Consider the following 114823-nt stretch of genomic DNA (forward strand, 5'->3'; position numbering starts at 1 on the left):
TTGCTCCAATCAAGAAGCTATTGGATAACAAATACTATCTCGATGATTTAAACCAAGCAGTGTTTTCTAAAGGCTTGCTGTGGATCGGTGGTGTCTTATGGCATCGTGGCGATCAACAGGCTATTGACGGCTTCTTGGTTAACGGTAGCGCACATGCAGTAGGGCGCTTTTCTGCAGTGATCCGCCATTTGCAATCCGGTTATCTCTATCACTATGCCTTTGCAATGATTGCAGGCTTAGCGGTATTGCTAGCTTGGGTTTTGTACGCTTACCTGCCTTTTGTTCGCTAGGCCTTTGTTACTTAAGTAGCCATCATGATTCTTTCTTACGCCATCTGGATTCCGATTTTCTTCGGCATCATTATTTTGTTCTATGGTTCAGAGAGACCGACGGCCGGTGTTCGCTGGTTGGCTCTCTTTGGTTCTGTACTGGGCTTTATTGCCACCCTCCCGCTGATTATTCATTTTGATATTGCCAATCCTGGCATGCAGTTTGTTGAAAAGATTAGTTGGATTCCTCGCTACGACATCAACTGTCACCTCGGTATTGACGGTATCTCTGTCTGGTTCATTGTTCTAACAGCATTTATTAATATTTTTGTAGTGATTGCTGCATGGGAAGTGATTGACAAGAAGGTTTCGCAGTACATGGCTTCTTTCTTAATCCTGTCTGGATTAATGATTGGTGTCTTCGCTGCTTTGGATGCATTGTTGTTCTATGTATTCTTTGAGGCAACCTTAATCCCGATGTACATCATCATCGGTGTGTGGGGTGGTCATAACCGCATCTACGCCGCATTTAAGTTCTTCCTGTACACCCTGCTTGGTTCATTACTCACTTTGATTGCCATGCTCTATTTGTACAACGTGACAAATACCTTTGAAATCTTGGCTTGGCATAATGCTCGCCTCGATATCGTTGAGCAAATCCCCCTGTTCTTCGCCTTCTTCATGGCCTTTGCTGTGAAAGTCCCAATATGGCCTTTGCATACTTGGTTGCCAGACGTACACGTTGAAGCGCCAACAGGTGGGTCGGTAGTATTGGCGGCAATTATGTTGAAGCTGGGCGCTTATGGCTTCTTGCGTTTCTCATTGCCAATAGCCCCTGATGCAAGTCAGTACCTTGGCCCATTTGTGATCTTCCTATCTTTAGTAGCTGTGATTTATGTTGGTGCAGTAGCCTTAGTTCAAAAAGATATGAAGAAGTTGGTGGCCTACTCCTCAGTGGCACACATGGGCTTTGTGACCCTCGGTTTCTTCCTCTTTAGCCCGCTGGGTATTGAGGGCGGTATTGTGCAGATGATTTCTCATGGCTTCGTTGCTGGTGCCATGTTCCTCTCAATTGGTGTGTTGTATGACCGTATGCATACCCGCCAAATTGCAGATTACGGTGGTGTGGTTCACCGTATGCCCGCATTCACTGCATTTGCGGTCTTGATAGCAATGGCGAACTGTGGTTTGCCAACCACCTCTGGTTTCGTAGGTGAGTTCATGGTGATTTTGGCTGCCGTAGATTACGACTTTGTAATTGGTATTTTGGCTGCAACCGCCTTGATTCTGGGTGCTGCTTATTCCTTGTGGATGGTGAAGCGCGTTTTCTTTGGCGCAATCACTAACAAGCATGTTGAGGTATTAAAAGATCTCAATGCGCGTGAGTATTTCATGATGACAGTACTTTCCATCTGTGTAATCGGAATGGGTGTTTATCCAAAGCCGTTTACCGACATCATTCATCCGTCTGTAATTAATCTGCTGCAGCATGTTGCTGTAAGCAAACTCTGAGTACAAGCTAATGCAAGAATTTGATCTATTCGCCATCCTGCCGGAACTTGTTTTACTCGTAGCTGTCTGCCTATTATTGGTAGCTAGCGTCTATGTACCGGAGCGTCAGCCATCTACACCCGGCGTAGAGCAAGATATTTTCCATACGCCACGTGGAGTTGGTTTCGTCTATTTCTTTACGATTATTTTGCTGGCCTATCTTGTTTTTGTTTATGCGGCGCGAATGGCTGATCCATCTGTTGTTGCCATGAACGGCTTGTTTCAATCAGATCCTATTTCCAATCTTCTTAAGGCATGCTCATGCGGTGCCGTGTTAGTGAGCTTGGTGTATTCAAAGCAATACCTTAGCGATCGTGTACTGTTCCGTCCAGACTTTATTGTTTTGGCTTTATTGGCCTTGTTGGGGCAATGCATACTGATCTCTGGCGCCAATCTATTAACTCTTTATTTGGGTCTTGAGTTAATGGCTTTGCCTACTTATGCCTTGGTAGCTATGCGTCACAATAGTGAGAAGAGTGTAGAGGCTGCTATTAAATACTTTATTTTGGGCGCATTGGCATCTGGTTTCTTGCTCTACGGTATGTCTATGCTTTATGGCGTAACCGGCTCACTTGATTTAATTGAAATCTTCAGAATAGTTGCTGATCCACGCGTTAATCATTTGGTGATGGCTTTTGGTTTGGTATTTATTGTTTCTGGTTTGGCTTTCAAGTTGGGTGTTGTGCCATTCCATATGTGGGTACCAGACGTGTATCAAGGCGCACCAACAGCAGTGACCTTGATGATTGCTGCAGCTCCAAAGATCGCTGCATTTGCTCTGCTATTCCGTTTATTGGTGAATACTTTATTGCCGCTGATGGGTGACTGGCAGCCAATGTTGGTCTTGTTGGCGGTTCTGTCCTTGGTAGTGGGTAACATCACTGCTATTGCGCAAACCAATATGAAGCGCATGCTGGCTTACTCAGCTATTGCTCAAATGGGTTTTGTATTGCTGGGTATGTTGTCTGTATTTGACGACCATGCTTTTGGTGCATCCATGTTTTATGCAATCACTTATGTATTAACTACATTAGGCAGCTTCGGCCTCTTAATGATGTTGTCGCGCAAGGGTCATGATTGCGAAACTATTGATGATCTCAAGGGCTTGAATAAACGCCACCCATGGTTTGCCTTTATTGGCCTGGTAATGATGTTCTCTTTGGCCGGTATTCCACCGACAGTAGGTTTTGCTGCTAAGTTGGGTGTACTTGAAGCCTTGGTAGATGGTGGACATACTTTCTTGGTCATCATTGCCGTGATTGCCTCATTGATTGGTGCTTTCTACTACCTCAGAGTGGTCAAGGTGATGTACTTCGATGAGCCGAAAGAAGAGCATGCGGAGGAGATATCTGGATCTGGTTTTGCTCGTGGAATTTTGAGTTTGAATGCGATATTCGTTTTGGCTCTAGGTATCTTCCCGGCTGGACTGATGGCTGTTTGCCTGGATGCAATGCGCCGTACTTTATTGGGTTCATAGGTAAGCAACTCAAACTGATTCTGATGAAGGCTCCGAATAGGGGCCTTTCTCTTTTCTGTCATCTAGATTTTGTATGATGGTCATTCAATTGATGAAAGACATGCTATGAGTGAAAAATCCTTTAAAGACTTGCCAATTGGCGATGCCCATTTGAGAGAAGAGCGCTTATCTGGTGAGGATATTTACAGCGGCATCTTTTTGAATATGAAGCGCGATCAAGTCAGCTTGCCTGATGGCAATCAAGCGGTACGTGAATACCTGACACATCCTGGTGCAGTTGCTATTTTGGCTATCTTGGATGATGGCAGGGTACTGATGGAGCGCCAATATCGTTACCCAATCGCAAAAGCTTGTATTGAAATCCCTGCGGGTAAGTTGGAGATTGGCGAAGATCGATTGTTATGCGCCCAGAGAGAATTGGAAGAAGAGACGGGTTATTCCGCTACTAAGTGGAGTTTTATCCGTCGCATTCATCCAGTCATTTCCTACTCGACAGAATTTATTGACATCTACCTCGCTGAAGGTCTGGTATCTGGAAAAAGCCATCTAGATGATGAAGAGTTTTTAGATGTATTTGCCGCTCCTCTAGAGCAATTATTGGAGTGGGTGGAGCAGGGTGAGATTACAGATGTGAAGACGACAATTGCAACGTACTGGCTGGATCGTTATCGTCGTGGTCTTGTGAGCCCTAAGCCTATCGCGGGGTAATTTCATAATCCTATTAAAATAGGGCTATTGAATTTAGTACTTTTGCCCCTATATAGGTCTTATGAAAGTTTATAATCTCGCTTGCCCACTAGATCATCGCTTTGAGGGATGGTTTGCCTCTGAGGAGGATTGCCTTGCCCAGCAGGACAAGGGAATGCTTGCGTGTCCTATTTGCGATAGTACCGAGATTACTAGGATGCCATCGGCTCCACATATTGCTAAATCAAGCTCTAGCAAAAATGTCTCAACTTCAACCGAGCTGACTGTTGCCAGCCCTGCGACAACCGATCACTCTGGTGTCAGTGGCGGCCTAACTGGCGACGTTGTGGCCCTGACTGGAAGTAACCATTCTCAATTAGAGGCGCAGGTACAGGCAGCCTTTTTGAAGGGTATGCGTGAGTTGATGGGACGCTCTGAGGATGTGGGCAGCTCATTTGCTGAAGAGGCTCGCAAAATTCACTATAAGGAATCTCCTGAGCGGAGTATTCGCGGTCAAACCACTCTAGATGAAGCTGAGGCTTTGCGTGACGAAGGCATTGAGGTCATGGCGATGCCCATGCTACCCGCCTTTAAAAACACGTTGCAGTAGCCAGTTTCACCCTGATTCCCCTATACTTGGTGTGCACCCAAGGTCTGGGTATAACCATTTATTAGGATAGGATAGGTACTATGAAACGCTTTTTTCTGGCGCTCACTGTGGTGGCTTACTCCAAGTCCTCCGATTCTAAAGAAATCAAGGTTGCTGTATCCCCCGCATCTCCGCCAATGTTGTTTGACGACAAAGAGCAGATCGTCGGCGTAGATATGGATATTTTCCAGGGCTACTGCCAGTCTCGCGGCTGCACTTTTAAGGTAACTCCTTATGATTGGGCTGGAATGCTAGGTGCCGTTTCTAGCGGCCAAGCAGATGTTGCCTTCTCTGGCATCGCTATTACTGATAAGCGTAAAGAGGTCATAGATTTTTCTCAGCCTTACTATGACAATGCTTGGCATTTGGTGAGCATGAAGAATAAAAATATCCAGATCACGGATTTAAATCAACTTAAGAAATACTCCATTGGCTATCCGCGTGGCATGGCTTACGATGACCTCATTAAAAATGAGTTGGAGCCAAAAGGCTACTACTCCTTGAGCAAGGTCAAACTGTATCCTTCCTATGCTGAAGTGATCACTGATCTGCAAAATGGTAATCTTGATCTGGCCTTTATTGAAGAACCTGTATTACTCAATTATGAGAATAAGTTGAAGCTACCGATTCAGAGCAGCTATGTATTTACAGGTTTTGATAAGCTGGGCTTTGCTTTTGCTAAAGACTCTAAGTTGCGTGATGACTTTGATAAATACCTCAATGAACTCGGCCCAGATAAGATTAAGGCTATTCTAGATAAGTGGATGAAATAATCGCTACCGATCAAAGTCTTAATTAGTAGTCGAAAGCCCGCCCTGTGACTTTTCTGGATATTCTTGCCCAGTTAGCCCAGGGCATTTCTTATACGGTTCTGGTAACGCTCGTTTGCTCTGCAACGGGTTTAGTGGTGGGTTTATTTCTTGCAAGCCTGCGTCGTATGGATATTCCTTGGCTCATTCCGCTGATCGACAGCTATACCTATGTATTTAGGGGTGTGCCAGTTTTAGTTTTACTGTTTATGGTGTACTTTGGCTTGCCGGGTATTGGTTTTAAAGTCCCACCCTTGATGGCGATGGCTCTCAGTCTAGGTTTGGTTGCTTCAGCGTATTTGGCTGAGGTATTTCGGGGAGCATTCAATTCCATAGATCCCGCTGAAGTGACTGCTGCTCAAGCCATGGGTATGAGCCGCATTCAGGTCCTCAGATTTATCGAGTTACCGCAGATGTTGCGATTCTCGATTCCAGGCATGGTCAATGAGTTCACCTCAGTTTTAAAGTACTCACCATTTGCTTACACCGTTGGGATCCCAGAGATTACCAAGCAAGCTATGACTTTGACCTCGACAACGCTGCGGGGTATTGAAGTCTATCTGGCAGTGGGCATTCTCTATTTTGTGATTTATAGAATTTGCTTGCTTGGCGTTCAGTTACTAGCTAAGCGTTATCAAATTCCGGGGATGAGTCCAGCATGACATTATCAAAAGAGGTAATACTGTGGCACTAATTCAAGTAAGAGATTTGGTTAAGGAGTTTGGCGGACAAACAGTTCTGTCCAATGTCAATCTCGATCTCAATGAGGGCGATGTGCGCGTCTTGATGGGCGCATCAGGCTCTGGTAAGTCTACTTTATTGCGCTGCCTCAATCGCTTGGTTGAACCTACTTCCGGATCTATCGCTTTTAGGGGTAGGGAAGTATTGGGCCCTGATGTTGATGTGCGAGAGTTGCGCAAGCAGATTGGTTTTGTATTTCAGCAATTCGCTTTATATAGTCATTTAACTGTTTTGGATAATGTTTCATTGGGCCTGCGCAAGTTGCATGGGATGGGTAAAGCAGAGGCGAAAGAAAAGGCTTTATTTGAGTTGTCTCATTTTGAAATGACGCCGCATCAAGATAAATACCCCTCACAGCTTTCAGGAGGGCAGAAGCAACGCGTAGCCATTGCAAGGGCGCTTGCTATGGATCCGGCAGTCTTAGTTCTTGATGAGCCCACTTCAGCATTAGACCCTGTCATGTCTAGAGATGTTGCCGATCTGATTAATCGCTTACATGGCGAGGGTATCACCATGATCTGCGTTACTCATGACCTCAACTTGGCCCGCAATATAGCGGATACAGTGATGTTCTTAGATCGCGGTGTGATTCGTGCTGATGATCGGATTGATGCTTTGAGTAAGCACTCTGATCCAGAAATCAATGCCTTCTTTGGTGCAGAGGAAAAGCGTTAATGGGAGGGTGGTCATCATTCATCCGTGATCTCACGGAGCAGATGCCCTTAATTCTGACTGGGCTTGTGAATACTTTGCAATTAGCAGGCTTGATTAGCATCTCAGGATTGCTATTAGGCATCGTGGTGTTTTATCTCACCCTCAGCAAGAATCAGTATGTGCGCAGTGCTATCAATTCTTATATCTCTTTCTTTATTGGGATGCCCTTAATCGTTCTGCTGTTCTTAATGTATTACGGCTTACCGCAATGGGGTGTTCGACTCTCTCCATTTACAGTGGCTTTTATTGGTTTTACTTTCAATGTGACTGCCTACAACGCAGCGTATTTAAAGACTGCCTTTAATGGTTTGGATAAGACCCAACTTGAGGCAGCGAGTGCACAGGGATTTAGTCCTTTGCAGATTTTTAAGTTCATTACTTTGCCGCAGGTCATTCGTCTTTCCATTCCTGCGCTCACCAATCAAGTCATTGCGAATCTAAAAGACAGTTCGGTTGCATTTTTGATTCAGTACACCGAGTTTTTTGCTCGCATACAAGAATTAGCTGCAACTAACTTCCAATTCTTTAAAGCCTACTTCTTAGCTGCCTTGGTGTATCTAGCTTTGGTCTCGGTAATTGTCTTATTCGCTCGCGCGATTGAGCGGCGCTACTTTATTTCTACTTAATCTTTAATGGGATCATGATAAAAAATAGCGACCCGAAGGCCGCTATTTTTATTGATAGATACCTACCGTAGTATCAATTATTTCGAAGTTGGCATTACAAACTCTGCGCCTTTAGCAATGCTCTCAGGCCAGCGCTGCATCACGCTCTTCTGCTTGGTATAGAAGCGAACACCTTCTTTGCCGTAAGCATGCATATCGCCAAAGAGGGACTTCTTCCAGCCGCCAAAACCATGCCAAGCCATTGGAACCGGAATAGGTACGTTGATACCAACCATGCCCACTTGTACACGGCGCGCAAATTCACGGGCAATATTGCCGTCGCTTGTGAAGCAAGCAACCCCATTGCCGTACTCGCAAGCGTTCACTAAATTTAATGCTTCAGTGAAGTTCGCTACTCGTACGCAAGATAAGACTGGGCCAAAGATTTCTTCCAGGTAGATCTTCATCTCTGGGGTGACGTTGTCAAAAAGGGTGCCGCCAATAAAGAAGCCATTCTCATGACCTGGTACTTTCAAGCCGCGACCATCTACGAGTAACTTGGCGCCTGAAGCTACACCGCTTTCAATGTAGCTAGTAATTCGCTCTAAGGCGGCCTTAGTAACGATAGGGCCCATTTCAGCATCGAGCTCCATGCCGTTCTTTACTTTAAGGGTTTTGGTGCGCTCAATCAGTTTTGGCATGATTTTCTCTGCAACATCGCCAACTAAAACGGCTACTGAAATTGCCATGCAGCGCTCACCAGCAGAACCATAGGCCGCCCCAATCAAAGCATCAATTGTTTTATCGATATCCGCATCAGGCATGACAACCATGTGGTTCTTGGCGCCACCTAATGCTTGTGAGCGTTTGCCAAAGTGTGCGCAACGCTCATAGATGTAATTTGCAATCGGAGTTGAGCCGACAAAGCTGACCGCTTTGACATCGGGATTCTCAATTAAAGCATCAACAGCCTCTTTGTCACCCTGAACAACGTTAAATACACCGTCAGGTAAACCCGCCTCTTTTAAGAGCTTGGCCATCAACAGCGAAGCTGAAGGATCAGTTGGGCTTGGTTTCAGAATGAAGGTGTTACCGCAAGCAATGGCCACCGGGAACATCCACATTGGCACCATCACGGGGAAGTTAAATGGGGTGATACCAGCAACCACCCCCAAAGGTTGACGCATGACCCAGTTATCAATACCGCGCGTGACTTCGCCCTGGGCATCAGTAAATACCTTGCCGTGTTCTGCAGTAATGATGGCAGCTAATTCATCACGATGGGCATTGAGTAGCTCAAGGTACTTGAACATGATGCGTGCGCGGCGCAATGGGGAGGTTTGGCTCCAACTTTCAAAGGCCTTTTGGGCAACTGCCACGGCAGCATCAACATCCTTACGGCTGGCTAAAGAAACGCGTCTTACAACGGCTCCTGTAGAAGGGTTAAAGACATCGGCAAAACGACCGTCTTTTGGGTTGACGACTTTACTGTCAACAAAATGGCCAATATCTTCTTTTGATTCAAAGGCTTGTGGTGCACTCATAGATTTTGCCTAATATTTTTCTAGTTTTAGAGTCAATAGACTTAGATGGCTTGGTATCCGCAGAAGTCTATGGTCTCGTTTATCCTACTCATTCTATTTTATCGCTTTCATTACCTTTTCGCTTTTCAAGATCCAAGGGCATTTAAATGAGTCTTCTATTTTCCAGCTACACGCTGAGCTCTCCTAGGGGTGGTATAACGCTCCCCAATCGCATTGTAGCGGCGCCAATGTGCCAATACTCGGCTGTGAATGGCGAAGCTCAGGATTGGCATTTAATGCACTGGGCAATCTCCTGAACAGCGGGGCAGGCTTGTTCATTATTGAGGCCACTGGTGTGACGCCAGAGGGGCGCATTACCCCTGCCTGCCTTGGTTTATGGGATGACCGCACGGAGACCGCCCTAAAAGACAAGCTGAGTCGAGCTCGTAAGCTAGCCCCCAAAACCCCTGTTTTCATTCAGCTGGCGCATGCTGGCCGAAAAGCTTCTAGCGCTACCCCTTGGGAAGGTGGGCAGTTGCTTTCTAAAGAGCAGGGTGGCTGGGACACGCTTGCACCTTCAGCTATTCCTCAGTTAAAGGATGAGCGTTTACCTCATGAACTTTCTAAAGCAGAATTGGCAGAACTCATTACTGCATTTGTTGTTGCGGCGCAGCGTGCTGAACGCATTGGCGTAGATGGTATTGAGTTGCATGGGGCGCATGGTTACCTCCTGCATCAATTTTATCGCCAATCGCCAACCAGCGCACTGACGAATATGGCGGCTCTTATGAGAATCGCATCCGCTTTCTCTTGGAATTATTTGCAGCAGTACGCAATGCATACCAAGGCGTCTTGGGTATTCGGATTTCTGCCAGCGATTGGATTGAGGGTGGTTGGACTCCCCAGGAAACTGCAGATTTTGCATCCCGCCTAAAACCATTGGGATGTGATTTTGTACATATTTCATCGGGGGGGTATTTCACCCTTGCAAAAGATCGTGATAGGACCAAATTACCAAGTACCATTCGCCAAAATCGTAAAAGATCAATCTGGCTTGCCTACGATGACAGTTGGCTTGATTACAGAACCCCAGCAAGCAGAAGATATTCTCCAAAAAGGGGATGCGGATTTGATTGCCTTGGCCCGAGCATTTTTATATAAGCCACGATGGGCTTGGGAGGCTGCTGCAGCCTTGGGCGGTACCGTACCATCGAATGAGCGCTATTGGCGTTGTCTGCCACGTGAAGCTCAGGCCATATTCGGGGATGTCAAAGTAGGACAGCGATAATAGACCCCATCCCGTACTCAATCCCTAATATTAAATAATCACTGAGTTAGTTATGAAGCAACACTCCGTAAGAGAATCTTGGCTGGAAGATGCCGTAAGACATTTAGAGCCTGTATTTTCAAAGGCAGGCTATGCAATTCCACCTGTAAGGGTATCGTGCGGATTTCCAGCCTCCAGCAGCCCGAGGACCACGCGAGGCCAGTGCTGGCCTCGCGAGCGTTCTGGTGGTGGGGTGAATGAGATTTTCATTTCTCCAAAGTTGGATGATCCAGTGCAATTGTTAGATACCTTAGTACATGAGTTATGTCATGCGGTAGATGATTGCTTTAGTGGTCATGGCGAGGACTTTAAAGGCATCGCCATGACCGTCGGTCTAGAAGGCCCTGCCAGAAGGCGCATGCTACTGAAGAGTTGATGGTGCGTCTGATGATGATTAGCCAAGAGCTTGGCCCATATCCTCATCAAGCGATTGTTTTTCCGCCACCAAGACCGAGCAATGCAAGTCGCAATAAAGCCAAATGTGCTCAGTGTGGATATGAGGTGACCTTATTAAAGAAGTGGGCTACCTATGGAGCCCCAATTTGCCCAAAAGATAATATTCGGATGCAGGAGACTGTTGCCGAGACAATTGAAAATACAACTGAGCACGATACAGAATCGGTAACTGGTTCTAAACCCAAGGCCGATGAGATTCGTCGGGCGATTAGCTAAACCCATGCATGCAAATGATCGGATGACCCATTAAATGAAGAAAAATACAGTAGTTCAGAATCCAAAAATCGCCGTTATTGCTGGCGATGGAATCGGTAAAGAGGTGATGCCAGAAGGCGTTCGCGCACTAGAAGCTGCTAGCAACAAGTTTGGCATTGGTATGCAGTTCGACCATTTTGATTTTGCAAGCTGTGATTACTATCTTCAGCACGGCAAGATGATGCCGGATGATTGGTTTGTTACGCTGATGCAGTACGACGCCATCTTCTTTGGCGCCGTTGGTATGCCAAACATCCTTCCAGACCATGTCTCTTTGTGGGGAAGTCTCATTCAGTTTCGTCGCTGCTTTGACCAGTATGTCAATTTGCGACCAGTGCGACTGCTTCCCGGTGTGCCATGCCCATTAGCAAACCGCAAGCCGGGGGATATTGATTTTTACGTCGTACGTGAAAATACTGAGGGTGAATACTCCAGTGTTGGCGGAAAAATGTTCCCTGATACTGATCGAGAGTTTGTGATTCAGGAATCTATTTTTACAAGGCAGGGGGTTGACCGCATTCTTCAGTATGCTTTTGATTTAGCGCAAAGTCGTCCAAAGAAACATTTAACCTCTGCCACTAAGTCCAACGGAATTGCTATCACCATGCCCTATTGGGATGAGCGAGTTGAGGCGATGGCTAAGCAATTTGGCGATGTGAGAATGGACAAATACCATATTGATATCTTGGCTGCACACTTTGTGATGAACCCAGACAGGTTTGATGTTGTAGTAGCCAGCAATTTATTTGGCGATATCTTGTCGGATTTGGGTCCAGCATGCACCGGAACAATTGCAGTTGCGCCATCAGGAAGTATTAATCCAGAAGGAAAATTTCCTTCTTTATTTGAACCAGTGCATGGATCAGCGCCTGATATCTTTGGCAAGATGATTGCTAATCCAATTGGTCAAATTTGGTCCGGGTCGATGATGTTGGATCACCTGGGCTATCCAGAGGCAGGCAAGGTTATTTTTAATGCAATTGAGCGAGTTCTTGCTGCAGATAACTCCCCACTGACGCCTGACTTAGGTGGCAAGTCTCGTACGGATGACTTGGGTAAGGCGATTGCAGCAGAAATCTAATTGATTTTAGTTAGGCAACTAGTTGGCTGCAGTAGAAGGACTCCATACGGGGTCCTTTTTACTTGCCTTTGCAATCTCAGTTAGGATCTTTTCGTGCAGCTGACAATCCTCTTCACTTGCAGTCATGAGCTTGAGTTTGCTTGGTAAGGCTTTGATTTGGCTAGATGCATCGGTGCCAACGGTGTAATCAATCAAATCAATGGATAGATCTTCCTGACCACGTGTCATGGCTACATAGACCTCCGCCAATAACTGAGCATCAAGTAAAGCGCCGTGCAAGGTGCGATGTTGATTGCTAATGGCAAAGCGTTCACAGAGGGCGTCTAGCGAATTACGCTTACCTGGAAACATTTGACGGGCGTCGAGTAGGGTGTCGGTAATTTTGGAAGCAAGACCTCTAAACGGTTGGCGCTTGAGTAAAGCAAATTCGTTATCCAAGAATCCCAAGTCAAATGCTGCGTTATGAATGACAACCTCAGCACCATCAACAAATTCAATCAACTCTTCAACAATATTTGCAAATACCGGTTTATCGGATAAGAATTCACGGGATAGTCCGTGAACTGCAAAAGCGCCTGCATCAATATCGCGCTCAGGATTGATGTAGTAATGAAAAGTACGATCAGTTAGTCGACGACCCACCATCTCAACGCAACCGATTTCAATAATACGATCGCCAGTTGCAGGATTAAGGCCAGTAGTTTCGGTATCGAGAATAACTTGACGCATTAGATGCCTTCCAGTACAGATTCAGGGATGTTCATGGGTCCATTACCCGCATATTTATCCAAATAGAGGTAGATCACAGGGGTAATGATTAAGGTAACAAATTGAGAGAAGATCAAACCACCGGCTACGCTAATACCTAAAGGTTGACGCAGTTCAGCACCCGCACTTAAACCTAGCGCAATCGGCAGCGCTCCCATGAGAGCAGCAATGGTCGTCATCATGATGGGTCTAAAACGCAGGATGCAGGCTTCGCGAATTGCTTTTTCAGGTGAAAGCCCTTTGTTGCGTTGTGCATCTAATGCAAAGTCAATCATTAGAATCGCATTCTTTTTCACGATACCAATCAGCAGCAGGATGCCAATCGATGCCACGATGGTTAGCTCAAATCCAAAAATGCGCAAGGCTAGAATGGCGCCAATCGCAGCAGAGGGTAGGCCAGCCAAAATAGTGAGAGGGTGAATATAGCTTTCGTACAAGACACTCAGGAGAACATAAATAACCCCTAAGGCTCCAAGCAACAGAATAATTTGACCAGATTGATTGCTTTTAAATACTGCTGCATCACCACCATAGCTGGTGATGATTGAGACTGGCAACTTGATTTGCTCTGCAAACTTATCAATCGCCTTAGTGGCGTCCCCTAGGAAGACATCCGGCGCCAAATTGAAGGAAATCGTCACAGCCGGAATTTGACCTTGATGGTTTACAGAAGTGGGCCCTACTGTGCGTGCAAACGTTGCTAAGTTCGAGAGAGGAATGAGCGTATTAGTCGATCTGCCTCGGACGTAGACTTTATTAAGATCGGTTTCAAATTGCCGATCGTTTTCGGCAGCCTCCAGAATGACCCGGTAGGTGTTGACTGGCGTATAAATCGTTGAGACTTGGCGCTCGCCAAATGAAGAGTAGAGGGCTGTTCGGATACCTGCAACCGAGACGCCTGCGCTAGCTGCTTTTTCACGGTCAATATCAATTTTGACGTTTAATCCTTTTAATTGGGAATCGCTGGTGACATCTCTAAATATACGGTCAGAGCGCATCTTCTCAAGCATTTTTTCAGCCCACTCATTCACACCTTCAAATCCGACGCTTTGAAGCGTATATTGATAGCGGCTTTTGCTACTACGACCACCAAGTTGTAAGTTTTGCACCGGACTCATATAAATCTGAATACCAGGGATTTCCTTAAATTTAGTCCGCAACCCCTCCATGACCTTGCTCATCTTCTGGCGTTCACTCTTGGGCTTCAGAATCACAAAGAATCTACCAGTATTACGTCCTGAGCTCATACCCCCGCCCAAAATCGAGATGGATGTTTCTACATTGGGATCTTCATCTACGATCACTGCAGCACGATCTTGCAATTCAAGCATCGTTTTAAACGAGGTATCTTGCGCTGCCTCAACTGTGATGCGGAGTTGCCCAATATCTTCTTCCGGGAAGAATCCTTTGGGGCTAAATACAAAGAGGGCAATCGTGACTATGAAAGTGGCTAACGTTCCCCACAACACCTTTTTTCTATTAACCAGTGCTAAGTCTAAATAATGGGTGTACGTATTGAGAGACCAGGTAAATATACGATCAAAGCCCTTTGTGAGTGGATAGCTTTTTGATTCGCTATGCTGTTCTTTGAGAAATCGACTGGATAGCATGGGCACTATAGTGAGCGACACTACGGCAGAGACAAGAATTGAGAGGGTGACAACGACTGCAAATTCTCTAAAGAGAAGTCCAATAGGCCCTGCCATAAAAAAGAGCGGAATAAATACAGCAACAAGAGATAGTGAGATGGAGACAATCGTAAATCCAACCTCTTTACTTCCCTTCAGTGCAGCCTTTAGTGGGCTCATGCCGCCCTCGATGTAGCGCATGATGTTTTCTAGAACAACAATCGCATCATCCACCACTAATCCAACCGCTAAAGTAATGCCTAAGAGCGAAATATTGTCTAGGCTGTACCCCATAAAATAAAAGACAAAAAAAGCGCCAATGAGAGAAATCGGCAAGCTAATAGAAGGGATGACAGTAGCTGCAATATTTTTAAGAAATAAGAAGATGACGAGAACAACCAATGCTATTGTTAATAGCAATGTGATATTGACATCATGGATCGATTCGATAATCGATGTTGATCGATCATTAATGAGGCTGAGCTGAATAGATTCTGGTAGTTGAGCCTTAAGAGTGGGCAGTAAACGTTTAATCTCGTTGACGACTTCTACTGTATTTGCATTGGGTTGTCGCATTACCCCATGGCAATTGAGCGCTCGCCTTTAGCGGTCGCAAAGGTTTTAACATCCTCATAACTCTCTTCAACGATAGCAACATCTTTGAGATATACCGGGAAGCCATTGCGTTGCGCAATAATCAGATTGCCAAATTCTTCAGCTTTAACAAGTTGAGGGTTTGCATAGATCGTAATCAGTTGTCTTGGGCCATCAAGCGTGCCGATAGGGCTATTGGTGTTGGCTTTGTTAATAGCGGCAGCTAGCTCATCCATAGTGATATTGCGATTGACTAGAGCGTCCGGTTGAGCGCTGATGCGAATCGCATACCGTTTGGCGCCATACACATTCACCTGTGAAACGCCGCTGATGGTAGACAGATTAGGGGCCATCAAATTTTCAGCGTAATCATTAATTTCAGGTAGGCTGATCGATGGTGAGCTCATCCTAATAATGATGACGGGAGTATCCGCTGAATTGATTTTGCGATATGACGGTGGAATCGTCATCTCAATTGGTAGGCGTTTTTGGGCTCGCAATAAAGCTGCTTGAACATCGACAGCCGCCTTATATATCGCGATCATTATTAAACTCAAGGGTAACGCTGGTAGCCCCTAAGGTGCTACTTGAGCTAATGATTTTGATGCCATCAATAGTAGAAAACTCCTTTTCTAAAGGTAGCGCTACAGCTGAAGCCATATTTTCCGGTGAGGCACCCGGTAGAGTTGCTGTGACCGAGATGATCGGCGTATTAAAGCTGGGCAGGGCGGCAACAGGAATCTTGAAATAGGCGACGCTGCCAGCGATCACGGTTGCTAGCGAGAGCAAAACCGTCATTACCAGTCTTCTAATACATAATTCTGAGAGCGTCATTTTACTTGGGCTGCAGCAGCTTGGGCTGACTTTGCATTGGCTAATGCAGTTTCTAGTCCTGCTTTTGAAATAAAGTTTTTAGTAACCAATTCCTTAGCGCGTAAGTATTGTTTTTGAGCATCATCAGCTAAGGCTTTGAGCTTTTCATAGTTAGCTGTGTCTGTGCGATTGTCGAGAGTAAATAAGAGCTCATCCGCTTTGACATCTTGACCATCTTTAATGTGAATCTTCTCCACTTTATTGGTGACCATTGGGCGAATATCCACAATGCTGTTGGAAACAATTGTTCCAGTAGCTTCAATCACAAGTGGAATATCTTTCTTTTCAGTCACGATGCTGGTGATGGTTTGAACTGCACCAGCTTTACTACCAGGTGGGAAAAAGTAGTTGTAGGCTTTTGATCCAACAAATAGGATGAGCACCGCAATCAAAATACGCCACTTGTACTGCATTACCAAAGCTTTGCTAGTGGAGTAATCTAATTTATGTAATGAAGAGAATGCAGGGGAGATCTTTTGCCACACTTTGCACAAGCGTGTCATGACCCAGTTTTTGAGTAATGGCAATTTGGCAACAGTTTTATCTAGCGCAGATTCTATTTTGGACACGTTCTCGATTTTTCTTGGATTTATAAGGATTGAGGGCTCATTTTGGAGCTAATTTACATCTTTTCATTCTCTCACAAGACCACTGAAAACGGGCTCGAGGGCAATGCTTTGGCTTAAGGTAAAAATTCCTCTACACCCCGGTTGGCTAGTAAGTCAGCAAGCTCATTTCCAGGGTGGCCATTGTGTCCACGAACCCAATGCCAAGAGATCTTGTGTTCAGGGATGAGGGCATCCAACTCTTGCCATAAATCGGCATTCTTAACCGGATCCTTGCTGGCTGTCTTCCAACCTCTTTTTTTCCAACCCTCAAGCCACTCAGTCACACCTTTTTGGACGTACTGCGAGTCAGTCCAAAGTTCTACCGTGCTAGTTTGCTTCAGGGCTCGTAGCGCATGAGTGACTGCGCTAATTTCCATGCGGTTATTGGTGGTGTGCTCAGCCCCGCCATGCAAATGCTTCTCGTGGCCGCCTGAGCGTAAAACTGCCCCCCAACCACCAGGGCCAGGATTGCCTTTGCAGGCGCCATCGGTATAAATGACAATATGGGGCAGGGATTTGGTGTGAGGCATTCCGTTAATTTACTTTGTCTTGGTTGTTGGCTAAATTCTGTCGACTTTCAGTTGCTGGGCTTAATTGGGTGAGTGCTGGAATCCGTAAACCTTGAACCTGGCCAATGAGGCGGATGCCTTGCTGACGTTTAATGGCTGAAACTAAAAAAACTGCTCCAAAAATAGGCCACCAGCGGTTACCGGCAGGCTCCATAAAATCCATTCTACCCATGCCCGATGCACTGCTCAGGGGGAGCTTGTAGCACCCAAAATGACCACGATCTAAAGAGAAGTTCAATAGTTGCAACCAGTCTTTCACTCTGAGTAGGCTAATAAATTGCCCGTCTCGAGGCAGGTAGGGGCTGCCAATCAATCGGCTGAGATATTGGCGCATACCCCAAAGGCTAGCCGGGTTAAAGCCCGAAATAATGAGGCGACCCTCTGGGCGCAGGACACGCTCAGCCTCCCGCAGAATTTGATGGGGGTCCGCAGCAAACTCCAAGACATGCGGCAGTACCAATAAATCGATGGTTTCAGATGCAAAAGGCAGTTCGCTAGGATCACCTTCAACCTGATGCCAATTGAATTCGGTAAGCTGTTTTTGGCGGTCATTGGAGTGAATCAGGAGTGCATGCAAAGGCATACGGTTTTCTACCAATGTGTTGATTTGCGGCAAACCGATCTGTACGGCATAGAAACCAAAGACATCCGCTACGATCTGATTGAAGCATTTCCGCTCCCAGGCCAGCACATAGCGTCCTGGAGGTGATTGCAGCCACTTTTCCCATGAACTCCATGGTGGTGCAGGCATCTGGGATGGGGGGGGTGGGGTTGGTATCATGGGCGTATGGTGAAGAATACTTTATTGCATGTTTGGTCGATACCGGCTTTTGATGACAACTACATCTGGTGCATACATGATGGTCAATCCGCCTTGATCGTAGATCCAGGTGATTCTGGGCCAGTCTTGAAATACCTAGGGCAAGAAAACCTCACTTTGACTGGTATTTTAATTACCCACCACCATGCTGACCATACTGGCGGCATTCTGAATTTATTACAGGCTTTGGGATCTGTTCCAGTCTATGGTCCCGCTAGTATTGATATTCCTGGTCGTACGAACGCCATGATGGAGGGCGATAAGATTGAAGTGGCTGCGCCACGTATTAGCTTTGAGGTGTATGAGGTGCCGGGTCATACTCTAAGCCACATTGCTTACTTTGCGAATATGCAGGCCAATGTTGTTGAGCCTATGTTGTTCTGTGGCGATACTCTATTTGCCTCTGGCTGCGGCCGCTTATTCGAAGGCACGCCAACGCACATGAGCCAATCTCTCGCTAAGTTCATTGCCTTGCCGAAAAATACGCTGGTGTATTGCACTCATGAATACACCTTATCGAATATCCGATTTGCTCTTGCAGTTGAACCCAATAATGCCAACCTCATCACTTGGGCAGAAACTGCTAAGGCTCTGCGAGATCAGCATTTACCAACCTTGCCAACGACTATCGGTCAGGAATTGCAGGTGAATCCTTTTATGCGCTGTGACCAACAAGCTGTAATTGATGCAGCTATCGAGGTCTCTGGTGAAAAATTATTGCCAACGCCCGCACATGTTCTAGCGGTGATTCGGGTCTGGAAGGACCGGTTCTGATGTTGTGGCGCTATGCGGCGATCCTATTGATTGCCGCACTCTCTGGTTGTGCGAGTACCGGAGATTGGTCTTCGGATTCCGCTGGCCAATCAGATCCACGGGCGGCAAAAGCAAAGCGGGTCAACCTCAAGAATCAATCTGTTAGCGGCATTTACGCGCCGTCAAGCAACTTGTGGATACGGATTCGGGATGGCTTTGAGATGGAACCCATGAATACTCCTCTGGAGATTGAGCAGGTGAGGTGGTTAAGTGCTCGACCTGACTATGTGCATCGATCAATGGAACGTTCTTCGCGTTATTTGTTTTATATCGTGCAAGAAGTACATGCACGCAATATGCCGATGGAGATTGCGCTCCTCCCCTTTGTTGAGAGTGCTTTTGTGACGAATGCTAAATCCAGTGCAAAGGCCATGGGTTTATGGCAATTCATGCCAGCAACCGGAAAAGACTTTCAGCTGACGCAAAACGTTTTTAGAGACGAGCGCAGGGATGTACTGCAGTCAACTGATGCTGCCCTCGATTATTTGCAGCGTTTACATAAGCAATTTGGTAGCTGGGAGCTTGCTTTGGCAGCATATAACTGGGGTGCGGGTAATGTCGCTAAGGCTCAAAAGCGGAATCTTGCAGCGAGATTGCCAACGGATTATTTAAGTTTGAAGATGCCTAACGAGACTCGTAACTATGTTCCCAAGCTCATGGCTTATCGTCAAATCGTTTTAGATCCAGAGGCTTATGGAATCGTCTTACCTGAATTGGAAAACCATCCTTATTTTGTGGCGGTAGACGTTGGTAGTGATATTGATGTTGATTTAGTGATTAAGTTGGCAGAGATTCCATCCGAAGAGTTCCACAATCTCAATCCGTCATTTAATAAACCAGTAATTTTGAGCAATGCCAATCAGCAGATCTTGTTGCCTTTTGGGCATGCGGAAATCTTTCAAGAAAATCTCAAAAAATACACCAAGCCACTTTCGACCTGGACCGCGGTGCGCATTGCAAAAACTGAGCCAGTAGATAGGGCTGCTAAGACCTTGGGGATGGGCAGATGCCTTGCGGAATATCAATGGTATTACAAAGGGGATGCGCATTCGGGCGGGTTCAACTGTATTCATCCCCAAAACAAACAAAAATGCGGGGGATATCTCTCTGGCAATGGCTGAGAATGCCAACCTCAGTTTGCTTAAACCAGCTCTAGCGCCTAAAAAATGTGCAAAAGGGGCCAAGTGCGCATCAAGAAAGCCCTCAAAAACAGCAGCGCAGGGCAAATCTACCCCAAATAGCGCTGGCTCTCAGCATAAACACGCATCGACAGGGCTTGCAAAATCTGCGAAAAATGGAACTGCGAAAGTTACTAGCCCTGCAGCTAAGACGTCAATTGCCAAAGGAACTAGCAAAATCCAATAATTTCAGAATCTTTAATTTACTTATTTAGGTTGACCATGTCCTATAAATCAGAACACGAACGCTCCATTAAAGACCCAGATGGTTTCTGGGGAGAGCAGGCAAAACTCATTCATTGGGAGAAGCCATTTAGCAAGGTTCTGGATTATGCAAACCCTCCGTTTGCGAAATGGTTTGAAGGTGGCTTAACTAATCTTTGCTACAACGCAGTTGATCGCCACCTCAAAGATCGTGCGGATCAAATTGCCCTTGTTGCTGTGTCAACAGAAACAAACGTAGAAAAAGCATACACATTTAAAGAGCTCTGCAAAGAAGTCAATCGTATGGCTGCCATCTACAAAGCTAATGGTGTTCAAAAAGGCGATCGCGTATTGATCTACATGCCGATGATTGCTGAAGCATGTTTTGCAATGCTCGCTTGCGCACGTATTGGTGCCATTCACTCTGTAGTGTTTGGTGGCTTTGCATCCCATAGCCTAGCTTCACGTATCGATGATGCAAAACCAAAGATGATTGTGACTTCAGAGGCAGGATCACGTGATGGCAAATCAGTGCCCTACAAGCCATTGCTGGATGAAGCTATTACTTTGGCAAGTTACAAGCCAGAAAAAGTATTGATTGTGAATCGCGGTTTAACAGAGTTCACTACAGTTGCTGGACGTGATTTAGATTACGCAAGTGAGCGCCAAAAACACTTAAATGACTTGGTGCCAGTGGAGTGGGTTGATGCTACGCATCCTTCTTATATTCTGTATACATCCGGTACAACCGGCAAGCCTAAGGGCGTCCAGCGTGATACCGGTGGTTACGCTGTGGCCTTGATGTCCACCATGAACCACATCTTCTGTGGCAAGCCTGGTGAAACCATGTTTACTACTTCAGATATTGGTTGGGTTGTTGGCCATAGCTACATCATCTATGGCCCATTGCTCAATGGCATGGCTACGATCATGTATGAGGGCACACCATTGAGCCCGGATGCAGGTATTTGGTGGAAGCTGGTAGAGAAGTACAAAGTCTCCGTAATGTTCTCTGCGCCAACAGCAGTGCGTGTTTTGAAGAAGCAGGATCCTGCATTCTTAACAAAATATGATCTTTCAGCATTACGTGCCTTGTTCTTGGCAGGCGAGCCTTTAGATGAACCTACTGCAAGCTGGATTCATGATGCGATCAAGAAGCCGATTGTCGATAACTACTGGCAGACAGAAACTGGCTGGCCTATGTTGGCAATTCAGCGTGGTGTTGAAGTGATGCCGCATAAATTTGGTTCACCTGGCGTTCCTTCATTTGGTTACAACATGAAGTTGCTTGATGATGCGACTTCAGAAGAGTTGGGTTCAGATAAGAAGGGCGTGATTGCCATCGAAGGACCTCTGCCTCCAGGTTGTATGCAAACTGTTTGGGGCGATGACAAGCGCTTTGTCAGCACCTACTGGGAAACCATTCCTGGTAAGACGATTTATTTCACCTTTGACTGGGGTATTAAGGATGACGACGGCTATTTCTTCATCTTGGGCCGTACCGATGATGTGATTAACGTTGCCGGCCACCGTTTAGGCACTCGTGAGATCGAGGAGAGTATTTCTGGTCATTCCAATGTTTCAGAAGTGGCGGTAGTGGGTATTGAGGATAAGCTCAAAGGGCAGGCTGCGATTGCTTTTGTGATTCCTAAGGATTCTTCCAATACCGCGACTTTGGAAGCGGAGTGCATGAAAACTGTGGATTCCACATTGGGCGCGATTGCTCGTCCTGGCCGCGTGTATATCGTTACCGCCTTACCTAAGACACGTTCAGGCAAGATTGTGCGACGTGCTCTCCAAGCAGTTGCTGAAGGGCGCGATCCTGGCGATATCAGCACCATGGAAGATCAGGCTGTTTTAGCTCAAATTAAGACCATCATCGAGCAAAGCGCAAAGTCTTAAATTTCCTCTGGAAATGATCAAAATAAGCCCCTCAGTCATTCGACTGAGGGGCTTATTACCTTCCGCTTGATTGGCTGGGAATCCAAGGGTTTATACGCAAAACTGGTACCATTGTTAGGTTCAAAACTTAATAATTTACCCTAGCGCTTAAAGACACTCACCTCCCGCACAAACAGTCCTGGGTTGGTCTTTTTGGGGTGTTGAGCGTCGGATGGAGCAGGGACTGGAGATGGTTTGTCACCCTTGCTTCCTTCTTTTCCTCCCGCCGTGTTGGCTCTAGCTGACGGCACTGTGTTTCCCGGTCTGAGTATTGGCACCCCTGGCGAAACTACCGGCGAAGTCGTTTTCAATACCGCGCTCACTGGCTATCAAGAGATCATCACTGATCCTAGTTATTCACGCCAAATTGTGACCTTGACCTATCCCCACATCGGCAACGTTGGTGTGAATGGTCAGGATGCTGAGTCGGACCAAATTCATGCGGCTGGTTTGGTCGTCAAGGATCTCTCCAAACGCGTATCCAATTTCCGCTCTGAAGAAAGTCTCGACGCCTACTTGACCAAGGCAGGTGTAGTCGGTATCTCTGGTATCGATACTCGCAAACTTACTCGCATCCTGCGCGACAAAGGCGCTCAGTCTGGCGCAATCGTTGCAGGCAAGATGGGTGATGACGCAGAGACTCTTAGCAAGAAAGCTTTGGAATTGGCCAAAGCCTTCCCGGGCATGGCTGGTTTAGATCTGGCTAAGGTGGTGACCACTAAATCCCCATATCCATGGCGCGAAGCCGAGTGGGATCTTCATGGTCCTGACGGCAAACCTGCATACAGAACTCTAGATACCAGTAAGCCAATCAAAAAAGTCGTTGCTTATGACTTTGGTGTGAAGCGCAATATTTTGCGCATGCTCACCGAGCGTGGCTGTGAGTTAACGATTGTTCCGGCGCAAACTAGTGCTGCGGAAGTATTGGCGATGAACCCAGATGGCGTGTTCTTCTCAAACGGCCCCGGCGATCCTGGGCCTTGTGATTACGCGATTGCTGCTGCAAAAGAAATTATTGAAAAGGGTGTTCCAACATTTGGTATTTGCTTGGGTCACCAGATCATGGGCTTAGCTGCTGGTGCTAATACTTTGAAAATGAAATTTGGTCACCATGGTGCAAACCATCCCGTAAAAGATTTAGATACTGGGCGCGTAGCAATTACATCCCAGAATCATGGCTTTGCTGTAGATGCGAATTCCTTGCCTGACAACATTCGTGTCACGCATGTATCTTTATTTGATGGATCCCTACAAGGTTTGGCTTGGAAGGATAAGCCTGCTTTGTGTTTCCAAGGTCACCCTGAGGCCTCACCAGGTCCTCATGACATTGCCTATTTGTTTGATCGTTTTGTGGAGCTCATGAATGTTAGCGATGCTGCCGCTGTTGGTAATAAAGGGGGGGGCAAATAATGCCTAAGCGTAGCGACATTAAGAGCATCCTAATTATTGGTGCTGGTCCAATTGTGATTGGACAGGCTTGTGAGTTTGACTATTCCGGTGCACAAGCTTGTAAAGCTCTGCGTGACGAAGGTTACAAAGTCATCTTGGTAAATAGCAATCCCGCAACCATCATGACGGACCCAGAGATGGCAGATGTGACTTACATCGAGCCAATCACCTGGGAAGTAGTAGAGCGCATTATTGCTACTGAGAAACCGGATGCCATTTTGCCAACAATGGGCGGTCAAACTGCCTTGAATTGCGCGCTCGATTTACATCGCGATGGTGTTCTCGAGAAATATGGCTGCGAATTGATTGGTGCTTCACCTGAAGCAATTGATAAAGCGGAAAATCGTCAAAAGTTTAAAGATGCGATGACCAAAATTGGTCTGGGATCTGCTAAGTCAGGTATTGCGCATTCGATGGATGAAGCGCACGAAGTCCAGCAACGTATTCAGAAAGAAACTGGTAGTTTAGGTTTCCCGGTGGTCATTCGCCCTTCATTCACGATGGGTGGATCAGGCGGCGGTATTGCCTATAACCGAGAAGAGTTTGAAGAGATTTGTAAACGCGGTTTAGATCTTTCACCAACCCGTGAACTCTTAATTGAAGAGTCTCTCTTAGGTTGGAAAGAGTTCGAGATGGAAGTGGTGCGTGACCGTGCCGATAACTGCATCATCGTTTGCTCAATCGAAAACTTAGACCCGATGGGTGTGCATACCGGTGACTCGATTACTGTTGCGCCCGCACAAACCTTGACTGATAAAGAGTATCAATTGATGCGTAATGCATCAATTGCGGTATTGCGTGAAATTGGTGTTGATACCGGCGGTTCAAACGTGCAGTTCTCGATCAACCCAGTGGATGGTCGCATGATCGTGATTGAGATGAACCCACGGGTTTCACGTTCATCGGCGCTGGCCTCCAAAGCAACGGGTTTCCCAATCGCGAAGATTGCTGCGAAGCTGGCAATGGGTTACACCTTGGATGAGTTGAAGAACGACATTACCGGTGGTGCAACCCCAGCATCATTTGAGCCATCCATTGACTATGTTGTGACAAAGATTCCTCGCTTTGCGTTTGAGAAATTCCCGCAAGCGGATTCTCGCTTAACAACGCAGATGAAGTCGGTTGGCGAGGTGATGGCAATCGGCCGTACCTTCCAAGAGTCATTCCAAAAAGCACTACGTGGCTTAGAAGTTGGCGTAGATGGCTTGGATGAAGTCTCTACAGACTTGGATGACATTATTCAAGAAATCGGCGAGCCAGGCCCAGATCGTATTTGGTATTTGGCGGATGCTTTCCGTATGGGAATGGGTTTAGATGAGGTTTACAACGAGACTAAGGTAGATCCTTGGTTCTTGGAGCAGATCGAAGAACTCATCACGATGGAAGCAGAACTTAAGCAGCGCAAGATTGATAGCCTGTCGGCGCCTGAGCTGCGCTTCATTAAGCAAAAAGGTTTCTCGGATCGTCGCCTAGCGAAATTATTGGGAGTAGATGCTTCCTCTGTTCGTGCGGCCCGTCATCGCCTCAAAGTGGTTCCTGTATATAAGCGTGTGGATACCTGTGCAGCCGAGTTCTCTACGAATACAGCGTATTTGTATTCCACCTACGAAGCAGGGCACGGTGAGTGCGAATCTCAGCCAACAAACAAAGACAAGATCATGGTCTTGGGCGGTGGTCCAAACCGTATCGGTCAAGGTATTGAGTTTGACTACTGCTGCGTACACGCTGCATTAGCAATGCGCGATGATGGTTATGAAACCATCATGGTGAACTGCAATCCAGAAACCGTTTCCACTGACTACGACACATCCGATCGTTTGTATTTCGAGCCATTGACTCTAGAGGATGTTTTAGAAATCGTAGCCATTGAAAAGCCAAAAGGTGTGATCGTGCAGTATGGCGGCCAAACTCCATTGAAGTTGGCTTTAGATCTTGAGGCTAATGGCGTTCCGATCATCGGCACATCACCAGACATGATCGATGCTGCAGAAGATCGTGAGCGTTTCCAGAAGTTATTGCATGAGCTGAATCTTCGTCAGCCGCCTAACCGTACAGCGCGTGCAGAAGATGAGGCTCTGAAGCTTGCCGAAGAAATTGGTTACCCATTGGTAGTCCGCCCTTCCTATGTATTGGGTGGTCGCGCCATGGAAATCGTCCACGATGGTCGTGATCTCGAGCGCTATATGCGTGAGGCGGTCAAGGTTTCTCATGACTCACCGGTATTGTTAGATCGTTTCTTAAATGATGCAATTGAGTGCGATGTTGACTGTATTAGCGATGGTCAACGTGTGTTCATTGGTGGTGTGATGGAGCATATTGAACAAGCTGGCGTTCACTCTGGTGACTCTGCCTGTTCATTGCCGCCATACTCACTATCTGATGAGACGATTGCAGAAATTAAGCGTCAAACTGCTGCGATGGCCAAAGGCTTGAATGTAGTTGGCTTGATGAACGTCCAGTTTGCGATCCAGAACGTTGACGGTAAAGATATCATTTACGTTCTCGAGGTAAACCCACGCGCTTCCCGTACTGTGCCATTTGTGTCTAAGGCAACCGGTTTGCAGTTAGCCAAGATTGCTGCCCGCTGCATGGTTGGTCAGACTCTGGATCAGCAGGGCATTAAGTCAGAAGTGAAGCCTGCTTACTATTCAGTAAAAGAAGCGGTATTCCCATTCAACAAGTTCCCGGGCATTGATCCAATCCTGGGGCCAGAGATGCGTTCTACTGGTGAAGTCATGGGCGTTGGTAAAACCTTTGGTGAAGCCTTATTCAAATCTCAGCTAGGCGTTGGCATTAAATTACCTAAGAGCGGAACTGTGGTGTTGACTGTTAAGAATGGCGATAAGCCTAAAGCGGTAGAGGTAGCTAAGCTCTTGCATCAACTGGGATTCCCAATGGTGGCTACTAAAGGGACAGCCGCCGCTATTGAAGCAGCTGGTTTGCCAGTTCGCGTAGTCAATAAAGTAAAAGATGGTCGCCCACATATTGTGGACTTGATCAAGAATGGTGAAATTTCTTTAGTATTTACTACTGTGGATGAGACTCGAACAGCCATTGCGGACTCACGCTCTATTCGTACAAGTGCACAATCTAATAACGTGACTTATTACACTACGATTAGTGCAGCACGTGCAGTAATGGATGGTTTAATGACTTCACAAAATGGCAACAAAGAGTCTCTTGAAGTGTATTCATTGCAGAATCTGCATAAGACTCTCAATTAATTTAAGTTAGGTAAGAAGCATGAGCACAATTCCGATTACTAAGCGTGGCGCAGAACTCCTCAAAGAAGAGTTACATCGCTTAAAGCATATAGAGCGCCCATCAGTGATTAATGCCATCTCTGAAGCACGTGCACAGGGCGATCTTTCTGAGAACGCTGAATACGATGCTGCTAAAGAGAAACAGGGCTTCATTGAAGGTCGTATTCAGGAGCTTGAAGGAAAGCTCTCTGCAGCCCAAATTATTGATCCAGCAACTTTGGATGTGAATGGCCGCGTAGTGTTTGGTGCGACCGTAGATCTTGAGGATCTAGAGGATGGTACAAAGCTCACGTATCAAATTGTTGGTGATGATGAGGCGGATATTGAGCTCAATAAGATCTCTATTAGCTCACCAATTGCCCGCGCTTTGATTAGCAAAGAAGAGGGTGATGTTGTTTCAGTTCAGGCCCCTGGTGGTAATCGCGAAGTAGAAATTCTTGCGGTTCGTTACATCTAATACATACCAATTTAAATGCAGACTTCAGAGACCTCTCATTACATTGGGGCTCAAAGACTCTTTATTCTGCTGGCAGGTTTATGGGTAGGCAGTCTTCTGGCCATAGGCTACTTAGTCGCACCAGCGATTTTTAGCACCATGACGGATCGTCAGGCGGCGGGTATGGTCGCTGGGAGCATCTTTAAGTTGGAGGCTTACCTTAGCTTGATTGTCTGTATTGGCCTCATGGTTCTGGCCAACCTCTTAGTGAATCGTGGCCTTAATCAATACAGACTCATTCGATGGCTTTTATTAGCCATGTTGTTATGTTCCGTTGTAGCTGCTTTTGTTTTCATCCCCTGGATGAATGCTCTGAGGGATGCTGCTTTAATTCAGGGCATGCCTGTAATGCTCTCACCCTCAGCAACTTTGTTTGGCAGGCTGCATGGCGCCTCCAGCATTCTATTTATGCTGCAGAGTCTTCTGGGAATCCTCTTGGTTTGGCGACTCACTAAGAGATGAAGTCAGAGCCAAGGTAAAAGTTAAGTCAAGAGTTGAGTAATAAAAAACGCCGACTAGCGGCGTTCTTTATTTGGTAGCAGTGAGCTGCAATATTCAGCTTAAGAACCTAAAGATTTCTTCTTTGTGCTGCTCATACGTACCTTACGCTTCTTAATCGGGGCAGGTGCAGCAACTGCTTTGCGATAGCCTGGCGATGACCAATCAATTTTGGATTCGGCAGCGTCAGCACGTAGGACGCGTTTCTTAGGAGTGGCGCTTTTTACAGCTGCAGCTCTTTCGAATGGTGACTTGCTAGCTGCTGAGCGTCGATCTGATCTCTCAGAAGTGCTGGTGCGAACACCGGTTTTTGCTACTACACGATTGGGTTGACGTTTAGTGCGGGGTGCTTGCAATGATTTTTTAGTTTGCTTACTAGATCGACCCAAATTGAGCATTGCTGCGTCAACGATATCGATAGGCTTCCACAGCACAAGTAATTTTCCGATGTGCTGAACTGGGGCTGCACCCAGTTTGTCGCACAGCTCTTCATAGATGGCAATGCGCGCATCACGATCATCACCAAATACGCGAACTTTGATTAGCCCATGATGGGAAATAGCTAGCTTTGCCTCTTTAATGACCGCAGGGGTCAGGCCGTCGCCACCAATCATGACAACTGGGCTTAGTCCATGGGCGTCAGCTTTGAGGGATTTACGTTGTGCGGGGGTAATAGTAAGTGCAGTCATGTGCTCGATGATAGAGCATTAGGGCTTGTAAAATAGGGCTTTTGGCCCCATATAAGACCATATGAAGATGATTTAAGTCGATTCCTTTTGCCTTGTAGGGCATAAACAAGGAAAATGGACGTCGAAAGTGGGTAAGTTGTGGCAAAGAATAAATTTAATAAAAGTTGGTTGCAGGATCACTTAAATGATCCGTACGTGAAGATGGCTCAAAAAGAGGGTTATCGTGCACGAGCCGTTTATAAACTGAGTGAGATAGACGAGCAGGACCGACTGATCAAAGCAGGAATGACCATTGTGGATCTTGGGAGTGCACCTGGGAGTTGGTCTCGGTACGCCCGTAATCGCCTGACTGAACTTGGTAAAAATAATCCGAATATTGAATCTGGAAAGCCAGATGGAACCATCATTGCGATCGATATTCTGCCGATGGAGGATATTGCTGACGTTTCCTTTATTCAAGGAGACTTCCGTGAGGATGAGGGTTTAAAGGCGCTTGAAGCTCTTTTGCCTGCTGATGCGGATGGGAAGGTCGATTTGGTGATGTCCGATATGGCTCCCAATTTATCCGGTGTCGGGGTAGCGGATGCTGCTCGAATGGCTTTTTTAGCCGAAATCGCCCTCGATTTTTCGGTTCAACACCTCAAGCCTGAGGGGGCTTTACTGATTAAGTGCTTTAACGGTAGTGGCTATAGCCAAATCGTAGAATCCTTTAAAAAGGTCTTTAAAACAGTGGCCTCCAGAAAGCCTAAAGCCTCCAGAGCAAAGTCCTCGGAGATCTTTTTGTTGGGTAGAGACCTTAAACCACCTAAATAACCCCCCTAAAAGTAGGGGTTTATGAAATAAATTGGGTCTCAACCCTTGAAAAAGCCTGGTAGTAGAATCAAATGCTTAGGTATAGCAATCCGCTTTAACTCCCGGATTAATCCGGCAAAGGTCTGTTTTGAATAACAACATGCTGCAAAAAATTGGTGTTTGGCTCATCGTGGGTCTCGTGCTCTTTACTGTTTTTAAACAGTTTGATAAGCCAAGAGACGCCAATCAAGTCACATATTCTCAATTCATGGACGATGCCAAGGCTGGCAAAGTAAAACGAGTTGATGTGCAAGGCCGCACTCTGCAAGTGACGCCGAATGACGGCAGCAAGTACTCCATCATCTCCCCAGGAGATATTTGGATGGTTGGTGATCTTATGAAATACGGTGTTCAAGTTACCGGTAAAGCCGATGACGAACCGAATATGTTGGTTTCTGCTTTATATTACCTCGGCCCCACTTTATTGATTATTGGTTTCTGGTTCTTCATGATGCGTCAGATGCAAGTTGGCGGTAAGGGCGGGGCATTCTCATTCGGAAAATCTAAAGCACGCCTGATTGATGAGAATAGCAATACTGTTACTTTTGCTGATGTTGCTGGTTGCGATGAAGCTAAGGAAGAGGTCTTTGAGATTGTGGATTTCTTAAAAGATCCGCAAAAGTTTCAAAAGCTTGGTGGTCGCATTCCGCATGGTGTATTGCTAGTAGGCCCTCCGGGTACTGGTAAGACTCTGCTAGCGCGTGCCATTGCAGGCGAAGCAAAAGTACCTTTCTTCTCCATCTCTGGTTCAGACTTCGTAGAGATGTTTGTTGGTGTCGGTGCGTCACGTGTGCGCGACATGTTTGAGAACGCCAAGAAAAATTCTCCTTGCATCATCTTTATTGATGAGATCGATGCGGTTGGTCGTCATCGTGGTGCTGGTATGGGCGGTGGTAATGATGAGCGTGAGCAAACTCTCAACCAAATGCTGGTTGAGATGGATGGTTTTGAAAGTAATAGCGGTGTAATCGTTGTTGCTGCAACTAATCGCTCTGACGTCTTGGATCGCGCATTGTTGCGTCCAGGTCGTTTTGATCGTCAAGTACACGTTGGCTTGCCAGACATTCGTGGTCGCGAACAAATCCTGCAAGTGCATATGCGCAAAGTTCCGATTGATCCAGATGTGGATGCAGCTGTATTGGCTCGTGGCACCCCTGGTTTCTCCGGCGCAGATTTAGCAAACTTGGTCAATGAGTCTGCATTGTTTGCAGCGCGTCGCAATAAGCGTGCTGTCGACATGAAAGACTTTGAAGATGCCAAAGACAAGATCTATATGGGTCCTGAGCGCAAGTCCGCAGTCATGCGTGAAGAAGAGCGTCGTAATACGGCGTACCACGAATCTGGTCACGCAGTTGTTGCTAAGGTATTGCCTAAAGCAGATCCAGTACATAAAGTCACCATCATGCCGCGCGGTATGGCGCTTGGTGTGACATGGCAGTTGCCAGAGTTTGATCGTGTGAATTTGTATAAAGACCGCATGATGGAAGAGTTGGCGATTTTGTTTGGCGGACGCGCTGCTGAAGAAGTCTTCCTGCATTCCATGAGTACGGGTGCATCTAATGACTTTGAACGTGCAACCAAAATGGCGCGTGACATGGTGACACGTTACGGCATGAGTGATAGCTTAGGTACGATGGTCTACGTCGATACTGAGTCTGAAAGTATGTTTGGCCGCACTAGCTCGAAGACGGTTTCTGAGTTAACTCAACAAAAGGTGGATTCAGAGATCCGCGCCTTGGTTGATAGCCAATATGCATTGGCAAGATCCATCCTTGAGCAAAATCGTGACAAGGTTGAAGCGATGGTTGCTGCTTTGCTGGAATGGGAAACCATTGACGCTGAGCAAATCAATGACATCATGGAAGGCCGTCCACCACGCGCACCAAAGCCACCACCAGCAACCCAGTTTGGCAGCTCTGCTGGTACGCCAGGTCCTGCTGCGGGTGCCGCACCAGCGACTGCTTAATTAGTCCAAGCTCATAGCAAGGTGATCAAGCAAAATCTGCCCGCAACATGGCGTTGCGGGCGTTTTCTTTTTGACTTCAGTAAACGTCAACGCCCACTGGTGATGGGCATTCTCAATGCCACACCGGATTCTTTTTCGGATGGTGGCAAGTTCAGAACGCCAAGTGATGCTATTGCGCAAGCAGAGCGCATGATTGCTCATGGTGCCGACATCATAGATATCGGTGGCGAATCTACTCGCCCTGGTGCAGAACCTGTCTCTCTACAAGAAGAGTTGGATCGCGTCTTGCCCGTCATTGAAGCTTTAAAAGATTACGGCGTAGCTTTGTCAATCGATACCTATAAAGCCGAGACCATGCGCCAAGCACTCAAGGCCGGAGTCGATTGTGTGAATGACATCTGGGCGTTACGGCAAGAGGGCGCATTAGATGCAATCATAGAGAGTGATCCAGATAATCCAGATAAGCAATGCGGTATTGTTTTGATGCACATGCAACGTGACCCACAAACAATGCAATTTGATCCTGAGTATCAAGATGTGATTGCAGAAGTAAAAGAATTTTTACAAGAGCGCGTTAACTTACTGGTTAATCGAGGCGTTGCTAAAAATAGAATTGCCATCGATCCTGGTTTTGGATTTGGGAAGAGTCTCGAACATAACCTCAAGATGCTGGCCGATTTTGATCAATTCTCCCAATTGGGTTATCCGGTCTGAGCAGGGATTTCTCGTAAATCCATGTTGGGCAAGCTAACAGGCCGTGACACCAACGATCGTGTGGCTCCCAGTGTAGCTGCTGCCATTCTGGCAGCAGATCGTGGTGCTCGCATCATCCGCGTCCATGATGTTCAGGAGACCGTGGACTCCCTCAAGCTCTGGGAAGCTATTCAAGGCGAATAAGCCAATAAAACATCTCAGATAAAAGCTCACAAGTTTTATAATTAAGCCCATGAAAAAACAATACTTTGGTACTGATGGCATACGCGGTGAAGTAGGGCAATTTCCGATTGTTCCGGAGTTTATTACCCGCCTTGGCTATGCTGCTGGAAAAGTGCTGGTGCAAAACGCTAAGCCAGGTGAGCGTTGCACAGTATTGATTGGAAAAGATACCCGTGTTTCTGGTTATTTATTGGAAGCCGCTTTAGAGGCTGGCTTCGCTGCCGCTGGTGTGGATGTCATGCTATGCGGGCCAATGCCTACCCCGGGTGTTGCTTACCTGACTAAGGCCTTGCGCTTATCTGCCGGTGTAGTGATTTCAGCTTCTCATAATGCTTATCAGGATAACGGTATTAAATTCTTCTCCGCAGAAGGCGGCAAGCTCACCGATGAATTTGAGTTAGCAATCGAAGCTGAACTTGCTAAACCGATGGGCTGTGTTAGTTCAAAAGAATTGGGTAAGGCCTTCCGTTTAGATGATGCTGCCGGCCGTTATATCGAATTTTGTAAATCCACCTTTCCTGGTGAGCTCAATCTCAAGGCAATGAAGTTGGTAGTCGATTGCGCTAATGGTGCGGCATATCATACGGCTCCTCATGTTTTTCATGAGCTCGGTGCAGAAGTGATTTCGATTGGTGTTCAACCAGATGGTAGAAACATTAATGATGGATGCGGTGCCACAGCTCCAGCGGCGCTCATTGAAAAAGTCAAAGAGACTAAGGCGGATCTTGGGATAGCTTTGGATGGAGATGCCGATCGCTTACAGATGGTGGACGCTTCAGGACGATTGTTTAATGGCGATGAGCTCTTATACGTACTCGCCAAAGATCGTCTTGCTCGCGGAGAAAATTTAGGCGGTGTGGCTGGCACTTTGATGACTAACTTGGCTGTTGAAAATGCCATCAAAGCATTGGAGATTGGATTTGAACGCGCCAATGTGGGCGATCGTTATGTCTTGGAGTTGCTCAAGCAAAAAGGGTGGATTATTGGTGGTGAAGGCTCTGGCCATCTCTTGTGTCTAGATCAGCACTCCACTGGTGATGGCACTATCGCCGCGCTGCAGGTATTAGCTGCCATGAGTCAGGCCAAGAAGACGCTGGCACAGCTACTGGATTCCGTAAAGCTATTCCCCCAGGTGCTTCTCAATATCAAATTTAAGGCTGGATATGACTGGAAGGCTGATAACGCCCTCAAATCCCAGATTGCTCAAGTAGAAACAGAGCTTAAGGGTACGGGTAGGGTGCTTATCCGTGCTTCAGGCACTGAACCCGTCTTGAGGGTCATGGTTGAGGCGAATGATTGTGCGGTTGCTATGAATGCAGCCAAGAGTATTGCTCACTTAATCCCATCATTCTAAGTCATTGAATTTACTGAGGTAATTTTCAGTAAATTCACTGTCATAAAAGAGTCATACTCAATCCGTATCGTTCAGTTATCGCAATGTTGCGTGAACTAAACGAGGATTAATCCACATGAAATCATTCTTGAAAAAAGCGCTCATCATTGGCGCTATTTCAGTAGCCCCAGTTGCCTATGCAGCTGACATAACCGGTGCTGGCGCTAGCTTCCCATACCCAATCTACACAAAGTGGGCTGAAGCTTACAAGGCCAAGACAGGCTCAAGCCTTAACTATCAGTCTATTGGTTCATCTGGCGGCATTAAGCAAATTAAAGCAAAGACAGTTGATTTTGGCGCTTCTGACAATCCAGTCAAGTTTGAAGCTCTGGAAAAAGACGGTTTAGTTCAATTTCCAGCAATTATTGGTGGTGTTGTACCAGTCATTAACGTGGATGGTATTAAACCTTATGAGCTCAAATTATCACCAGATACATTGTCTGATATCTTTCAAGGCGCTATCACTAATTGGAATGATAAGCGTGTTGTGTTGAATAATCCTGGTATGAAGATGCCTAATTTGCCAATTACTGTAGTGCACCGAGCTGATGGTTCAGGTACTACTGCAATTTTTACCAACTACCTAGCTAAAGTGAGTCAGAACTGGAAAGAGGCTGTTGGTGAGGGTGCGGCTGTTAAGTGGCCTGCTGACTCCTCGGTAGGTGGTAAAGGTAACGAAGGCGTTGCTGCAAACGTATCTCGGGTTAAAGGCGCAATTGGTTACGTAGAATACGCCTACGCTAAGAAAAACAAGCTGATCAGTGTTTCCTTAAAAAACAAAGATGGTCAATTTGTTAAGCCTGATGACACATCTTTTGCAGCGGCAGCTGCAGGTACTGATTGGTCAAGGATTCCGGGTATGGGTACATTTATTACCAATGCTTCTGGCGCTAATTCATGGCCAATTACTGGCGCATCATTTATTTTGATGTATAAAAACCCAGAGAACAAAGCCAATTCTGCTGAAGTGTTGAAGTTCTTTGACTTTGCTTTTAAAGAAGGCAAGAAAATGGCTCTAGATCTTGACTATGTACCAATGCCAGATGCAAGTACTGACTTTATTCGTAAGAATGTATGGTCAAACATTGCCAACAAGTAATTTTTAGATTGAGCATTTAATCTCAACTCTAAAACAGCCCCACATTTCGTGGGGCTGTTTCAGTATTAAACGAAGTCTAAATATGATTGAATTAACCCACTCAGCTCCAACACCGCAGGCATTGCGAATTGCTAAACTACAACGTGTTCAAGATTTTTTATTTCATGGAATAACGCAATTTTTTGCCTTATCGGTTCTGATTGCGCTAGTTGGTATCATCATCTCCTTAGTGATAAATGCTTGGCCAGCATTAGACAAATTTGGTATCGGTTTTTTCTTCACTAAAGAGTGGGACATTGTTAATGGTGAATTCGGTGGCCTCATTGCCATTTATGGCACATTAGTAACATCCTTGATTGCCTTGCTCATTGCAGTTCCGCTGAGTTTTGGTATTGCGGTATTCTTAACTGAGCTATGTCCGGGGCCTCTGCGCAGACCTTTAGGCACAGCGGTTGAATTGCTTGCGGCAGTTCCTTCGATTATTTACGGTATGTTCGGTCTCTTTATTTTTGCACCCATATTTGGTGAATACGTTCAGCCTGCTCTGGCTGCAACCTTGGGTCAAATTCCTGGATTGGGGATATTATTTTCTGGTGCATTTAATGGCATCGGCATCCTATGTGCTGGCCTGATTTTGGCAATGATGGTTTTGCCGTTTATTGCTTCGGTGATGCGTGACGTTTTTGAAATCGTTCCCCCTGTTTTAAAAGAGTCCGCCTACGGGATTGGCTGCACCACTTGGGAAGTAGTTAAGAATGTGGTGCTCCCTTATACAAAAGCCGGCGTGATCGGTGGCATTATGCTGGGACTAGGTAGAGCGCTTGGTGAAACCATGGCGGTAACCTTTGTGATCGGTAACGCACATCGTCTGTCAGCTTCATTATTTTCACCAGGTAATTCGATTGCTTCTACATTGGCAAATGAGTTTGGTGAGGCTGAGCTTGGAGAGCATTACTCATCTCTATTTGCATTGGGACTTGCGCTTTTCATAATTACTTTTGTCGTATTGGCTATTGCCAAGTGGATGCTCATCAGTATGGAAAAAAAGCAGGGACTTAAAACATGAACGGCTTATCTAATATCAATCCGGCAATTTTTGCTAAACGGAAGCGTGCCAACAAGATTGGCTTATTTCTATCTACTGCTGCTATGGCATTGGGAATGGCCTTTTTGCTATGGATTTTGAGTGTTTTATTATTAAAAGGCTTTTCTTCTATTAATTTGGATGTATTCACTCACAGCACGCCTGCACCTGGTTCTGAGGGTGGGGGTTTAGCGAATGCAATTGTTGGCAGTTTAATGATTGTAGGAAGCTGTACTCTGATTAGTACGCCGATTGGCGTATTGGCCGGCTTATATCTCTCAGAGTATGGAGATAGAAGCAAGGTGGCCTCAGTAACCCGCTTTGTGACTGACATCATGCTATCTGCGCCATCCATTGTGATTGGCTTGTTTGTTTATGCCATTGTGGTCGCGCAAGTACGACACTTCTCAGGTTGGGCTGGCACGATCGCATTGGCTTTAATTGCGATACCAGTGGTAGTTCGCACAACTGAAAATATGCTGCGCTTAGTGCATGGAAGCTTGCGAGAGGCTGCCTATGCTTTAGGTACCCCTAAGTGGAAAGTAGCTTTCATGATTACTTTGCGCGCTGCCCAAAGCGGGGTAATTACTGGTATTTTGCTGGCACTTGCCCGAGTGAGTGGTGAAACAGCGCCATTGCTTTTTACCGCTCTGAATAATCAGTTTTTCTCAAGCAATATGAATGCACCTATGGCCAATTTACCGGTGGTGATTTTCCAATTCGCAATGAGCCCTTACGATAACTGGGTTGATTTGGCTTGGGCCGCAGCTTTGCTCATCACTTTTGCCGTACTGGGTCTGAATATTCTTGCGCGTGTAGTGTTCCGCGAGAAAGTACGGAGTTAATGAGTAATATGAAAACCATGTTTGACTTAAATACGATTGATGGTCAAGGAATAAGAATGAACGACACAACTACACCAGTAAAAAAAGACGTTAAAAATGCCCTAGAGGTTCGTAATCTGAACTTCTTCTATGGCTCATTTCAGGGTCTAAAGGATATTAATTTAGATATTGAAGAGGGCAAGGTAACAGCATTTATTGGCCCATCTGGTTGTGGCAAGTCAACATTGCTACGCACGCTTAATCGTATGTATGACCTCTATCCTGGACAGCGTGCAGAAGGGGAGATCAATTTTTATGGCCAGAATATTTTAGAGCCTAGACAGGATCTCAATCTCTTGCGATCACGAATTGGAATGGTTTTCCAAAAACCAACCCCATTCCCAATGTCGATTTATGAAAATATTGCCTTTGGTGTGCGTCTCTATGAAAAGCTTTCCCGTTCAGAGATGGATGAGCGAGTAGAGTGGGCTTTAAATAAAGCGGCTTTGTGGAATGAAGCTAAGGACAAGTTAAATCAAAGCGGTCTTTCATTATCAGGTGGTCAGCAGCAGCGTTTATGTATTGCTCGAGGTGTTGCGGTAAAGCCTTCCGTGATTCTTTTAGATGAGCCAACTTCAGCATTGGATCCGATTTCAACTGGAAAAATTGAAGAGCTGATTAATGAGCTCAAGCACGAGTACACGATTGCGATTGTGACCCACAATATGCAGCAAGCAGCCCGTGTATCGGATTACACTGCTTATATGTACCTTGGTAGTTTGATTGAGTACGGTAAAACCGATGAAATCTTTATTAAGCCTAAGCGTAAAGAAACAGAAGATTACATAACCGGTCGATTCGGTTGATTGGAGATGAATATGCCAGATAAACACCTTTCTTCGCAGTTTGATGCCGATTTAAATTCTCTCTCTAGTCGTTTGCTGGAGATGGGCGGACTTGTTGAGTCCCAAATATCTTCTGCAATGCGTGCTTTTACGCAGATGGATATTGATACTTGCAATGTCGTCATCGCTAATGAAAAGATCGTGAACGATCTCGAAATTCAAATCGATATGGCTTGTACTGAGTTGATTGCACGTCGTCAACCTACTGCTCGAGATTTGCGTTTGGTGATGGCGGTATCGAAGGCGATTACCAACTTAGAACGCGCTGGCGATGAGGCAGAGCGTGTGGCCAAAAGAACAAAACGATTGATTGAGTCTGGTGTCGCCAACAATATCAATGTCGCTGAGATCCGCTTATCAGGCCAGATGGCCATATCTTTACTGCGTCGTAGCTTAGATGCATTTGCTCGCTTAGATACTGTGGCAGCGGCGGAAGTAGTTCAGGAAGATCGCCAGATCGATGAAGAATTCAAGGGCTTTGTTCGTAAGTTGATTACTTACATGATGGAAGATCCGCACACCATTTCCACTGGTTTGGATATGCTCACCATTGCTAAAGCAATTGAACGCATTGGTGATCACGCTAAAAATATTGCAGAGTTTGTGATTTATATTGCCAAGGGCTCAGATGTGCGTCATATCCCCCATGAGGACTTGGTTCGCGAGGCGAATAAACCGTAACTATTGATATCTAAACGGAATTTGCTATGACTCACCGGATATTGATTGTTGAAGATGAGCCTTCGATTGCTGAGCTCATTGCAATTAATTTAAGCCATGCAGGATATGAGGTGCAAAAGGCACTTCAAACTGAAGTTGCGGCAAGCTTGATGCGCGAGGAGCTTCCAAGTCTACTCATTTTGGATTGGATGCTCCCTGGTAAATCTGGCGTTCAATTTGCTCGAGAACTCAGGGCAAATGAACGCACTAGGTCTTTGCCAATACTCATGCTCACTGCCAAGAGTGAAGAGAACGACAAGGTCTTAGGCCTTGATTCTGGGGCTGATGATTATGTGACCAAGCCTTTTTCTCCTAAAGAGTTAGTCGCCCGTGTAAAGGCATTGCTGCGCCGACAAATACCACTAGAGGGAGATGGTCCCTTAGCGATTGGTCCATTAAGGCTAGACCCAGTTTCACATCGCGTGAGTACTGTGTGGCCAAATAGTGATCCGCAGACTTTATCTTTAGGGCCTACCGAGTTCCGATTGTTGCAATTTATGATGGCCAACCCAGAAAGAGTCCATTCTCGTGAGAACTTGCTCGATAAAGTCTGGGGTAATGAGGTCTATATAGAAGAGCGTACTGTTGATGTGCACATCAAGAGACTCAGGGCGGTCTTATCTCCGGCAGACTGTGATCGCTACATAGAAACAGTCCGGGGTAGTGGCTACCGAGTCACGAAAACTCCCACCCAGACCTGATATTCATTGGGTGGGGTAGGGATTTTCCATTTCCCTGGTGCAGATGCTCTAAGATTGCGGAATGTTCTCCGTTTTTTTTCGATTTTTTCTTCTTATTTGCGCAGCTTTTTTTGCTGCTTTGATTGTCGAAACTAATTTTGGCTCTATTACAGGTATTTCAGTAGGCATTGCTTTTTTATCGATGCCGCCGATCTACTCCTACATTAACTTAGCCCGCCTACGAAAATACACTGTAGAGGATCGGCTGGAGTCAATGCCATTGCCAAGCGGTTACTGGGAAGAGGTTTTCTTTTACCTGCAGCGATTAGTGCGTAACCTGAAGTTACAAATGCTATCGGTTGAGAAGCAGCACGATCGATTTATTGAGGCATTCCAGGCATCGCCAAACGGCATCATGATGCTTGATGATCAAGATCAAATTGAATGGTGCAATGCAATCTCAGAGCGCTTCTTTGGCCTACAGTTCAAGCGTGATGTTATGCAACGTATCAACTTCCTGATTCGTCGACCTGAATTCATTCGCTATCTTCATAATCGTCATTTTGAGGAACCGTTACTTTTAGAGCGCATGGGTCCTAAATCAAATCTGAGTTTGATGCTACAAGCCTTTCCTTTTGGTGAGAAGCGCCACTTACTCTTGGTGCAAGACGTTACTGATCTACAAAAAGCAGATGCCATGCGACGCGACTTCGTGGCAAACGTTTCCCATGAGATGAGAACTCCCATTACCGTATTAATGGGGTTTCTGGAAACTATTCAATCTTTAGATTTAGATAAAGTCCAACAGGATCAATATTTTGAGATGATGATGTCTCAAGCCCAGCGTATGAAAAGCCTTGTAGAGGACTTGCTAACTTTAGCTAATTTAGAAGCGAATTCTTTGCCGGCACCAGCCCAGCTTATACAAATGCAGACTGTCATGGCGCTTCTAAAAAATGATGCTGAGGCACTCTCTCAGGGTCATCATACATTTCATTTTGACATTGAGAGCTCTAAAAATATTCTGGGGGAAGAGCGGGAAATTCTCTCAGCATTTAGTAATTTAGTATCTAATGCGATTCGATATACGCCTGATGTTGGCTCTATTAGCGCATCTTGGCGCGTAAATGCTGCAGGAGAGGGCGAATTCTCAGTTGTGGATACTGGTCCAGGAATCGCTTCTGAGCATCTTTCTAGGCTGACCGAGCGCTTCTATAGAGTAGATCGTAGTCGCTCACGCGATACCGGTGGAACTGGCCTAGGACTAGCTATTGTGAAGCATATTGCGAGCCGACATCAAGCGCAATTACTGATAGAGAGTACGCCTGGAAAAGGGAGCGCTTTTACACTGCGCTTCCCCAGGGAGAGGCTGACAGATTAGATAAAAGTTTTAATCCTTTTTATCCTTTTTCTCTTTTTTACGCTTTGATTCCTTAGGTAATTTATCTAACTTACCGTTGGCGTAAAGGCACCAGACTTTAATTTCTTCTAGAAGTTCAGTGAGGTCCTCATAAGATAGGTTTTTAAAGTCTTGTAAGCCAATGGCTCCAGACTCTTGAAGCTGTTTAACAGCGTCTTCGTACTTATATTCACTCATAAATTTCCACGTAAAGTTGTAAGAACGAGGTAATCGTAGCAAAGTAATATGACAAAACCTTTTTTTTGATATTTCTGGGGTTTTATTGAGTTTTGCTCCTTAAGCTCAATGAAAAATTACACAATTTTTCTCATTTTTAGCGAGAGATAGACGCCAGCACCAGCCATTGCCATGAGGACCATCACTATATAGAAAGACTCCTTAAGCCCGGGGAGGTCCTCCATATTCATTCCCATGATTTCCGTGATCAGGGTCATGGGTAAAAAAATGACTGTCATGACTGAGAGTACTTGTAAGTTACGGGCATTGAATTCGGCAACATGGGCAGCTTGTTCATCCTGCAGAATTTTGGCTCTGTCATATAAATTTGAAATTTCTTGCACTAAATGAGAAAGTAGATCAAGGTCATCGCTCAGCCTGAGCTTGTCTTCTTCCGAAAACCAGTAGGGAACTTTCTTTTGTAGGCGATTTAAAGCAATGAGTTCTGGTGAAAATTGCCTTCTTAAGCGGCTGCAATCGATGCGTGTTCTTCCTAGGTATTCATGTTCGGGAAGTTCTTTTGCTTTTAATAGCAGCTCCTCTTGATCATCCATGGTGTCGGAGAGTTGGATTAATAAGGTTCGCAGATATTCAGCGCGCAGATCAATCAGTTCATGGAACAATTCGATAGCCGAGCAGGGATTAAGGGCTCCACTTCCCAAGTCAGAGCGCAGTCGATCCGTTGTTCTTAAGGGATTGTTGCGTAGAGAGATCATCAATCTCGGGGTGAGAATAGCCCACAGAGTACCTAGACTATGATCACTATCATCATCGCCAAACTCTTGCTGGAAGTCATTCATCACCATTAATAAGCAATCGTCCAGCTTTTCAATGCACTCAAGACGACTACGAGTTACTCCTTCATCAATCATTTCGACAACGCGATCCGGAATTAAGGGCGTATTTTGAAGCCAGCGCTGCACTTGAGAATTAGATAAATTGAGGTGAAGCCAAATCGATAACCCTGGATTGCTTAGTGCATCTGCGATATCAAAAAGTGGAATTTCAAAATTTTTCCCCGAGGATGACATAGCCCAAGCAAAGACGACACCATTAATGGGGAAGGGTGGCGCCGCGTTGACTATTGTTGTCATATTGATGTCTTGTGAAAGGGTTAAATTAATTACTGTAATAAAAAAGGAGGTCAGCAATGAAACAATTTTTTGTCAAAGTCTTGCTTATGTGGCATGAAGTACGTGCTGCTTATCGCAGTCGGTATAATGGGCATCGCTTAGGCAGTTAAAACCGCCAGGTAAAGCCAATTTCAGTGCGGGATGCATTCATGCCGGTATTGCCTAGTACTAAACCCATGTTGGCAGCACTTCTCATATAAGAAAGTCCAATATCTAAGCCCTCGTTCATTGAAAATATTGCTGCGAGAAGAGCGTAATTTGTCAGATATTGCTCTGTACTGGGTGGATTGGTTGTTATACCCATATCTAGGGCAAGTCTGAGCTTTTCCATTACACGCCAAACGGCGTGCAGCTGAAAAGAACAGAATATTGGTCCGGTTTTCTGGGGGGCTGCACCAATCGCATAGTTTGTGTTGTAAAGGGGCTTGGTGTACATCGCATTGATATGCACTTCCACCGAATCCCAATAGCGTGAGCCAATGAGGTTCAGTCCGTAATTAGGGAGTGCCAAATCCAAGCCAGCAACTTGTTGTTGCGGTGAGCCTGGGAGGGTAATGCTGGGTTTAATTGCAACCGCCCATTTCCCATCCTCATCTTCAGCAAAGCGCCACTTTAGAGCTAGGACCTTATTGGAGATCGGCGAGTAGTTTCCTCGCGGCGCAGCATAGTAGGTAGTGCCAAATGACATCTCAATATTCTCAGCAATACCTCTTGTGTAGGTGAATGGGAAGGCGCTAGCACCTGATCCACCAAAGTACTCCTCACCAGGTGTAATGATATCAACGGTTGCAGCGCTTCCGCTACCATGGCTTGCGGTTTTGAAGTAGTACTGCTCAATTTGATTCGTATTTTTAGCTACAGTACCTGCATCATCGGTATTCAATGGCTCAAATGCAGAGCACATCGCCGAGAAAAAAGTAGAAGAGTAGCGATAAAACGCATGGGATAGCTTGCAAAAGATAAATTCTTTAAAAATACAGAGTAATTATTACGGCTTGATGTAATTGTGGAAAAACTTTGCAATATCTTTTGCTTGTACTGAGTAATTAAACTGAAATATTCAATCAATAAGATAGGGCGATATTCATATCTCGAGAGTTAACCATGATTGAGTCTAAAAAAATGGATTTATCTAAGGTGTTCAGGCCGCATCTTGAGCAATCTTCTGATGAAACATCGAATATTAAAGAGCATTTGCTAACCCACAAATTTAACAAGATTGAAAGTCGTGCTGCCGGCTTTTTGTTAGATAAAAAATATGCATTAAATCTAGATGAGGTAATTTAATTACTGCGCATATGGAAAAGCATTACAACATTCTGTTCTTATGCAATCGAAATTCAGCAAGATCCATTATTGCTGAGGCTTTAGCAAGCACCTTGAGCCATGGACGCTTTACTGGCTATTCTGCTGGTGCGAACCCTTCGGGATTAGTTCATCCTTACGCCCTCGAAATGGTTAAAGCGATGGGGTATCCGATCCAACTCTTGAGGAGTAAAAGTTGGGATGAGTTTGGCAGAGAGGGTGCTCCAAAGATGGATTTCATTATTACCTTATGCGACACGGCGATGGGTGAGGATTGCCCATATTGGCCTGGACATCCATCAATTGCTCACTGGGGATTTCCAGATCCAGCATCTATCGAAGCAAGCGATGTTAAAGCAATGCTGTTCGCATTTAAACAGGTTGAAATTGGACTACGCAACCGAATTGAGCTTTTAATGGATCTGCCCATTGAGACACTCGATAGATTGGAGATTAAGGAGCGACTTCATAATATTCACTATAGAAGTAAATTCTTGTAGTCTTTTTGCGTGATTGAGTTCAATTGATTTTAATGTCTTCATTCTGAAATATTTCTCTGTCATGATCTATTTGTGAATAGATTGAATCAAGCTCAGCATGCCATCATTACTTGCCCAAATTGTCAGGGTCATGAAGTTTTGGATATCGCCCAAGCTAGTTCCATGCACCTTTACAGATGCCCCTCATGTAATGGCCTCCTAAAGGCAAAATCTGGGGATTGCTGCATATTGTGTAGCTTTGCTAACAGGGATTGCACTAGTTCCGAGCAAAATTTAGCTGCTTAAGCATTTACCAGTAGACTAGGCTTCATTTTCATGAATATGTCATTAGAGTTTCATAAAATAGACATATTCATATTGAAACCTGTTAACTGGAACAATTTTGGCTGTTAATAAAGATATTTCAGGAAATAATCCCCGCGATTTGGTGGCTGCAGTCGACCTTGGGTCTAATAGTTTCCGCATGCTTGTTGCTCAGGTGGTGAAAACACCATCGGGAACTCAGCTGCGCCCGATTGATACTCTGCGTGAGTCTGTACGTCTTGCGGCAGGTCTTACTGATAATAAGTTGTTGGGAAATGATGCCTATCAACGTGGCTTGACGGCTATTCGTCGCTTTGGTGAGCGCATTCGGGGTTTTGATCCTTCCAAGGTGCGCGCTGTTGCAACCAATACCTTAAGGGTGGCAAAGAATGCCCCCAGCTTTATTCGGGATGCCGAAGAGGCTTTAGGTTTCCCCATTGAAGTAATTGCGGGTGTTGAAGAGGCGCGTCTGATTTATATTGGCGCTGCTCATGAGGTCTCTGCTGTCCAGGGAAATCGCTTGGTGGTTGATATTGGCGGCGGTTCTACTGAATTCATCATCGGTAAAGGCTATGAGCCAAAGCTGATGGAGAGTCTCTATATTGGCTGTGTCTCGCATAGCTTACGATTTTTCCCTAAAGGCAATATTGATGCCCATGCCTTCAAAGAAGCAGAATTAGCGGCACGTCGAGAGATTCAGGTGATCTCTGGGGCTTACCTCAAAAGTGGCTGGAAACAGGTTATTGGCTCCTCTGGAACGGCTCGTGCTTTGGCAGACCTGATCGCAGAAAATAACTTTAATGGCCACCAAAGCGAAGGCTTGACCATGGGACGCGTGAATGGCGCTAATGGGCTCATTACTCGCGATGGCTTGAGATCCATGAAGAAGCATCTTCTCAAGTATGACAATATTAGTCAGGTAGTGCTGCAGGGCTTAAAGGATGATCGTAGATCGGTCTGGCCGGGTGGTTTAGCGATCATGATTGCTGTCTTCGATGAGCTGGGTATTGAGAGCATGGAGGTCACAGACGCAGCACTGCGCGTAGGAGTTTTATATGACCTGCTAGGCCGCTCACAACATGACGATATGCGCTTTGTCACAGTAGAGCAGTTTATGCAACGCTATGCTGTTGATCGCGAGCAGGCAAAGCGAGTAGGAATACACGCCGCAGAATTTTTATCTCAATTACCAAAGCCAGACTCTGAGGATCGTGAAGATAACATCGCCTTGTTGCAATGGGCTGCCAATCTTCATGAAATCGGTTTATCGATTGCTCACAACGGCTATCACAAGCATTCAGCATATATTGCAGGTAATGCGGATATGCCAGGCTTTTCAAAGAATGATCAGGCAAGGTTAGCTGCACTTCTCATTGGTCATGCCGGCAAGCTCGGAAAATTGGCGAATAATTCTAGTTTTAGAGATTGGCGAATGCTGTTCTGCTTACGCTTATCGCAGGTGCTTTGCCGCGGTAGAAGTGATATTCAACTTCCCAAAGTAAAGGTATCCGAAGTCAATGGCTCTTATTTAGTAAGCCTATCAAAAGATTGGGTAGACGCCCATCCTTTGACAGAGTTTAGTCTGCTCAAAGAAGCGGCCGAGTGGGAACGTATCGGCCGTCCATACAAGGTCATCTTGCGTTAATTACATGCCCAAGAAGTGCTTGGCGTAGCGTGGATTGATTTCAGATAAGCGGAGCATGGTGAGTACATCAGCGGTATTAAAGTCCGGATCCCAGGCTGGGGCGCTACAAATCTTGGCGCCTAACTTGAGGTAGCCTTAATCAAGGGTGGCGGCTCGACTTGTAGGCCGCCATTTAAGCATTCTAAGGGCAGTGGCAGTCGAGGGAAGGCATGATTTTCCACCGGAGCCATTTGATCATTGCTCAGTGAGTTGTAGAGGCTAGCAGCAAAATGTCCTCCGTCTGCCATCGGAATGCTTGCACAACCAAGCATGATTTTATAATCGTGTTTTTGCATGTACTGGGCTAGACCACTCCACAATGCCATGATGACCGCGCCAGAGCGGTAGTCAGCGTGAACACATGAGCGACCCAATTCAACCATCTTGGGGCGCAAGTGATTTAGGCGAGAAAGATCAAATTCAGAATCTGAGTAGAGGCGACCAATCTCAGCGGCCTTGTGCGGAGGAAGGACTCGATAGGTGCCAACCACCTTCAGCGTCTCTTGATCGCGGATGAGTAGGTGGTCGCAGTAGGTGTCAAACTCATCGATATCCAAGTCTTCAGGATGGGCGGGTAGGCTTGCACCCATTTCTTCTGCAAACACCTTGAAACGCAAACGTTGCGCTTCCTTTATTTCATTAGGATTTGAGGCCCAGCAAATTTGAAAAGCGGGGCGCTTGGGTTTGCTAATTACCTTCTCGTTAGCAATCGGCTCAACGTCCAGTACTTCGTTGCGTGCACGCAAAGCAAACTTTTTGCCAAATAATTTCTTGGCAATTTTTTTGGAAAAAAGCTTTTTAATTGCCTTGGCTTTACTGGCCTTCTCTTTCTTTGGCTTTTGCTCAAAGCGCCCATTGAAAAGATCAAATGCAGCAAGAGGATTTGGAATATCAGACATGAGTTTCCTTATATAGGTTTAATCAATCGTAAAAGGACTCTGTTACCAATTGATGACAAGTGGAATGCAAATGGTCGCCCAAAGTAGGGCGGCAATGAGCAGCGCCAACATGACGGCTGCTGAGCCAAAGTCTTTGGCTCTTTTAGACAAATCATGATGCTCAAAGGAGATTCGATCAATCGCCGCTTCTACGCTGGAATTGAGTAACTCCACCACTAAAACAAGTATTAGAGAAGAAATTAAGACGCATTTTTCAATTGAGCTAATAGGCATCCATAACGCTATCGGGGTGAGTAGGGCTAGTAGGGTTAATTCTTGTCTAAAAGCGCTTTCTTCCTTATAGGCATACACAATGCCGCACCAAGAGTTTTTCGCTGCGTGCCAAGCTCTGGTGAGACCGCGATTCCCTTTGTGCGGGTTTTGCTTAATATCGTATGGAGTTGTCAAAATATCGGCTTAAGCTAAGGCTGTTAGATGAATTTGCGTAGAAGGCACAGGCTTGAGGTGTTTAGCAAATTGCTCTGAGGCAGCTCTCCAAGAGAATTTTTCAGCATGTGCTCTGGCAACCTCGCGTGGAATTCGTAAAGCTTGCATACAGGCTTCCCGCAGATCTTCGTTCATTCCACCTGCAGGAGAGTCGCCAAGAACATCAATTGGACCAGTCACTGGATAGGCGGCAACAGGGGTACCGCAGGCCATAGCTTCAAGTAATACCAAGCCGAAGGTATCGGTTTTGCTAGGGAATACAAACACATCGGCGGCTGCGTATACCTTGGCCAGTTCATCTTGCTGCAAAACGCCTAGGTAATTAATATTGGGATATTTTTGCTTAATCTCCGCCATGGCAGGGCCATCGCCTACAACCCATTTGGAACCAGGCAAATCAATTTCTAAGAATGCATTGATATTTTTCTCGATAGCAACCCGTCCGACGTATAGAAAGATAGGGTGAGCGCTATTAAGTGCTTTAGAGTCCTGCATTTTGAAGATATCCAGATCAACACCGCGTGACCAGAGCACCACATTTTTGAGTCCGTATTCTTCAAGATCATTTTTAACCACAATAGTGGGTGCTATTACTGCCATTGATGGACCATGGAACCAGCGAATAAAGGCATAAGTGATAGCCAATGGAATTCCTGTGCGAGCTTTAACGTACTTTGGAAAACGGGTATGGTATGCAGTAGAAAATGGCAGATTATTTTTAACGGCATATGCGCGTGCAGAAAGACCTAAGGGACCTTCGGTAGCAATATGCATCGCATCAGGAGCAAATTCTTTAATTCTGCGTGCTACTTCTTTGCCGGGAAATAAAGATAGTGCAATATCCGGATAGGTGGGGCATGGAATGGATTTAAAACCATTCGGCGTAATCATTTCTACCTCGTGGCCCATGCCAATGAGTTCGGAACGGGTCTGCTTGAGAGTCCTAGCAACGCCGTTGACTTGTGGATCCCATGCATCCGTAATAATCATAATTTTCATGCGATAGCCTCTTTATTAAGAACTTGAACAGCGGGTTGATGAGCAATTTCTGCTGCGACTACTGGATCACCTTTGATGTGTGTCCAGTAAATAATTTTGAGTTCACCGGTAGTTGTTTCCACCAAGACCGAAAGACTCTCAACCCAGTCACCATCATTGCAATAGAGTAGGCCATCGATTTCGCGAATTTCTGCTTTATGAATATGGCCGCACACAACACCGTCGCAGTCACGCAAGCGGGCTTCTCTAGCCATGATGTGTTCAAAATCAGCGATATAGCTCACTGCATTTTTGACTTGATGCTTGAGGTACTGGGAAAGAGACCGGTACTGTAAACCCATCTTTACGCGCAACATATTGAAATAGCGGTTGATGTAGAGGATGAAGCTATACATGGAATCACCAACGTAGGCGAGCCACTTGGCGTATTGCATTACCCCATCAAATAGATCGCCATGTGTAACCCAGAGTTTTTGCCCATCAAGCGTAGTGTGGATTACCTCTTCTTGAACTTTGATGTCACCAAAAGACATGCCAAAGTATTGTCTGGCAGCTTCATCATGATTGCCGGGGATATAAATGACTTCAGCGCCTTTACGAGCTTTGCGTAATAACTTCTGCACTACGTCATTGTGTGATTGGGGCCAGTAGAAAGATCGTTTTAATTTCCAGCCATCAATAATATCCCCCACCAAATAAAACGTATCTGCTTCATTGTGTTTTAAGAAATCGAGGAGGTACTTTGCCTGACACCCAGAAGTTCCTAGGTGTACATCTGAAATCCAGATAGCTCTGTAGTGCATCATGTGTTCAGATTAAGCCCGTTGTTTATGAAGGCCTCATGACACTTTTAAGTCAGTTTGATGACTTGATTTATATTCTGAGCTTATGACAATTCATGTATCGACAGATAAAAAATCACCTAGCAAGATATTGCCTATTTTTGTTTGGGTGAAAGTATTCATTCATGTTCTTGCAGGTGTTTTCACGCTCTCGCTGATCTTTCCATTTATTAGTCAATCTCAAAAAGATTGCAAAATTCAGCAATGGTCAAAGCGCCTCTTACATATTTTTAATTTAAAGTTGATAGTCACTGGCTTGGAAAATGTGACATCTGCTCCTGCTTTATTTGCGTCAAATCATATTTCTTGGCTGGATATTCATGCCATCAATAGCTGCAAGCCGACTCGCTTTGTTGCTAAGTCAGAGGTAAGAGTCTGGCCCATTTTTGGCTGGATGGCAAAGCAATTGGGAACTGTTTTTATACGCAGAGATAGTACCCGTCATGCTAGGCAAGTAGTGGAGCAAATGGCAGAAGTGCTCAATACTGAATCGATTTGCATTTTTCCAGAGGGAACCTCCACCAACGGGGCCCAGGTATTGCCTTTTAAACCTAATCTCTTTGAGTCGGCCTTGGCTGCTAAATCCCCGATTTATCCTCTCTCCATACGGTATCTCTGTGAGAAAACGGGCTTGAGGAGTGACTCACCTGCTTTTATTGGAGAGATGGGGCTTTTGGAATCGATGTCTAGGGTGATCCATGAGCCTGGCTTGCTAGTCCGAATAGACTTTTTGCAGCCTTATCGCCCCCAGATTTCTGGGGATTCTGATCGTAAGCAGGTGGCAGCTTATTGCCAGGAATCGATCGCCCAAACCCTATAAGCAATATATGTAATAAAAATGTCATGCTCTTAAGATAAAAAGATACAAAGCCTTAGAGGAATAAATGACATCAAAGCATAAAGAGATGGCTGAATGGTATCAGCGTGCTCAAGAAGAAATTCTCGATAGCATGGATGAAGAGCTCGAAATGGAGCTTGATGATGATCGCCTTTCCCAGGATGAAGGAGGTAAATCTGTTATTCCCCGAAATGTTTACTTTAAGGAATTATTTCGCCTGCAAGGTGAACTGGTAAAGCTTCAAGACTGGGTAGTGGAGAATAAGCTCAAAGTTGCTGTTTTATTTGAGGGGCGTGATTCAGCGGGTAAGGGTGGCGCTATTAAGCGGATTACCCAACGACTCAATCCACGTGTTTGTAAAGTAGTTGCTCTTACGGCTCCCAGTGAGCGTGAGAAAACCCAATGGTATTTTCAACGCTATGTTGCCAATTTGCCGGCAGGTGGTGAGATTGTCCTATTTGACCGTAGTTGGTATAACCGCGCTGGTGTAGAAAAGGTCATGGGATTTTGTACGGATGCTGAGTATGAGGAATTTTTAAGGACGGCCCCTGAGTTTGAGCGAATGATTATTCGTTCTGGAGTTATCCTCATAAAGTACTGGTTCTCTATTTCGGATGATGAGCAGTACAACCGTTTCATGATGCGTATTCATGATCCATTAAAGCAGTGGAAGCTTAGTCCAATGGACTTGGATGCCCGTCGTCTGTGGGAGGCTTATACCAAGGCCAAAGAAACCATGCTCGAGAGGACTAATATTCCCGAGGCTCCTTGGTGGGTGGTGGCGGCTAATGATAAGAAAAAGGCGCGTCTAAATTGCATTTCTCATTTATTGGATCAGATTCCCTATAAGGAGATTGATCATCTAGTGACTACCTTGCCAGCGAGGGTTCATAACCCAGATTACTTGCGAGGTCCAGTTCCCAAGGAAATGTACGTTCCCGAGGTTTACTAATTTTTTCTGGACGGTGTTAATCTCTCATTAATAATCAGTGGGAGATAAATATTGAAATCAAAGCTAGAAATAACCAATCGGGAATTCAAGCTTCTGATCAAGCCTCAGGGGCTTGATAGGCGGAGGACAATTACCGCATTAAGTGATCAGATCCTTAATTTTTGCAAGAAAAATAAAGTAGACTTTTTCCATCTAGATACTACGCAAACGGGTTTGCGTAGTATCTATTTCTACGACACGCCGGGCGAGGATTTTCGCCTGAATAATGTGATTCTTCGGGTGCGAGAGTCTCGGCAAAATATTTGGATTGATGACTGGTGTGAGGTGACTCTCAAGTGCCGCACAGGTGATATTGAGAAATCCAATCAATTTAATCCGACCCCAAAAAAATCCATTAAGTCCCGTTTGCGCCTCAAAGAAGAAATTCTACGAGGCGATGCGATTGGTTCAGCAAGATCCATCTATTCCAACAATGCCATCTTAGATGCGGTACCAATCGATAGTCTCTTTGAGCGATCTTTATCGAGTGTGATTAAATTCTTCCCGGGGTTGGCTAAGCTCCCTATTGATAAGAAGAAGCCGCTGCGCATTGTTGGTGGTAATACGAATAAGATTCTGGAAGCGTGTTTGCCGATTGGTAATTTGGTCTTTGGTGATGGTGTTCAGGCTCATTGTGAAATTGCGATTTGGATGAGAAGTGTCGGTGACCCAATTGTCGGTGAGCTTGCATTTTCATATCGCGTTAACGATGCCAACAGAAAGCAAGCTAAGGCGCATAAGCGTGCGGATAAGTTCTTTAAAAAACTCCAAGTTGAGCTTGCGAACTGGCTAGAAATAGGCAGCACTAAAACAGCTTTGGTTTACGGAAAGCCCGAATAGCAATGGGTTTGGGTAATGAGACTGTCAATGCTGGAGTGCCGAGCTTAAAAGATCTCTTTGTGCAATTTTTCATCATTGGGGCGGTTAGTTTTGGTGGTGGAATCATTGCGTATGAGCGGATTCTGTTGGTTGAGAAACGTAAATGGCTTTCGGCAGATGAGTTTATGGCTTACCTTGATATTAGCCAAACCATGCCGGGTCTTAATTCCGTTAACCTTGCAGTAATCTCTGGCGATCATTTGCGGGGTGCCTTGGGTGCAATAACCGCAACCTTAGGCCTCATTCTGCCGGGATCGATCTTTGTATTGGCGGTAGGCATCATCTATGCGAGTGCCGCAGACCATCCTTTAGTTAACTATGTTTTAGCCGGTATTGCTGCTGCAGCAACTGGACTTTTGGCTGCTATCACTTACAAGATTGGTAGTGACCATTGGCGACATGCGAAATCTTTGCTCATTATTATTTGCACTTTTTTATTAATGAGCATTGCTAAATTATCTTTGCCCTATGTCATCTTGATTATGGCGCCGATTTCCCTGTATTTATATCGGCCGGGTAAAAAAGCATGAGCGTATTAATTCACTTGGCATTGAGCTTTGCCTTGCTATCCATTTTGGCGGTTGGTGGAGGCACTGCTGTATTGCCGGAGATGCAAACAGTATTAGCACAGCAGTTCGGCATTAACCATACTCAATTCGTTCATATATACAGTATTGGTCAGCTGGCACCGGGACCTAATATGTTGATGGTATTGGTGATTGGTTATCAAATTGCCGGGCTGATGGGCGCAGGAGTTGTATTGCTTTCCTTCTTCTTGCCGTCGAGTTTCTTGTGTTTCTACGTTGGCCGTCTATGGAATCGCTTTGGTGAAAATCCTTGGAGACGTTCTATCCAAAATGCATTGGAGCCCATTTCAATTGGCTTAATGGCTTCGGGTGTCTATGCTGTAGGCAAGGCTTCTATAGTGGGAGGGATTACTGCGGCGCTTGCGCTAGTGACTCTTTACCTCATCCTCAGAACCAAAATTAACCCAGTATTGGTTATTTTGGGTTCTGGAGGACTTGGTGCCTTGCTCATGGCGTACTTGAAATAGTCTCGGTTTAGAAAGTGCCTCTTAAACCCACCATCAGACTTCTGCCTGGTTGTGGTGCAAAGAGTCTCACGGCCATTGGTGTAGTTGCATAACGAATTTGCTCATTGAGTAAGTTCTTCAAATTCATATACACAGTCCAATTCACATCCTTAATCTTCTCTGTGTATGAGATGCCTGCGTTCAAGAGATTGTAGCTTGGCGCAGGACCAATTTCCCAACTAGCCAATCTATTCTGTTGGTAGCTATAGATATAAGTTGCGTTGGTGAGCCAGCCATTGCGTTGATGGGCCAGTTCTGCACCTAAACGAGGGGCTGGTTGAAGTGGTAGATTCCCACCGGCATCAAAAGTACCTTGAGAGGCATCACCAAAGATGCGCCCACCAACACCATGCTGTTGCCAGTTATAAGTCAGTTCACCTTCAATGCCTTTGATAGTTGCTGCAGCTTGTTGAGCGGTTACCACGCTAAATCCATTACCTTCTTCACCCCCATTATCAATTGCCGCACCCGTGTAATAACCATAGATATAGTTATTGAATTTATTTGCATAAACGCTGGCCTTAGCTCGCACCAAACCACTGGTTTTTTGAATATTAAATTCAAGATTATGTGAGGTTTCTTTATTGAGATTGGAGTTGCCAATATCAAATGTTGCCGTAGATTCATGTGCCCCATAAGAGTAAAGCTCTTGAGCGCTAGGAGCACGCTGAGAAACGGTATAGGCAACACCAGCACCATGACCTTGCATAAAGTTCCATAAACCGCCTGCAGAATAGGACAGTAAATTAAAGTTGCGATTTTGGATGCTGATGGCTGGTGTATCCCCGCCAGTATTCACAGGCTCTGGTACCAATTCGGTTCCTAAGTTTGGCTTTTGAGCTACGTTGTTATAGCGCAGACCCAAATTCCCCTGCAAGGAATTCCATCTACCTTCCTCTATCCAAAATAGCGCATTGGAGTTTGTCTTGGTTGGGGGAACGATGGCGTAACTTCCAGAACCAACTTCTGTGGCATTAAGAGATGCCGCTGATACTTGGGCTCCAAAAGCGCCTTTCCAGCCGGCAATGGGATTATGAGCAAGCTCAAAACGCGCTTCATTAGCGATATTTTTCCAGAGTGAGGCCGCTTCACCAACGTTATTAAATTCAGTATGGTTGTAGTTGGAATTTGCAGCACTAAATTTAAAGGATGAAAATCCTGCAAATGGATCGCGTGTTTGATGTTGTAAGTCGTAGCGATTCTGTGACTGATTAATCGAGCCACCTTCAGGCGTTGGGATGCCGTAGTTATTATTGAGGCGCTCAACCGAAACACCGGTATAGCCGTTCTGACCAATATAAGAAACGCCAACGCCTAAATTATTTTGATTGCTATATGAATTCGGAAGCTTTCCTGAGTAAGGTACGCTTTGCGGCTCCCCTGGATTGATTGACCACTCTTGGTTAGGCCCACCTTGGCTTGCGTAGCCTGGAATGCGATAGTCATCGGCATTATTGATTGCTGTATCTACGTGAACAGCTACCGAACCAAATGCACCATCGACCTCTAATGCACCAGCTCTGCCATTATTCACCGTCTCATAACTGGTATTGACGGCGCCTGTTGGTCTATCAGGTAAGTTGGTTAGGATTCGGTCATTAACTACGTTAACAAGGCCACCGCTTGAGCCTGAGCCGTAGAGTAGGGCGGCTGCACCACGCAAAACTTCAACTTGATGGGCATTTTGCATATTGTTGCCAACAGCATGATCCTGAGAGATGTTCGAAACATCGCCTACCGATAATCCATTTTGCAAAATTTGGACACGAGCACCTTCCAGTCCCCGAATTACTGGACGTGATGACCCCGCACCATAACCTGTAGCGGATACGCCTAATTCATTGGCAAGTGTGGCGCCCAATGTAGTACCTAATTTGTTGAGAAGCTCATCACCACCTTGCAAAATCTTAGTGGGCGTCAAAATACTTTGCACTGCCTCTTGAGAGCCGGTAGCAGTAATTTCAAGGGAGGGCTCTGATTGGGCAAAAGCAGTAGTGCTAATTAATCCTGAAACTAAAGCGCAGATGAGTTTGCGCTTAGCCAATGGCTTGTTAATTTGATGCATGGTATTTCCTTCAATCCTAATGCGCACCACCGATCAGATGGTGCAATAAATCTAGAGGTCAAACAAATTGAGTTTGGCGTTTTGGGCGATTTACAGGATGAGGCTAGGTGGAGCCCTAGATTGATACAGCCCTACATGAATGCGGGCTGGCAAAGAGTCATTTGATGCCACTTGCACTTCATGGAAGAAGTTATTGGCAAAGAAAAGATTGGGTTCAGAAGTAGCGAACCCGGCAAGCGTAAGTGCATCGAGCAAATGGCAGCTTACTGAACCATGTCCAAGCGAAGGGGCTTGATCTACGCAAGTCTGTTCAACACTTTGGTGATGGATTCCAGAGTGAGAAATGCTATGGGCAAAGCCAACCCAATGAGTGCCTAATAAGCTGGCAAGCAAAAAACTCAGGGCGATCCACCCTCGGAATTGCTTGTTCAAATTGCTTGTAAATAAGGCTTTCATGCACCAAATCTTACAGTATTTGCCCCCTTAGACCATCTCAGTGTAGAATATCGGTTCCGTCGGAGTGTAGCGCAGCCTGGTAGCGCACCTGCTTTGGGAGCAGGGGGTCCAAGGTTCGAATCCTTGTACTCCGACCACTTTTTCTTTGCATTAGTTTTCAGTCCCAGTACACACTGCCTATAGCTCAGCTGGATAGAGCAACGCCCTTCTAAGGCGTAGGTCGCACGTTCGAATCGTGCTGGGCAGACCAAACTCTCAGGCTCTGATCCCTCTCAATTTAATCCCCTTACGAATTCATTACAGGTGTAGACTCGAGCTCATCAAATAGATTAGGCGTTTAATGCCAATAGAGCTTTTACTAGCCGTCGGTGCTGGGTTAATTTGTGGCTTTCTCAACACAGTGGCCTCAAGCGGTTCAGCGGTTACCCTCCCTTTATTAATTTTTATGGGTTTTGCCCCATCTATGGCAAATGCAACCAATCGTGCTCCAGTCGTTATTGGAGCGCTCATAGCATCTATCACATTTTTGCGCGCTGGCGTTATTGATTGGAAGCTCGCTTTTAAAGTGCTTATCCCAACGGCCATTGGCAGCATTGCGGGGGCAGCACTTGCTGAATATATGCCTGAAAATGATGTAAAGCTCCTCATCACCATTGTTGTGCTTTGTGCATTCCTATTAATTTTTTCTGGTCTGAAGAAAATAATTGAAAAAGAGTTTGAAGGAGGTGTTCGCTTTAGGTATTTTGAGTTTTTTATTCTGATGGCCGTAGGATTTTGGTTGGGCCTAATTGTTTTGGATGGCGCAACTTATATATTGCTAGCTTTAATTGCATTCATCCACCTTCCCTTAGTCAAAGCAAATGCCTATAAAAACCTAGCAATTCTAATAACCTCAATGATTGCCTTAGCGTCATTTTCAATCAAGGGTGAGGTGAATTGGGAGGTCGGTGGCATTATGGCGCTTGGCAGTATCGTGGGGGCATTTCTAGGGGCAAAGTTATCCCTGAATCTCTTGGCCAAAGTTTGGACATTTCGCTTCTTGGTAACCGTTATTTTCTTGGAATTAATACACTTGGGCATTCAGTATTACCACGAACTTATTTCATAGTGATACTGCTAATTTTGCATTCTCATATTTAGATGCCCAAGTGATCAATTCAATCAAATTCCCATTTCCTTGAATACTTCCTTGGCGCAACGAAAGCTATCAATTGCAGCTGGTACACCACAGTAAATCGCTGCCTGCAAAAATACCTCTTGAATATCTTCCTTACTCAGGCCGTTATTAATAGCGCCTTTGACGTGAAGCTTAAGTTCATGAGGGCGATTTAAGGCGGTAATCATTGATAGATTAATGATATGCTTCTTGTTCTTCTATCCAGGCCAGGGCGGTTCCAAATTTCATTCCAGCAGTACTCAGTCACTAGTTCCTGCATCGGCATTCTTAATGGAGTTGTCTACATACTCTGCGCCCAGCACTTCACGGCGAGTCTTAAGTCCTTTTTCAAATGCTTCTTTATTCATATTAGTCTCCTGAGTCAATGTTGTGTTCAATGGATTCCATATATTGCCACTATTCAGGTGCACCCGTTTAGCCTAGAATGGTTTTTTATGACTATTACTCTTTCTTTGCGCCTTGCCGCCATCTCCTCCATCATTACCCTAATAAGCGGCTGTAGCGTTGATAAACTAGAGGCACGACTGCAGGCTGACCCTCAATGTAAGTCAGTCGTCAATTCCAAAACCGGAGCCTTGATGCCATGTCCAGGAACTGATAAAGAGTTTTATAAATCCATTCCAGCTCTCAATGCGAACGTCCCGAAAGTTAATCAGCCTGCAGGGGTTCAAGCATCCAAAGTGACTGCAAGCTCATCACCAGCGCCCGCATCAGCATCAACGCCAAAACCCACAAGTGCACCGGTTGGGTGCAAGCCACAGCTTCATCAAAAGTCAGGTAGCTTGATGCCTTGTCCGGCCCCATAAATTTGGAATAAATTGAAGTTTGCAATGAGCGTATGATCTTATAAAACTAGCTTTAGGGCTAATGCCAATCAATCACTTACTGGATCTAAAAAATGAATAAATTAGGCGCTTTAATTGCAACAATCTCTGTAGCTGCTCTGTTAGCAGCTTGTAGCAACCACTCCTAAATTGGCAAGTCAGCCAATGCCGAAGTCTGGTTTCTTGCCGAATTACTCCGTGCTCGTCCCAATGGCTACTTCTGAGTCTGATACCCGTATTTGGAGATATCGTAAAGCTGGGGTTAATCCAGGTACATATACAGCAGTCATTTTGGATCCAATTTATTTAAACCAGAATGCTACTAAAGAAATTTCTCCAGAGGCGATTAGTCAGGCGCAGATCGCATTGCAGGATTCGATGGTAAGCGCAGTGAACAGTCGCGGCAATATTAAGATTGTAAATAAGCCTGGTCCAGGTGTAGCGCGTATCTCAGTGGGCATCACTGGTGCAGAAAGCTCTACTGATAGTTTGCAGCCATGGAATTTCACACCAATTGGCTTGGCAATGAATGCAGCAGCTTATGCCGGTGGCGTGAACTCTAAAACTCCAGCGATGTTAGTGGAGAGCAAAATTACCGACAGTCAAACCAAAGAAGTGATTGGTGAAGGCTTGGTAACGATTCAAGGTGAGTCTTTCCGCACTGGTGGTGGTTCCGTAGAGTCATTTGTAGCTATGGCTAAAAAGGTAGTGAAGGTTGCATTAGAAACCTCTGCTGATCCAAGAGCTACTACTTCTGAATAAAATCCTTTATGCGCGCACTCATTTCTAATCTATGTCTCATCGGCACGGCAGCATTCATGCTAATAGCAACTCCTGCAAGCGCTGACGACGTCTCACGTAATAAAGAAATTCAGGAACGTTTTGCTAAATGCGATGTCAATCGAGATGGCAAGCTCACTCTTGATGAAGCCAAGGGATGCATGCCTCGAATCTATGATCATTTCAGTAGAATTGATGAGCAGAACAAAGGTTATGTGACTGTTGCTCAGATTGAGGCAATGGCGGCTAGGTAGTTACTAGTAGATTGATAGAATGAAAGGGGGGCCTCAGATGAGGCTCTTTTTTATTGGAGTGAATGATGACGTACGTAATTGAAGGTTTTAAAGATTCCATCATTACAGTTTCCTCGGCAGATGGCCCGATTAATATTGTTTGTCAGACTGCTGGCTCTGGACCTGCATTGCTACTGCTGCATGGATTTCCTCAAACTAAGGCAATTTGGCGTCACATTGCTCCTCAGTTGGCAAAGCGCTTTCTGTTGTCGTGACGGATCTTCGCGGCTATGGCGCTTCATCAAAACCAGTGGGGGCTCTGGATCATTCAACCTACTCAAAAAGATCCTTGGCCGCTGATCAGTATGCTGTGATGCAAGCTCTTGGGCATAAACAGTTTTCCGTATTAGGCCATGACCGTGGTGGGCGGGTATCACATCGTCTGGCAATGGATTTTCCAGAGAGTGTTGAGCCTAGATATCTCCCCAACACTCGCAATGTATGAGAACACTACGATGGAATTTGCCAAGGGGTATTGGCATTGGTTTTTCTTAATCCAAGCTCATCCTATTCCCGAAACACTGATTGGCGCCAATCCAGAGTTTTGGCTCAGAAATCATACGGGTAGACATGCTGGCGTTGGAATTTTTGACCCGCAAGTGTGGGCTGAATATTTGGCGGGCGCAAGTAACCCGGAATCCATGCATGCCATGTGTGAGGACTATCGTGCAGCAGCTTCAATTGATTTAATTCATGATCGAGCTGATAGAGATGCTGGTAAGAAATTACCAATGCCGTTTCGGGTCTTATGGGGAGATCGCGGCCTAATAGCTAAGTGCTTTTCACCAATTGAAGACTGGAAGAGGATTGCTGTAGATGTTTCTGGAAAAGGGCTTCCTTGTGGTCACTATATTCCTGAGGAATCGCCGCAGGAGCTCCTTGCTGAGACAGAGCAATTCTTCACTTGAGTAATCTATTTGGCTAGTTTGGGCAATTTTTTAGAAGTTGCTGGCCAGCTTAAAACAATCTGATGGTCAATTTTTAAGATCTTCTAATCTTTGTCTGGATAATTAACTCGGGACAATAAATCAGCAATCAAATTCAGATGTGCAAGCTTTTTGTCATTTGCGCAGATGACGGTTCACGGAGCATCTGATGAGCTAGTTTTCTTCAGCATTTCATCCCCAGCCTCAGAGTACGCATTCCACATCTTCTGAGCTTTCTGATCAATAGGGCTGATCTTCCATTGCTTCAGTGGATCTTTTTCTCGATCTTTAAGTCTTTTTGCTTGCTCTTCTTTGGAGATATCTAGGTAGCACTTGATGATTTGAATCTCGGATCTGACGAGGAGGGATTCAAAATCATTTACGGTTGCCATGAATAGCTTGTATTGATCATCGGTGCAAAAGCCCATCACCTTTTCTACGCCAGCGCGGTTGTACCAGCTTCGATTAAAGAGGACGGTTTCACCAGATGATGAGAGCTGTGCAACGTATCTCTGAAAGTACCACTCATGCTCTTCAAGTGAGGAGGGGGCCGCTAGCGTAACTACCTTGGTATCTCTCGGACTTAAATTTTCAGTAACACTTTTAATGCTGCCATCTTTTCCTGCGGCATCACGCCCTTCAAAAATCACTAAGAGACGTTTGCCTTTTTGAATAATATAACGCTGTAGTTTGACTAATTCAATCTGCAGAAGTCGTAAGTCTGCCTCGTAAGTATCTTCTGAAATCAGTGATTTACTCACGGGCAGCCCTTTAGGAATTGCTCAATGATTACTGAGCAGTTGTTGCTGGAGCTCTTTTTGCAACTACCTTTTTCGCAACCGCTTTCTTTGCAGGCACTTTTTTAGCTGGAGCTTTTTTCTCGAGCTTTAGCGAGCTTATCAATTAATTTCTCTCTGTCAGCTTCAAGCTTGTCCAGTTTTTTCAATAATTGTTTCACTAATTTTTTCTGACTCATAATGTATTCCTTTAAATAGGGTGCTTGTTATTTAATCTGTGTAATTGGCTGACGCCTACCCCTTGATCCTACGTTTTATTGACCTTACTTTCAAGTGATTGTGACAGTCCCATCAAAATTTAATTTGATGCTACATTGAATCTGCATGTTTAAGACTTTATTTTCTCTTCCTCGAACTGTGTGGCTCATCGGCCTGATTAGTTTTGTTAATGACGCTGCAAGTGAAATGCTGTATCCCTTGATGCCGCTCTATCTCGCCACTGTATTGATGGCGGGGCCTAAGGCGCTAGGTCTGATTGAGGGGATTGCAGAGGCTACCTCAAGTATCTTTAAATTGGTTTCTGGTGTGATTGTGGATCGCACCAGAAAGACGAAGCCCTGGATTGTGATCGGCTATTTCCTGGCGGGGATTGGCCGACCCTTAATTGCGATTGCAAGTTCTTGGGCATGGGTCTTGTGTATTCGATTTACTGATCGTCTTGGCAAGGGTTTGAGAAGTTCCCCACGGGATGCATTGTTGGCCGAGAGTGTTGGGCCCAACCAGCGAGGCATTACCTTTGGATTGCATCGGCCCATGGATAACGCGGGTGCAGTCTTTGGGCCATTAATAGCAGCGTATATTGTGGATGCAAGTCCCATTGAGGGATATCTTCCTATGGGCGGTTGTCCCCGGAGTCATCGCCGTAGTTCTAGCGCTTTGCCTTAAAGAGCCTGTTCGCGAAAAAGTGACTGTCAAACCTTTTTCATGGTCTCTCGAAGGTCTTCCATCACAATTTAAGCGCTATATTTTGGTCGCTGGTATTTTTGCCCTAGCAAATTCATCGGACATGTTTTTATTGCTGAGGGCCAGAGAGCTCGGCGTTCCTCAAGAGCAGATCCCTCTTTTATGGGCTGCTATTTCTTTAAGCACAACTGTTTTTGGAACGCCGCTATCGGCTCTCTCAGATCGATTTAGCCGTAAGAACTTTATCCTCATTGCATGGGCTGCTTTTGCATTTTTTTATATTGCTATGAGTTTTGCTGGCATCACACTCTGGATGCTTTGTGGGCTATTTGCTATCTATGGACTATTTAAGGCGGCTACTGAAGGGGTAGAGAAGGCGCTAGTAGCAGACCTTGCTCTTAAAGGCATGGCGGGAACTGCCTTTGGTTGGTTTAATCTGGTTTCGGGCTTGATGTTGCTACCAGCCTCATTAATATTTGGTTGGCTTTATGAATCCTTCAATCCCAGTTACGCATTTTTATTCTCAGGCTCTTGTGCTTGCTTAGCCTTTCTCTTGCTGGCATTTTGGGTTTTCAGGGCCCCAGAAACACAAAACCCCAGATAAAGACATCATCTGGGGTGATTGGAAAGCTAAGGCTCTTCTGCGTTATTCCGGGTGGAAGTTATTGCTAGCCATGAAACTAATGGTGCGCTCAAAGCCCAAAATGCGGATATAACGCCAGGCGATATCGCGGTATTTGCTATCTAGATAGCCAACGGCAACTTCAGGAGTCCTTTTGGACAGGTCGATTTGTTGAATTGCACGGGCCCAACGTTTGAGTCTTGTTGACATATTTGCCACCTCCATGAGCATACAACGCATGAAAAAGGAGCTGAGATGACAGGAATGAGGAATATTTTTTAAGAAATTGGCAAAAGTTGCTAAATAAGCTCTTTTTGATCCTTTAGCCCTGTATTTCTGCTTCGGCACGCTCTTTCTTAGCTGCTTTGGCCCGAGCTTTGATAGGTTTGAGGTAGATCAGTAGACAAACAAAGGCAACGGTACCTAGGGTGGTTTCTAGGGCGGCCATCCAGAAATTAGCCCCTGTTTCCAGAATGCGGACTAAACCCTCAGTAATGTAGAGCAAGATCAGCATCGAAGCCCATTGCATGGTGTAAACATTACCTTTCCAGAGTCCTGGAATGGCAAATAAGAGGGGAATGGCTTTGAGGATGAGCCATGAGCCACCAGGTCTGAGCGGGGAGATAAACCATTCCCAAGCAATACACAAAATGAACAGGTCAACAAAAGCTGCTGTAGCAATCAGTTGGTATGGATTTTTGGAGAGCCAGCTTTTGAGCATAAATTGCCTTAAATAAGTTTGAGCGCTGTGAGCGCTAAGCGCTTGCCTTGAGCAATGGCTAAGCGTTGCTCTTCTGCGCTAATGGGAGCCCGGCTATCAGCATGTGCGAGGTGGGTGAGTCCGTAAGGGCTGCCACCAGTGGAGGTGCTCATGAGATCAGGCTCACTGTACGGAATGCCCATGATCATCATGCCGTGGTGAAGTAGGGGAATCATCATGGTGAGCAGGGTGCTTTCTTGTCCGCCATGCAGACTGCCCGTGCTAGTGAAGACGCAAGCTGGCTTCCCAATGAGTGCACCATTCATCCACTCTGACGAGCTGCCATCCCAAAAATATTTCATGGGAGCCGTCATGTTGCCAAAGCGAGTAGGTGATCCGAGGGCTAGACCAATACATTCTTTTAAGTCTGCATACTCAACATAGGGGGCGCCATCAGATGGAACGGCTGCCTCTGTAGATTCGCATACTGTGGAGATAGCTGGAACAGTGCGCAGTCCGGCGTTAGCGCCTGGAACGCTCTCGATTCCCTCGGCAATTAGGCGCGCCAAGTCGCGGGTTGCTCCATAGCGTGAGTAGTACAAAACTAATATGTCGGATTGACTCATGTTTCTCTCTTATCTTTTATGATATGGGCAATGCGCCTCATTCGTAATCCTCAATTATGGCTCTCTCTTGGAAAAGAGATCTGAGAGCGTAATCGCGGACAAAATCTCAAGCAAGTGGCAGCTAGTTTGGCCTTTACAACTACACTCTACTTGGTTCCAATGCTGACAGTAGCCTCTATCCTGATTGGCTATCTCCCCAGTGTAGTGCGGATCAAGTCTGCCGTTCAGTCTTGGTTGCTCGATACCTATATGCCTGGTGGACTAAATGAACAGGTCTTTAACTACTTGAATCAATTTTCAGCACAGGCCAAGGGTCTGACTTTGCTTGGTTTAGTTGGTCTCGTGATTACGACGATTATGACGATGGCAGTGATTGAGAATGCTTTCAATCAAATATTTCGTGTGACGCAGCGGCGACCCATTCTGAAAAAGGTCGCAATCTATTCAGCAGCGACGATTATGGGCCCTATTCTGCTGGGTATCGGGACTTACTTGAGTGGTCTTTTATTTAGCGCGGCAGAAGGATGGACGGAGGCTCTGAGTTTTGGTTTGGGCCTATTCGCAACAGTGGTTCCGGTGCTTTTAGCAATGTCGGCATTCTCCGTGGCTTACAAAATTCTGCCCTATGCCCAAATCCAGTGGCGCGATGCCTTCAGCGGCGCCTTTTTTGCGGCCTTACCTTTGAGTTGATGAAGTTTGGCTTTGGCCTCTTTTTAACCAATGTGACCTTTTACAAAACGGTCTATGGCGCCTTTGCTATCTTCCCCTTGGCACTCATTTGGATTTACCTGACCTGGTGGATTACCTTGGCTGGAGCAGTCTTGATTGCCAACCTGCCCAGTATTCGAAGTGGACTGCTTAGGGTTATTCGTTACTGAAATATCTCAATTGACCCTTGATTCCCTTTGGGCTTGAGAATATATTGTTTGCATAAGAGAACTTATTGCTGGAGACCATATGAAGGTTTGTGACATATTGCGCGTAAAGGGCAGCACACTATTTACGGTGGCTCCAGAGACTGCTTTGCAAACAGCGGTCTTGGTCATGAGTGAACACGATATCGGTTCCTTGGTAGTTATGGAATACGACAAGCTTGTTGGTATCTTGACCTTCCGAGAGGTGATTGCCGCATTGGCTAAACATCATGGCAAATTGGACGATCTGAAGGCGCAAAGCGTTATGAATGCTAAGCCACTGACTTGCAACATGGAAACCGAGATCGATGAGGTTCGCCGGATGATGCTGGTGGACCATGCTCGCTATTTGCCGGTCATGGATCAAAAGATGCTAATGGGCGTGATTTCTTTCTATGACGTGGCTAAATCAGTAGTTGAAGCCCAGGACTTTGAAAACAGCATGCTGAAGGCTTACATCCACGACTGGCCAGAAGAGGCCGAAAAAACATCTCCTTAAGCGGCCTAGCCCGATAGGCCTGACAGATGACATAATGTCGATATGTCAGGAAATACATTAGGCCTTCTCTTTACAGTCACCACTTTTGGTGAATCCCATGGTCCCGCGATTGGCGCTGTTGTTGATGGCTGCCCTCCAGGAATGTCTTTATCTGAAGCAGATTTGCAGATTGATTTAGATCGTCGAAAACCGGGAACCTCGCGTCATGTCACGCAGCGTCAAGAGGCGGACAAGGTTGAAATTCTGTCTGGTGTTTATGAAGGCAAGACCGCCGGAGCCCCAATTGGCCTGTTGATACGTAATACGGACCAACGTAGTCAAGACTACGGCAACATCCTGCAAACATTTAGACCTGGTCACGCTGATTACGCTTATCACTACAAATATGGTTTACGCGATCCTCGAGGTGGTGGACGCTCTTCAGCACGATTGACTGCGCCTGTAGTGGCTGCAGCAGCTATCGCCAAGAAGTGGCTCAAAGAACAATATGGCACGGAGTTTTATGGCTACATGAGTCAGCTCGGTGAAATTGAAATTCCGTTTCAAGACGCAACACTTATTGAGGGCAATCCTTTCTTTGCTGCAAACGCGGATATCGTTCCCCAGTTAGAGGCTTACATGGATGCGCTGCGTAAAGCAGGGGATTCCTGTGGCGCCAAGATTGAAGTGCGGGCGCGCAATGTGCCCATCGGTCTGGGTGAACCTTTATTTGATAAGTTGGATGCTGATATTGCGCACGCGATGATGGGTATTAATGCGGTCAAAGGTGTTGAGATTGGTGCTGGCTTTAGGTCAGTAGCACAACGTGGTAGCGAGCATGGCGACGAACTGCATCCAGATGGATTTGCAAGCAATAACTCTGGCGGCACTTTGGGTGGTATTAGTACCGGTCAAGATTTGCGTGTATCGATTGCAATCAAACCCACTTCTAGTATCTTGAGCCCAAAGGAATCGGTCGATCTAGATGGCAAGCCCATTACTGTGCAAACCAAAGGTCGTCATGATCCTTGTGTAGGTATTCGTGCAACGCCGATTGCTGAAGCGATGTTAGCTTTGGTATTGATTGATCATGCTCTACGCCATCGTGCTCAATGCGGTGATGTGAAACATGCTGTGCCGCCGGTGCCGGCTGCTCGACCTAGTTCAGTAAGCGACTAAATCCGTTTAAGAAAAAGATAATGACACCTTCAGTGCGTTGGGCCTTCGGGTCCTTTTTCTTTTTATATTTTGCGTATGTTGGCTTAGTTTCTCCCTACGCCAGCCCCTTTTTTCTTGACCGTGGTTTTAGCGTCATTGAGATCGCAGTCTTAATGTCTATGCTACAAGTTACACGAATAGTTGGGCCATTCTCCTGGGGATGGCTGTCTGACTACTTGTCCGATCGTATTGGGATTATTCGATTCTGCGCTTGCTTGGCAGCAGTTACTTTCTTATGCATCTTTTTTCTGCATAGTTACATTGCATTTTTCATCTGGATGTTTGTATTGCACACGATCCTTAGCAGCTTGATGCCATTAGGAGAGTCGGCTACAGTACATGCTTTATTGCAATGGTCTTAATTGCTGGCGAGTTATTTCAGCGCGAAGGTATTGAGCTCTATCCGATTGTGGGCGCGGCAGTGTTGATCTTCTTGGCATTAGTTACGTTTCGCCTCCATGAACCTAAGATGGAACGTCGCAAGATGGTGAAAGGCGAACTCTTAATTGTTTTGTTTAATCCTGATGTGCGTTGGTTCTTGCTGTCGGGCTTCTTTATGGTCTTTGCGCATGCAGCTTTGTATGTGTTCTATTCACTCTACCTAGCAGACCTGGGCTACGATAAATTCGAGATCGGTTTATTTTGGGCTCTAGGAGTTGCTGCTGAGGTGATCTTCTTTTATTTCCAGAGCAAAGTACTCAGTCGTCTGGATGCTGAAGTTGTTTTACAGCTTGCTTTTGGTATTGGCGTGTTTCGATTTATTTTGATAGCCTTCTTCCCATTCACTTGGGCGCTGATTTTGGCTCAGTTGATGCATGCAGCTACTTTTGGTGCTCACCATAGTGCTGCGACCAAGTTACTGCAGCGTTGGTTTACTGGCCCCTTGCAGGCCAGAGGCCAAGCTTTAATGGCAACGGTATCTTATGGCTTGGGTGGGACGCTAGGTGGTTTAGTTGCGGGTTGGCTTTGAGAGGCAACTCAGCCGCGCAATGTCTTCGTGATGGCTGCTTTAGCTTGTGGCCTAGTGGGCATGGCGATTGGAAAACTGCGCCCACGCCACTACCCAGCTAGATAAATCAATAAACCATCTTTACATTGATCCGTAGTTCGGGCCACCGCCACCTTCAGGGGTAATCCAAATAATATTTTGACTTGGATCTTTAATGTCACAGGTTTTGCAATGCACGCAGTTTTGCGAATTAATCAGCAACTGTGGCTGCCCATCTTTTTCTACATACTCATATACGCCGGCAGGGCAGTAACGTTGCTCGGGACCTGCGTAAGTTTTGAGATTCAAACTGACAGGCACCGACGCATCTCTTAATGTGAGGTGAATAGGTTGATTCTCAGCATGATTGGTATTGGAAATAAATACTGATGAGAGGCGATCAAAAGTAATCCTGCCATCTGGTTTTGGATACTCGATCGGTTGATGCTGCGCCGCTGGTTCAAGGCACTCATGGTCTGCATGCTTTAAATGAATTGTCCAAGGCATATTGCCACCCAACAGCTTTTGCTCTAGACCAACCATCAGAGTTCCAAGGTAAAGCCCTTTGGACATCCACGGCTTAAAGTTGCGCGCTTGATTAAGCTCGGTATGTAACCAACTATTTTTGAAGGCGCTTGGATAAGCAGACAAGACATCAGCAGAGCGATTCTCAGTAAGCGCTGCAACCGCGGCTTCAGCAGCCAGCATCCCGGTCTTAATCGCAGTATGACTTCCTTTAATGCGTGATGCATTTAAGAATCCTGCATCACAACCAATTAATGCACCTCCTGGGAATACAGTCTTAGGCAGACTATTTAAGCCGCCAGCCGTTAGCGCTCGTGCGCCATAAGCCAGACGTTTTCCGCCTTCAAAGGTTTCCCGAATTTTTGGATGCAACTTGTAGCGTTGGAATTCTTCAAAAGGAGAGAGGTAGGGGTTCTTGTAGGAGAGCCCCACCACCAGACCTACTGCAACCTTGTTATCATCCAAGTGATACAAGAATGAACCACCATAGGTGTCGCTTTCTAGTGGCCAGCCTGCTGTGTGAACTACTAGGCCAGGCTTACTCTTGGAAGGTTCTACTTCCCATAGTTCTTTAATGCCAATGCCGTAACTTTGTGGGTCAGCATCTTTATCTAATGCAAACTTACTAATCAGTTGCTTGCCTAAATGTCCGCGTGAACCTTCGGCGAATAGAGTGTACTTGGCGCGCAATTCCATACCGAGTTGAAATTGATCGGTTGGATTGCCTTCTTTATCCAAGCCCATTGCGCCTGTAATGACGCCGCAGACTGCACCATTCTCGTTATACAGAATTTCTGCCGCAGGAAATCCTGGAAAAATTTCTACACCGAGATTTTCGGCTTGTTGACCAAGCCAGCGAGTAACATTGGCTAAGCTAACAATGTAGTTACCTTCATTTTTAAAGCAGTGGGGCAGCATCCAGCTTGGAACCTGGAACGAACTTTCTTTTGTTAAGAATAAAAACTGGTCTTGAGTCACTTCAGTATCCAGTGGCGCACCCATTTCCTTCCAGTTAGGGAAAAGTTCTGTGAGGGCTCTGAGATCCATAACGGCGCCAGAAAGGATATGCGCACCAATCTCGGAGCCTTTTTCTAAGACGTAGACACTAATTTCTTTGCCCGACTCATTCGCGAGTTGTTTTGCTTTGATGGCTGCAGATAGGCCTGCTGGACCACCTCCGACGATGACTAAGTCATAGTCCATGGATTCTCTTGGCCCAAATTGTTCGAGCAATTCCTGGGCGTTCATTTCACTCCCCGATATCTCTAAAAATAGCTTGCTGAGCTCATTTTCAGCAATTTTTGGCAATTCCACCATTTTTATGGCTTCATTGAACCCTTCTAGTTTAGTTCTAAGCGATAAAAGCCAGGTTGGTGCCCCTTGCCGTCGGGCTCAGATTCCCAAAGCGTTATGATTACTTTTTTACCCTTTTTGGCAATATTAGGACGAATGTATGAATAGAACTTACCCATCAGCAGTAGATGCCTTACGGGATATCTTGAAGGATGGTCAGAAGCTCGCGGTTGGCGGTTTTGGTCTTTGCGGCATTCCTGAGGCTTTGATTCAAGCGGTAAAGGATCTTGGCGCGCAAAATCTGACTGCGATTGCTAATAATGCTGGCGTAGATGGCTTTGGCTTGGGTTTGCTTTTGAATTCAAGACAGGTCAAAAAGATAGTCGCATCCTATGTGGGCGAGAACAAAGAGTTTGAGCGTCAGTTCTTAGCTGGCGAGCTGGAGTTGGAATTTACTCCTCAAGGTACTTTGGCAGAAAAGTTACGCGCAGGCGGTTGTGGTATCCCTGCGTTCTATACCAAAACAGGTGTAGGTACTTTGGTTGCCGAAGGTAAAGAAGAAAAAGAATTCGATGGTGAGCGTTACATCATGGAGCGCGCAATCGTTTCAGATATTTCTCTTGTCAAAGCATGGAAGGCGGATAAGTCAGGTAACTTGATTTATCGCTACACCGCACGTAATTTCAATCCAGTAGTGGCCATGGCTGGCAAGATTACCGTTGCTGAAGTGGAAGAGATCGTAGAGAACGGTGAATTGGATCCGGATGAGATTCATACGCCAGGCATTTATGTGCATCGCTTGGTGCTCAACACTACCCCTGAGAAGCGTATTGAGCAACGCACTTTATCTGCAGCTTAATACCCATCGAAGCAATATAAAAACAGTACAGAATATTTAGGAAGATTGATATGCCTTGGAATAGAGATGAAATGGCAGCACGTGCTGCTAAAGAGTTAAAGGATGGTTACTACGTCAATTTGGGTATTGGTATGCCAACCCTAGTGGCCAATCACGTTCCTGAAGGAATGGAAGTGTGGCTCCAGTCTGAAAATGGGTTATTAGGTATTGGCCCATTTCCAACGGAAGCAACTATTGATGCGGATTTAATTAATGCGGGCAAGCAAACGATTACGATTTTGCCTGGCTCCTCCATTTTTTCTTCTGCGGATTCATTTGGAATGATTCGTGGTGGAAAAATTAACATTGCGATTTTGGGTGCAATGCAGGTGAGTGAGCATGGCGACTTGGCGAACTGGATGATTCCTGGCAAGATGGTGAAGGGCATGGGCGGTGCCATGGATTTAGTTGCTGGCGTGAAGCATGTGGTTGTCCTGATGGAGCACGTTGCGAAGAAGAAAGATGGCACAGAAGAAATCAAGATTCTGCCTAAGTGCACCTTGCCATTGACTGGTGTAGGCGTTATTAGTCGCATCATTACCGATCTGTGTGTGCTTGATATCACTCCTAAGGGTTTGAAGTTAGTGGAGTTGGCTCCGGGCGTTACCAAGGAAAAGGTGGTGTCCAAAACAGGTGCCCCTGTAGATACAGCGGGTTTCTAACCTTTTCTACTGGATAGTGAAATAATGGGGTCAGTGACCCCATTTCTATTTCTAAAGAGCCTTATATGAGTGCTGCAGACCATTCACTTCATGCGCATAAGCAGGGTGATGCTAAACATTCTCATGCCAAGCAGGTTTCCAATCAAAACCTCCTGCTGATTGCTTTAGTTCTGACATTAGGTTTTTCTGGTGTTGAGGGTGCCGCTGCTTATTTTGCAAATTCCTTGGTCTTGATATCGGATGCAGGTCACATGGTGACGGATGCAGCTGCACTAGGCTTGGCCTTACTAGCCCAAATTATTTCGCGTCGTCCCCCATCGCCAAAACATTCATTTGGATTCGGCAGGGCAGAAGCACTTGCTGCATTTGTAAATAGTATTGCGATGTTGGCATTGGTCGCCTGGATTATGGTGGAGGCAGTGAGCCGTTTTTATGATCCGCACCAGGTAGATGGATTAACAGTCACAGTGGTAGCCGCGATCGGCTTGTTGATGAATATTATCGTGACTTGGGTACTTTCGCGTGATAAGAAAAGTGTTAATACACGTGCTGCCTTAGTGCATGTTATGGGTGACTTGTTGGGCTCTGTGGCCGCATTGATTGCGGGTATTGTTATCCAATTGACTGGTTGGATGCCAATCGATGCAATTCTCTCCATTTTGGTTTCGTTGCTGATTTTGAAATCTACCATTTCCATCTTACGTGAGTCATATCACTTCTTGATGGAGGGTGTACCTTTACACATTGATTACCTGCAAGTAGGTAGTGATCTTAAAAAAAGTGCCTGGTGTGTTGGCAGCGCACGATTTACACGTCTGGGAAATGACGCCGAGTTTTCCGGCGCTCATTGGCCATATTGAAATTGATCGGATGAGTGAGTGGCCAGAAATCATGGCACGTATCAACGAGATGTTGTTGAATAAGTATGGGATTGACCACGTCACTCTACAGCCTGAGATTGTCGGTATGGTGGATGAGCATACCCATGGTGAAGAGCTCGAAGACGAGATTAAAAAATCCAATGTGATTCATCATGGAGATACCTTCTTTGTCACCTGCACTAGTCCCGATGGTACTCATCGCATGGCGTATCACGCATGGGGAAATCCTAGCAATTCAAAGGTATTGGTCTGCGTTCATGGCCTAACTCGTAGGGGTAGTGATTTCAAAACCCTTGCGCAGGCGATGAGCAATGATTACTAAGTTGTCTGTCCTGATGTAGTGGGGCGAGGCGATTCTGATCGATTGAAGAACCCAATGCTCTATGCCGCGCCGCAATACGTTGCCGATATAGCAAGCTTGATCCAACAACTTGGCGTTGCGCAAGTAGATTGGTTTGGAACTTCCATGGGCGGTCTGATTGGGATGGTCTATGCCTCAATGCCTAAGAATCCAATCCGGCGTATGTTGATTAACGATGTGGGTCCACGGATTGAGCCCGAGGCCATTAAACGTTTGGGTTCTTATGTTGGTCAACCATTTAACTTTGCCAATCGTGCAGATGCCTTGCAACGCCTAAATGAGATCTGCGCATCGTTTGGAAGCCATACTCCAGAAGAGTGGGAAATTTATAACGGGCCGATGCTAGTCCAAAAGGATGGCCTCTGGGTGATGCACTATGACCCAGATATTTCTGTACCGTTTGCCTCCGTCAATCCAATCATGGCAAAGGCCGGGGAGATGGCTATGTGGCACGCCTTCAAACAAATCCACATCCCGATGCTAATCGTTCGTGGCGGTGAATCTGCTTTGCTTTCAGCTAAAACAGTGGCGGAGATGTGTAAGGTGAATCCATACATTCGGAGCATTGAAATTCCAGGGGTAGGTCACGCACCTGCTTTTGTGAAGTCAGAGCAAGTTGCTTTAGCAAAAGAATTCTTTAGTTAAGGATTTCGGTCTTCCATGTCCAATGCTGGCAATGTATCTGAGAGCATCAAAAATATTGATGGCTGGTATGGTGAGCTCTCAGATAATCATGCCGCCGGTGTACTGAGTATTCTGAAGCCGCTTCATCTGGACGAGGCTACGTTAACCGCTGCAACTAATATTGCGCGCACCCATGGCAAAGAAGCGCTGACTAAGCTCATTGGTGATGAGTCAGCGAAACTCCTGATTGGATATCGCGGCCTCAGACAGGCTCAAGCCAAGCTACTACGTAACGATGGTGGTCTCAGTATTTCTGGGCAAGAAGAAATGCTCAGAAAGATGTTGCTTGCCTTTGGTGATGACTTACGCGTCGTTCTCATCTATCTTGCTTCTCGCTTGCAAACACTGCGTTGGGTTACCCAAGAAAAGATGGAGATGCCAAAAGCTTGGGCGCAAGAGATTCTCAATATTGATGCATCGCTTGCCAACCGCCTTGGTATATGGCAAATGAAATGGGAGATGGAGGACTTGGCGTTTCGAGTGCTTTCCCCCGATGTCTATCGCGATATCGCCAAGATGTTGGATGGTAAGCGTATTGAGCGTGAATCTTTTATTGAGCAGATTGTCAGAAAGCTCAAAGAAGAATTAAATGCCGCGCATATTCAAGGTGAAGTGCAGGGTCGCCCAAAACACATCTACAGTATTTGGAAAAAGATGCAGGGTAAGTCACTGGATTTTGCCAATCTCTACGACGTCAGAGCATTTAGGGTTCTAGTTGAGGACGTTAAATCTTGCTACGCCATTTTAGGGATAGTGCATAACCTCTGGCAGCCCGTCCCACGTGAATTCGATGACTATATTGCGAGGCCCAAACCCAACGGCTATCAATCTTTGCATACTGTAGTGATGGATGAGCATGGCACGGCATTTGAGATTCAGGTGCGTACCAATGAAATGCATCAACAAGCTGAGTATGGATTGGCTGCACATTGGCGCTATAAAGAAGGTGCTTATATTGGTGCCGCAACACCGCCAAAAAATAAAGCCGTATCCAATACCCTAAGTACACCAAACCCGAATCATCAAACTGGCACACATAGTGCGGCAGTAGCCTATGAGCGCCAGATTGCTTGGGCTAGGCAGCTGATCTCCTGGAAAGAAGATGCCTGGGAGCAATTGAAGCACCATGAGATTGATGATCATATTTACGTTCTCACACCACTGGGCAAGGTCATTTCCCTGGAGAAAGGTTCATCACCTATCGACTTTGCGTACGCAGTGCATACCGATCTGGGGCACCGCTGTCGTGGTGCTCGGGTTGATGGTGCCATGGTGCCATTAGATACGCCGCTACAAAATGGTCAGACGATAGAAATCATTGCGGTGAAGCATGGTGGCCCCTCACGAGATTGGATAAACCTTAATCGCAACTACTTACGCTCGCAGCGTGCCCGCACTCGTGTGCGGACTTGGTTTAATGCCTTGGATGATGAAGAGGCTGGTGCTAAGCCTGCTGAAAGCAAAACAGAGCAAAAGCCAGAGGCCAAGCCGATCACACCAGCACCAGAGATTGTTCTGAAGCAAAGTGCCCGCAAACAAGGTCAAGCAGGTGATGTGTTGGTCGTTGGGGTGGATTCATTGTTAACTCAATTGGCGCGTTGCTGCAGACCGGTGCCGCCGGATGCGATCGCAGGTTTTGTTACTCAGGGTCGCGGTGTATCGATTCATCGTCGATCTTGCAAAACGTTTAGAGGTTTATTGGAGCGGGCGCCGGAGCGGGTTATTCAAACTGCCTGGAATGAGTCGATCCCAGAAACCCCATCAACTAATGATCCAAAACGCGTATTCCCGGCGGATCTGGCTGTCACTGGCCTTGATCGTCCCGAACTCATGCGCGAGTTATTTGAAATCCTCACAAGACAGGGCGTTCATGTGATTGATTTGCGTAAATCAGCCAAACGAGGCCTTGCTCAAATCCTATTGACTGTGGAAATTAAGGACTCAGAAGCCTTACGTTTAGTTCAAAACAGTCTTGAAGAGGTTAAAGGGGTTACCCAAGTGCGCGCCGCCGGTGATAAACTCTATGGCTATATAGGCTCGTAGCTCAGCTGGTTAGAGCACCACCTTGACATGGTGGGGGTCGTTGGTTCGAGTCCAATCGAGCCTACCAACGAATAAAGACCCAAAAGTGCGCGGTTGCCGAAAAGCTCCCGCGCTTTCTTTTTGGTGGATGTTATGCAGTAAATCAGTCAATCGGCTGAATCTTAATAAGATGGAGCGGTCATGCTTGTAGTTACCCTGCCAGATGGATCTAAACGTGAGTTTGATGCTCCCGTGCGCGTTCTTGATGTTGCCCAAAGTATTGGTAGTGGTCTTGCCAAGGCTGCTCTCGGTGGCATTGTTGACGGCAAGATGGTTGATGCCAGCTTTGTGATTGATAAGGATAGTCAGTTAGCCATCATCACTGATAAAAGTCCCGAAGCGCTCGAGATTATGCGTCACTCCACAGCGCACTTGTTGGCCTATGCCGTTAAAGAACTCTTTCCAGAAGCGCAAGTCACTATTGGCCCTGTGATCGATAACGGTTTCTATTACGACTTCTCATTTCATCGAGCATTCACTCCAGAAGACTTAGTCGCAATTGAAAAGAAAATGGCTGAGTTGGCTAAAAAAGATGAGCCAGTGATTCTCACAGTCATGCCCCGTGATGAAGCGGTGAAGTTTTTTAAAGACCAAGGCGAAAACTACAAAGCAGAAATCATTGCAAGTATTCCGCAGGGCGAAGATGTGTCTTTGTATGCCGAAGGAAAGTTCACCGACTTATGTCGTGGACCGCACGTGCCGTCTACTGGCAAGCTCAAGGTATTTAAGCTCCTGAGTGTTGCTGGTGCTTACTGGCGTGGCGATAGTAAGAATGAAATGTTGCAACGGATCTACGGTACTGCTTGGTTGAAAAAAGAAGATCAAGATGCGCATTTGCATATGCTTGAAGAGGCTGAGAAGCGTGACCACCGTCGCCTTGGTAAGTTCTTAGACTTATTCCACTTTCAACCTGAAGCGCCTGGTTTAATTTTCTGGCATCCAAAGGGCTGGTCTATTTGGCAAGAGGTTGAGCAGTACATGCGCCGCGTTTACCAGCGCGAAGGTTATCAAGAGGTGAAGGCTCCACAAATTCTCGATCGTGGTCTTTGGGAAAAGTCTGGTCACTGGGATAACTACAAAGAAAACATGTTTACGACCGAGTCAGAGAATCGTGCTTATGCATTAAAGCCGATGAACTGCCCAGGACACGTGCAGATTTTTAACTCTGGCTTGCATAGCTATCGTGAATTGCCATTGCGTTACGGCGAGTTCGGTCAGTGTCACCGTAATGAACCATCGGGTGCTTTGCATGGTTTGATGCGCGTACGTGGCTTCACACAGGATGATGGCCATATCTTCTGTACCGAAGATCAGATTCAGTCAGAAGTAGCTGCATTTGATAAAGCAGTTCGCGACGTCTATAAAGATTTTGGATTTACTGAAGTGGCTGTCAAGCTGGCCTTACGTCCAGCAAAGCGCGTTGGTGATGATGCGATTTGGAACAAGGCTGAAGCCGCCTTACGTGGTGCCTTGACTGCTTCAGGCCAAGAATGGGAAGAATTGCTAGGCGAGGGCGCTTTTTATGGTCCGAAGATCGAATATCACCTTAAGGACTCGATTGGGCGTACTTGGCAGTGCGGCACGATTCAGGTGGATTTCTCGATGCCAGCCCGTTTAGGTGCGGAATACGTTACTGAAGAGAACACTCGCAAGGCTCCAGTGATGCTTCACAGGGCAATTGTGGGCTCTTTAGAGCGTTTTATCGGCATTTTGATTGAAAACCATGCCGGAAACATGCCAGTTTGGCTTGCCCCAACCCAGGCTGTGGTCCTGAATATCTCTGACAATTCCGCTGCATATGCACAAAAAGTCCAGCAATCTCTGAAAAAACAAGGGTTTAGAGTCGAATCGGATTTGCGGAATGAGAAAATTACGTATAAAATACGCGAGCACGCATTACAGAAGCTCCCATTTTTGTTAGTTGTAGGGGATAAAGAAGCAGAAAGTAATTCGGTGGCCGTTCGTGCCCGTGGCGGAGTGGATCTAGGCGTAATGCCTCTTGATGCCTTCGTTGCCCGACTCCAGCAGGATATTTCCCAGAAAGTCGGACCCGAGCCTAGCTAGGGGTGGAATGGTTTTTATTGTTTTTTTAAAGGAATTAAGAAGATCGCTACTGATAAATCGCAGCGCATAAATCGGGAGATTACTGCTCCTGAAGTGCGTCTGATTGGACTGGATGGAGAGCCCATCGGTGTAGTTAAGTTGAGTGAAGCCCTGGCTTTAGCAGAAGAGAAAGAAACCGATTTGGTTGAAATTGCTCCGACGGCTGTGCCACCTGTAGTCCGCATCATGGACTTCGGCAAATTCAAGTACCAAGAAGCCAAACGTTTGCATGAAGCTAAGCTCAAGCAAAAAGTGATTCAGGTGAAGGAAGTTAAATTCCGTCCCGGCACAGATGATGGTGACTATGGTGTGAAGCTACGCAATCTAATCCGCTTTTTGGAAGATGGCGATAAGACAAAGATTACGCTGTGGTTTCGGGGTCGTGAAATGGCCCACCAAGAAATCGGAGTCAGAATGTTGGAACGTTTGAAGTCGGACCTGATTGAGTATGGTCAAGTAGAGCAGTTTCCAAAGATGGAGGGTCGCCAGATGGTGATGGTATTGGCCCCCATTCGTAAGGCTAAGTAATAAGCCGAATCGCAAGATTGGGTTTGTTGTTTAAGTAGGGAGGAGCTCCTAAGAAGTAACAAGGGCTCTGGTAGTTAGAAGTGCTTCTAGGTACAGGAAGCGTAACCGTCGGTTACCACCTATGTTGCACAAGTAATTGAAGGGGTGCTTTATGCCCAAGATGAAGAGCAAGAGTAGCGCTAAAAAGCGCTTCACGGTTCGCGCAGGCGGAACGATCAAACGAGGCCAGGCTTTCAAACGCCACATCCTCACCAAGAAGACCACAAAGAACAAGCGTCATTTGCGTGGTTCTACAGAAGTTGCGAAGGCAGACGTTAAGTCAATTCGCTCCATGCTTCCATACGCTTAACCTCAGACTAGATTAGGAGAAATAAATGCCAAGAGTCAAACGTGGGGTTACAGCAAGAGCCTGTCATAAGAAAATCACCGATGCCGCAACTGGCTATCGTGGACGTCGTAAAAATGTATTCCGTATTGCTAAGCAAGCAGTTATGCGTGCTGGTCAATATGCATACCGCGACCGTCGCAACAAGAAACGTGTATTCCGCGCATTGTGGATTGCTCGTATCAACGCGGCAGTTCGTCAGCATGACATGACCTATAGCGTATTCATGAATGGTATGAAGAAGGCTGCGATCGAACTCGACCGCAAAGTGCTTTCTGATATGGCCATTGCTGACAAAGCAGCTTTCGCTGCTTTGGTTACTCGGATCAAGTCCGTAGTAAACGCTGCAGCTTAATTCTTAGTTCACTAAAAAACTAAGCTGCAATGGTTTCTCTCGACCACATTGTCGAGGATGCTAAACGTGATTTCCTCGGGGCTGCCGACGCGGCAGCTCTAGAGGACGCGAAAGCCAAGTATCTCGGTAAGTCAGGTGTTCTCACTGAGCGTTTAAAAACGCTTGGTGGAATGTCGCCTGATGAGCGCAAGATTGCTGGCGCCCAAATTAATCAAATCAAAACCCAAGTTGAAGCTGCATTACAAGAGCGTCGCCAAGCATTGGCTGATGCGGTATTGCTGCAACGTCTTGCGGCGGAATCCATTGACGTCTCTTTGCCTGGCCGTGGCCAAGCGGTAGGTAGCTTGCATCCTGTGATGCGCACCTGGGAGCGCGTTGAAGAGATCTTCCGCTCGATTGGTTTTGATGTAGCTGATGGCCCTGAAATTGAAACCGATTGGTTTAATTTCACCGCCTTAAATAGTCCCGAGAATCATCCTGCGCGTTCAATGCAGGACACCTTCTATATCGATGGCAAAGATTCCAATGGGAAACCTTTGTTATTGCGCACCCATACCAGCCCGATTCAGATTCGTTATGCGAGCGAGCATGTCAAGAAATACGCCCATGCTAATGTGATGCCGCCAATCAAAGTGATTGCCCCAGGCAGAACCTATCGTGTCGATAGCGATGCAACTCACTCACCAATGTTTCACCAGGTTGAGGGTTTATGGATTGCAGAGAGCGTTTCATTTGCTGATCTCATGGGTGTGTATACCGATTTCTTAAGAACCTTTTTTGAAACGAATGAATTACAAGTTCGTTTCCGTCCATCGTATTTCCCATTCACTGAGCCTTCAGCTGAAATCGATATGGCCTTCGGTAGCGGTAAGTTAGCCGGCCGTTGGTTGGAAATTTCTGGAGCGGGGCAGGTTCACCCAAATGTATTGCGCAATATGGGTATTGATCCAGAGCGCTATACCGGTTTTGCTTTTGGCTCTGGTTTAGAGCGCTTGACGATGTTGCGCTATGGCGTAGATGATTTACGTCTTTTCTTTGAGAACGATCTCCGTTTCTTGGCGCAATTTCCAGCTTAATTTGCCAACCTTCTAATAGTAGATAGCGCATATGCAATTTTCTGAATCTTGGTTACGCCAATATGTAAATCCTTCGCTGGATAGCAATGCCTTAGGTCATGCAATGACTATGGCTGGCCTAGAGGTTGAAGAGCAGCATTCTGTAGCGCCCCCATTTACAAAGATTGTTGTTGCGCAAATCCTCTCTGCTGAACAGCATCCTGATGCAGACCGCCTGCGTGTTTGTAAAGTTGATGCTGGTACTGGCCAAGAATTACAAATTGTTTGCGGAGCACCAAACGCTCGCGCAGGTATCAAAATTCCTTGCGCATTAGTTGGTGCTGAATTGCCGCCAGCAGAAGCGGGTGGCAAGCCATTCATGATTAAGGTAGGCAAGCTGCGCGGTGTCGAAAGTCAAGGCATGCTGTGCTCTGGTCGTGAGCTTGGTCTTGGTGATGATCACGAAGGTATTCTGGAGTTACCTTTAGACGCACCAGTGGGCGAGGATATTCGCAAATACTTAAGCCTAGATGATCAGATCTTTGTTATCAAGCTGACTCCAAATAAAGCAGATTGTTTATCGCTCATGGGTATGGCTCGTGAAGTGTCGGCAATTACCGGTGCTGCATTGTGTGCACCTAAGTGGACTCCTGTAGATGTTGCTATCCAGGACAAGCTGAAAGTCACTATTGAAGATACTGATCTTTGTGGTCGTTTTGCAGGACGCGTGATTCGTGGCGTCAATCCAAAAGCTGAAACACCCGATTGGATCATTCAACGTCTTTGCAATGCAGGCCAAAGAAGTATTTCTCCTTTAGTCGACTTGTCTAACTATGTCATGTTGGAGATGGGGCAACCCACCCATGTATTCGACATTGATAAATTGACTGGTGATATCTCTGTACGTTGGGCAAAGTCAGGCGAAACTCTTGAATTATTAAATGGCCAGACAGTTACTCTGCAAGGCCCAGACTCTGCAGGCAAGATGCAGGATGCTGGTGTAGTTGCAGATAAAAATGGCCCAGTGGCTTTAGCCGGAATCATGGGCGGCAATCATTGCGCTGTGACTGACGACACTAAAAATATTTATGTTGAAGCGGCTTATTGGCAGCCTTCAGCAATTCAAGGTCGTGCACGTCGTTTTAATTTCAGCACCGATGCAGCCCATCGTTTTGAGCGTGGTGTTGATCCACAAAACACAGCTAACTGTTTAGAGTATTTAACGGTCCTCATTGTTGAAGTGTGTGGTGGCCAAGTTGGCCCGATTGATGATCAGGTATTAGCTATCCCCGAGCGCAAGCCAGTAAAAATGCGTTTGGCTAGGGCGGAAAAAGTGATTGGTATTCCTCTCACTCAAGAAGTGGTTTCCGATGTATTCAAACGTCTTGGTTTTGAATTCAAACAAGAGGGTGATGTATTTGTCGTTACACCCCCAAGCTATCGTTTTGATATCGAAATTGAAGAAGATCTCATTGAAGAAGTCGCACGCATGTACGACTTTGAAAATATTCCTGATGTCCCGCCTGTCTCGTCCTTAAAGATGAGTGCCAAAGCTGAGGCAAAACGTGGAGTGCACTTATTGCGTCAGCGCTTAGCTCTGCAAGGGTATCAAGAGGCTGTAAATTTTGGTTTTATTGATGTAGAGAGTGAGAAACGCTTAGCCGCCGCTACTGAAAAGAATTTAATTGCTGTACTCAATCCAATTGCTAGTCAGTATGGCGTGATGCGTAGCAATCTTTGGGGTGGTTTACTGGGTAATCTCAAGTCCAACCTCAATCGTGGTGCTAGCCGTGTACGTTTATTTGAAACCGGTCGCGTATTCAAGCGTGATGCGAGCGCGCAAGAAGAAGATGGCAAGGTAGCTGGTTTTCATCAGCCGCAGCAAGTTGGTGGTTTGGCTTATGGCTCCTTTGTTCCTGAACAGTGGGCAAGTGCGGATCGCACAGTGGATTTCTTTGACGTGAAGGGTGACCTAGAGCGCGTGCTCGATCCCCTGCATTTCACGACTGAGGCAGCCGTTCATCCTGCACTGCATCCTGGCCGTAGTGCGCAAATTCAATTAGTAACCCCAACTGGCAAACAAAATATTGGTTGGATTGGTGAATTGCATCCTGGACTGCAACAAGCTTACGAGTTAGCTCAAGCACCAGTTCTATTTGAGATGAATTTAGAGGCTATTCGCAATCTCAGTATTCCGCAGCCAGAAGAGTTAAGTAAGTTTCCTGCAGTGCAGCGTGATTTGGCGGTAGTAGTGAAGCAGGCAGTCTCATCGCAGGCTTTGTTAGATGCAATGAACGCAAAAAAGCAAAACTTTGTTAAAGCAATCGAGTTATTTGATGAGTTCAAGCCAAAAGCTGGTTCAAGCAGCATGGCTGATGATGAGAAAAGCTTGGCCTTCCGAGTAACCTTGTTGAATCCGCAAGAAACCCTGCAGGATGCCCAAATTGAAGCGGTGATGACATCTTTATTGGCTGCACTTGAGAAAAATTGCGCAGCCCGTCTGCGCTAGGTTTAATATTAGTAAAAGATATTACAAAGAGACTTCCGCCATGAATGATTTAGTTAGCAACGATATCGTTACCAAGAATGAGCTCTCGGAAGCTCTCTTTGATCAAGTTGGTCTGAATAAGCGCGAAGCTAAAGATATGATTGATGCCTTCTTTGATCGCATTGGACAGTCTTTAGGAGCAGGGGTTGAGGTGAAGATTTCTGGTTTTGGTAATTTCCAATTACGTAATAAATCAGCCCGCCCAGGTCGTAACCCTAAAACTGGTGAAATAATTCCTATTGCAGCGCGTCGCGTAGTTACATTTCGCGCAAGCCAAAAGCTCAAGGATGTAGTTGAGTCACATGCTCGAGAAAACAGTATTTGATGCTGGGTCGGCGCTGCTCAGTTCTCAGCTCCCCCCAATACCTGCTAAGCGTTATTTCACTATTGGTGAGGTATCAGACCTTTGCGGCGTTCGTTCCCATGTATTGCGCTATTGGGAGCAGGAGTTCTCACAGCTAAGCCCTCAAAAGCGTCGAGGTAATCGTCGTTACTATCAGCATCATGAAGTTGTTTTAATCCGCAAGATTAGGTCGCTTCTGTATGAGGAAGGTTTCACGATCAGCGGCGCCAGAAATCGCCTAGATGAGGCTCGTGGTGAGCTTCGCTTGCGCGATGAATTGCAGGCCGTTCTGCAAATTCTATCCAAATAGTTACTGATACAATTTTGTTTCTCGTCGGGGCGTAGCGCAGCCGCGTACATGCATGGGGTGCATGTGATCGGAGGTTCAAATCCTCTCGCCCCGACCATTCACTCAATTTCAAAATTGCTATGACATCCAGCTCAAACAACACTACTTATTTTGGTTTAACTATTCCTTTTTTGGCTCATCTAGGGGTTGTGCCTGAGTATGCTGAAGGGGGTAAATCACGTATTAGTTTGGTGATTAAGCCCGAGTTTGAGAATAGCTTTCATATTGCTCATGGCGGAGTTGTAATGACCCTTTTGGACTTTGCTATGGGGGCAGCGGCACGCAGCACTGTTGATCAGCCTCTTGGCGCAATGACCATTGATATGAGCGTCAGCTTTCTGCGTCCGAGCGTTGGCAAGATCGTGGTGGAGGGTAGCGTCCTGAAATGCGGTAAAACGATTAATTATTGTGAGGCCGTAGTTTTAAATGAGGCTGGTGAAGTTACTGCTAAATCTAGCGGTACATTTATGCTTAGAAGATAGCCAATAAATGCTCATAATCAATATAGTATTTATAATGATTATGTCGTTTATATAATGATAATGGCTAAAACCCCTTTTTTTATCATAGGATATAAAGCATATTTAAATATATATCCTGAATTATTAATCCCCGCATATAATGGTTGCTCAGGAATAACTAATTTTTTTTATTCCATAAAACTAATATTCGAAGAAATTAATACATGTCTTCTTATAAAGAACTTTTAGCCCAACGTGAATTGTTGGATAAACAGATTAAAGAAGCAGTTTTGCGTGAAAAAGCTGATGGTATCGCTAAAGCCAAACTGATTATTGAGCAATATGACCTAACAGCTTCAGATTTATTCAGCCGTAAAGCCGGCGCACGTAGCTCTAGTGGTAAGGTGGCCCCTAAGTATCGCAATCCTACAACTGGTGATACTTGGACCGGTCGTGGCAAGGCTCCAAAATGGATTGAGGGTAGAGATCGTAGTAACTTCTTGATCTAAGATTCTGATTTAAATAGATTTAATTATAAAAAGGCTACTCAGTGCATGCTGAGTAACCTTTAATTTTAAGTGCTTGTGATTTAGGCCCTAGGCACATTTCCTGTTTAAGGCCTGTATAAATAGCGGTTCCAAAAGTTTATGCCGATTTTGGCCGGGACTGGCTTCAAGCTCTGGATTGGTAGCTGGATAGCCAATAATGTGGGGATTTTGGTCAATGAGACCGTTTTGGAGTTCCTCCTGGAGGATTTCTGGGTACTGTGATCTCATGCTGACAGTATTTTCATCTGCAAGTCCCATCACCCCAGGGTGCAGCCGAATAAATCCTTCATCTACTAAAATAGGAATGCGTTGTGTGTCCTTGTTTTTGCTCAAATAATGAATCAAATGCACTTGCTCAACTGGAGGTATTAGGGCATCTAGGAATATCAAGTCCGGGGTAATGGAAACAGCCTTCATTAGGCCTTCAAGGCTATCAACAGAAAAACCTCCATATCCACCTTTAACTGCCAGCATTGAATAGATTCAAGTAATTCATGGCTGTTTTCAACCCTCCTGAATATACCCATTGCAATACAGTTTTGAGTGGTTTTTTGGCGCATAGTCCTTTTACGGCGGGCAAGTTGCTGATCTAGTGAGCTAGCCAAAATGCGGCGATGACCACCCCGAGTCTTCCAGGCGATTAATTCACCTAATTCAACCATTTTCTGGACTGTGCCAAGTGACACCTGTAATAATTTGGCGCTTTGACGGGTGCTTAGATATTCCAAATCTGGGGTAATCGCTTTCATATGTCCTTAATCTTATTAATTCATTTGAAGATTTAGAGAATACGAATCAAATCCAAGAGAATCTGTCAGGAGAGGTTTAAATCAAGGTAGGAAACTTCTTATTCATGATCTAAATAGGGAAATATCCCTGAAGTTCCAAAATCAGGGAAAGCACTTTATGGATCAATGGGTAATCGTGTTAAATTAACGGTGTTGTAACAGTATTCGCACAGATCAATTCGTAAAGCGGTTTAGCCGTAGAGCGAATGGTTTTAACCACAGCTTTTATTCGGGAAACCCGATGAAAGGTGAGCATCATGATGCAGGATCAAAGAGATAATTCCTATCTCTTCGGCGGAAACGCACCCTACGTAGAGGAGCTCTACGAATCCTACTTGCACGATCCAGCTTCTGTAGCTGATCACTGGCGAGATTATTTTGATAATGTGAAGCAAATTCCAGCGGTCGATGGTTCGTCTAGAACTGATATTGCCCATGGACCTATTATTGCTTCCCTTGCTGAGCGTGCGAAGCAAGGTCCTATTCGCACAGTGTCCGCTGATTCAGCCGACTCTGAGATGGGCCGCAAGCGTGTAGCTGTTCAGCAGTTGATTGCCGCGTATCGCAACGTTGGTAATCGCTGGGCTGATATTGATCCGTTGAAACGCACAGAGCGGCCGGATATTCCTGAATTAGATCCAGCCTTTTATGGCTTTACCGATGGCGATATGGATATCGTCTTTAACACCAGCAATACATTCTTCGGCAAGAATGAAATGACCTTGCGTGATTTATTGCAAGCGTTGCGCGAAACTTATTGCGGCACTTTGGGTGCCGAGTACATGTTTATTGCTGATCAAAAGATTAAAAAGTGGTGGCAAGAGAAGTTAGAGTCCATCCGCTCAACTCCGCATTTCAATGTGGACCAAAAGCGTCAGATTCTCGATCGCGTGACTGCGGCTGAAGGTTTGGAGCGTTATCTCCAGGCTAAGTATGTTGGTCAAAAGCGTTTCTCACTTGAGGGTGGTGAAAGCTTCATCGCCTGTATGGATGAGTTGATCCGTGAGGCAGGCGCCAAGGGTGTTCAAGAGATTGTGATTGGCATGGCCCATCGCGGTCGTCTCAACGTGTTGGTTAATACCTTGGGCAAGATGCCTACGGATTTGTTTGCTGAGTTTGAGCACAAGGGCCCAGAAACATTGCCTGCAGGTGACGTGAAATATCACCAAGGTTTCTCTAGCGATATTTCCACTCCAGCCGGCCCAGTTCACTTGTCACTGGCATTCAATCCATCGCATTTAGAGATTGTGAATCCAGTAGTTGAAGGTTCAGCACGTGCTCGTATGGAGCGTCGTGGCGATTTGCTGGGTGAGCAAGTAATGCCTGTATTGGTACACGGTGATGCTGCGATTGCAGGTCAGGGTGTAATGCAAGAGACCTTAGCGATGGCGGAAGTTCGCGGCTACTCTACTGGTGGCACGATTCACATTGTGATCAATAACCAAATTGGTTTCACAACATCCGATCCACGCGACTTGCGCTCAAGCTTGTATTGCACCGACATCATGAAAGTGATTGATGCACCGGTATTGCATGTCAACGGTGATGATCCTGAGGCAGTAGTGTTGGCAACGAAGTTGGCTGTCGAGTTCCGTAGCCAGTTCCATAAGGATGTAGCGATTGATATCGTTTGCTTCAGAAAACTGGGCCATAATGAGCAAGACACTCCAGCAATGACGCAGCCATTGATGTACAAAATCATTGCAGCTCATCCTGGTACACGTAAGCACTATGCCGATAAGTTAGAGGTTCAAGGTGTTTTGCCTGCTGGTACTGGTGATTTGATGGTGAAAGAGTACCGCGCTGCAATGGATACCGGCAAGCAAACTTCTGATCCAGTGTTAAGTAACTTCAAAGGTAAGTTTGCCGTAGATTGGTCACCATTCTTGAATAAGAAGTGGACTGATGAAGCGGATACCGCTATTCCATTAACTGAATGGAAGCGCTTAGCTGAAAAGATTTCTACTATTCCTGAAGACTTTAAGGCACACCCACTGGTAGCCAAGGTTTATAACGACCGTGCTGCTATGGGTCGCGGCGAAACCAATATCGACTGGGGTATGGGTGAGCACATGGCTTTCGCATCCTTAGTAGCAAGTGGTTATCCGGTGCGTTTGTCTGGCGAGGATAGCGGTCGCGGCACCTTTACACACCGTCACGCTGTGCTGCATAACCAGAATCGTGAGAAGTGGGATACAGGTACCTATGTTGCACTTCAGCATGTTGCTAAAGATCAAGCCCCGTTCTTGGTAATTGATTCCATCTTGTCGGAAGAGGCTGTGCTTGGTTTTGAATATGGTTACGCAGCGGCTGAGCCTAATACCTTGACCATTTGGGAAGCCCAGTTCGGCGACTTTGCCAATGGCGCTCAAGTGGTGATCGATCAATTTATTGCCTCAGGCGAAGTGAAGTGGGGTCGTGCAAACGGCTTGGTCATGATGTTGCCTCATGGTTATGAAGGTCAAGGACCTGAGCATTCATCTGCACGTCTGGAGCGCTTCATGCAGTTATGCGCTGATACCAATATGCAGGTCATTCAGCCAACTACTGCTGCGCAGATCTTCCACGTATTGCGTCGTCAGATGATTCGCCAGTTCCGCAAACCGCTGATCTTGATGACACCAAAATCATTGTTGCGCAATAAAGAAGCTGCTTCACCATTAACTGAATTTACTAAGGGTGGTTTCCAAACCACTCTTCCAGAGCGTGATGACAGTATCGATGGCAAGAAGGTGACTCGCTTGGTAATGTGTTCCGGTAAGGTTTATTACGATCTAGCCAAAACACGTGCTGAGAAAAAACTTGACGATGTGGCGATTATTCGTTTGGAACAGCTCTATCCGTTCCCGCATAAAGCATTGACTGCTGAGTTGAAGAAGTATCCAAATCTCGAAGAGGTTGTGTGGTGTCAGGATGAGCCTCAAAACCAAGGCGCTTGGTTCTTTGTTCAGCACAATATTTTGGAGAACATGTCTGAAGGTATGAAGTTGGGATATGCGGGTCGTCCAGCATCAGCTTCACCAGCATGTGGATATGCCCATCTCCATCAAGAACAACAGAAGTCTCTCCTGGCAGCAGCATTCGCAAAACTAAAGGGTTATGTCATTACGAAGTAATCGTAGACATCACTCAACATACAAACACTAAATAGGATTAATCATGGCTATTTTTGAAGTTAAAGTTCCCCAACTCTCCGAGTCAGTAGCAGAAGCTACTTTGTTGCAATGGAAAAAGAAAGTCGGCGATGCCGTCGGTCAAGATGAGATCTTGATTGAAATTGAAACTGACAAAGTGGTGTTGGAAGTTCCGGCTCCATCCGCTGGCGTTCTCACCGAGATCGTAGTTGCTGACGGCGGTACTGTTGTTGCTGAGCAGTTGATTGCGAAAATTGACAGCACTGCTGTTGCTTCTGCCGCTCCTGCAGCTGCTGCTGCACCAGCGCCAGCGCCAGCACCAGCAGCAGCCCCAGCTGCCGCACCTGCTAAAGCTGCACCAGCCGCTAAATCATCTGGCGCTGCTGCTGCACCTTCTGCTGCAAAAATCCTCGCAGAGAAAAATATCGATGCTGGTCAAGTTGCTGGTTCCGGACGTGATGGCCGTATTACTAAGGGCGACGCTTTAAATGCTACTGCCGGTGGTACAAAATCTGCCGCGTTGCCAAGCGCGCCGATTCCAATAGGCGATCGTCCAGAAGAGCGCGTACCAATGAGCCGCTTGCGTGCTCGTATTGCGGAGCGCTTGCTTGAGTCACAGGCAAACAACGCTATCTTGACCACTTTCAATGAAGTCAACATGGCTCCAGTAATTGCCATGCGCAACAAGTACAAAGATCAGTTTGAAAAAGTGCATGGCGTGAAGTTGGGCTTCATGTCTTTCTTTGTTAAAGCTGCTACTCATGCTTTGAAGAAATTCCCATTGTTGAATGCCTCTGTTGATGGCAATGACATTGTTTACCACGGTTACTTTGATATTGGTATTGCTGTAAGTTCACCGCGCGGTTTAGTTGTTCCGATTCTGCGTGACGTTGATCAAATGAACTTGGCTGATATCGAGAAGAAGATTGCTGAGTTTGGTGCTAAAGCACGTGAAGGCAAGTTGTCATTAGAGGACTTAACTGGCGGTACATTCTCCATCTCTAACGGTGGCGTATTTGGCTCTATGCTTTCTACCCCAATTATTAATCCTCCACAGTCTGCAATCTTGGGTATTCATGCAACTAAAGAGCGTGCAGTGGTTGAGAATGGTCAAATCGTGATTCGTCCAATTAACTACCTAGCTTTGTCATATGACCACCGCATCATTGACGGTCGTGAGGCAGTTCTTGGTTTGGTTGCTATGAAGGATGCATTGGAAGATCCTTCACGTCTCCTCCTTGATTTGTAAGAGGAAAGAACATGAGCCAATCATTTGACGTATTAGTAATCGGCGGTGGCCCTGGTGGCTACATCGCCGCGATTCGTGCAGTGCAGTTAGGTTTTAAAGTTGCTTGTGCTGAGTCGAACGCTTACGACGATCCAAAAGGTGAGCCACGCTTAGGCGGGACTTGCTTGAACGTGGGCTGTATTCCTTCTAAAGCCTTGCTTGCATCTTCCGAAGAGTTTGAGAAGATTAGTCATCATGTTGCTGACCATGGGATCACTGTAGGATCAGTGAAGTTGGACTCCGGCAAGATGATTGCTCGCAAAGATGCAATTGTGACCAAGATGACTGCAGGTATTCAATTCTTGTTCCGTAAGAACAAAATTACTTTGTTAAAAGGCCATGCTTCTTTTGAAGGCAAGGGCGCCGATGGCTATCAAGTAAAGATTGACGGCAAAGACAAGGAAGTAGTTACTGCTAAAAACGTGATTATTGCTACTGGCTCTAAAGCACGTCACCTACCAGGCATTCCTGTCGATAACGTATTAATTAGCGATAACGAAGGCGGTCTGAAGTTTGACTCTATTCCGAAGAAGCTGGGCGTCATTGGTGCCGGCGTCATCGGCCTGGAGTTGGGTTCTGTTTGGCGCCGCGTTGGTTCTGATGTAACTATTCTTGAAGCGCTCCCATCTTTCTTGGGCGCATGTGATCAAGGTATTGCTAAAGAAGCACAAAAGATCTTCACCAAGCAAGGCCTCAAAATTAATATGGGCGTCAAGATTGGCGAAGTGAAGGCTGATAAAAAAGGCGTAGTTGTCAACTACACCGATAGTGAAGGCAAAGCTCAGAAATTAGAGTGCGACCGTCTAATCGTTTCAGTTGGTCGCGTTCCCAATACTGAAAAATTAGGTCTCGATAAGATTGGCCTCAAAGTGGATGAGCGTGGCTTCATTCCAATTGATGATCACACTTGCGCTACAGCGGCACCTGGCGTTTACGCCGTTGGTGACGTTGTACGTGGACCGATGCTGGCCCATAAAGCGGAAGATGAAGGCGTGCTCGTTGCCGAAACGATTGCCGGTCAAAAACCGCACATCGACTACAACTGTATCCCTTGGGTAATCTACACAGATCCTGAAATTGCTTGGGTTGGTAAAACTGAAGAGCAGCTAAAACAGGCTGGCATTGCTTATAAAGCAGGTCAGTTCCCATTCGCTGCTAACGGTCGTGCATTAGGCATGGATCGTGCTGATGGCTTTGTCAAAGTATTGGCCGATGAAAAAACCGATGAAATCTTAGGTGTTCATATTATTGGACCAAATGCTTCCGACTTAATTGCAGAAGCAGCCGTAGCGATGGAGTTTAAAGCTGCAGCTGAAGATATTGCTCGTATCTGTCATCCACATCCAAGCTTATCGGAAGTGGTTCGCGAAGCAGCATTAGCGACGGATAAACGCGCATTAAACATGTAATTGAAAGCATTAGAGTATTACCATCAAGAGTTAAAGGCGCGCGGGTATCAAAGTGATCCCGCGCAGCTTGCTGCTGTTGAGCGCTTGCAGCGCTGTGAAGATGAGTGGATTGCTTATAAAGAAATTCGTAGCAATGGCTTAAAAAAGAAACTCTTTAAACCTAAACTTCCCCGTGGCGTGTATTTATGGGGTGGAGTAGGTCGTGGCAAATCCTTTCTCATGGATTGTTTTTATGCAGCTTCTCCCTTAGAAAAAAAGATTCGCATTCATTTTCATGAGTTCATGCGCGAGGTGCACCGTGAGCTTCATGAGCTCTCCGGTATGGCTGATCCACTAGATGAGCTTTCTAAAAGAATTGCCAAGAGATATCGACTGATTTGTTTTGATGAGTTCCACATCAACGACATTGCTGATGCGATGATTTTGTATCGCCTGTTGAGCGCGCTCTTTGAGGATCGCGTCCAATTTGTGATGACTTCGAATTATCAGCCTAGCCAGCTTTATCCAAATGGCTTGCACCGCGATCGTTTATTGCCAGCAATCAAATTGTTAGAACAGCAGCTCGATGTAATGAATGTGGATGCGGGAAATGACTACCGCCGTGTACAGATGGCCCAAGTTGAGGCTTACCTGACACCGGTCAATGCAGAGATCCATACTGTATTAATCCAGATGTTCAAAACCTTAATAGGTAATCAAAAAGAAACTACCAAACCCGTACTTCGCATTGAGTCTCGAGAATTAAGGCCTTTGCACATGGCCGAGGGTGTAGTTTGGTTTGACTTTCAGACACTCTGCTGCGGTCCAAGGTCGCAAAACGACTATTTGGAGATTGCGAACCAGTTTCATACGGTCATTTTGTCAGGAGTGCCTTATATGCCCCCCAGAATGACCAATGAAGCACGCCGCTTTATTTGGCTCATTGACGTCTTATATGACCATAAAATCAAATTAATCATCTCTGCAGAGGTCCCAGCGGTAGATTTGTACACTGAAGGCCAAATTACCAGTGAGTTCTCCAGGACGGTTTCTCGCCTAATTGAGATGCAGTCTCGTGATTACCTAGATGCACCTCGCCGGGTAATTGACACCAGCTTGACCTAAAATAGGGTCATGACCAGTAATTCCAGCCTCAACGCAGACTTACACTGCCATTCCGTTGTTTCTGATGGAACCTTAACACCAGAGCAGTTAGCCGAACGCGCCTATGCGAATGGTGTGCGTTTATGGGCTTTAACCGATCATGATGAATTGGGTGGGCAGCAGAGAGCTCAGGCCGCCGCAAGCTCGCTGGGTATGGATTATCTTTCTGGGGTCGAAATTTCTGTGACCTGGATGGGTCAGACTATTCACATTGTTGGTTTGGGAATTGATGCTGCTCATGCAGGAATTTTGGAGGGCTTGCGTCTGACTCGCGAGGGTCGCGGTAACCGCGCTAAGCAGATGGCCGAACAATTATTAAAAGCGGGTATCCCGGGTGCCTATGAAGGCGCGCTGCATTTTGCCGGCAATCAAGAACTTATTTCTCGCACGCATTTCGCACGCTTTTTGGTTGAGCAGGGCGTATGTCGCGATACCGATCAAGTCTTTAAAAACTATTTAGTAGAAGACAAACCGGGTTATGTTCCTCACCTCTGGGCAACATTAGATGATGCGGTTGCTTGGATCAAGGGTGCTGGTGGTGCTGCGGTGATTGCGCATCCTGGCCGTTATAAGCTGAGCGCTATGCAGATGGATGAGCTCTATAAGCACTTCAAAGAAATCGGCGGCATAGCGATTGAGGTGATTACGGGCAGTCATAGTCCAAATCAACATCAAACCTATGGCAAGATTGCTCAGCACTATGGATTTTTAGCCTCTAGAGGATCGGATTTTCATGATCCAGAAGAGAGTTATATTGATCTCGGTACCTTGCCACATTTGCCTGATCACTTAACCCCTGTTTGGTCACTTTTCCATTAACCGATTTCTCCTATTTGCTTAACTAGTTTTAATTACCTTTAAAGAATAAAGATCAAGATGTTTGCAGAACGTGTTCTATCTGGCATGCGACCTACTGGTAGCTTGCACCTCGGCCACTACCATGGTGTTTTAAAGAATTGGGTTCGCTTGCAGTCTGAGTATCCCTGCTACTTTTTTGTAGCAGACTGGCATGCCTTAACAACTCATTATGAAACCCCGGATGTGATTGAGCAATCGGTATGGGATATGGTGATTGATTGGTTGGCTTGTGGTGTTGATCCAAACCAAGCTACATTATTTATTCAGAGCAAGGTACCTGAGCATGCAGAATTCTTCTTATTACTGTCCATGGGTACGCCTCTAGGTTGGTTGGAGCGTGTACCAACCTATAAAGATCAGATCGAGAAACTCAAAGAAAAAGATTTGCAGACCTATGGTTTCTTGGGTTACCCCTTGTTACAGGCTGCTGATATTTTGATATATCGCGCGCAGTTTGTTCCGGTAGGCGAAGACCAAGTGCCACACGTAGAGATGACACGTGAAGTGGCGCGCCGCTTTAACTATCTTTATGGTCGCGAACCTGGTTTTGAAGAGAAGGCGCTCGAGGCAGTTAAAAAATTAGGCAGCAAACGCGCCAAGATGTACGCCGAGTTGCGCGTGGCTTTTCAGGAGCGGGGCGATGATGAGGCGCTAGAAGAGGCCAAAGCTTTGTTACAAGAAGCGCAAAGCCTCTCTATGGCCGACCGTGAGAGATTGTTTGGTTTCTTAGAGGGTGCTCGCAAAATTATTCTGCCGGAGCCGCAAGCTTTGCTGACAACGGCATCACGCATGCCAGGCATTGATGGTCAGAAAATGTCCAAATCTTATGGCAATACGATTAGCATTCGCGAAAAGCCAGAAGAGGTGATTCGTTCGATCCGTACCATGCCAACCGATCCTGCGCGTGTGCGTAGAACTGATCCAGGTGATCCTGCGCGTTGTCCAGTATGGCAGCTGCATACTGTCTACTCCAACGATGAAACCAAGGCTTGGGTTCAAAAAGAATGTCAGTCTGCAGGTATTGGCTGTTTGGAGTGCAAGCAACCTGTGATTGATGCGATTCTTGCTGAACAGCAGCCCATGTTTGAACGTGCTCAGAAGTACTTGGACGATCCTAGCTTACTGCGCTCGATCATTGCGGATGGTTCTGACAAGGCTCGCAAGGTGGCTCAAGAAACAATGCGCGAGGTTCGTGAGGCCATGGGCTTGGCGTACGACTAAGGTTTTCTTGATGACAAGCCACGAAGTGTTTGCAGCTGTCTCGCCCTGGGTAAGGCGTTTTGCACCAGTGATTCCAAGGGATGGCAGAGTCTTAGATCTGGCCTGCGGAGCAGGTAGACATACTGCTTTATTAGCCGCTTTGGGCCACCATATTCTGGCTGTTGACCAAGACATTTCTGCAGTAGAGCCGCTTCAAAGTAGCTCCATCCAAATTCAAGCACTAGATCTTGAGGGTTCGGGCTGGCCTTTGCTAAACCAACAGTTTTCAGCGATTGTGGTGACGAATTATCTATACCGCCCATTTTTGGATGAATTGCCCAAAATGCTGACTGAGGGTGGCGTTTTGATCTATGAAACCTTTGCCGATGGAAATGCTGAGTTTGGCAAACCCTCAAACCCCAATTTCCTGCTAAAACCAGGGGAATTACTGGCTTTGGCGCAGCATTCTGGCCTTAAAGTGATAGCCTACGAAGATATTTACCTTGATCAACCTAAACCAGCCATGGTTCAGCGGATTTGTGCCGTAAAAGGGCATTTAAAAGGGTACGTTCCGTTACAATTTGGTGGTTAACATTCAGATAATTCAGACACATTCAGTGACCACTAAAACACAATCCCAAGCTAATAAAAAGCCTATTGCAGGCAGTATGCCTGCCATTGTGACGCCGATGTTCGAGGATGGAAGTCTGGACTTTCCAGCTTTACGTTCCTTGCTGGATTGGCATGTTGCTGAAGGCTCCGATGGAATCGTCATCGTTGGTACGAGCGGAGAGTCTCCCACTGTATCCGTAGAAGAGCATTGTGAACTGATTAAAGTCACCGTTGAGCACATTGCTGGACGCATTCCAGTAATTGCCGGCACTGGTGGAAATTCCACTACCGAAGCAATCGAGTTAACAAATTTCGCCAAGTCGGTTGGTGCTGACGCCAGCCTCCAGGTTGTTCCTTACTACAACAAGCCAACTCAAGAGGGCATGTATGCCCACTTCAAGAAAATAGCGGAGTCGGTTGATTTGCCAGTAATCCTTTATAACGTTCCAGGCAGAACTGTCGCGGATCTTGCTGGTGAGACCACTGTTCGTTTGGCTGGGGTACCGGGCATCATCGGCATTAAGGATGCTACTGGCAGCATTGAACGCGGTACTTTATTGTTGGCTGATCTCAAACGTGCTGGACATGCTGATTTTTCAGTATTTTCTGGTGACGATTTGAGTGCAGCAATGCTCATGTTGATGGGTGGTAAAGGTAATATTTCCGTAACTGCCAATATTGCCCCACGTCTAATGCATCAATTGTGTCAGGCAGCAATGTCGGATGATGTTGTCAAGACACGCGCTATTCAATACCAATTACTGGCTGTACATAAAGCCATGTTTACTGAGGCAAATCCGATTCCTGTGAAATGGGCCCTGCATGAAATGGGCAAAGTCACTGCTGGAATTCGTTTACCTTTAACCCCTTTGGGTGTTGCTTTGCGTGAACCTTTGAAGACTGCAATGAAACAGGCCGGCTTACTATGACGAATGTGATGCAACTCTTGCGCCAGCATTGCGCAACTTTATTTATTATTTCTTTTACAAGTCTCTCTCTGCTGGGGTGTAAATCGGTAACCACGAACGATACGGTTGATTACAAATCTGCTGGTGCTGTTCGCGGGCCTAATTTGTCCTACCCTCCAGACCTCATTACAGCTCAGGCTGATCGTAGGTATATCGTTCAAGATGGCTCGGCCACGATGTCTGAGTACAACGCTGCTGTAAAAAAATCAGTGCAGACACGCAAGAATGTCATGACAGGCATTCCGGGTATGCGCATTGCTCGTGATGGGGAACGTCGTTGGTTGGTTGTCGAAAAACCTGCTCCAGAGCTGTATCCACAAATCAAAGATTTCTGGCAAGAGAACGGCTTTCTGCTAGTTGTTGATTCACCCTCTACCGGCATCATGGAAACGGACTGGGCAGAGAATCGGGCTAAGATTCCACAAGACTTTATTCGCAATATTGTTGGTGGTGCCTTAGATTCAATCTATGACACCGGTGAACGTGATAAATACAAGACCCGTCTTGAGGTGAATAAGCCTGGTGAAACTGAGGTCTACATTACTCAACGCGGGGCTCTTGAAAAATGTACAACTGACAGTACCGGTGCCTGTATCTCTACTATCTGGACTGCTCGTCCAAACGATCCTGAGTTAGAGGCGGCATTCTTGGCGCGCTTGATGGAACGCTTAGGAATGACGCAGGAAATGGCTAAGGCTCAAGTTGCGGCACCACTAGGCACTAAGACACCAAAAGCGAAGTTAGTCCAAGAGGGTGTTAATGCTGCCTATATTGAAATGGCAGCAGGATTTGATTGTGCATGGCGTGACACTGGCCTTGCTTTGGATCGATCTAACTTTACAGTTGAAGATCGTAACCGCGCTAATGGTATTTACTACGTTCGATATGTTAATCCTAAAGATTTAGGCGATACCAAAGGATTCTTCTCTAACCTATTTAGTAGTAAGGATGGCACTAGCTTGAAGGCAAAGAAATATCTCGTAGTGGTTAAATCTACTGGCGATAATTCTTCAAGTATTTATGTTCAAAATGCTGATGGCAAGCCTGAAAACTCTGCTGCTGGATTACAACTATTAACTTTGCTTACCGAACAAATGTCTCGATAAGCATCACCTTAAAAAACGGAAGCAATAAAAAAGCCGCTTTTCAGCGGCTTTTTTTCTTCAAGAAGAAGATTACTTCTTAGCGTCAGCAGGAGCGGCTGGAGCAGCAGCAGGAGCATCAGCGGCTGGAGCAGCTATTACAGGTTTTGCTTCTTCTTTTTTACCGCAAGCGGCCAAAGCGATTGCCAACATTGCTAGGAGTGTGAGTGACTTCTTTATTTGTAGTTTCCTCTTAAAAAATTATCATTAATAATCGGTTATTAATACTTGGAAGCTACAGGGTTACCCCTTAGGTAGTTTCCAGTAGACATTATAGCCATTTCTTTATTTAGCGCTAGAAAACCAGCCAGCCAGCCTCATAGGCCTCAAAGAGACTGTTGTTGGCTCCAATTCCGCCCAAGGAGCCTTTGAGACTCCTCTTAGCGGCCAGTTTGGACCAAGCCGCCTGTGTTTGCTTATCTTGCGCTTTAGTGACATCCTCTCCGTTGCAGTAAATCCTTCCACCCAGTGCTAGTAGTCGTGTTTGGGGGTGAGGAAGCAGAGCTTGCTTGGAGATTTGAAGCTTAAATTCTTTGAGGGAAAGATCATTTGCGGAACCATCAAAAAATGCCTGGGGTTTTGGTTCGCTCAGGTAGGCAGTAATACCAGGAAGAAAAGTTTCTACGCGATCTAGTTTCAGTTCTTTTAATTTTGCAGTTACCTGCGCAATGATTTCTTCTGGAAGTTGTTCTGGACTGTGAGTTGCTCTTTGCTTTGGATCAGCAAAACGCTGCTCTAGCTCGGGGATATCCTCAAGCGATTCAGCTAGTCGCCACAAACCTTCTTGTAGGATTTCTTTATAACTTTGAGCTCTAAAACCAACTGACCAAGTTTGACAGCCTCCATCTAAAGCAATGCTATCGTGAGCAACGTGGGGAGGTAGATACAGCATATCGCCTGGCTCCAGATCCCACTCCTGTTCAACTTTAAAGTTCTTCAAGATCTTTAAAGGGAGATTGGGATTGAGGCTTAAATCCTTTTGCTCGGAAATACGCCAGCGCCGACGTCCTGACATCTGAATTAAAAAGACATCATAAGAGTCAAAGTGTGGCCCGACTCCTCCTCCTGGATCCGCAATGCTAATCATTAAATCGTCTAGGCGAGCATCTGGAATAAAGCGAAACCAAGTAAGTAATTTTGCTGCCGCTGGATGTCTTCCCTCCATGTCTTGAAGCAGGAGTGTCCAGTCCGGCGACTCAGGTGGTGGGATGGATTTCTTTTTAAAGGGCCCATTTGAAAAACTCCAGGGCTTGGCCTTAATCAATCTGGATTCAACAGCATCATCACCTGCGATTTTGAATAACTCTTCAGGGGATATTGCGCTACCCAAGGGCTCACCTATTTTTTTGCAAGCTCAAAGGCGGGGATGGCGCCGCGCACCAATAGAGGTTTTTTGTGCCAATAGGATTTCATGAACTTCTCAGGGCTGATGCCCCCAGAAGAACCCATGGGACATCCAGAGGGAGGTTTTGAGGCGCCTGAGGAGGATCGTAGGGCTTGCCTCAAGTAAAATGAGTTCATATAGTCAGAAGCTGTTTAAAGCACAATGTTGAATGAATTACGTATGAAGATCGAAAAAAATACTGTTGTATCCCTGCGCTACAAATTAACCGATGCGCAAAACAATATTATCGAGGAACCAGATTCTCCGATGGTATACCTGCATGGAGGGTATGAGGGCACTTTTCCGAAGATTGAAGCTCTATTAGATGGGCAAGATGTGGGCTACGAGGCCAGCATTCAGCTTGAGCCGAGCGAGGCATTTGGTGAGTACGACCCAGAATTATTGAAGATTGAGCCACGCGCGCGTTTTCCGGAGCCTTTGGAAGTAGGTATGCAGTTTGAGGGTGTGCCAGATGCTGAAGAAGGGGGTGAGTCTAGTGATGTGGATGACGAGCCCTTGATTTATACCGTTACCGATGTAGCAGATAGTCAAGTGGTCTTAGATGGTAATCATCCACTGGCTGGTATGGCTTTGCGATTCTGGGTGCAGGTAGAAGATATTCGCGCTGCAACTGATGAAGAAATTGAGAATCGCCATGCTGAAGGTAGCGAAGCATTTGGAATGCCTGATGATGCCGATGAGCTTGATGATGGTGATGATGACTTTGTAGATAAGACTATCAATCCTGGTGGCCCATCACCAACCCTGCATTAACTTATTCTTTAAGCCATTCTTTTAAAGCACCAAGGTCACGCTTGGTGTCGCTTGATTCACTGGCATTAGATGCTGGTGTGTTGCTTAATGTAGCGATTACTTTTTCAAGAGCTGCAATTTTGGCTTCTTGCTCTAAAGTCGCATCAATCAAGCCCTTCAATGCCATAGATACTGGATCATCTACATTGGGTGTTACGCCATAAGCGGAGAAGTACTCTTTCACTTTACTGTCTGGTGTGCTTGCCTGCGGTAAATCCGGATGCAGGATGCGAGCAGGAATTCCGACTGCAGTTGCTCCGGCGGGAATTTCTTTCAGGACTACGGCATTAGATCCAACTCGAGCCCCATCACCCACAGTAAAGCCGCCAAGAACTTTTGCTCCCGCACTAATCACTACACCTTTACCTAAGGTAGGGTGGCGCTTTACGCCTTTGTAGAGAGAAGTTCCGCCCAAAGTAACACCTTGATAGATGGTGCAATCATCACCAATTTCGGTAGTTTCTCCGATCACGATTCCTAGGCCATGATCTAAAAAAACACGACGACCAATCTTTGCTCCAGGATGAATTTCAATGCCGGTAATGAAGCGGGCTAACATTGACAGAAGGCGTGCAATCCATTTTAAGCCCAAGTTCCACAGACCATGAGATGCTCGATGAATCCAGACAGCATGCAAGCCTGGGTAGCAGGTGATGACCTCGAGACGATTTCTCGCAGCGGGGTCACGCACTATGATGGAATCGACTTGGTCGAAAAGTGAATTGAACATAAATGAATTTTAACGGGTAAAGGCCGAATTTATTTTCTTAAGAGCATCTGCTTAGCAATGCCACGTAGAAGATCGATTTCTTCTTTGTGGAGACGAGTTCTGGCAAATAGCGCTTGTAAGCGTGGCATGAGTTTTTTGGGGTTGGGCAGGATCAAGATAGCCAATGGCGCCTCTAGCCCCTCACGCCAGTGCTCCAGCATGGCGGCTACAGCAGCAGGATCGGCATAATCCACCGCTTCAAGGTTTGAATTAATTGGTCCAGCCCTCTCATCGTTACCCAAGGCCTCCCTGAGGGTAAAGGCACAAACCATCATGGCTTGAGCAAGGTTTAGAGATGGATAGCGTGGATTTGCATCGAGCCAAACCCGGTGGGTGCAGAGTGAGAGATGGTGATTATCTAAGCCGGTGCGCTCGGGCCCAAATAGAAGAGCCACACGCCGCTTGCCAGCAATGGCTGCCTGAATGAGGGGGCGGGCATCTACCTAGTTGATTGCTGGTGGTCCAAATTCACGATCACGACTAGTTAAGCCCAGGACTAGGGGGCAGTCTTGAACGGCTGATTCCAGTGATGCGCTCTCTTGACTCGATTCCAGGATATCAACGGCCCTGCTAGCTAGGGCTATTGCCTCAGACGCCTGGGCGACCCTCGAAATCTTTGGGGAAATCAGTCGCAGATCACTAAATCCCATGGTTTTGAGTGCACGCGCAGCTGAACCCACGTTTCCAGGGTGGCTGGTTTCAACCAAAACCCAGCGCAGTAATTGAGCTTGTGCGGTATTCATATCAACAGGAATTCTCTAGGGGCTTGGGTGTTTAAATGAGCAATCGTTTAGAATCAGGGTGTTAGCTCCTTATTGTCCTGCAGTTTGCAATTTGGTGAGCTTGTTCTTATTTAATTTGTCCATCAATACTATGCATCCCATGTTAAATGTGGCCGTTAAGGCTGCCCGTCGTGCCGGAACCGTGATTAATAGGGCTTCTCTCAATTTAGAGCGCCTTCAGGTTGACCGCAAACAACATAATGACTTTGTTACGGAGGTGGACAGACAGGCTGAAGCAGCCATTATTGAGACGCTCAGCGAGGCTTATCCAACACATGGTTTTTTGGCTGAAGAGACGGGCGCTCAAAATACCGATGCTGAAAACGTATGGATCATTGATCCCTTAGACGGCACAACCAACTTTATCCATGGCTTCCCGCAATATGCAGTTTCTATTGCCCTGTCAGTCAACGGCATCACTCAGCAAGCAGTGGTGTATGACCCAACCCGTGATGAACTTTTTACCGCAACTCGTGGCGCTGGCGCTTATTTAGATCGTCGGCGTTTGCGTGTTGCTACTCAAGATCGTTTAGCTAATTCTTTACTCGGTACTGGTTTTCCTTATCGGGAAGATCAGGATTTAGAAAAGTATTTAAAAATCTTTGCTGATATGTCACGCAATTGTGCGGGCCTGCGTCGTCCTGGTGCTGCATCTCTCGATTTGGCCTATGTTGCTGCAGGTCGTTACGATGGATTCTTTGAAGGCGATCTCAAACCGTGGGATATGGCTGCAGGTGCTTTATTAATTACTGAAGCCGGTGGACTCATTGGCAACTACCGTGGTGAAGAGGGCTTCTTGCAAAGTGGTGAAGTCATGTGTGCAAACCCACGCATTTTTGCTCAGATGGTGCAGTGCTTATCTAAATACTCGACCTGCTAAGTTGAGTAGGTGAATTAAGTTTTAATCAGGTCGGCGTATCGAACGCCGTCTTGGTTAATGAGTAGCGCACTTGCGCGCGGTCGTCCACTGTCGGGATGATCTAAATCCCAATCCGATAAGACCCAGCGTTGCCACTCTTGGCCCATCAGATGCTCTTGATGGTGCTTGGGAAGATGAGTATGCCCATGAATCAATTGATTACCAGCTTGATCTCTTAGGACGGCCGCACATGCCGTTAAGGTAACGTTTGTTTTGGCTTGAGCCTCCGCGGCAGAAGATTGAGCTGCACGCTGATATTGCGCACCACTATTGCTACGGAGATGATTCGCAATCGAGCGACGCCAATTGAGAGGCAATTTCAAGAAGAGTTTTTGAATCCAAGGTTTTCTAACCCAGCCGCGAAATACTTGATAGCCAATATCTGCCGTACAAAGTGAATCGCCATGACAGAGAACATATTCAGATCCAGCAATATTGACCTTGCTTGGGTCAGCCATCAATGTCATACCCGTTTTGCTTAAGAAATGCTTTCCAACTAAAAAATCTCGATTACCGTGGAGGTAATACGTTTTCACTTTAGTGGAGAGTGTGGCAAGCGCATGTTTCACTTCTTGTTGAAAAGGAGAGTGCTGGGCGGCATCATCTCCAACCCAATACTCTAACAAGTCTCCCAGGATAAATACTGCTTCTACCTTGGGGGCATCTTTTTCACAAAAATCAAAAAATCGTTGCGCCGTCAAGGGTATTGACGGCGTGAGATGTAGATCAGAAATGAATAACGCGCTCGCGTATTGCAGGATCATTCCTCGAGAACGCTTGCCTTTTCAATAACGACATCTTCTGTCGGAACATCTTGATGAAAGTCGGCATTACCGGTCTTTACTTTGCGAATCGCATCAACCACATCAAGGCCATCAGTAACCTTGCCAAAAACGGCATAACCCCAGCCTTGTGCGCTTGGTGAAGTGTGATTCAAAAAATCATTGTCGTTCACGTTAATGAAAAATTGGGCTGTCGCAGAGTGCGGATCACTAGTGCGTGCCATGGCTACTGTGCCACGGTCGTTCTTCAGGCCATTGTTTGCTTCATTCTCAATTTGGGCGCCAGAAGATTTTTCTTTGAGGCCGGCAGTCATGCCTCCGCCTTGAATCATGAAGTTATCAATTACGCGGTGAAAAATCGTGCCATCGTAGTGACCGCTTTTGACGTACTGTAAAAAATTGGCAACGGTCTTTGGTGCTTTAGCAGCATCTAAAGTGAAGGTGATATCACCCTTATTTGTTTTGAGTAGAACTTTAGCCATGGTGAATTAACTTTCTAATGAGTTAGTAGATAAAAGAAAAAAATTATTTTGAACTAGGTATTGTCAGCGGGACTGCTGGTGATATTGGTGCAACTCTCTTCTTGGGTGGCTTCAATATCTCCATGAGTGCTTTTGCACGATTGGTGTATTGACGCTGATTGAGGACGGCATCCTTTGCCGCACTGTCATAGGACTGTGCGGCAAGGCGAATATAGACCTCGCCTAAGTTGGCTGCAGCAACGGTATAGCTAGGGCGTAATTTCAAAGCAAGCTCTAAGTAATCCCTTGCCTCAATCCAATTGCCCTGATTGGCTGCTAATGCAGCGAGGTTGTTATAAGGCTCTGGTAACTCTGGAAATTGTTGAGTTATTTCAATTAAAGTTTTCTTGGCTGCATCCCACTGGCGCATTTCAATCTGCATATGCGCTTTGACATAACGTAACTGCACATTACCTGGCGTTTTCTTGAGGCGCTGGTTAATGAGGTCAATGGCTTCCGGATATTTTTTGGCTTTGACTAACTTTTCAATATCAGACGGAACCCCATTTTTGGTTACCGGATCAGGCTCAATGATTAAAAAGGATAGAAAAGGCACAGCTACGGAGTCTGAAAGCTCCGAATTGAATTGATCGTATCCACCATCGTTCTCAGCAAGTCGTGGGGGGTCATTGGGGCCGTATGAGCCCACATAAGGGGCTTGGACACCTTGAGTAGCCCCGGTCGAGGCGGTATTTAGGGTCTTGATTTCAGCATCTGCTAGTTGTTGGCCGGGGGTGCTACAGCCCGCTAGCAGTAAAGCAGCAAAAATAGCGCTCAAGCCGCCTAAGTGGTCTGGATATAGTGAAAATGGGTTAGCTGGCATAGGGGGCGGGGTGAAAAACGGACTCATTCGATATACTCAGCGCTCAGTCTAACAAATTGGCGCTACTTGCCCACCTTTATAGCCCCTATGCTGCAAATCTATAACACTCTCAGTCGCTCTAAGCAGGCCTTTAAACCCATCGAGCCAGGCAAGGTCAAGATGTACGTCTGCGGTATGACGGTCTATGACTTTTGCCATATTGGGCATGCCAGGGTGATGATTGTGTTTGATATGGTGGTGTGCTGGTTGCGAGCTAGTGGCTACGAGGTGGTTTATGTCCGCAATATCACTGATATTGACGACAAGATTATCAATCGCGCGATTGAGAATGGTGAACCTATTTCTGCGCTAACCCAGCGTTTTATTGATGCAATGCATGCCGACTCGGATGAGCTGGGTTTAATGCATCCAGATCACGAGCCCCGTGCAACCGATTACATCAGTCAATTGCAGGGCATGATTGGTCGTTTGATAGAAAAAGAATTGGCCTATCAAGGCGATGATGGTGACGTCAATTTCGCTGTTCGCTTATTCCCCGAGTACGGTCGCCTCTCCGGTAAATCTTTAGATGAATTAAATGCTGGTGAGCGTGTCGCTGTTGGTGGTGGCAAACGTGATCCCTTAGATTTTGTTTTATGGAAAAGCGCTAAACCAGAAGAGCCTGCGGATACCCGGTGGAAATCTCCTTGGGGTGAAGGTCGTCCCGGATGGCATATTGAGTGTTCTGCTATGTCCTGCGATTTACTAGGTGAGCATTTTGATATCCATGGCGGTGGTGCCGATTTGCAATTCCCACACCATGAGAACGAGATCGCTCAGAGTGAAGGCGCTCTGTATGGCCAAGATCACACTGCTAGCGATGAGCCTTTCGTAAATTACTGGATGCACAACGGACATATTCGTGTGAATGAAGAAAAAATGTCCAAGTCCTTGGGTAATTTTTTCTTGATTCGGGATGTTCTAAAAAATTTTGATCCTGAGGTCTTACGCTTCTTTATGTTGCGTGCCCACTATCGCAGCCCGATTAACTATAGTGACGCCCAACTCGAAGAGGCTCGTTCAGGCTTAGTTCGCCTATACACAGCATTGTCTCAATCTCCAGCGAGCAATCAGCCTACCGACCCCTATTCTCCATGGGCTAAGCGTTTTTCTGATGCTATGAATGATGATTTCAATACGCCTGAGGCTATTGCAGCTCTTTTTGACTTGGCGAGCGAAGTGAATCGTGCGCAGGGCGATGAGAAGGCGCAACTAGCCGCCACTCTCAAAGGATTAGCTGGAACCCTGAACTTTTTGCAGCGAGACCCAACCCTATTCTTACAAGAAGGATCTCGTGGTGCCGATGTAGGTTTATCTGCTGCTGTAATTGAAGAGCAGATCGCTGCACGAGTTGCGGCAAAGCAAGCCAAAGATTTTGCTAAAGCAGATTTAATTCGCAAGACTTTATTGGAGCAGAGTGTAGTCTTGGAAGACAAACCTGGTGGCCTGACTGAATGGCGCAGAAATTAAGTAGTTCAATTCGTGGTTGAGAATGCATTTTGACTAAAGCAGCAGAGCAAGAAATTTTTGAAGAATCAGCCCCAGAGTATTGGGAACAGGCTTGTGCTGAGTTGATGAAACAAGACCGTATCCTCAAAAAGTTGATTCCAAAACATGGGCCAGTTTTCTTGAGAACGCGCGGTGATGCATTCACTACACTGGCCAGATCGATTGTTGGTCAGCAAATTTCTGTAGCGGCAGCCCAGTCAGTTTGGAATAAAGTCTTACTTGCCGCTAAAAACAAAGTAAACCCTAAAAATATCCTGGCTTTAACTATTGAAGAATTGCGTGCAGCCGGGTTATCGGGCCGTAAGGTCGAGTACATTCGTGATTTAGCTGAGCACTTCAATTCTGGCCGTTTGCATGCGAATCAGTGGAAGGACATGGAAGATGAGGCCATCATCAAAGAGTTATGTGAAATCCGGGGTATTGGGCGCTGGACAGCTGAAATGTTCCTTATTTTTAATATGGTGAGACCTAATATTCTCCCTTTGAATGATGCGGGCCTAATTAAGGCTATTTCCCTCAATTACTTCAGTGGAGAGCCTGTTAGTAGGCATGAGGCCCGTGAAGTAGCGGCAAATTGGGCCCCTTGGCGTACTGTAGCTACCTGGTATATGTGGAGAAGTCTCGACCCCATTCCCGTTGAATATTAAAATCAAGCTATGAAAACGACTTTCCTGGATTTTGAGCGGTCAATCGCTGAACTAGAGTCAAAGATTGAAGAGCTGCAATTTGTGCAAGATGAATCATCAGTAGACATCTCTGATGAGATCAAAACGCTTACCGAAAAAAGTCAGCAGCTGACTAAAGACATTTACGCCAACCTCAATCCTTGGCAAGTTTCACAAGTGGCGCGTCATCCACAACGTCCTTATACCCTCGATTATGTTGGCGCTTTATTTACAGATTTTCATGAGCTTCATGGCGATCGCAATTTTGCGGATGATCAATCCATCATTACCGGCTTAGCCCGTTTTGAGAATCAACCCTGTGTAGTGATTGGTCATCAGAAGGGCCGCGATACTAAAGAGCGCGCTCTACGTAACTTTGGCATGAGTCGCCCAGAGGGTTACCGCAAAGCAAAACGCGTGATGCACTTGGCTGAAAAATTTAAATTGCCGGTATTTACTTTTGTTGACACACCAGGTGCATTCCCGGGGATCGACGCAGAAGAGCGAAACCAGTCTGAAGCGATTGGTCACAACCTCTATGTTCAAGCTGAATTAGAAGTGCCTATCATCGCTACCATTATTGGTGAGGGTGGTTCTGGTGGGGCGCTAGCAATTGCAATGGGTGATGTTGTGTTGATGCTGCAGAACTCAACCTATTCTGTGATCTCACCTGAAGGTTGTGCTTCTATCCTATGGAAGACTGCTGATAAAGCCCCAGAAGCTGCTGAGCAATTGGGTTTGACCGCGCAACGTTTAAAGGCAATCGGCTTGATTGACAAGATCGTTACCGAGCCAATCGGTGGTGCACATCGTGATTACGAGACCATGATGAGCAATATGCGCAAAGCCTTGGCAGAGTCACTAAAGACCTTCGATGGTATGAAAGTGGATGCGCTTCTTGAGCGTCGCCATAAACGCTTGATGAGCTATGGCAAGTTCAAGGAAATCGAAGCTAAGTCCTAAGGCGACTCTTCAGGCCGCCCCAATAGCAGCCAAACGTATTGGCCTTGCCTTAAGCGGTGGGCTTGATTCGGTTGTGTTGCTTGATGCCGTTTGCAAGGCGGTCCAAATAAATCCCAATAACTCAACTGAGATTTGGGTATTCCATATTCACCATGGTTTGCAAAAGTCTGCTGATCAGTGGCTGGAGTTTTGCGAGAAGCTAGCCAAAAAATACCGAGTTCATTTTGATTTCCGTTTATTGCATTTTGCAGATCAATCGCAGGGCAATATTGAAGCCCGGGCTAGGGCAGAGCGCTACGATGCCTTAACGGAGTTGTGCATTGAGCATGGCATTGAAGATTTACTCTTAGCCCACCATCAAAATGATCAAGCCGAAACTGTCCTCTTGCAACTCTTGCGAGGCTCGGGCGTTGCGGGTCTCTCTGCTATGCCCCGACATCGTGCGAACGCAAAAGATGCTGACGCTATTACCCTTTGGCGCCCGCTGCTAAATCAAAGTAAGGCTGAACTTGAGGCTTACGCCAAAGAACATAAGCTCAAATGGGTGGAAGACCCTAGTAACCAAAATACGCGCTATCGCCGAAATGCGATTCGTAAAGACATCATCCCGAGGCTGGAGAAAATTCAACCAGCCGCAATCGCTAACTTAGCTCGTAGCGCAGATTTACTGGCTCAATCACAAGTACTGCTCGATCGCTTGGCTAGACAGGATGGTAAGCAAATTTTTCAAGCTCAGCACTTAAAGCTAGCGCCTCTCTTGCTTCTTGCGAAGGAAGATAAAGCAGCTGCCAATAATCTGATGCGTTATTGGCTCAAGCTAAATGATTTATCAATGCCATCCCAGGAGCGTCTTGAGTCTTGGTGGAAGGATCTGATGGCTGTAAAAACAGATTCAAATTTGGTATGGCAGCATGATGAGGTGAGCATTTATTTATGGCGCAGTCTCTTACAAGTGGCGAATCGCAAAGTCGGGCAGTGGGTATTTCGTGATGTGCCTGCTCGGAGCAAGTCCCTTGGCTTGCCTGCTGACTGGGTTAAGGAAGCCCAAAAGCAGGGCCTGATTGAGGAAAGGCCTCGTCAGGGGGCAGAAAAGCTCCAAATCAAGTCCAATACCCCACGAAAAACCCTCAAGAACCTTTTCCAGGAGTCAGATACACCCCCTTGGGAGCGCCAGGCGCCACTGCTCTATATCCATGACGAGCTGATAGCGGTTGCTGGGGTGGGGGCGAGCTACCCACATTTGGTATCGACTGGTAAGCGAGTACTGCCTATATGGTCTGAGAAGCTATAGCACGGGGATAAAACCCTGTAAAATAAGCCCCTTTTAGACCCTAGGGAATGTAGTTTCCTATACATAGACAATACAACGGATTTATGGCTCTTATCGTTCATAAGTATGGCGGCACCTCAATGGGCTCAGTTGAGCGCATTCAGAACGTCGCTAAACGCGTTGCCAAGTGGATGCGTGCTGGTCACCAAGTGGTTGTGGTGCCTTCAGCGATGTCTGGCGAAACTAACCGTTTGCTTGGTTTGGCAAAGGACATCAATCCTGATGCTAATCCACGTGAACTCGATCAAATCGCCTCTACAGGCGAACAGGTCAGCTCTGGCTTATTGGCTCTGGCATTACTGCGTGAAGGTGTTGATGCAGTGAGTTATGCTGGTTGGCAGGTAACAGTTCACACGGATTCTTCTTTTACTAAAGCGCGTATCAAGAGTATTGATGACAAGAAAATTCTTGCTGATCTCAATGCTGGACGTGCTGTAGTGGTTACTGGTTTTCAGGGCGTTGATCCAAATGGCAACATCACGACTTTGGGTCGTGGCGGCTCTGACACATCAGCTGTTGCCATGGCTGCAGCACTGAAGGCAGATGAGTGCTTGATCTATACCGACGTCGATGGTGTCTACACAACTGACCCGCGCGTTTGTGAAGATGCACGTCGCTTGGACAAAATTACCTTTGAAGAAATGCTCGAGATGGCAAGTCTTGGTTCAAAGGTATTGCAGATTCGTTCAGTGGAGTTTGCTGGTAAGTACAAAGTTAAAACTCGTGTTCTGTCATCGCTGACAGATCCATTGATGCCCCTTGATGAAGAGATGAAGTCGGGCACCTTGATTACATTTGAAGAGGACAGCACTATGGAAGCCGCAGTTATTTCCGGCATCGCCTTTGCGCGTGATGAGGCAAAAATTACCGTTCTTGGCGTTCCTGATCGCCCAGGTATCGCTTATCAAATTTTGGGTCCGATCGCGGATGCCAATATTGATGTGGACATCATTATTCAGAACCAATCATTTGAAGGTAAGACAGACTTCACTTTTACAGTCCCTCGTGCTGATTATCAAAAAGCCCTGGACTTACTAAAGAACAATGTCCAATCCCATATTGAGGCTAAAGAAATTTCAGGCGATCCTAAGGTCTCTAAAGTCTCTGTTGTCGGTGTTGGTATGCGCTCCCATGTTGGCGTTGCCAGCAAAATGTTCCGAACATTATCAGAAGAGGGCATCAATATCCTGATGATCTCTACTAGTGAAATCAAGATCTCAGTCGTTATTGATGAGAAATATATGGAGTTGGCAGTGCGCGCTCTCCATAAGGCCTTTGAGTTGGATCAGAAGTAAGAATCAGCATTAAACCGCTGTAAATCCCTGCAGCTATAGGAATCAGTTAAACTGTGGGGCGTTGTAAATGTATCAATACGGAGACGTGGCCGAGCTGGTCGAAGGCACTCCCCTGCTAAGGGAGCATCGGGGCTAAAACTCTGATCGGAGGTTCGAATCCTCTCGTCTCCGCCAATGCTTATATAAATAAAGGGGCTCAAAAGCCCCTTTATTTATTTCGAATCCTTCAACATTCTCTACCTTGCTGATCCATCTACCGCCATCAGGTAGCCCTTGATGTACTGAGGGGGAATATACAAAATAGTTTCGTTACCCGTTTTTGAGTTCAAGCTAATTTGGAAACCTTTATCCAAATGTTCTTTCAGGAAAGACTCGGTAATCGAAATCGATAGCAGCTCTCTAAAGATACAACCGCGGTCGCCACAGGCGCCAGCCTCCCTACCAACGACCTTGAATGTAGTTAGAGGCTTGCCCTTGAGGGATGCGGCATCATACTAGCGCCATTATATCAAGATCGATTAACTCTTTGGCCTGATATTTCTCTCTCTTACAGTTTCAAGTACTCGAGTCGTGACCTTTGAGGAGGCATAGTTTTCATTTACGGAAATTTTTCCTAAATGATTTTTTGTAAGTCTTTGAACTTCCTCAACATCCTTGTAATCACAACATGGTTTTTCAAGCAAAATATTGGCATATGGATTCAATAAGCATAGGTTGCGAAGAATTTCTAATCTTGTATAGGTTGGGGTGCAAATATCATAGAAGTCAGGGTTAAGTGAAACTGCCGCTTCTATTGAATCAAGGGCGTTGAACCCTATTTCCCTTATCTCTTTGACGCGTTCAGGGCTAACTTCAACTATGCCAATGGTAGTTACACCATGATCCCTCAGGTGTTCCTCATGAATTCGTGAAATTTTCCCGAAACCTATTCGAACACATCTCATCTGCACTAAATTAACCTATTTAATTACCCCAGTGGTCAAATAATACTTCGAGAGTGCATGAGCTGTTTGGAATAAGATCGGATGTATTAATTTACCTTTTATTGTGTTTTGCTAAATGCATTGTTTAATCAGTTCCCAAGCTTTCCCTTAGCCAAAAGATTTAATAAGTTATTTATGTCTAGCAATATCTATTTTGTCGATGCCCATAGCCCAGAGTGGGCAGATGCTGCCTTGCAGATGACGGGCGAATATTTTTCATGGATGAATGATCAAATTCAAGAAACCTGTGCTTTTTCTATTCCCGATATAGTCGGCATGCCTCTAGAGCAATATATTCCATTAGCTATGGGCTTTATTAATCCTCGAGATTCCCTAAATGCGGCATTTTATCTATTGATCTCCAACGGTATTCCAGTTGGAATGGGTGGATTACGTCAGCTACCTAGTGGTAATGGGGAGATTGTTAGGATATATACAAAACCAGAGTGTCGCGGCCAAGGTTATGGCAAAAAAATTCTTGAGCATCTTATTGAGGATTCAAAAAAGGGCGGTTTCAGGTTGCTTAATCTGGATACGGGTGTGTTCATGAAAAGTGCCCAATCTATCTATGTATTTGACTCATGGATTTACGCTCTGTGAACCATACGAGGGCGCTGAGCCACCACCTCAACTATTACCGTATTGGCTGTATATGCAGCTCGAGCTTTAATTTCAATTGTTATTAGGTCGGGCCTTAAATATTCCAGATATAAAACTATCAAGAGTAGTGAGGGTTGCAGACTTCTTAAAAGGCATTAATTTAAATCGTGAAACTACTGACCCTGTTTTTTGCCTAGAAGTCATCAATAGCAGTCATTTGCTATTGGCCCCATTTTCTTCTGTAGCCTAGCCTAACCAGCTCGTACCACGCGATTCCGATTAACCCAGAGGCAAGAATCGCCAATGCACCTTCTAGCGTAGGCACAGTGAATTGAAATCGATCTCGGAGAAATGGAATCGTAATTAAAAATCCAAAGGATATAACTCCAATACCGAGAATCCTTTTCTGAGACGGATTGGTTTTTTGCAGAATTCTAAAGAGGTGATCATTTTTGGATCTACTGACAATAATTAATGAGATGTTGCCAAGCACTAGGCTGCCAAATGATAGGGTTGTAGCCATGGCATGGGTATAGTTCATATGTAGAAGCCAGAAATATAGACCAACAACAATAGCGGTCAATCCCGCTCCTTGTAATAAAAAGCCATGGAGATGCTATCCAAGCTAAAGAGTTTTTGATTAATACTTCTAGGTGGCTTTAGCATTACATCGCTTTCAGGCGCTTCCATCTCAAAAATAATTGCACAAGCGCCGGGTCAATAATCATTTGTAGGAAGACGATATGTATCGGGTCTAGGATCGGCTGCACCCCAAAGAGAATGGGAATAAAAACAGCTCCAGCCATTGGGATGTGGACGGCAACGACATAAATGATGGCTTTATGTAAATTGTCATATATTTGCCTGCCCTGCTGGATAGTGTGGACGATGGATGAAAAATCATCATTTAGCAGTACCAAGGATGCGGCTTCTCTAGCAACATCGGTGCCTCGTTGCCCCATTGCAATGCCTACATGAGCTGCTTTTAGGGCGGGCGCATCGTTAACCCCGTCACCTGTCATAGCCACAACTTCATTGTTCGCTTGCAACGCTTTTACAAGCCTTAATTTCTCAGTAGGCTTAATGCGCACATAAACTGACGTTTTTTTTACCGCTTCGCGCAGCTCAAGATCGTTAAGTGTATTAATATCGCTGCCAGATAGAACGCTGGCACTATCAATACCCGCTTGCTTTGCAATCGCTTGCGCTGTAATTGCATGGTCTCCAGTAATCATGATGACGCGAATGCCAGCTCCCTGACATTTCTGAATGGATGCGGGCACTTCTTCACGAATTGGGTCTTTGAGCCCCACAAGACCGAGCCAAGTAAACTCAAATGAGCTCAAGGTTGCTGGCCAATTTGAGCTTTGCTTCGTATATTGAGATTTTGCAACTCCGAGTAAACGCAATCCTTGGGATGCAAGATCTTTAATTTGTTTTTCAATTACTGCGATTTGTGTTTGCGGCAAATTACAGCGCTTAAGGACTGCCTCGGGCGCACCTTTGATAGCCACAAGACATTCATCAGAGCCTGGCGCTTTCCAAAGATGTGTCATCGCAGGGAGCTCGGGGCTCAGGCCATACTCGTGTACCAATTCAAATTCGGAAGTCTGATTAATATATTCAGGAGCGAGATGGCGCTTTTCATGAAAAGCCTGTTCCATAGGATCAAACGGCTTTACCTCGCTTGCAAGTACGCAATAACCTAGAAGCTCTTTTTGCGATGGATTTAGTTCATCATCTTTTGAGCTAAGCATCAAGATATTCTGGGGAGTTGCAAGAACCTCTAGGGACATCCTATTCAGAGTGAGAGTGCCCGTCTTATCAACGCATAAAGCTGTGATGCTACCCAGTGTTTCAATAACGGGCGCATACATTGTAAGTACTTTTTGGCGAGCTATTCTCCAAACGCCAAGCGCCATAAATACCGTCAAAATTACTGTGAATTCTTCTGGCAGCAACGCCATGGTTAGACTAATAGCGGTCAGTGCGTTATCGTGCATTAATCCGTAGATTGCTAGAACGATAATTGAGAGGGAGACTCCAAAAATCGTAACCCTTTTAATCAATTCCCCAATGTCTTCCTGAAGAGGGCTATTAAGACTAATGATTTGCTTTAGGCTACTTCCGATCTTGCCTAACTCAGTTTGCATGCCAATAGCGCTAACTCTGGCTATGCCGCTACCCCGAATTACCATGCAGCCCGAATGGACTTGATTAGCGCTATCTTTTTTAGTTGGCTCAGATTCACCGGTGAGCAATGATTCGTCAACGAGTAGATCGTGTGCTTCAAATAATAGGGCATCAGCGGGAATTCTGTCCCCTTCTGCAAGTACGAGTATGTCGCCAACGACAATGTCTTTGCCGGCTACTCTTTGCGTAATGCCATCTCTAATGACAATCGCTCTGGGGCTTGAGAGTTCCTTGAGGACATCAATTGCTTTTTCACTTTTTCGCTCTTGGAATAGGGTAATTCCAACTGAAATAAAGATGAATCCAATCAATATTAATGCATCATCAATTTTGCCAATAACTAGGTAAATCGAGCCAGCCAACAAGAGTAGGGCGAATGTAGGCTCAGCTAAAATTCTAATTAGTAACTTGAAAAGAGTTTTTTTATCTGCAACTGCAAGCCCATTAAACCCGTGCTGCGCTTGAAGCTGGAGCACTTCAGATTTATTGAGGCCCTGCAAGGGTGAGGACATCTGTATGTTTTAAGTCTATAAAAGTGATGAACTCAGTTGGCCGCCATCGGCAACCAACTAAATGGGTTACTTAATCAATAGTACTGGTTGTTTTGCACAGCTACTAATGCGTTGGGCTACAGATCCCATTAATGCATCCATAAAACCACTTTGACCCTTTGCACCCATAACAATTAAATCCACTTTATCCTTGTTTGCAAGCGCCATAATTTCATCAGATATGTGCCCACGTTTGATAGCTATATTGTGTTTGACGCCAGCCGCATCTAAAACCTTTTGAGCCGCCTTTAGCTCCCTCTCGCTTACTTCTCTTAAATAATCATCAACAACACTTTTGGCAACAAACTGTTTTACATGACCAAGACCAGCATCATCGTGAACGCTAATTAAAGTAACCACAACCGGGCTGCGAGAATTTTTAGCTGTTTTAGCAACATACTTTGCTGCATTGAGAGATGATTTTGAGCCGTCTATTGGCAATAGTATTTTCATGGTGTTGTCCCTTATTTTGTATTTATTCAAGTTGATGTAATAGTTTAAGGTCGATCAGTGGCTCTGTCACTTCTTCGAACAAGTCAATGGAAATGACAAGGGCTTCTATGGACGAAACGCTCTTGCTCCCAAATTTGCTTCCCAAAACTTAGCAGGTTTGCTTTAGATGAGTCCCGTTGGATAATTGGCGAGTCTGCAAACGTGCGGTTTTAATAGAAAAATCAGTATGTAGTATTCAAGGTTGGTATTGGGGTATTCGCGCCCCCAGTTGCCCAGTATCTTTTCTGACTTCAATAATTGGATTTTCTGGATTTTCATTTGAAAAGCCCATATAGCCCATTGGGATTACAACCTTTTTATTCCCAAGAGAAATCCAAGATGTCCCCGCATATGACCTCACATACGTTACATACTTAACATCTGTTGTTGGCTTAAGGATAATTTCAGCATCCATCCCAGATAACTCAATGACTGAATTGCCTGTCAGGATATTCAAAGCCTTTGTTCCAGCCCCAAGATCTTTGCGTTGAGCTCTAATTTTGCCTTTGCTGAGGCGAATTGATTGATTTTCTAATTTTGCTGCCTCTATTTGGGCTGGCGCAATGACTAATTCACTATTGCCCGGGATATATAGCTTGATTCCTCCGATTAGATCAATCACTAAAAATTCGTCCTTCTCGGTTTTGATTTCAAAACCTTCACAAATTAACTGCTGCGGCTTAAATTTAACAGCCGAACCTTGAGCTGTTGCAATGGATCCTATGCTGTTTTTCTTATCGCAAGGCGCAGTTGCTATGTTCGTCATATTGACCAATAAGTCACTATTGGTTTGAGTGTTACCTGTGCCACCAATGCCACCACCGGTGCCAGTATTTTTCTCATTACCATAACTTTTGCTGGCAATGCCAAGACCTAGTAACGTTGTTAGGAGGGCAACCACTAAAACTTTAGTTAGTATCATTTCGTATCTTTCTTGGTAGCTTGCTTGCTCTTGTATGAGTACACGCCAAAATTAGTGTCCCAGTTGCCGTGGTTTTTGGGCTCTCTGATCAGTGCTTGTGCCTTTTCATTAATTTTTAGTAGGGCAGTCATGCCAATTTCCTTCGAGAAATTCTCTAGCTCTTGCGCTGCAGATTCGGAAAGCCCGAAATAGTGTGCGCATCGCTCTAGCTGCTTATCTGCTGTATCTGAAAGGTTATTGACTGCAACTTCTAGATGATCATGAATATTCATGCCTAGATATTTGGCTGCATCGTCGGCTGGTTGATTGGCGATGATGTTTTCCAAACTGGGCTCTATTAGTCCGAGCGCATTTACAACCACCATTTTTCTGGAGAGCATTTCATCAAGTACCGCCTTTGGTCTTACGTCTTTACTAATTGAGTTGATGAGTTCCTCAAAGTCGTCTTGTGAGTCTCTAGATTTTTTACATAGAGGGCGAGGGCCTCCCTCTGAATTTTGAAATCTCGTGTCACCAAACCATTTCGCGAAGGCTTGAGACGTTATTGGTGTGTTTGACTGAGTGTGTGACGTTGAATCTTCGCCTTCTTTAATTCTGCGCACATCTTTTCTGTGCACACCTGTAATTAGGTGAATTCGAGTGTCTGTGATCTGCTCGTTTGATTGGTTTAACTTTTCAGTGGCCGTTTTGACAAGGGCTACCTTGAGAAGATCGCTAGCTTCTCCATAAGTGATTTCAGCCTTGATTAATAGCTTGGCCAGGGGCTGGAAGACCTTTTTCACCGCTTCTTTTAGTTTGTCTCCCACTTAGATCCCTTTAGTTTTTTAAAAATATAACAGAAATATCCTTGACGTGGGAAAAATTCCCGCAGATAATTAAAAAAACGAGGGAAAAATTCCCACAAAATAAGGTTAGCTTAAGAAATTCTTAGTATTGGGGAAGAAAAATAGGGTCATCAAAAACTACCCAGCAAAAAACTTATATATGAAGAAGATAGTCACCCAAATTCTGATAGCCGCATTCACACTTGGATGCCTGCCTGCTTATGCTGACGACGACAGTAGTAGCAGTAGTAGTGGCGGTGGAGGTGGGGTAGGTATAGCCATTGGCGCTGCTGCAATCATTGGTTTGCTAGTTTGGGCACTTTCCGATAAGAAAGAGCCGGAGACTCCTGCGGTTGAGGTCGTTGACCCAATGGCTGGACAAGTCAAGCCGAGCATCGAGACTCCTGCGCTCGAAGAGCAGCCACGTTTGACGGCTCCAGCCTCGGGCGGTGTTGGCAACGTTAAAGGTATGGAGTACTGAGATGAGTACTTCTGTACAAATCAAATCAAGCGTAATGACCGCGTGATTATTGGCTGGTCTCTATTCACAGAATGGAATTGCCGGGTATCTGGAGTCAAAAAATGCATTCATGCGTCATGAATATCGTGAAGCATATGAACAATGCATTTACGCCGCCAATATTGGCAATCCAGAGTGTCTTAATGCCATTGGATATTTGTATCAAAAGGGTCTGGGTGTCTCAGCAAATCC

108 protein-coding genes, 5 tRNA genes and 14 pseudogenes (2 of these 127 running past the window's edge) are annotated in these 114823 nt (G+C 45.9%); 91 read left to right on the top strand and 36 right to left on the bottom strand.

Going from position 1 to position 114823, the window contains the following annotated elements:
• The 9 genes from nuoL to DXE44_RS03570 all read left to right on the top strand — a co-directional run.
• Positions 1–290, top strand: partial view of an NADH-quinone oxidoreductase subunit L gene (gene nuoL / locus DXE44_RS03530; protein WP_114652697.1) — the end only. Its footprint begins 1771 nt before the window's first position; the window shows 290 of its 2061 coding nt (coding positions 1772–2061); the start codon falls outside the window, past its left edge; the stop codon is at positions 288–290.
• 24 nt (positions 291–314) lie between these two features.
• Positions 315–1781, top strand: a complete 1467-nt coding sequence (locus DXE44_RS03535; RefSeq protein WP_114652699.1) for an NADH-quinone oxidoreductase subunit M — start codon at positions 315–317, stop codon at positions 1779–1781.
• A gap of 10 nt (positions 1782–1791) precedes the next feature.
• Positions 1792–3297: an NADH-quinone oxidoreductase subunit NuoN gene (gene nuoN, locus DXE44_RS03540; protein WP_114652702.1), complete on the top strand. Its 1506-nt coding sequence runs from the start codon at positions 1792–1794 to the stop codon at positions 3295–3297.
• A gap of 105 nt (positions 3298–3402) precedes the next feature.
• Entirely contained in the window at positions 3403–4005 is a 603-nt protein-coding gene (locus DXE44_RS03545) for an NUDIX domain-containing protein (RefSeq protein WP_114652704.1), read from the top strand.
• A gap of 61 nt (positions 4006–4066) precedes the next feature.
• Positions 4067–4594 (top strand): DUF1178 family protein, encoded by a 528-nt coding sequence (locus tag DXE44_RS03550; RefSeq protein WP_114652706.1) that lies wholly within the window; start codon positions 4067–4069, stop codon positions 4592–4594.
• 80 nt (positions 4595–4674) lie between these two features.
• Positions 4675–5406: a transporter substrate-binding domain-containing protein gene (locus tag DXE44_RS03555; RefSeq protein WP_114652708.1), complete on the top strand. Its 732-nt coding sequence runs from the start codon at positions 4675–4677 to the stop codon at positions 5404–5406.
• Between the two features lie 44 nt (positions 5407–5450).
• The gene (locus DXE44_RS03560) at positions 5451–6104 is read left to right on the top strand and encodes an amino acid ABC transporter permease (RefSeq protein WP_114652710.1); all 654 of its coding nucleotides are present in this window, start codon (positions 5451–5453) and stop codon (positions 6102–6104) included.
• A 22-nt stretch (positions 6105–6126) separates the two neighbouring features.
• Entirely contained in the window at positions 6127–6858 is a 732-nt protein-coding gene (locus DXE44_RS03565) for an amino acid ABC transporter ATP-binding protein (protein ID WP_114652712.1), read from the top strand.
• Between the two features lie 41 nt (positions 6859–6899).
• Positions 6900–7523: an amino acid ABC transporter permease gene (locus DXE44_RS03570; RefSeq protein ID WP_197712824.1), complete on the top strand. Its 624-nt coding sequence runs from the start codon at positions 6900–6902 to the stop codon at positions 7521–7523.
• A gap of 77 nt (positions 7524–7600) precedes the next feature.
• Here DXE44_RS03570 and DXE44_RS03575 read toward each other — a convergent pair whose 3' ends face one another.
• Positions 7601–9046 carry a CoA-acylating methylmalonate-semialdehyde dehydrogenase gene (locus DXE44_RS03575; RefSeq protein WP_174221112.1) on the bottom strand — a complete coding sequence of 482 codons (1446 nt, stop codon included), beginning with the start codon at positions 9044–9046 and terminating at the stop codon, positions 7601–7603.
• 334 nt (positions 9047–9380) lie between these two features.
• Here DXE44_RS03575 and DXE44_RS03580 point away from each other — a divergent pair.
• The 4 genes and pseudogenes from DXE44_RS03580 (at position 9381) to DXE44_RS03590 (ending at position 12144) form a co-directional block, all read left to right on the top strand.
• Positions 9381–10313, top strand: a pseudogene (locus DXE44_RS03580) (oxidoreductase).
• A 52-nt stretch (positions 10314–10365) separates the two neighbouring features.
• Entirely contained in the window at positions 10366–10728 is a 363-nt protein-coding gene (locus DXE44_RS10285; RefSeq protein ID WP_197712825.1) for a SprT family zinc-dependent metalloprotease, read from the top strand.
• 11 nt (positions 10729–10739) lie between these two features.
• On the top strand, positions 10740–11024 hold the full coding sequence (locus tag DXE44_RS10290) for a hypothetical protein (protein ID WP_197712826.1): 285 nt from the start codon (positions 10740–10742) through the stop codon (positions 11022–11024).
• A gap of 34 nt (positions 11025–11058) precedes the next feature.
• Positions 11059–12144: a tartrate dehydrogenase gene (locus tag DXE44_RS03590; RefSeq protein WP_114652717.1), complete on the top strand. Its 1086-nt coding sequence runs from the start codon at positions 11059–11061 to the stop codon at positions 12142–12144.
• 18 nt (positions 12145–12162) lie between these two features.
• Here DXE44_RS03590 and dnaQ read toward each other — a convergent pair whose 3' ends face one another.
• From dnaQ to DXE44_RS03615, 5 genes and pseudogenes are all read right to left on the bottom strand, one after another.
• Positions 12163–12873: a DNA polymerase III subunit epsilon gene (gene dnaQ / locus DXE44_RS03595; protein ID WP_114652719.1), complete on the bottom strand. Its 711-nt coding sequence runs from the start codon at positions 12871–12873 to the stop codon at positions 12163–12165.
• Positions 12873–15968, bottom strand: a pseudogene (locus DXE44_RS03600) (efflux RND transporter permease subunit). Before DXE44_RS03600 ends, dnaQ begins: the two are co-directional and overlap by 1 nt.
• A complete protein-coding gene (locus DXE44_RS03605) occupies positions 15965–16576 on the bottom strand; it encodes an efflux RND transporter periplasmic adaptor subunit (RefSeq protein ID WP_114652721.1) in 612 nt (203 codons plus the stop codon). Before DXE44_RS03605 ends, DXE44_RS03600 begins: the two are co-directional and overlap by 4 nt.
• Positions 16577–16689: 113 nt before the next feature.
• A complete protein-coding gene (rnhA, locus tag DXE44_RS03610; RefSeq protein WP_415065123.1) occupies positions 16690–17145 on the bottom strand; it encodes a ribonuclease HI in 456 nt (151 codons plus the stop codon).
• Positions 17146–17149: 4 nt separating this feature from the next.
• On the bottom strand, positions 17150–17935 hold the full coding sequence (locus DXE44_RS03615; protein WP_114652723.1) for a class I SAM-dependent methyltransferase: 786 nt from the start codon (positions 17933–17935) through the stop codon (positions 17150–17152).
• Positions 17936–17971: 36 nt separating this feature from the next.
• Here DXE44_RS03615 and gloB point away from each other — a divergent pair, with 36 nt between their 5' ends.
• The 7 genes from gloB to DXE44_RS03650 all read left to right on the top strand — a co-directional run bounded on the left by gloB (position 17972) and on the right by DXE44_RS03650 (position 27810).
• Positions 17972–18778: a hydroxyacylglutathione hydrolase gene (gene gloB / locus DXE44_RS03620; RefSeq protein WP_114652725.1), complete on the top strand. Its 807-nt coding sequence runs from the start codon at positions 17972–17974 to the stop codon at positions 18776–18778.
• Positions 18778–19938: a transglycosylase SLT domain-containing protein gene (locus DXE44_RS03625; protein ID WP_197712827.1), complete on the top strand. Its 1161-nt coding sequence runs from the start codon at positions 18778–18780 to the stop codon at positions 19936–19938. Before gloB ends, DXE44_RS03625 begins: the two co-directional genes overlap by 1 nt.
• Positions 19939–20217: 279 nt before the next feature.
• Entirely contained in the window at positions 20218–22101 is a 1884-nt protein-coding gene (locus DXE44_RS03630) for a propionate--CoA ligase (protein WP_114652727.1), read from the top strand.
• 243 nt (positions 22102–22344) lie between these two features.
• Positions 22345–23550 (top strand): glutamine-hydrolyzing carbamoyl-phosphate synthase small subunit, encoded by a 1206-nt coding sequence (gene carA / locus DXE44_RS03635; RefSeq protein ID WP_114652729.1) that lies wholly within the window; start codon positions 22345–22347, stop codon positions 23548–23550.
• Positions 23550–26813, top strand: a complete 3264-nt coding sequence (gene carB, locus DXE44_RS03640) for a carbamoyl-phosphate synthase large subunit (protein ID WP_114652731.1) — start codon at positions 23550–23552, stop codon at positions 26811–26813. Before carA ends, carB begins: the two co-directional genes overlap by 1 nt.
• A gap of 19 nt (positions 26814–26832) precedes the next feature.
• A complete protein-coding gene (gene greA / locus DXE44_RS03645) occupies positions 26833–27309 on the top strand; it encodes a transcription elongation factor GreA (RefSeq protein WP_114652734.1) in 477 nt (158 codons plus the stop codon).
• A 15-nt stretch (positions 27310–27324) separates the two neighbouring features.
• Positions 27325–27810 (top strand): DUF4149 domain-containing protein, encoded by a 486-nt coding sequence (locus tag DXE44_RS03650; protein ID WP_197712828.1) that lies wholly within the window; start codon positions 27325–27327, stop codon positions 27808–27810.
• Between the two features lie 98 nt (positions 27811–27908).
• Here the strand turns inward: DXE44_RS03650 and DXE44_RS03655 are convergent, their stop codons facing one another.
• The gene (locus DXE44_RS03655; protein WP_114652736.1) at positions 27909–28535 is read right to left on the bottom strand and encodes a YhbY family RNA-binding protein; all 627 of its coding nucleotides are present in this window, start codon (positions 28533–28535) and stop codon (positions 27909–27911) included.
• A 138-nt stretch (positions 28536–28673) separates the two neighbouring features.
• On the opposite strand from DXE44_RS03655, the gene DXE44_RS03660 reads away from it, so the two are divergent.
• The 11 genes and pseudogenes from DXE44_RS03660 to phoR all read left to right on the top strand — a co-directional run bounded on the left by DXE44_RS03660 (position 28674) and on the right by phoR (position 40375).
• Positions 28674–29348 (top strand): RlmE family RNA methyltransferase, encoded by a 675-nt coding sequence (locus DXE44_RS03660; protein WP_114652738.1) that lies wholly within the window; start codon positions 28674–28676, stop codon positions 29346–29348.
• A 127-nt stretch (positions 29349–29475) separates the two neighbouring features.
• The gene (ftsH, locus tag DXE44_RS03665) at positions 29476–31353 is read left to right on the top strand and encodes an ATP-dependent zinc metalloprotease FtsH (protein WP_114652740.1); all 1878 of its coding nucleotides are present in this window, start codon (positions 29476–29478) and stop codon (positions 31351–31353) included.
• Positions 31354–31389: 36 nt separating this feature from the next.
• Positions 31390–32250: pseudogene (gene folP / locus DXE44_RS03670) on the top strand (dihydropteroate synthase).
• A 49-nt stretch (positions 32251–32299) separates the two neighbouring features.
• Positions 32300–33643, top strand: coding sequence for a phosphoglucosamine mutase (gene glmM / locus DXE44_RS03675; RefSeq protein ID WP_114652742.1), 1344 nt, complete (start codon positions 32300–32302; stop codon positions 33641–33643).
• A gap of 115 nt (positions 33644–33758) precedes the next feature.
• Positions 33759–34781 (top strand): phosphate ABC transporter substrate-binding protein PstS, encoded by a 1023-nt coding sequence (gene pstS, locus DXE44_RS03680; protein WP_174221114.1) that lies wholly within the window; start codon positions 33759–33761, stop codon positions 34779–34781.
• Between the two features lie 82 nt (positions 34782–34863).
• Complete coding sequence (gene pstC, locus DXE44_RS03685; RefSeq protein WP_174221115.1) at positions 34864–35847, top strand: phosphate ABC transporter permease subunit PstC; 984 nt, start codon at positions 34864–34866, stop codon at positions 35845–35847.
• Positions 35844–36710, top strand: coding sequence for a phosphate ABC transporter permease PstA (gene pstA / locus DXE44_RS03690; RefSeq protein ID WP_114652746.1), 867 nt, complete (start codon positions 35844–35846; stop codon positions 36708–36710). Before pstC ends, pstA begins: the two co-directional genes overlap by 4 nt.
• Positions 36711–36766: 56 nt before the next feature.
• Positions 36767–37555, top strand: coding sequence for a phosphate ABC transporter ATP-binding protein PstB (gene pstB, locus DXE44_RS03695; protein WP_114652748.1), 789 nt, complete (start codon positions 36767–36769; stop codon positions 37553–37555).
• Between the two features lie 12 nt (positions 37556–37567).
• Complete coding sequence (gene phoU / locus DXE44_RS03700; protein WP_114654336.1) at positions 37568–38275, top strand: phosphate signaling complex protein PhoU; 708 nt, start codon at positions 37568–37570, stop codon at positions 38273–38275.
• 26 nt (positions 38276–38301) lie between these two features.
• On the top strand, positions 38302–39015 hold the full coding sequence (gene phoB / locus DXE44_RS03705; RefSeq protein ID WP_114652749.1) for a phosphate regulon transcriptional regulator PhoB: 714 nt from the start codon (positions 38302–38304) through the stop codon (positions 39013–39015).
• 61 nt (positions 39016–39076) lie between these two features.
• Positions 39077–40375, top strand: coding sequence for a phosphate regulon sensor histidine kinase PhoR (gene phoR / locus DXE44_RS03710; protein WP_114652750.1), 1299 nt, complete (start codon positions 39077–39079; stop codon positions 40373–40375).
• A 9-nt stretch (positions 40376–40384) separates the two neighbouring features.
• On the opposite strand, the gene DXE44_RS03715 is transcribed toward phoR, so the two are convergent.
• The 3 genes from DXE44_RS03715 to DXE44_RS03725 all read right to left on the bottom strand — a co-directional run bounded on the left by DXE44_RS03715 (position 40385) and on the right by DXE44_RS03725 (position 42667).
• Positions 40385–40591: a hypothetical protein gene (locus tag DXE44_RS03715; protein WP_114652751.1), complete on the bottom strand. Its 207-nt coding sequence runs from the start codon at positions 40589–40591 to the stop codon at positions 40385–40387.
• A 116-nt stretch (positions 40592–40707) separates the two neighbouring features.
• Positions 40708–41724: a CorA family divalent cation transporter gene (locus tag DXE44_RS03720; protein ID WP_114652752.1), complete on the bottom strand. Its 1017-nt coding sequence runs from the start codon at positions 41722–41724 to the stop codon at positions 40708–40710.
• A 145-nt stretch (positions 41725–41869) separates the two neighbouring features.
• Positions 41870–42667 (bottom strand): hypothetical protein, encoded by a 798-nt coding sequence (locus tag DXE44_RS03725; RefSeq protein WP_114652753.1) that lies wholly within the window; start codon positions 42665–42667, stop codon positions 41870–41872.
• Between the two features lie 200 nt (positions 42668–42867).
• On the opposite strand from DXE44_RS03725, the gene DXE44_RS03730 reads away from it, so the two are divergent.
• From DXE44_RS03730 to ppx, 4 genes are all read left to right on the top strand, one after another.
• Entirely contained in the window at positions 42868–43050 is a 183-nt protein-coding gene (locus tag DXE44_RS03730; protein WP_114652755.1) for a hypothetical protein, read from the top strand.
• An 11-nt stretch (positions 43051–43061) separates the two neighbouring features.
• Positions 43062–43568, top strand: a complete 507-nt coding sequence (locus tag DXE44_RS03735) for an arsenate reductase ArsC (protein WP_114652757.1) — start codon at positions 43062–43064, stop codon at positions 43566–43568.
• Positions 43569–43640: 72 nt separating this feature from the next.
• Complete coding sequence (locus tag DXE44_RS11360) at positions 43641–43853, top strand: GDCCVxC domain-containing (seleno)protein (RefSeq protein WP_162785871.1); 213 nt, start codon at positions 43641–43643, stop codon at positions 43851–43853.
• A 97-nt stretch (positions 43854–43950) separates the two neighbouring features.
• Complete coding sequence (gene ppx, locus DXE44_RS03745; RefSeq protein WP_114652761.1) at positions 43951–45516, top strand: exopolyphosphatase; 1566 nt, start codon at positions 43951–43953, stop codon at positions 45514–45516.
• Here the strand turns inward: ppx and DXE44_RS03750 are convergent.
• The 4 genes and pseudogenes from DXE44_RS03750 to DXE44_RS03765 form a co-directional block, all read right to left on the bottom strand.
• Positions 45517–46247, bottom strand: a pseudogene (locus tag DXE44_RS03750) (GNAT family N-acetyltransferase).
• Between the two features lie 249 nt (positions 46248–46496).
• On the bottom strand, positions 46497–46901 hold the full coding sequence (locus DXE44_RS03755) for a diacylglycerol kinase (RefSeq protein WP_114652764.1): 405 nt from the start codon (positions 46899–46901) through the stop codon (positions 46497–46499).
• Between the two features lie 9 nt (positions 46902–46910).
• Positions 46911–47939, bottom strand: a complete 1029-nt coding sequence (locus DXE44_RS03760; protein ID WP_114652766.1) for a glycosyltransferase family 4 protein — start codon at positions 47937–47939, stop codon at positions 46911–46913.
• Positions 47936–48751: pseudogene (locus DXE44_RS03765) on the bottom strand (UDP-2,3-diacylglucosamine diphosphatase); the annotation flags it as partial. The gene DXE44_RS03760 and the pseudogene DXE44_RS03765, both read right to left, overlap by 4 nt.
• Before the next feature lie 76 nt (positions 48752–48827).
• Between DXE44_RS03765 and DXE44_RS03770 the strand changes: the two are divergent.
• From DXE44_RS03770 to DXE44_RS03790, 5 genes are all read left to right on the top strand, one after another.
• On the top strand, positions 48828–49601 hold the full coding sequence (locus tag DXE44_RS03770) for a lysophospholipid acyltransferase family protein (RefSeq protein WP_114652770.1): 774 nt from the start codon (positions 48828–48830) through the stop codon (positions 49599–49601).
• A gap of 64 nt (positions 49602–49665) precedes the next feature.
• Complete coding sequence (gene ppk2 / locus DXE44_RS03775; protein ID WP_114652772.1) at positions 49666–50571, top strand: polyphosphate kinase 2; 906 nt, start codon at positions 49666–49668, stop codon at positions 50569–50571.
• A gap of 213 nt (positions 50572–50784) precedes the next feature.
• Positions 50785–51450: a hypothetical protein gene (locus tag DXE44_RS03780; RefSeq protein WP_162785872.1), complete on the top strand. Its 666-nt coding sequence runs from the start codon at positions 50785–50787 to the stop codon at positions 51448–51450.
• Positions 51451–51452: 2 nt separating this feature from the next.
• Positions 51453–52019, top strand: coding sequence for a chromate transporter (locus DXE44_RS03785; RefSeq protein WP_114652776.1), 567 nt, complete (start codon positions 51453–51455; stop codon positions 52017–52019).
• Positions 52016–52543 carry a chromate transporter gene (locus tag DXE44_RS03790; RefSeq protein ID WP_114652778.1) on the top strand — a complete coding sequence of 176 codons (528 nt, stop codon included), beginning with the start codon at positions 52016–52018 and terminating at the stop codon, positions 52541–52543. Before DXE44_RS03785 ends, DXE44_RS03790 begins: the two co-directional genes overlap by 4 nt.
• Before the next feature lie 7 nt (positions 52544–52550).
• On the opposite strand, the gene DXE44_RS03795 is transcribed toward DXE44_RS03790, so the two are convergent.
• Positions 52551–54647, bottom strand: coding sequence for a TonB-dependent receptor (locus DXE44_RS03795; RefSeq protein ID WP_114654337.1), 2097 nt, complete (start codon positions 54645–54647; stop codon positions 52551–52553).
• A 90-nt stretch (positions 54648–54737) separates the two neighbouring features.
• Positions 54738–55103 (bottom strand): hypothetical protein, encoded by a 366-nt coding sequence (locus DXE44_RS03800; protein ID WP_114652781.1) that lies wholly within the window; start codon positions 55101–55103, stop codon positions 54738–54740.
• A 60-nt stretch (positions 55104–55163) separates the two neighbouring features.
• On the opposite strand from DXE44_RS03800, the gene DXE44_RS03805 reads away from it, so the two are divergent.
• From DXE44_RS03805 to DXE44_RS03815, 3 genes are all read left to right on the top strand, one after another.
• A tRNA-Pro gene (locus DXE44_RS03805) sits at positions 55164–55240 on the top strand.
• A gap of 36 nt (positions 55241–55276) precedes the next feature.
• Positions 55277–55353: transfer RNA gene (locus DXE44_RS03810), tRNA-Arg, on the top strand.
• A gap of 90 nt (positions 55354–55443) precedes the next feature.
• Entirely contained in the window at positions 55444–56211 is a 768-nt protein-coding gene (locus DXE44_RS03815; RefSeq protein WP_114652783.1) for a sulfite exporter TauE/SafE family protein, read from the top strand.
• A gap of 53 nt (positions 56212–56264) precedes the next feature.
• On the opposite strand, the pseudogene DXE44_RS03820 reads toward DXE44_RS03815, so the two are convergent.
• Positions 56265–56627 (bottom strand): annotated as a pseudogene (locus DXE44_RS03820) (carboxymuconolactone decarboxylase family protein).
• Positions 56628–56714: 87 nt separating this feature from the next.
• Between DXE44_RS03820 and DXE44_RS03825 the strand changes: the two are divergent.
• The 4 genes and pseudogenes from DXE44_RS03825 (at position 56715) to DXE44_RS11365 (ending at position 59085) form a co-directional block, all read left to right on the top strand.
• Positions 56715–57086 (top strand): hypothetical protein, encoded by a 372-nt coding sequence (locus DXE44_RS03825; RefSeq protein ID WP_114652786.1) that lies wholly within the window; start codon positions 56715–56717, stop codon positions 57084–57086.
• A gap of 168 nt (positions 57087–57254) precedes the next feature.
• Positions 57255–57866 carry a DUF3313 domain-containing protein gene (locus DXE44_RS03830; protein ID WP_197712829.1) on the top strand — a complete coding sequence of 204 codons (612 nt, stop codon included), beginning with the start codon at positions 57255–57257 and terminating at the stop codon, positions 57864–57866.
• Positions 57867–57874: 8 nt separating this feature from the next.
• Entirely contained in the window at positions 57875–58138 is a 264-nt protein-coding gene (locus DXE44_RS03835) for an EF-hand domain-containing protein (protein WP_114652789.1), read from the top strand.
• A 65-nt stretch (positions 58139–58203) separates the two neighbouring features.
• Positions 58204–59085: pseudogene (locus DXE44_RS11365) on the top strand (alpha/beta fold hydrolase).
• Between the two features lie 173 nt (positions 59086–59258).
• Here DXE44_RS11365 and DXE44_RS03845 read toward each other — a convergent pair.
• Positions 59259–59864, bottom strand: a complete 606-nt coding sequence (locus DXE44_RS03845) for a polyphosphate kinase 2 family protein (RefSeq protein ID WP_331851830.1) — start codon at positions 59862–59864, stop codon at positions 59259–59261.
• Between the two features lie 360 nt (positions 59865–60224).
• Here DXE44_RS03845 and DXE44_RS10295 point away from each other — a divergent pair, with 360 nt between their 5' ends.
• Together DXE44_RS10295 and DXE44_RS10300 are read left to right on the top strand one after the other, a co-directional pair.
• Positions 60225–60785, top strand: coding sequence for an MFS transporter (locus DXE44_RS10295; protein WP_197712830.1), 561 nt, complete (start codon positions 60225–60227; stop codon positions 60783–60785).
• Positions 60718–61407 carry an MFS transporter gene (locus DXE44_RS10300; protein ID WP_197712831.1) on the top strand — a complete coding sequence of 230 codons (690 nt, stop codon included), beginning with the start codon at positions 60718–60720 and terminating at the stop codon, positions 61405–61407. The genes DXE44_RS10295 and DXE44_RS10300 overlap by 68 nt, the downstream gene beginning before the upstream one ends.
• 42 nt (positions 61408–61449) lie before the next feature.
• Here the strand turns inward: DXE44_RS10300 and DXE44_RS03860 are convergent, their stop codons facing one another.
• The 3 genes from DXE44_RS03860 to wrbA all read right to left on the bottom strand — a co-directional run bounded on the left by DXE44_RS03860 (position 61450) and on the right by wrbA (position 62751).
• Positions 61450–61635, bottom strand: a complete 186-nt coding sequence (locus DXE44_RS03860) for a hypothetical protein (RefSeq protein WP_162785873.1) — start codon at positions 61633–61635, stop codon at positions 61450–61452.
• A gap of 112 nt (positions 61636–61747) precedes the next feature.
• Complete coding sequence (locus tag DXE44_RS03865) at positions 61748–62146, bottom strand: DUF2069 domain-containing protein (RefSeq protein ID WP_114652794.1); 399 nt, start codon at positions 62144–62146, stop codon at positions 61748–61750.
• An 8-nt stretch (positions 62147–62154) separates the two neighbouring features.
• Positions 62155–62751 (bottom strand): NAD(P)H:quinone oxidoreductase, encoded by a 597-nt coding sequence (gene wrbA, locus DXE44_RS03870; protein ID WP_114652796.1) that lies wholly within the window; start codon positions 62749–62751, stop codon positions 62155–62157.
• 159 nt (positions 62752–62910) lie between these two features.
• Here wrbA and DXE44_RS03875 point away from each other — a divergent pair.
• The 4 genes and pseudogenes from DXE44_RS03875 (at position 62911) to DXE44_RS03890 (ending at position 66331) form a co-directional block, all read left to right on the top strand.
• Positions 62911–63629: pseudogene (locus tag DXE44_RS03875) on the top strand (YhjD/YihY/BrkB family envelope integrity protein).
• A 79-nt stretch (positions 63630–63708) separates the two neighbouring features.
• Entirely contained in the window at positions 63709–64164 is a 456-nt protein-coding gene (locus DXE44_RS03880; RefSeq protein ID WP_114652798.1) for a CBS domain-containing protein, read from the top strand.
• Between the two features lie 42 nt (positions 64165–64206).
• Positions 64207–65322 (top strand): chorismate synthase, encoded by a 1116-nt coding sequence (aroC, locus tag DXE44_RS03885; protein WP_114652800.1) that lies wholly within the window; start codon positions 64207–64209, stop codon positions 65320–65322.
• Between the two features lie 20 nt (positions 65323–65342).
• Positions 65343–66331 (top strand): annotated as a pseudogene (locus DXE44_RS03890) (MFS transporter).
• A 120-nt stretch (positions 66332–66451) separates the two neighbouring features.
• Here the strand turns inward: DXE44_RS03890 and DXE44_RS03895 are convergent.
• On the bottom strand, positions 66452–68122 hold the full coding sequence (locus DXE44_RS03895; protein ID WP_114654338.1) for an electron transfer flavoprotein-ubiquinone oxidoreductase: 1671 nt from the start codon (positions 68120–68122) through the stop codon (positions 66452–66454).
• A 205-nt stretch (positions 68123–68327) separates the two neighbouring features.
• On the opposite strand from DXE44_RS03895, the gene DXE44_RS03900 reads away from it, so the two are divergent.
• The 18 genes and pseudogenes from DXE44_RS03900 (at position 68328) to DXE44_RS03980 (ending at position 82371) form a co-directional block, all read left to right on the top strand.
• Positions 68328–69026 (top strand): CoA transferase subunit A, encoded by a 699-nt coding sequence (locus tag DXE44_RS03900; protein WP_114652802.1) that lies wholly within the window; start codon positions 68328–68330, stop codon positions 69024–69026.
• Between the two features lie 50 nt (positions 69027–69076).
• On the top strand, positions 69077–69727 hold the full coding sequence (locus DXE44_RS03905; protein WP_114652804.1) for a CoA transferase subunit B: 651 nt from the start codon (positions 69077–69079) through the stop codon (positions 69725–69727).
• Between the two features lie 65 nt (positions 69728–69792).
• Positions 69793–70587 carry a cation diffusion facilitator family transporter gene (locus tag DXE44_RS03910; RefSeq protein ID WP_331851831.1) on the top strand — a complete coding sequence of 265 codons (795 nt, stop codon included), beginning with the start codon at positions 69793–69795 and terminating at the stop codon, positions 70585–70587.
• Positions 70556–70624, top strand: a pseudogene (locus DXE44_RS11505) (hypothetical protein); the annotation flags it as partial. The gene DXE44_RS03910 and the pseudogene DXE44_RS11505, both read left to right, overlap by 32 nt.
• A gap of 186 nt (positions 70625–70810) precedes the next feature.
• Positions 70811–71614 (top strand): annotated as a pseudogene (locus DXE44_RS03915) (alpha/beta fold hydrolase).
• 15 nt (positions 71615–71629) lie between these two features.
• Positions 71630–73696 carry a RelA/SpoT family protein gene (locus DXE44_RS03920; protein ID WP_114652806.1) on the top strand — a complete coding sequence of 689 codons (2067 nt, stop codon included), beginning with the start codon at positions 71630–71632 and terminating at the stop codon, positions 73694–73696.
• Positions 73687–73763: transfer RNA gene (locus DXE44_RS03925), tRNA-Val, on the top strand. Before DXE44_RS03920 ends, DXE44_RS03925 begins: the two co-directional genes overlap by 10 nt.
• A gap of 113 nt (positions 73764–73876) precedes the next feature.
• On the top strand, positions 73877–75799 hold the full coding sequence (gene thrS / locus DXE44_RS03930) for a threonine--tRNA ligase (RefSeq protein WP_114652809.1): 1923 nt from the start codon (positions 73877–73879) through the stop codon (positions 75797–75799).
• A 33-nt stretch (positions 75800–75832) separates the two neighbouring features.
• A complete protein-coding gene (infC, locus tag DXE44_RS03935; RefSeq protein WP_415065525.1) occupies positions 75833–76366 on the top strand; it encodes a translation initiation factor IF-3 in 534 nt (177 codons plus the stop codon).
• 151 nt (positions 76367–76517) lie between these two features.
• Entirely contained in the window at positions 76518–76715 is a 198-nt protein-coding gene (gene rpmI, locus DXE44_RS03940) for a 50S ribosomal protein L35 (RefSeq protein WP_011902674.1), read from the top strand.
• A gap of 25 nt (positions 76716–76740) precedes the next feature.
• Entirely contained in the window at positions 76741–77106 is a 366-nt protein-coding gene (gene rplT, locus DXE44_RS03945; protein ID WP_114652813.1) for a 50S ribosomal protein L20, read from the top strand.
• 29 nt (positions 77107–77135) lie between these two features.
• Positions 77136–78182, top strand: coding sequence for a phenylalanine--tRNA ligase subunit alpha (gene pheS, locus DXE44_RS03950; protein ID WP_114652815.1), 1047 nt, complete (start codon positions 77136–77138; stop codon positions 78180–78182).
• 31 nt (positions 78183–78213) lie between these two features.
• Positions 78214–80670, top strand: a complete 2457-nt coding sequence (pheT, locus tag DXE44_RS03955; RefSeq protein ID WP_114652816.1) for a phenylalanine--tRNA ligase subunit beta — start codon at positions 78214–78216, stop codon at positions 80668–80670.
• Between the two features lie 40 nt (positions 80671–80710).
• Entirely contained in the window at positions 80711–81034 is a 324-nt protein-coding gene (locus DXE44_RS03960) for an integration host factor subunit alpha (RefSeq protein ID WP_114652817.1), read from the top strand.
• Positions 81012–81362: a MerR family transcriptional regulator gene (locus DXE44_RS03965; protein ID WP_114652819.1), complete on the top strand. Its 351-nt coding sequence runs from the start codon at positions 81012–81014 to the stop codon at positions 81360–81362. The genes DXE44_RS03960 and DXE44_RS03965 overlap by 23 nt, the downstream gene beginning before the upstream one ends.
• Positions 81363–81387: 25 nt before the next feature.
• Positions 81388–81459 (top strand) — tRNA-Pro (locus DXE44_RS03970).
• A gap of 22 nt (positions 81460–81481) precedes the next feature.
• A complete protein-coding gene (locus tag DXE44_RS03975) occupies positions 81482–81883 on the top strand; it encodes a PaaI family thioesterase (protein ID WP_114652820.1) in 402 nt (133 codons plus the stop codon).
• A 203-nt stretch (positions 81884–82086) separates the two neighbouring features.
• On the top strand, positions 82087–82371 hold the full coding sequence (locus tag DXE44_RS03980; RefSeq protein ID WP_114652821.1) for an H-NS histone family protein: 285 nt from the start codon (positions 82087–82089) through the stop codon (positions 82369–82371).
• Positions 82372–82458: 87 nt separating this feature from the next.
• Here the strand turns inward: DXE44_RS03980 and DXE44_RS10310 are convergent, their stop codons facing one another.
• Positions 82459–82884, bottom strand: coding sequence for a response regulator (locus DXE44_RS10310; RefSeq protein WP_197712834.1), 426 nt, complete (start codon positions 82882–82884; stop codon positions 82459–82461).
• A 95-nt stretch (positions 82885–82979) separates the two neighbouring features.
• Positions 82980–83159: pseudogene (locus tag DXE44_RS10580) on the bottom strand (excisionase family DNA-binding protein); the annotation flags it as partial.
• A gap of 296 nt (positions 83160–83455) precedes the next feature.
• Here DXE44_RS10580 and DXE44_RS03990 point away from each other — a divergent pair.
• From DXE44_RS03990 to bamC, 9 genes are all read left to right on the top strand, one after another.
• A complete protein-coding gene (locus DXE44_RS03990) occupies positions 83456–86314 on the top strand; it encodes a 2-oxoglutarate dehydrogenase E1 component (RefSeq protein ID WP_114652823.1) in 2859 nt (952 codons plus the stop codon).
• Positions 86315–86357: 43 nt separating this feature from the next.
• The gene (gene odhB, locus DXE44_RS03995) at positions 86358–87581 is read left to right on the top strand and encodes a 2-oxoglutarate dehydrogenase complex dihydrolipoyllysine-residue succinyltransferase (protein ID WP_114652824.1); all 1224 of its coding nucleotides are present in this window, start codon (positions 86358–86360) and stop codon (positions 87579–87581) included.
• An 11-nt stretch (positions 87582–87592) separates the two neighbouring features.
• Positions 87593–89029 carry a dihydrolipoyl dehydrogenase gene (lpdA, locus tag DXE44_RS04000; RefSeq protein WP_114652825.1) on the top strand — a complete coding sequence of 479 codons (1437 nt, stop codon included), beginning with the start codon at positions 87593–87595 and terminating at the stop codon, positions 89027–89029.
• The gene (zapE, locus tag DXE44_RS04005; RefSeq protein WP_114652827.1) at positions 89030–90133 is read left to right on the top strand and encodes a cell division protein ZapE; all 1104 of its coding nucleotides are present in this window, start codon (positions 89030–89032) and stop codon (positions 90131–90133) included.
• 9 nt (positions 90134–90142) lie between these two features.
• Positions 90143–90991 carry a 3',5'-nucleoside bisphosphate phosphatase gene (locus tag DXE44_RS04010; RefSeq protein WP_114652829.1) on the top strand — a complete coding sequence of 283 codons (849 nt, stop codon included), beginning with the start codon at positions 90143–90145 and terminating at the stop codon, positions 90989–90991.
• Between the two features lie 57 nt (positions 90992–91048).
• Positions 91049–92251 carry a tryptophan--tRNA ligase gene (locus DXE44_RS04015; protein ID WP_114652830.1) on the top strand — a complete coding sequence of 401 codons (1203 nt, stop codon included), beginning with the start codon at positions 91049–91051 and terminating at the stop codon, positions 92249–92251.
• A gap of 10 nt (positions 92252–92261) precedes the next feature.
• Positions 92262–92822 (top strand): class I SAM-dependent methyltransferase, encoded by a 561-nt coding sequence (locus DXE44_RS04020; protein WP_114652831.1) that lies wholly within the window; start codon positions 92262–92264, stop codon positions 92820–92822.
• A 76-nt stretch (positions 92823–92898) separates the two neighbouring features.
• A complete protein-coding gene (dapA, locus tag DXE44_RS04025) occupies positions 92899–93771 on the top strand; it encodes a 4-hydroxy-tetrahydrodipicolinate synthase (protein WP_114654339.1) in 873 nt (290 codons plus the stop codon).
• Complete coding sequence (gene bamC / locus DXE44_RS04030; protein WP_114652833.1) at positions 93768–94916, top strand: outer membrane protein assembly factor BamC; 1149 nt, start codon at positions 93768–93770, stop codon at positions 94914–94916. Before dapA ends, bamC begins: the two co-directional genes overlap by 4 nt.
• Before the next feature lie 331 nt (positions 94917–95247).
• On the opposite strand, the gene DXE44_RS04035 is transcribed toward bamC, so the two are convergent.
• Positions 95248–96282, bottom strand: coding sequence for a cupin domain-containing protein (locus DXE44_RS04035; protein ID WP_231970569.1), 1035 nt, complete (start codon positions 96280–96282; stop codon positions 95248–95250).
• Positions 96283–96516: 234 nt separating this feature from the next.
• On the opposite strand from DXE44_RS04035, the gene DXE44_RS04040 reads away from it, so the two are divergent.
• A complete protein-coding gene (locus tag DXE44_RS04040; protein ID WP_162785919.1) occupies positions 96517–97110 on the top strand; it encodes an FKBP-type peptidyl-prolyl cis-trans isomerase in 594 nt (197 codons plus the stop codon).
• Between the two features lies 1 nt (position 97111).
• On the opposite strand, the gene cysE is transcribed toward DXE44_RS04040, so the two are convergent.
• Together cysE and DXE44_RS04050 are read right to left on the bottom strand one after the other, a co-directional pair.
• The gene (gene cysE / locus DXE44_RS04045; RefSeq protein WP_114652836.1) at positions 97112–97879 is read right to left on the bottom strand and encodes a serine O-acetyltransferase; all 768 of its coding nucleotides are present in this window, start codon (positions 97877–97879) and stop codon (positions 97112–97114) included.
• Positions 97880–97908: 29 nt separating this feature from the next.
• Positions 97909–98661, bottom strand: a pseudogene (locus DXE44_RS04050) (RNA methyltransferase).
• Positions 98662–98791: 130 nt separating this feature from the next.
• Here DXE44_RS04050 and DXE44_RS04055 point away from each other — a divergent pair.
• Positions 98792–99580, top strand: coding sequence for an inositol monophosphatase family protein (locus DXE44_RS04055; protein WP_114652838.1), 789 nt, complete (start codon positions 98792–98794; stop codon positions 99578–99580).
• Positions 99581–99594: 14 nt separating this feature from the next.
• Here DXE44_RS04055 and DXE44_RS04060 read toward each other — a convergent pair whose 3' ends face one another.
• Genes DXE44_RS04060 through DXE44_RS04070 form a run of 3 tightly spaced genes read right to left on the bottom strand, consistent with a single transcriptional unit; the run spans position 99595 to position 101772 of the window.
• Positions 99595–100383, bottom strand: a complete 789-nt coding sequence (locus DXE44_RS04060) for a UDP-2,3-diacylglucosamine diphosphatase (protein ID WP_114652839.1) — start codon at positions 100381–100383, stop codon at positions 99595–99597.
• Positions 100380–100883 (bottom strand): peptidylprolyl isomerase, encoded by a 504-nt coding sequence (locus DXE44_RS04065; RefSeq protein WP_114652840.1) that lies wholly within the window; start codon positions 100881–100883, stop codon positions 100380–100382. The genes DXE44_RS04060 and DXE44_RS04065 overlap by 4 nt, the downstream gene beginning before the upstream one ends.
• A gap of 43 nt (positions 100884–100926) precedes the next feature.
• Positions 100927–101772, bottom strand: coding sequence for a tetratricopeptide repeat protein (locus DXE44_RS04070; RefSeq protein WP_114652842.1), 846 nt, complete (start codon positions 101770–101772; stop codon positions 100927–100929).
• Between the two features lie 60 nt (positions 101773–101832).
• On the opposite strand from DXE44_RS04070, the gene cysS reads away from it, so the two are divergent.
• The 6 genes and pseudogenes from cysS to DXE44_RS04100 all read left to right on the top strand — a co-directional run bounded on the left by cysS (position 101833) and on the right by DXE44_RS04100 (position 107720).
• Positions 101833–103254 (top strand): cysteine--tRNA ligase, encoded by a 1422-nt coding sequence (gene cysS, locus DXE44_RS04075; protein ID WP_114652843.1) that lies wholly within the window; start codon positions 101833–101835, stop codon positions 103252–103254.
• Positions 103255–103313: 59 nt separating this feature from the next.
• Positions 103314–103940, top strand: a pseudogene (locus DXE44_RS04080) (DNA-3-methyladenine glycosylase family protein); the annotation flags it as partial.
• A 9-nt stretch (positions 103941–103949) separates the two neighbouring features.
• Complete coding sequence (locus DXE44_RS04085) at positions 103950–104921, top strand: acetyl-CoA carboxylase carboxyltransferase subunit alpha (protein ID WP_114652846.1); 972 nt, start codon at positions 103950–103952, stop codon at positions 104919–104921.
• Positions 104887–106212: a tRNA lysidine(34) synthetase TilS gene (gene tilS, locus DXE44_RS04090; RefSeq protein WP_114652848.1), complete on the top strand. Its 1326-nt coding sequence runs from the start codon at positions 104887–104889 to the stop codon at positions 106210–106212. The genes DXE44_RS04085 and tilS overlap by 35 nt, the downstream gene beginning before the upstream one ends.
• Positions 106213–106295: 83 nt before the next feature.
• Positions 106296–107546 (top strand): aspartate kinase, encoded by a 1251-nt coding sequence (locus tag DXE44_RS04095; protein WP_114652850.1) that lies wholly within the window; start codon positions 106296–106298, stop codon positions 107544–107546.
• Between the two features lie 79 nt (positions 107547–107625).
• Positions 107626–107720 (top strand) — tRNA-Ser (locus DXE44_RS04100).
• A gap of 344 nt (positions 107721–108064) precedes the next feature.
• Here DXE44_RS04100 and DXE44_RS04105 read toward each other — a convergent pair.
• Positions 108065–108490, bottom strand: coding sequence for a Gfo/Idh/MocA family oxidoreductase (locus tag DXE44_RS04105; RefSeq protein WP_114652851.1), 426 nt, complete (start codon positions 108488–108490; stop codon positions 108065–108067).
• A 174-nt stretch (positions 108491–108664) separates the two neighbouring features.
• On the opposite strand from DXE44_RS04105, the gene DXE44_RS04110 reads away from it, so the two are divergent.
• Complete coding sequence (locus tag DXE44_RS04110) at positions 108665–109129, top strand: GNAT family N-acetyltransferase (protein ID WP_162785874.1); 465 nt, start codon at positions 108665–108667, stop codon at positions 109127–109129.
• A 220-nt stretch (positions 109130–109349) separates the two neighbouring features.
• Here DXE44_RS04110 and DXE44_RS11370 read toward each other — a convergent pair whose 3' ends face one another.
• The 5 genes from DXE44_RS11370 to DXE44_RS04135 form a co-directional block, all read right to left on the bottom strand.
• Positions 109350–109712 (bottom strand): cation transporting ATPase C-terminal domain-containing protein, encoded by a 363-nt coding sequence (locus DXE44_RS11370; RefSeq protein ID WP_114652855.1) that lies wholly within the window; start codon positions 109710–109712, stop codon positions 109350–109352.
• Positions 109713–109794: 82 nt separating this feature from the next.
• Positions 109795–111834: a cation-translocating P-type ATPase gene (locus DXE44_RS04120; RefSeq protein WP_114652857.1), complete on the bottom strand. Its 2040-nt coding sequence runs from the start codon at positions 111832–111834 to the stop codon at positions 109795–109797.
• Between the two features lie 66 nt (positions 111835–111900).
• A complete protein-coding gene (locus DXE44_RS04125; protein WP_114652858.1) occupies positions 111901–112326 on the bottom strand; it encodes a universal stress protein in 426 nt (141 codons plus the stop codon).
• Between the two features lie 235 nt (positions 112327–112561).
• On the bottom strand, positions 112562–113287 hold the full coding sequence (locus tag DXE44_RS04130; RefSeq protein WP_114652860.1) for a FecR family protein: 726 nt from the start codon (positions 113285–113287) through the stop codon (positions 112562–112564).
• On the bottom strand, positions 113284–114093 hold the full coding sequence (locus tag DXE44_RS04135) for a DUF6502 family protein (RefSeq protein WP_114652861.1): 810 nt from the start codon (positions 114091–114093) through the stop codon (positions 113284–113286). Before DXE44_RS04135 ends, DXE44_RS04130 begins: the two co-directional genes overlap by 4 nt.
• 178 nt (positions 114094–114271) lie before the next feature.
• Here DXE44_RS04135 and DXE44_RS04140 point away from each other — a divergent pair, with 178 nt between their 5' ends.
• The gene (locus DXE44_RS04140; protein WP_114652862.1) at positions 114272–114592 is read left to right on the top strand and encodes a hypothetical protein; all 321 of its coding nucleotides are present in this window, start codon (positions 114272–114274) and stop codon (positions 114590–114592) included.
• A 109-nt stretch (positions 114593–114701) separates the two neighbouring features.
• On the top strand, positions 114702–114823 hold the start of the coding sequence (locus tag DXE44_RS04145; protein ID WP_162785875.1) for a tetratricopeptide repeat protein. It continues 241 nt past the right edge of the window; the window shows 122 of its 363 coding nt (coding positions 1–122); the start codon lies at positions 114702–114704; the stop codon falls past the right edge of the window.

Origin of the sequence: Polynucleobacter necessarius (assembly GCF_900095175.1) — a bacterium.
In the GTDB taxonomy this organism is placed as follows: Bacteria; Pseudomonadota; Gammaproteobacteria; order Burkholderiales; family Burkholderiaceae; genus Polynucleobacter; species Polynucleobacter necessarius_I.

Bases quoted from the DNA above. Each gene is read 5' to 3' on its own strand.
- DXE44_RS03615 (WP_114652723.1), bottom strand. From the start codon at position 17,935: ATGCCTGCACCACCATGGAGTTCATGGGAAAAGTGGCTGCAATCACCT.
- DXE44_RS03905 (WP_114652804.1), top strand. From the start codon at position 69,077: ATGCCTTGGAATAGAGATGAAATGGCAGCACGTGCTGCTAAAGAGTTA.
- DXE44_RS03725 (WP_114652753.1), bottom strand. From the start codon at position 42,667: ATGTGCTCTGCATTTGAGCCATTGAATACCGATGATGCAGGTACTGTA.
- rplT (WP_114652813.1), top strand. From the start codon at position 76,741: ATGCCAAGAGTCAAACGTGGGGTTACAGCAAGAGCCTGTCATAAGAAA.
- DXE44_RS04020 (WP_114652831.1), top strand. From the start codon at position 92,262: ATGACAAGCCACGAAGTGTTTGCAGCTGTCTCGCCCTGGGTAAGGCGT.
- DXE44_RS03650 (WP_197712828.1), top strand. From the start codon at position 27,325: ATGCAGACTTCAGAGACCTCTCATTACATTGGGGCTCAAAGACTCTTT.
- DXE44_RS03790 (WP_114652778.1), top strand. From the start codon at position 52,016: ATGAGCGTATTAATTCACTTGGCATTGAGCTTTGCCTTGCTATCCATT.
- DXE44_RS03630 (WP_114652727.1), top strand. From the start codon at position 20,218: ATGTCCTATAAATCAGAACACGAACGCTCCATTAAAGACCCAGATGGT.
- DXE44_RS03900 (WP_114652802.1), top strand. From the start codon at position 68,328: ATGAATAGAACTTACCCATCAGCAGTAGATGCCTTACGGGATATCTTG.
- rpmI (WP_011902674.1), top strand. From the start codon at position 76,518: ATGCCCAAGATGAAGAGCAAGAGTAGCGCTAAAAAGCGCTTCACGGTT.
- DXE44_RS03910 (WP_331851831.1), top strand. From the start codon at position 69,793: ATGAGTGCTGCAGACCATTCACTTCATGCGCATAAGCAGGGTGATGCT.
- glmM (WP_114652742.1), top strand. From the start codon at position 32,300: ATGAAAAAACAATACTTTGGTACTGATGGCATACGCGGTGAAGTAGGG.
- tilS (WP_114652848.1), top strand. From the start codon at position 104,887: ATGGCAAGTTCAAGGAAATCGAAGCTAAGTCCTAAGGCGACTCTTCAG.
- DXE44_RS03980 (WP_114652821.1), top strand. From the start codon at position 82,087: ATGTCTTCTTATAAAGAACTTTTAGCCCAACGTGAATTGTTGGATAAA.
- DXE44_RS04070 (WP_114652842.1), bottom strand. From the start codon at position 101,772: ATGAGTCCGTTTTTCACCCCGCCCCCTATGCCAGCTAACCCATTTTCA.
- DXE44_RS04015 (WP_114652830.1), top strand. From the start codon at position 91,049: ATGTTTGCAGAACGTGTTCTATCTGGCATGCGACCTACTGGTAGCTTG.
- DXE44_RS04010 (WP_114652829.1), top strand. From the start codon at position 90,143: ATGACCAGTAATTCCAGCCTCAACGCAGACTTACACTGCCATTCCGTT.
- pstC (WP_174221115.1), top strand. From the start codon at position 34,864: ATGATTGAATTAACCCACTCAGCTCCAACACCGCAGGCATTGCGAATT.
- DXE44_RS04065 (WP_114652840.1), bottom strand. From the start codon at position 100,883: ATGGCTAAAGTTCTACTCAAAACAAATAAGGGTGATATCACCTTCACT.
- DXE44_RS03730 (WP_114652755.1), top strand. From the start codon at position 42,868: ATGATTGAGTCTAAAAAAATGGATTTATCTAAGGTGTTCAGGCCGCAT.
- cysS (WP_114652843.1), top strand. From the start codon at position 101,833: ATGCTGCAAATCTATAACACTCTCAGTCGCTCTAAGCAGGCCTTTAAA.
- DXE44_RS03545 (WP_114652704.1), top strand. From the start codon at position 3,403: ATGAGTGAAAAATCCTTTAAAGACTTGCCAATTGGCGATGCCCATTTG.
- DXE44_RS03550 (WP_114652706.1), top strand. From the start codon at position 4,067: ATGAAAGTTTATAATCTCGCTTGCCCACTAGATCATCGCTTTGAGGGA.
- DXE44_RS03815 (WP_114652783.1), top strand. From the start codon at position 55,444: ATGCCAATAGAGCTTTTACTAGCCGTCGGTGCTGGGTTAATTTGTGGC.
- DXE44_RS03800 (WP_114652781.1), bottom strand. From the start codon at position 55,103: ATGAAAGCCTTATTTACAAGCAATTTGAACAAGCAATTCCGAGGGTGG.
- phoR (WP_114652750.1), top strand. From the start codon at position 39,077: ATGTTCTCCGTTTTTTTTCGATTTTTTCTTCTTATTTGCGCAGCTTTT.
- wrbA (WP_114652796.1), bottom strand. From the start codon at position 62,751: ATGAGTCAATCCGACATATTAGTTTTGTACTACTCACGCTATGGAGCA.
- carB (WP_114652731.1), top strand. From the start codon at position 23,550: ATGCCTAAGCGTAGCGACATTAAGAGCATCCTAATTATTGGTGCTGGT.
- DXE44_RS03555 (WP_114652708.1), top strand. From the start codon at position 4,675: ATGAAACGCTTTTTTCTGGCGCTCACTGTGGTGGCTTACTCCAAGTCC.
- DXE44_RS03535 (WP_114652699.1), top strand. From the start codon at position 315: ATGATTCTTTCTTACGCCATCTGGATTCCGATTTTCTTCGGCATCATT.
- DXE44_RS03590 (WP_114652717.1), top strand. From the start codon at position 11,059: ATGAAGAAAAATACAGTAGTTCAGAATCCAAAAATCGCCGTTATTGCT.
- DXE44_RS03860 (WP_162785873.1), bottom strand. From the start codon at position 61,635: ATGTCAACAAGACTCAAACGTTGGGCCCGTGCAATTCAACAAATCGAC.
- DXE44_RS04105 (WP_114652851.1), bottom strand. From the start codon at position 108,490: ATGAGATGTGTTCGAATAGGTTTCGGGAAAATTTCACGAATTCATGAG.
- ppk2 (WP_114652772.1), top strand. From the start codon at position 49,666: ATGACATCAAAGCATAAAGAGATGGCTGAATGGTATCAGCGTGCTCAA.
- DXE44_RS04085 (WP_114652846.1), top strand. From the start codon at position 103,950: ATGAAAACGACTTTCCTGGATTTTGAGCGGTCAATCGCTGAACTAGAG.
- DXE44_RS03625 (WP_197712827.1), top strand. From the start codon at position 18,778: ATGTTGTGGCGCTATGCGGCGATCCTATTGATTGCCGCACTCTCTGGT.
- DXE44_RS03770 (WP_114652770.1), top strand. From the start codon at position 48,828: ATGACAATTCATGTATCGACAGATAAAAAATCACCTAGCAAGATATTG.
- rnhA (WP_415065123.1), bottom strand. From the start codon at position 17,145: ATGCCTCACACCAAATCCCTGCCCCATATTGTCATTTATACCGATGGC.
- DXE44_RS10285 (WP_197712825.1), top strand. From the start codon at position 10,366: ATGAAGCAACACTCCGTAAGAGAATCTTGGCTGGAAGATGCCGTAAGA.
- pheS (WP_114652815.1), top strand. From the start codon at position 77,136: ATGGTTTCTCTCGACCACATTGTCGAGGATGCTAAACGTGATTTCCTC.
- DXE44_RS10290 (WP_197712826.1), top strand. From the start codon at position 10,740: ATGATGATTAGCCAAGAGCTTGGCCCATATCCTCATCAAGCGATTGTT.
- DXE44_RS04125 (WP_114652858.1), bottom strand. From the start codon at position 112,326: ATGAAAATACTATTGCCAATAGACGGCTCAAAATCATCTCTCAATGCA.
- DXE44_RS04060 (WP_114652839.1), bottom strand. From the start codon at position 100,383: ATGATCCTGCAATACGCGAGCGCGTTATTCATTTCTGATCTACATCTC.
- DXE44_RS04140 (WP_114652862.1), top strand. From the start codon at position 114,272: ATGAAGAAGATAGTCACCCAAATTCTGATAGCCGCATTCACACTTGGA.
- DXE44_RS03655 (WP_114652736.1), bottom strand. From the start codon at position 28,535: ATGACTGCACTTACTATTACCCCCGCACAACGTAAATCCCTCAAAGCT.
- aroC (WP_114652800.1), top strand. From the start codon at position 64,207: ATGTCAGGAAATACATTAGGCCTTCTCTTTACAGTCACCACTTTTGGT.
- bamC (WP_114652833.1), top strand. From the start codon at position 93,768: ATGACGAATGTGATGCAACTCTTGCGCCAGCATTGCGCAACTTTATTT.
- nuoN (WP_114652702.1), top strand. From the start codon at position 1,792: ATGCAAGAATTTGATCTATTCGCCATCCTGCCGGAACTTGTTTTACTC.
- DXE44_RS03960 (WP_114652817.1), top strand. From the start codon at position 80,711: ATGAATGATTTAGTTAGCAACGATATCGTTACCAAGAATGAGCTCTCG.
- DXE44_RS03990 (WP_114652823.1), top strand. From the start codon at position 83,456: ATGATGCAGGATCAAAGAGATAATTCCTATCTCTTCGGCGGAAACGCA.
- DXE44_RS03865 (WP_114652794.1), bottom strand. From the start codon at position 62,146: ATGCTCAAAAGCTGGCTCTCCAAAAATCCATACCAACTGATTGCTACA.
- dapA (WP_114654339.1), top strand. From the start codon at position 92,899: ATGCCTGCCATTGTGACGCCGATGTTCGAGGATGGAAGTCTGGACTTT.
- DXE44_RS04095 (WP_114652850.1), top strand. From the start codon at position 106,296: ATGGCTCTTATCGTTCATAAGTATGGCGGCACCTCAATGGGCTCAGTT.
- DXE44_RS10310 (WP_197712834.1), bottom strand. From the start codon at position 82,884: ATGCTGGCAGTTAAAGGTGGATATGGAGGTTTTTCTGTTGATAGCCTT.
- pstS (WP_174221114.1), top strand. From the start codon at position 33,759: ATGAAATCATTCTTGAAAAAAGCGCTCATCATTGGCGCTATTTCAGTA.
- DXE44_RS03920 (WP_114652806.1), top strand. From the start codon at position 71,630: ATGTCCAATGCTGGCAATGTATCTGAGAGCATCAAAAATATTGATGGC.
- DXE44_RS04130 (WP_114652860.1), bottom strand. From the start codon at position 113,287: ATGATACTAACTAAAGTTTTAGTGGTTGCCCTCCTAACAACGTTACTA.
- pheT (WP_114652816.1), top strand. From the start codon at position 78,214: ATGCAATTTTCTGAATCTTGGTTACGCCAATATGTAAATCCTTCGCTG.
- DXE44_RS03895 (WP_114654338.1), bottom strand. From the start codon at position 68,122: ATGAACGCCCAGGAATTGCTCGAACAATTTGGGCCAAGAGAATCCATG.
- DXE44_RS03760 (WP_114652766.1), bottom strand. From the start codon at position 47,939: ATGAAAATTATGATTATTACGGATGCATGGGATCCACAAGTCAACGGC.
- DXE44_RS03880 (WP_114652798.1), top strand. From the start codon at position 63,709: ATGAAGGTTTGTGACATATTGCGCGTAAAGGGCAGCACACTATTTACG.
- DXE44_RS03795 (WP_114654337.1), bottom strand. From the start codon at position 54,647: ATGCATCAAATTAACAAGCCATTGGCTAAGCGCAAACTCATCTGCGCT.
- DXE44_RS03835 (WP_114652789.1), top strand. From the start codon at position 57,875: ATGCGCGCACTCATTTCTAATCTATGTCTCATCGGCACGGCAGCATTC.
- phoB (WP_114652749.1), top strand. From the start codon at position 38,302: ATGACTCACCGGATATTGATTGTTGAAGATGAGCCTTCGATTGCTGAG.
- gloB (WP_114652725.1), top strand. From the start codon at position 17,972: ATGGTGAAGAATACTTTATTGCATGTTTGGTCGATACCGGCTTTTGAT.
- DXE44_RS03825 (WP_114652786.1), top strand. From the start codon at position 56,715: ATGACTATTACTCTTTCTTTGCGCCTTGCCGCCATCTCCTCCATCATT.
- DXE44_RS03720 (WP_114652752.1), bottom strand. From the start codon at position 41,724: ATGACAACAATAGTCAACGCGGCGCCACCCTTCCCCATTAATGGTGTC.
- DXE44_RS03715 (WP_114652751.1), bottom strand. From the start codon at position 40,591: ATGAGTGAATATAAGTACGAAGACGCTGTTAAACAGCTTCAAGAGTCT.
- DXE44_RS03785 (WP_114652776.1), top strand. From the start codon at position 51,453: ATGGGTTTGGGTAATGAGACTGTCAATGCTGGAGTGCCGAGCTTAAAA.
- DXE44_RS03735 (WP_114652757.1), top strand. From the start codon at position 43,062: ATGGAAAAGCATTACAACATTCTGTTCTTATGCAATCGAAATTCAGCA.
- DXE44_RS04120 (WP_114652857.1), bottom strand. From the start codon at position 111,834: ATGTCCTCACCCTTGCAGGGCCTCAATAAATCTGAAGTGCTCCAGCTT.
- DXE44_RS04055 (WP_114652838.1), top strand. From the start codon at position 98,792: ATGCATCCCATGTTAAATGTGGCCGTTAAGGCTGCCCGTCGTGCCGGA.
- phoU (WP_114654336.1), top strand. From the start codon at position 37,568: ATGCCAGATAAACACCTTTCTTCGCAGTTTGATGCCGATTTAAATTCT.
- pstB (WP_114652748.1), top strand. From the start codon at position 36,767: ATGAACGACACAACTACACCAGTAAAAAAAGACGTTAAAAATGCCCTA.
- pstA (WP_114652746.1), top strand. From the start codon at position 35,844: ATGAACGGCTTATCTAATATCAATCCGGCAATTTTTGCTAAACGGAAG.
- cysE (WP_114652836.1), bottom strand. From the start codon at position 97,879: ATGTTCAATTCACTTTTCGACCAAGTCGATTCCATCATAGTGCGTGAC.
- DXE44_RS03965 (WP_114652819.1), top strand. From the start codon at position 81,012: ATGCTCGAGAAAACAGTATTTGATGCTGGGTCGGCGCTGCTCAGTTCT.
- DXE44_RS03575 (WP_174221112.1), bottom strand. From the start codon at position 9,046: ATGAGTGCACCACAAGCCTTTGAATCAAAAGAAGATATTGGCCATTTT.
- DXE44_RS10295 (WP_197712830.1), top strand. From the start codon at position 60,225: ATGTTTAAGACTTTATTTTCTCTTCCTCGAACTGTGTGGCTCATCGGC.
- DXE44_RS03570 (WP_197712824.1), top strand. From the start codon at position 6,900: ATGCCCTTAATTCTGACTGGGCTTGTGAATACTTTGCAATTAGCAGGC.
- thrS (WP_114652809.1), top strand. From the start codon at position 73,877: ATGCTTGTAGTTACCCTGCCAGATGGATCTAAACGTGAGTTTGATGCT.
- DXE44_RS03975 (WP_114652820.1), top strand. From the start codon at position 81,482: ATGACATCCAGCTCAAACAACACTACTTATTTTGGTTTAACTATTCCT.
- DXE44_RS04040 (WP_162785919.1), top strand. From the start codon at position 96,517: ATGAAGATCGAAAAAAATACTGTTGTATCCCTGCGCTACAAATTAACC.
- greA (WP_114652734.1), top strand. From the start codon at position 26,833: ATGAGCACAATTCCGATTACTAAGCGTGGCGCAGAACTCCTCAAAGAA.
- dnaQ (WP_114652719.1), bottom strand. From the start codon at position 12,873: ATGCGTCAAGTTATTCTCGATACCGAAACTACTGGCCTTAATCCTGCA.
- lpdA (WP_114652825.1), top strand. From the start codon at position 87,593: ATGAGCCAATCATTTGACGTATTAGTAATCGGCGGTGGCCCTGGTGGC.
- DXE44_RS04110 (WP_162785874.1), top strand. From the start codon at position 108,665: ATGTCTAGCAATATCTATTTTGTCGATGCCCATAGCCCAGAGTGGGCA.
- odhB (WP_114652824.1), top strand. From the start codon at position 86,358: ATGGCTATTTTTGAAGTTAAAGTTCCCCAACTCTCCGAGTCAGTAGCA.